107 protein-coding genes and 1 pseudogene (1 of these 108 cut by a window edge) are annotated in these 113,556 nt (G+C 59.2%); 19 read left to right on the forward strand and 89 right to left on the reverse strand.

Annotated elements, in window-relative coordinates; all coding sequences use genetic code 11:
• On the forward strand, positions 1-570 hold the 3' portion of the coding sequence (locus Q0U90_RS00230) for a homoserine O-acetyltransferase (RefSeq protein WP_297449936.1). 567 nt of this gene lie to the left of the window's left edge; only the last 570 of its 1,137 coding nucleotides appear in the window; its start codon lies beyond the left edge, outside the window; the stop codon is at positions 568-570.
• Here the strand turns inward: Q0U90_RS00230 and Q0U90_RS00235 are convergent.
• The 5 genes from Q0U90_RS00235 to Q0U90_RS00255 form a co-directional block, all read right to left on the reverse strand.
• Positions 567-935: a DUF3017 domain-containing protein gene (locus Q0U90_RS00235; RefSeq protein ID WP_297449938.1), complete on the reverse strand. Its 369-nt coding sequence runs from the start codon at positions 933-935 to the stop codon at positions 567-569. The genes Q0U90_RS00230 and Q0U90_RS00235 overlap by 4 nt on opposite strands.
• Before the next feature lie 20 nt (positions 936-955).
• Entirely contained in the window at positions 956-1,813 is an 858-nt protein-coding gene (locus tag Q0U90_RS00240) for a bifunctional methylenetetrahydrofolate dehydrogenase/methenyltetrahydrofolate cyclohydrolase (RefSeq protein ID WP_297449941.1), read from the reverse strand.
• A gap of 81 nt (positions 1,814-1,894) precedes the next feature.
• Complete coding sequence (locus Q0U90_RS00245) at positions 1,895-2,434, reverse strand: tRNA (cytidine(34)-2'-O)-methyltransferase (protein WP_297449943.1); 540 nt, start codon at positions 2,432-2,434, stop codon at positions 1,895-1,897.
• Positions 2,435-2,445: 11 nt separating this feature from the next.
• The gene (locus Q0U90_RS00250) at positions 2,446-4,410 is read right to left on the reverse strand and encodes an alpha/beta fold hydrolase (protein ID WP_297449945.1); all 1,965 of its coding nucleotides are present in this window, start codon (positions 4,408-4,410) and stop codon (positions 2,446-2,448) included.
• Positions 4,411-4,428: 18 nt separating this feature from the next.
• Complete coding sequence (locus tag Q0U90_RS00255; protein ID WP_297449947.1) at positions 4,429-7,668, reverse strand: error-prone DNA polymerase; 3,240 nt, start codon at positions 7,666-7,668, stop codon at positions 4,429-4,431.
• Positions 7,669-7,913: 245 nt separating this feature from the next.
• On the opposite strand from Q0U90_RS00255, the gene Q0U90_RS00260 reads away from it, so the two are divergent.
• From Q0U90_RS00260 to Q0U90_RS00270, 3 genes are all read left to right on the forward strand, one after another.
• Entirely contained in the window at positions 7,914-8,780 is an 867-nt protein-coding gene (locus Q0U90_RS00260) for a MetQ/NlpA family ABC transporter substrate-binding protein (RefSeq protein WP_297449949.1), read from the forward strand.
• Positions 8,781-8,841: 61 nt separating this feature from the next.
• A complete protein-coding gene (locus Q0U90_RS00265; protein WP_297449952.1) occupies positions 8,842-9,873 on the forward strand; it encodes a methionine ABC transporter ATP-binding protein in 1,032 nt (343 codons plus the stop codon).
• Between the two features lie 65 nt (positions 9,874-9,938).
• Complete coding sequence (locus tag Q0U90_RS00270) at positions 9,939-10,571, forward strand: methionine ABC transporter permease (protein ID WP_297450144.1); 633 nt, start codon at positions 9,939-9,941, stop codon at positions 10,569-10,571.
• On the opposite strand, the gene Q0U90_RS00275 is transcribed toward Q0U90_RS00270, so the two are convergent.
• The gene (locus tag Q0U90_RS00275) at positions 10,558-11,463 is read right to left on the reverse strand and encodes a sucrase ferredoxin (RefSeq protein WP_297449954.1); all 906 of its coding nucleotides are present in this window, start codon (positions 11,461-11,463) and stop codon (positions 10,558-10,560) included. The genes Q0U90_RS00270 and Q0U90_RS00275 overlap by 14 nt on opposite strands.
• A 163-nt stretch (positions 11,464-11,626) precedes the next feature.
• On the opposite strand from Q0U90_RS00275, the gene Q0U90_RS00280 reads away from it, so the two are divergent.
• Complete coding sequence (locus tag Q0U90_RS00280) at positions 11,627-12,313, forward strand: hypothetical protein (RefSeq protein WP_297449956.1); 687 nt, start codon at positions 11,627-11,629, stop codon at positions 12,311-12,313.
• A 21-nt stretch (positions 12,314-12,334) separates the two neighbouring features.
• Here Q0U90_RS00280 and Q0U90_RS00285 read toward each other — a convergent pair whose 3' ends face one another.
• The 3 genes from Q0U90_RS00285 to Q0U90_RS00295 form a co-directional block, all read right to left on the reverse strand.
• Positions 12,335-13,957, reverse strand: coding sequence for a DNA polymerase Y family protein (locus tag Q0U90_RS00285; RefSeq protein ID WP_297449959.1), 1,623 nt, complete (start codon positions 13,955-13,957; stop codon positions 12,335-12,337).
• Positions 13,957-14,652 (reverse strand): hypothetical protein, encoded by a 696-nt coding sequence (locus Q0U90_RS00290; protein WP_297449961.1) that lies wholly within the window; start codon positions 14,650-14,652, stop codon positions 13,957-13,959. Before Q0U90_RS00290 ends, Q0U90_RS00285 begins: the two co-directional genes overlap by 1 nt.
• A 185-nt stretch (positions 14,653-14,837) precedes the next feature.
• On the reverse strand, positions 14,838-15,143 hold the full coding sequence (locus Q0U90_RS00295; RefSeq protein WP_297449963.1) for an antibiotic biosynthesis monooxygenase: 306 nt from the start codon (positions 15,141-15,143) through the stop codon (positions 14,838-14,840).
• A 65-nt stretch (positions 15,144-15,208) separates the two neighbouring features.
• Here Q0U90_RS00295 and Q0U90_RS00300 point away from each other — a divergent pair, with 65 nt between their 5' ends.
• Entirely contained in the window at positions 15,209-15,931 is a 723-nt protein-coding gene (locus Q0U90_RS00300; protein ID WP_297449965.1) for a hypothetical protein, read from the forward strand.
• A gap of 4 nt (positions 15,932-15,935) precedes the next feature.
• On the opposite strand, the gene guaA is transcribed toward Q0U90_RS00300, so the two are convergent.
• The 4 genes from guaA to guaB all read right to left on the reverse strand — a co-directional run bounded on the left by guaA (position 15,936) and on the right by guaB (position 22,120).
• The gene (guaA, locus tag Q0U90_RS00305; RefSeq protein WP_297449968.1) at positions 15,936-17,510 is read right to left on the reverse strand and encodes a glutamine-hydrolyzing GMP synthase; all 1,575 of its coding nucleotides are present in this window, start codon (positions 17,508-17,510) and stop codon (positions 15,936-15,938) included.
• 13 nt (positions 17,511-17,523) lie between these two features.
• Positions 17,524-19,272 carry a GMC family oxidoreductase gene (locus tag Q0U90_RS00310; protein WP_297449970.1) on the reverse strand — a complete coding sequence of 583 codons (1,749 nt, stop codon included), beginning with the start codon at positions 19,270-19,272 and terminating at the stop codon, positions 17,524-17,526.
• Between the two features lie 119 nt (positions 19,273-19,391).
• Positions 19,392-20,540 (reverse strand): GuaB3 family IMP dehydrogenase-related protein, encoded by a 1,149-nt coding sequence (locus tag Q0U90_RS00315; protein WP_297449971.1) that lies wholly within the window; start codon positions 20,538-20,540, stop codon positions 19,392-19,394.
• Positions 20,541-20,590: 50 nt separating this feature from the next.
• Positions 20,591-22,120, reverse strand: coding sequence for an IMP dehydrogenase (gene guaB / locus Q0U90_RS00320; protein ID WP_297449974.1), 1,530 nt, complete (start codon positions 22,118-22,120; stop codon positions 20,591-20,593).
• Between the two features lie 208 nt (positions 22,121-22,328).
• On the opposite strand from guaB, the gene Q0U90_RS00325 reads away from it, so the two are divergent.
• Both Q0U90_RS00325 and Q0U90_RS00330 read left to right on the forward strand, forming a co-directional pair.
• Entirely contained in the window at positions 22,329-22,721 is a 393-nt protein-coding gene (locus Q0U90_RS00325) for a DUF5319 domain-containing protein (RefSeq protein ID WP_070851194.1), read from the forward strand.
• Between the two features lie 137 nt (positions 22,722-22,858).
• Positions 22,859-23,182 carry a WhiB family transcriptional regulator gene (locus tag Q0U90_RS00330; RefSeq protein WP_297450147.1) on the forward strand — a complete coding sequence of 108 codons (324 nt, stop codon included), beginning with the start codon at positions 22,859-22,861 and terminating at the stop codon, positions 23,180-23,182.
• An 89-nt stretch (positions 23,183-23,271) separates the two neighbouring features.
• Here the strand turns inward: Q0U90_RS00330 and groL are convergent, their stop codons facing one another.
• The 11 genes from groL to Q0U90_RS00385 form a co-directional block, all read right to left on the reverse strand.
• A complete protein-coding gene (gene groL, locus Q0U90_RS00335) occupies positions 23,272-24,876 on the reverse strand; it encodes a chaperonin GroEL (protein ID WP_297449981.1) in 1,605 nt (534 codons plus the stop codon).
• Positions 24,877-24,895: 19 nt separating this feature from the next.
• Complete coding sequence (groES, locus tag Q0U90_RS00340) at positions 24,896-25,195, reverse strand: co-chaperone GroES (protein ID WP_005510054.1); 300 nt, start codon at positions 25,193-25,195, stop codon at positions 24,896-24,898.
• Between the two features lie 156 nt (positions 25,196-25,351).
• Positions 25,352-26,263 carry a hypothetical protein gene (locus Q0U90_RS00345; RefSeq protein WP_297449993.1) on the reverse strand — a complete coding sequence of 304 codons (912 nt, stop codon included), beginning with the start codon at positions 26,261-26,263 and terminating at the stop codon, positions 25,352-25,354.
• A gap of 74 nt (positions 26,264-26,337) precedes the next feature.
• Positions 26,338-26,988, reverse strand: coding sequence for a hypothetical protein (locus tag Q0U90_RS00350; RefSeq protein WP_297449995.1), 651 nt, complete (start codon positions 26,986-26,988; stop codon positions 26,338-26,340).
• Positions 26,985-28,070, reverse strand: coding sequence for a tRNA (adenosine(37)-N6)-threonylcarbamoyltransferase complex transferase subunit TsaD (gene tsaD, locus Q0U90_RS00355; RefSeq protein ID WP_297450149.1), 1,086 nt, complete (start codon positions 28,068-28,070; stop codon positions 26,985-26,987). The genes Q0U90_RS00350 and tsaD overlap by 4 nt, the downstream gene beginning before the upstream one ends.
• A gap of 58 nt (positions 28,071-28,128) precedes the next feature.
• Positions 28,129-28,557, reverse strand: coding sequence for a hypothetical protein (locus Q0U90_RS00360; RefSeq protein ID WP_297449997.1), 429 nt, complete (start codon positions 28,555-28,557; stop codon positions 28,129-28,131).
• Between the two features lie 60 nt (positions 28,558-28,617).
• The gene (locus Q0U90_RS00365) at positions 28,618-30,354 is read right to left on the reverse strand and encodes a pyruvate dehydrogenase (protein WP_297450000.1); all 1,737 of its coding nucleotides are present in this window, start codon (positions 30,352-30,354) and stop codon (positions 28,618-28,620) included.
• A gap of 38 nt (positions 30,355-30,392) precedes the next feature.
• Complete coding sequence (rimI, locus tag Q0U90_RS00370; protein ID WP_297450002.1) at positions 30,393-30,881, reverse strand: ribosomal protein S18-alanine N-acetyltransferase; 489 nt, start codon at positions 30,879-30,881, stop codon at positions 30,393-30,395.
• Complete coding sequence (tsaB, locus tag Q0U90_RS00375) at positions 30,878-31,537, reverse strand: tRNA (adenosine(37)-N6)-threonylcarbamoyltransferase complex dimerization subunit type 1 TsaB (protein ID WP_297450004.1); 660 nt, start codon at positions 31,535-31,537, stop codon at positions 30,878-30,880. Before tsaB ends, rimI begins: the two co-directional genes overlap by 4 nt.
• 30 nt (positions 31,538-31,567) lie before the next feature.
• Positions 31,568-33,163, reverse strand: coding sequence for an alanine racemase (alr, locus tag Q0U90_RS00380; protein ID WP_297450006.1), 1,596 nt, complete (start codon positions 33,161-33,163; stop codon positions 31,568-31,570).
• Positions 33,160-34,827, reverse strand: a complete 1,668-nt coding sequence (locus Q0U90_RS00385; protein WP_297450008.1) for a bifunctional ADP-dependent NAD(P)H-hydrate dehydratase/NAD(P)H-hydrate epimerase — start codon at positions 34,825-34,827, stop codon at positions 33,160-33,162. Before Q0U90_RS00385 ends, alr begins: the two co-directional genes overlap by 4 nt.
• A 24-nt stretch (positions 34,828-34,851) precedes the next feature.
• Here Q0U90_RS00385 and Q0U90_RS00390 point away from each other — a divergent pair, with 24 nt between their 5' ends.
• Together Q0U90_RS00390 and Q0U90_RS00395 are read left to right on the forward strand one after the other, a co-directional pair.
• A complete protein-coding gene (locus tag Q0U90_RS00390) occupies positions 34,852-35,925 on the forward strand; it encodes an alpha/beta fold hydrolase (protein ID WP_297450010.1) in 1,074 nt (357 codons plus the stop codon).
• 215 nt (positions 35,926-36,140) lie between these two features.
• The gene (locus Q0U90_RS00395) at positions 36,141-37,493 is read left to right on the forward strand and encodes an HNH endonuclease (protein ID WP_297450011.1); all 1,353 of its coding nucleotides are present in this window, start codon (positions 36,141-36,143) and stop codon (positions 37,491-37,493) included.
• Here the strand turns inward: Q0U90_RS00395 and glmS are convergent.
• The gene (gene glmS, locus Q0U90_RS00400; RefSeq protein ID WP_297450013.1) at positions 37,476-39,350 is read right to left on the reverse strand and encodes a glutamine--fructose-6-phosphate transaminase (isomerizing); all 1,875 of its coding nucleotides are present in this window, start codon (positions 39,348-39,350) and stop codon (positions 37,476-37,478) included. The two genes, Q0U90_RS00395 and glmS, sit on opposite strands and share 18 nt — an antisense overlap.
• A gap of 111 nt (positions 39,351-39,461) precedes the next feature.
• Between glmS and Q0U90_RS00405 the strand changes: the two genes are divergently transcribed.
• Positions 39,462-40,319, forward strand: a complete 858-nt coding sequence (locus Q0U90_RS00405; protein WP_297450015.1) for a dienelactone hydrolase family protein — start codon at positions 39,462-39,464, stop codon at positions 40,317-40,319.
• Between the two features lie 289 nt (positions 40,320-40,608).
• Here the strand turns inward: Q0U90_RS00405 and Q0U90_RS00410 are convergent, their stop codons facing one another.
• The 17 genes from Q0U90_RS00410 to eccCa all read right to left on the reverse strand — a co-directional run bounded on the left by Q0U90_RS00410 (position 40,609) and on the right by eccCa (position 61,306).
• A complete protein-coding gene (locus Q0U90_RS00410; RefSeq protein ID WP_297450017.1) occupies positions 40,609-41,748 on the reverse strand; it encodes a hypothetical protein in 1,140 nt (379 codons plus the stop codon).
• Positions 41,748-42,095 carry a hypothetical protein gene (locus tag Q0U90_RS00415; protein WP_297450019.1) on the reverse strand — a complete coding sequence of 116 codons (348 nt, stop codon included), beginning with the start codon at positions 42,093-42,095 and terminating at the stop codon, positions 41,748-41,750. Before Q0U90_RS00415 ends, Q0U90_RS00410 begins: the two co-directional genes overlap by 1 nt.
• 95 nt (positions 42,096-42,190) lie before the next feature.
• Complete coding sequence (locus Q0U90_RS00420; protein WP_297450021.1) at positions 42,191-43,381, reverse strand: hydroxymethylglutaryl-CoA synthase; 1,191 nt, start codon at positions 43,379-43,381, stop codon at positions 42,191-42,193.
• Positions 43,382-43,603: 222 nt separating this feature from the next.
• A complete protein-coding gene (locus Q0U90_RS00425; protein ID WP_297450023.1) occupies positions 43,604-44,659 on the reverse strand; it encodes a hydroxymethylglutaryl-CoA reductase in 1,056 nt (351 codons plus the stop codon).
• Between the two features lie 93 nt (positions 44,660-44,752).
• Positions 44,753-45,847: a phosphomevalonate kinase gene (locus Q0U90_RS00430; protein ID WP_297450025.1), complete on the reverse strand. Its 1,095-nt coding sequence runs from the start codon at positions 45,845-45,847 to the stop codon at positions 44,753-44,755.
• 12 nt (positions 45,848-45,859) lie between these two features.
• Entirely contained in the window at positions 45,860-46,837 is a 978-nt protein-coding gene (gene mvaD / locus Q0U90_RS00435; protein WP_297450027.1) for a diphosphomevalonate decarboxylase, read from the reverse strand.
• Entirely contained in the window at positions 46,834-47,859 is a 1,026-nt protein-coding gene (gene mvk, locus Q0U90_RS00440) for a mevalonate kinase (RefSeq protein ID WP_297450030.1), read from the reverse strand. The genes mvaD and mvk overlap by 4 nt, the downstream gene beginning before the upstream one ends.
• Positions 47,860-47,863: 4 nt before the next feature.
• Positions 47,864-48,520, reverse strand: a complete 657-nt coding sequence (idi, locus tag Q0U90_RS00445) for an isopentenyl-diphosphate Delta-isomerase (RefSeq protein WP_297450032.1) — start codon at positions 48,518-48,520, stop codon at positions 47,864-47,866.
• A 16-nt stretch (positions 48,521-48,536) separates the two neighbouring features.
• Positions 48,537-49,880, reverse strand: coding sequence for a phosphoglucosamine mutase (glmM, locus tag Q0U90_RS00450; RefSeq protein WP_297450034.1), 1,344 nt, complete (start codon positions 49,878-49,880; stop codon positions 48,537-48,539).
• Positions 49,881-49,989: 109 nt separating this feature from the next.
• Positions 49,990-51,678 carry a VanW family protein gene (locus Q0U90_RS00455; protein WP_297450036.1) on the reverse strand — a complete coding sequence of 563 codons (1,689 nt, stop codon included), beginning with the start codon at positions 51,676-51,678 and terminating at the stop codon, positions 49,990-49,992.
• 44 nt (positions 51,679-51,722) lie between these two features.
• Entirely contained in the window at positions 51,723-53,645 is a 1,923-nt protein-coding gene (locus Q0U90_RS00460) for an acyltransferase family protein (protein ID WP_297450038.1), read from the reverse strand.
• A gap of 214 nt (positions 53,646-53,859) precedes the next feature.
• On the reverse strand, positions 53,860-54,420 hold the full coding sequence (gene rpsI / locus Q0U90_RS00465; protein WP_297450040.1) for a 30S ribosomal protein S9: 561 nt from the start codon (positions 54,418-54,420) through the stop codon (positions 53,860-53,862).
• Positions 54,417-54,860 (reverse strand): 50S ribosomal protein L13, encoded by a 444-nt coding sequence (gene rplM, locus Q0U90_RS00470; RefSeq protein WP_297450151.1) that lies wholly within the window; start codon positions 54,858-54,860, stop codon positions 54,417-54,419. Before rplM ends, rpsI begins: the two co-directional genes overlap by 4 nt.
• A gap of 306 nt (positions 54,861-55,166) precedes the next feature.
• On the reverse strand, positions 55,167-55,454 hold the full coding sequence (locus tag Q0U90_RS00475; RefSeq protein WP_297450042.1) for a WXG100 family type VII secretion target: 288 nt from the start codon (positions 55,452-55,454) through the stop codon (positions 55,167-55,169).
• Positions 55,455-55,524: 70 nt separating this feature from the next.
• Positions 55,525-55,851, reverse strand: coding sequence for a WXG100 family type VII secretion target (locus Q0U90_RS00480; protein ID WP_297450045.1), 327 nt, complete (start codon positions 55,849-55,851; stop codon positions 55,525-55,527).
• Positions 55,852-56,054: 203 nt separating this feature from the next.
• Positions 56,055-57,473, reverse strand: a complete 1,419-nt coding sequence (locus Q0U90_RS00485) for a type VII secretion-associated protein (protein WP_297450046.1) — start codon at positions 57,471-57,473, stop codon at positions 56,055-56,057.
• Positions 57,473-61,306 (reverse strand): type VII secretion protein EccCa, encoded by a 3,834-nt coding sequence (gene eccCa, locus Q0U90_RS00490; RefSeq protein ID WP_297450048.1) that lies wholly within the window; start codon positions 61,304-61,306, stop codon positions 57,473-57,475. Before eccCa ends, Q0U90_RS00485 begins: the two co-directional genes overlap by 1 nt.
• Before the next feature lie 219 nt (positions 61,307-61,525).
• Here eccCa and eccD point away from each other — a divergent pair, with 219 nt between their 5' ends.
• Both eccD and mycP read left to right on the forward strand, forming a co-directional pair.
• A complete protein-coding gene (gene eccD, locus Q0U90_RS00495; RefSeq protein ID WP_297450050.1) occupies positions 61,526-62,917 on the forward strand; it encodes a type VII secretion integral membrane protein EccD in 1,392 nt (463 codons plus the stop codon).
• Positions 62,914-64,161 carry a type VII secretion-associated serine protease mycosin gene (gene mycP, locus Q0U90_RS00500; RefSeq protein ID WP_297450052.1) on the forward strand — a complete coding sequence of 416 codons (1,248 nt, stop codon included), beginning with the start codon at positions 62,914-62,916 and terminating at the stop codon, positions 64,159-64,161. The genes eccD and mycP overlap by 4 nt, the downstream gene beginning before the upstream one ends.
• On the opposite strand, the gene eccB is transcribed toward mycP, so the two are convergent.
• The 13 genes from eccB to map all read right to left on the reverse strand — a co-directional run bounded on the left by eccB (position 64,120) and on the right by map (position 75,506).
• On the reverse strand, positions 64,120-65,538 hold the full coding sequence (gene eccB, locus Q0U90_RS00505) for a type VII secretion protein EccB (RefSeq protein ID WP_297450054.1): 1,419 nt from the start codon (positions 65,536-65,538) through the stop codon (positions 64,120-64,122). The genes mycP and eccB overlap by 42 nt on opposite strands.
• A 130-nt stretch (positions 65,539-65,668) precedes the next feature.
• Positions 65,669-65,878 carry a hypothetical protein gene (locus tag Q0U90_RS00510; protein WP_297450056.1) on the reverse strand — a complete coding sequence of 70 codons (210 nt, stop codon included), beginning with the start codon at positions 65,876-65,878 and terminating at the stop codon, positions 65,669-65,671.
• Between the two features lie 180 nt (positions 65,879-66,058).
• Positions 66,059-66,241 carry a hypothetical protein gene (locus tag Q0U90_RS00515; RefSeq protein ID WP_297450058.1) on the reverse strand — a complete coding sequence of 61 codons (183 nt, stop codon included), beginning with the start codon at positions 66,239-66,241 and terminating at the stop codon, positions 66,059-66,061.
• Positions 66,242-66,659: 418 nt separating this feature from the next.
• A complete protein-coding gene (locus tag Q0U90_RS00520; RefSeq protein ID WP_297450060.1) occupies positions 66,660-67,394 on the reverse strand; it encodes a hypothetical protein in 735 nt (244 codons plus the stop codon).
• A 24-nt stretch (positions 67,395-67,418) separates the two neighbouring features.
• Positions 67,419-69,590 (reverse strand): DUF6541 family protein, encoded by a 2,172-nt coding sequence (locus Q0U90_RS00525; protein ID WP_297450062.1) that lies wholly within the window; start codon positions 69,588-69,590, stop codon positions 67,419-67,421.
• A 95-nt stretch (positions 69,591-69,685) separates the two neighbouring features.
• Positions 69,686-70,726 carry a tRNA pseudouridine synthase A gene (locus Q0U90_RS00530; protein ID WP_297450153.1) on the reverse strand — a complete coding sequence of 347 codons (1,041 nt, stop codon included), beginning with the start codon at positions 70,724-70,726 and terminating at the stop codon, positions 69,686-69,688.
• Positions 70,727-70,886: 160 nt separating this feature from the next.
• Positions 70,887-71,342: a 50S ribosomal protein L17 gene (gene rplQ / locus Q0U90_RS00535; RefSeq protein ID WP_297450064.1), complete on the reverse strand. Its 456-nt coding sequence runs from the start codon at positions 71,340-71,342 to the stop codon at positions 70,887-70,889.
• A 37-nt stretch (positions 71,343-71,379) separates the two neighbouring features.
• Positions 71,380-72,405: a DNA-directed RNA polymerase subunit alpha gene (locus tag Q0U90_RS00540; protein ID WP_297450065.1), complete on the reverse strand. Its 1,026-nt coding sequence runs from the start codon at positions 72,403-72,405 to the stop codon at positions 71,380-71,382.
• Between the two features lie 73 nt (positions 72,406-72,478).
• Positions 72,479-73,084, reverse strand: coding sequence for a 30S ribosomal protein S4 (rpsD, locus tag Q0U90_RS00545; RefSeq protein ID WP_005509964.1), 606 nt, complete (start codon positions 73,082-73,084; stop codon positions 72,479-72,481).
• Between the two features lie 24 nt (positions 73,085-73,108).
• Entirely contained in the window at positions 73,109-73,513 is a 405-nt protein-coding gene (gene rpsK / locus Q0U90_RS00550; protein WP_016422078.1) for a 30S ribosomal protein S11, read from the reverse strand.
• 3 nt (positions 73,514-73,516) lie between these two features.
• On the reverse strand, positions 73,517-73,885 hold the full coding sequence (rpsM, locus tag Q0U90_RS00555; RefSeq protein ID WP_297450072.1) for a 30S ribosomal protein S13: 369 nt from the start codon (positions 73,883-73,885) through the stop codon (positions 73,517-73,519).
• Between the two features lie 296 nt (positions 73,886-74,181).
• The gene (gene infA, locus Q0U90_RS00560) at positions 74,182-74,403 is read right to left on the reverse strand and encodes a translation initiation factor IF-1 (RefSeq protein ID WP_016422077.1); all 222 of its coding nucleotides are present in this window, start codon (positions 74,401-74,403) and stop codon (positions 74,182-74,184) included.
• 299 nt (positions 74,404-74,702) lie between these two features.
• On the reverse strand, positions 74,703-75,506 hold the full coding sequence (map, locus tag Q0U90_RS00565) for a type I methionyl aminopeptidase (RefSeq protein ID WP_297450155.1): 804 nt from the start codon (positions 75,504-75,506) through the stop codon (positions 74,703-74,705).
• Positions 75,507-75,776: 270 nt separating this feature from the next.
• On the opposite strand from map, the gene Q0U90_RS00570 reads away from it, so the two are divergent.
• Positions 75,777-76,370 carry a hypothetical protein gene (locus Q0U90_RS00570; protein WP_297450075.1) on the forward strand — a complete coding sequence of 198 codons (594 nt, stop codon included), beginning with the start codon at positions 75,777-75,779 and terminating at the stop codon, positions 76,368-76,370.
• 159 nt (positions 76,371-76,529) lie between these two features.
• Here the strand turns inward: Q0U90_RS00570 and Q0U90_RS00575 are convergent, their stop codons facing one another.
• The 3 genes from Q0U90_RS00575 to secY form a co-directional block, all read right to left on the reverse strand.
• Positions 76,530-78,062: an HNH endonuclease signature motif containing protein gene (locus Q0U90_RS00575; protein ID WP_297450077.1), complete on the reverse strand. Its 1,533-nt coding sequence runs from the start codon at positions 78,060-78,062 to the stop codon at positions 76,530-76,532.
• A gap of 342 nt (positions 78,063-78,404) precedes the next feature.
• Complete coding sequence (locus Q0U90_RS00580; RefSeq protein WP_297450079.1) at positions 78,405-78,956, reverse strand: adenylate kinase; 552 nt, start codon at positions 78,954-78,956, stop codon at positions 78,405-78,407.
• Positions 78,956-80,287, reverse strand: a complete 1,332-nt coding sequence (secY, locus tag Q0U90_RS00585) for a preprotein translocase subunit SecY (RefSeq protein WP_297450081.1) — start codon at positions 80,285-80,287, stop codon at positions 78,956-78,958. Before secY ends, Q0U90_RS00580 begins: the two co-directional genes overlap by 1 nt.
• 352 nt (positions 80,288-80,639) lie before the next feature.
• Between secY and Q0U90_RS00590 the strand changes: the two genes are divergently transcribed.
• On the forward strand, positions 80,640-82,577 hold the full coding sequence (locus tag Q0U90_RS00590) for a 6-carboxyhexanoate--CoA ligase (protein WP_297450084.1): 1,938 nt from the start codon (positions 80,640-80,642) through the stop codon (positions 82,575-82,577).
• A gap of 125 nt (positions 82,578-82,702) precedes the next feature.
• Here the strand turns inward: Q0U90_RS00590 and rplO are convergent, their stop codons facing one another.
• From rplO to rplN, 9 genes are all read right to left on the reverse strand, one after another.
• On the reverse strand, positions 82,703-83,149 hold the full coding sequence (gene rplO / locus Q0U90_RS00595; RefSeq protein WP_297450087.1) for a 50S ribosomal protein L15: 447 nt from the start codon (positions 83,147-83,149) through the stop codon (positions 82,703-82,705).
• A gap of 7 nt (positions 83,150-83,156) precedes the next feature.
• Positions 83,157-83,342 carry a 50S ribosomal protein L30 gene (rpmD, locus tag Q0U90_RS00600; protein WP_297450089.1) on the reverse strand — a complete coding sequence of 62 codons (186 nt, stop codon included), beginning with the start codon at positions 83,340-83,342 and terminating at the stop codon, positions 83,157-83,159.
• Between the two features lie 5 nt (positions 83,343-83,347).
• Positions 83,348-83,965 carry a 30S ribosomal protein S5 gene (gene rpsE, locus Q0U90_RS00605; protein ID WP_297450091.1) on the reverse strand — a complete coding sequence of 206 codons (618 nt, stop codon included), beginning with the start codon at positions 83,963-83,965 and terminating at the stop codon, positions 83,348-83,350.
• Positions 83,966-83,999: 34 nt separating this feature from the next.
• Entirely contained in the window at positions 84,000-84,398 is a 399-nt protein-coding gene (gene rplR / locus Q0U90_RS00610) for a 50S ribosomal protein L18 (RefSeq protein WP_005510009.1), read from the reverse strand.
• Complete coding sequence (gene rplF, locus Q0U90_RS00615) at positions 84,398-84,934, reverse strand: 50S ribosomal protein L6 (protein WP_297450093.1); 537 nt, start codon at positions 84,932-84,934, stop codon at positions 84,398-84,400. Before rplF ends, rplR begins: the two co-directional genes overlap by 1 nt.
• A 15-nt stretch (positions 84,935-84,949) precedes the next feature.
• Positions 84,950-85,348, reverse strand: a complete 399-nt coding sequence (gene rpsH, locus Q0U90_RS00620; protein ID WP_005509822.1) for a 30S ribosomal protein S8 — start codon at positions 85,346-85,348, stop codon at positions 84,950-84,952.
• A gap of 479 nt (positions 85,349-85,827) precedes the next feature.
• Positions 85,828-86,382, reverse strand: a complete 555-nt coding sequence (gene rplE / locus Q0U90_RS00625; RefSeq protein WP_005509901.1) for a 50S ribosomal protein L5 — start codon at positions 86,380-86,382, stop codon at positions 85,828-85,830.
• 2 nt (positions 86,383-86,384) lie between these two features.
• Complete coding sequence (gene rplX, locus Q0U90_RS00630) at positions 86,385-86,699, reverse strand: 50S ribosomal protein L24 (RefSeq protein ID WP_005509963.1); 315 nt, start codon at positions 86,697-86,699, stop codon at positions 86,385-86,387.
• A complete protein-coding gene (gene rplN, locus Q0U90_RS00635) occupies positions 86,700-87,068 on the reverse strand; it encodes a 50S ribosomal protein L14 (protein ID WP_005510044.1) in 369 nt (122 codons plus the stop codon).
• A 279-nt stretch (positions 87,069-87,347) separates the two neighbouring features.
• On the opposite strand from rplN, the gene Q0U90_RS00640 reads away from it, so the two are divergent.
• On the forward strand, positions 87,348-88,604 hold the full coding sequence (locus tag Q0U90_RS00640; RefSeq protein ID WP_297450098.1) for a multidrug effflux MFS transporter: 1,257 nt from the start codon (positions 87,348-87,350) through the stop codon (positions 88,602-88,604).
• Between the two features lie 129 nt (positions 88,605-88,733).
• Positions 88,734-89,447, forward strand: a complete 714-nt coding sequence (locus tag Q0U90_RS00645; protein ID WP_297450100.1) for a VIT family protein — start codon at positions 88,734-88,736, stop codon at positions 89,445-89,447.
• A 44-nt stretch (positions 89,448-89,491) separates the two neighbouring features.
• On the opposite strand, the gene Q0U90_RS00650 is transcribed toward Q0U90_RS00645, so the two are convergent.
• Positions 89,492-90,274, reverse strand: a complete 783-nt coding sequence (locus Q0U90_RS00650; protein WP_297450101.1) for a formate/nitrite transporter family protein — start codon at positions 90,272-90,274, stop codon at positions 89,492-89,494.
• A 286-nt stretch (positions 90,275-90,560) separates the two neighbouring features.
• Between Q0U90_RS00650 and Q0U90_RS00655 the strand changes: the two genes are divergently transcribed.
• Positions 90,561-91,457, forward strand: coding sequence for a carbohydrate kinase (locus tag Q0U90_RS00655; protein ID WP_297450103.1), 897 nt, complete (start codon positions 90,561-90,563; stop codon positions 91,455-91,457).
• A gap of 6 nt (positions 91,458-91,463) precedes the next feature.
• Here Q0U90_RS00655 and Q0U90_RS00660 read toward each other — a convergent pair whose 3' ends face one another.
• The 19 genes from Q0U90_RS00660 to Q0U90_RS00750 all read right to left on the reverse strand — a co-directional run bounded on the left by Q0U90_RS00660 (position 91,464) and on the right by Q0U90_RS00750 (position 107,860).
• Positions 91,464-92,123, reverse strand: coding sequence for a class I SAM-dependent methyltransferase (locus tag Q0U90_RS00660; RefSeq protein ID WP_297450106.1), 660 nt, complete (start codon positions 92,121-92,123; stop codon positions 91,464-91,466).
• Positions 92,124-92,177: 54 nt separating this feature from the next.
• A complete protein-coding gene (gene mgtE / locus Q0U90_RS00665) occupies positions 92,178-93,527 on the reverse strand; it encodes a magnesium transporter (protein WP_297450108.1) in 1,350 nt (449 codons plus the stop codon).
• A gap of 189 nt (positions 93,528-93,716) precedes the next feature.
• Positions 93,717-93,995 carry a 30S ribosomal protein S17 gene (rpsQ, locus tag Q0U90_RS00670; protein WP_005509926.1) on the reverse strand — a complete coding sequence of 93 codons (279 nt, stop codon included), beginning with the start codon at positions 93,993-93,995 and terminating at the stop codon, positions 93,717-93,719.
• Positions 93,992-94,228 carry a 50S ribosomal protein L29 gene (gene rpmC / locus Q0U90_RS00675; protein WP_005509851.1) on the reverse strand — a complete coding sequence of 79 codons (237 nt, stop codon included), beginning with the start codon at positions 94,226-94,228 and terminating at the stop codon, positions 93,992-93,994. Before rpmC ends, rpsQ begins: the two co-directional genes overlap by 4 nt.
• On the reverse strand, positions 94,228-94,644 hold the full coding sequence (gene rplP, locus Q0U90_RS00680; protein ID WP_297450112.1) for a 50S ribosomal protein L16: 417 nt from the start codon (positions 94,642-94,644) through the stop codon (positions 94,228-94,230). The genes rpmC and rplP overlap by 1 nt, the downstream gene beginning before the upstream one ends.
• A gap of 3 nt (positions 94,645-94,647) precedes the next feature.
• A complete protein-coding gene (gene rpsC / locus Q0U90_RS00685; RefSeq protein ID WP_016422058.1) occupies positions 94,648-95,388 on the reverse strand; it encodes a 30S ribosomal protein S3 in 741 nt (246 codons plus the stop codon).
• Positions 95,388-95,750, reverse strand: coding sequence for a 50S ribosomal protein L22 (gene rplV, locus Q0U90_RS00690; RefSeq protein ID WP_297450115.1), 363 nt, complete (start codon positions 95,748-95,750; stop codon positions 95,388-95,390). Before rplV ends, rpsC begins: the two co-directional genes overlap by 1 nt.
• A 3-nt stretch (positions 95,751-95,753) precedes the next feature.
• Positions 95,754-96,032, reverse strand: coding sequence for a 30S ribosomal protein S19 (gene rpsS / locus Q0U90_RS00695; RefSeq protein WP_005509882.1), 279 nt, complete (start codon positions 96,030-96,032; stop codon positions 95,754-95,756).
• Positions 96,033-96,046: 14 nt separating this feature from the next.
• On the reverse strand, positions 96,047-96,889 hold the full coding sequence (gene rplB, locus Q0U90_RS00700) for a 50S ribosomal protein L2 (RefSeq protein ID WP_005509800.1): 843 nt from the start codon (positions 96,887-96,889) through the stop codon (positions 96,047-96,049).
• A gap of 37 nt (positions 96,890-96,926) precedes the next feature.
• Positions 96,927-97,232 (reverse strand): 50S ribosomal protein L23, encoded by a 306-nt coding sequence (gene rplW / locus Q0U90_RS00705; RefSeq protein ID WP_048760617.1) that lies wholly within the window; start codon positions 97,230-97,232, stop codon positions 96,927-96,929.
• Positions 97,232-97,879 carry a 50S ribosomal protein L4 gene (gene rplD / locus Q0U90_RS00710; protein ID WP_297450120.1) on the reverse strand — a complete coding sequence of 216 codons (648 nt, stop codon included), beginning with the start codon at positions 97,877-97,879 and terminating at the stop codon, positions 97,232-97,234. Before rplD ends, rplW begins: the two co-directional genes overlap by 1 nt.
• Positions 97,876-98,532: a 50S ribosomal protein L3 gene (rplC, locus tag Q0U90_RS00715; protein ID WP_297450122.1), complete on the reverse strand. Its 657-nt coding sequence runs from the start codon at positions 98,530-98,532 to the stop codon at positions 97,876-97,878. The genes rplD and rplC overlap by 4 nt, the downstream gene beginning before the upstream one ends.
• A 31-nt stretch (positions 98,533-98,563) precedes the next feature.
• Positions 98,564-98,869, reverse strand: coding sequence for a 30S ribosomal protein S10 (gene rpsJ / locus Q0U90_RS00720; protein WP_003938093.1), 306 nt, complete (start codon positions 98,867-98,869; stop codon positions 98,564-98,566).
• Between the two features lie 703 nt (positions 98,870-99,572).
• The gene (gene tuf, locus Q0U90_RS00725) at positions 99,573-100,763 is read right to left on the reverse strand and encodes an elongation factor Tu (RefSeq protein ID WP_297450124.1); all 1,191 of its coding nucleotides are present in this window, start codon (positions 100,761-100,763) and stop codon (positions 99,573-99,575) included.
• 496 nt (positions 100,764-101,259) lie between these two features.
• Positions 101,260-103,392 (reverse strand): elongation factor G, encoded by a 2,133-nt coding sequence (fusA, locus tag Q0U90_RS00730; RefSeq protein WP_297450127.1) that lies wholly within the window; start codon positions 103,390-103,392, stop codon positions 101,260-101,262.
• A 298-nt stretch (positions 103,393-103,690) separates the two neighbouring features.
• Positions 103,691-104,161 carry a 30S ribosomal protein S7 gene (gene rpsG / locus Q0U90_RS00735; RefSeq protein ID WP_016422052.1) on the reverse strand — a complete coding sequence of 157 codons (471 nt, stop codon included), beginning with the start codon at positions 104,159-104,161 and terminating at the stop codon, positions 103,691-103,693.
• A 3-nt stretch (positions 104,162-104,164) separates the two neighbouring features.
• Positions 104,165-104,536, reverse strand: coding sequence for a 30S ribosomal protein S12 (rpsL, locus tag Q0U90_RS00740; RefSeq protein WP_005509887.1), 372 nt, complete (start codon positions 104,534-104,536; stop codon positions 104,165-104,167).
• 388 nt (positions 104,537-104,924) lie between these two features.
• The gene (locus tag Q0U90_RS00745; protein ID WP_297450131.1) at positions 104,925-106,229 is read right to left on the reverse strand and encodes a cyclopropane-fatty-acyl-phospholipid synthase family protein; all 1,305 of its coding nucleotides are present in this window, start codon (positions 106,227-106,229) and stop codon (positions 104,925-104,927) included.
• Between the two features lie 92 nt (positions 106,230-106,321).
• The gene (locus Q0U90_RS00750; RefSeq protein WP_297450133.1) at positions 106,322-107,860 is read right to left on the reverse strand and encodes an FAD-binding oxidoreductase; all 1,539 of its coding nucleotides are present in this window, start codon (positions 107,858-107,860) and stop codon (positions 106,322-106,324) included.
• 295 nt (positions 107,861-108,155) lie between these two features.
• Here Q0U90_RS00750 and Q0U90_RS00755 point away from each other — a divergent pair, with 295 nt between their 5' ends.
• A complete protein-coding gene (locus tag Q0U90_RS00755) occupies positions 108,156-108,803 on the forward strand; it encodes an SDR family oxidoreductase (RefSeq protein WP_297450136.1) in 648 nt (215 codons plus the stop codon).
• Between the two features lie 240 nt (positions 108,804-109,043).
• Here the strand turns inward: Q0U90_RS00755 and Q0U90_RS00760 are convergent, their stop codons facing one another.
• Positions 109,044-113,015 carry a DNA-directed RNA polymerase subunit beta' gene (locus tag Q0U90_RS00760; protein ID WP_297450138.1) on the reverse strand — a complete coding sequence of 1,324 codons (3,972 nt, stop codon included), beginning with the start codon at positions 113,013-113,015 and terminating at the stop codon, positions 109,044-109,046.
• 148 nt (positions 113,016-113,163) lie between these two features.
• Positions 113,164-113,556 (reverse strand): annotated as a pseudogene (locus tag Q0U90_RS00765) (DNA-directed RNA polymerase subunit beta); the annotation flags it as partial.

The raw sequence follows: 113,556 nt of genomic DNA on the forward strand, positions 1-113,556 counted from the left end.
TGGCAGATTGGTATTCAGTCTGCGCAGATTCAGTTCATTGAGTCCGACCCCAATTGGCATGGCGGTGACTACTATGACCGCGGTGTGACCCCGGCCCGAGGTCTGGGTTTCGCCCGTAGGGTCGCCCATCTGACGTACCGTGGTGAGCTCGAGATGGATGACCGCTTCGGTGCAGCAGCGCAACCTGGCGAGGACCCGCTGGGGCCGATGCGCACAGAAGATCGCTTCCAGGTGGAGAGCTACTTGGATCACCAGGCGGAGAAGCTGGCTCAGCGTTTCGATGCCGGCTCGTATGTTGTGCTCACTGACACCTTGAATCGGCACAATATCGGCCGTGGCCGCGGCGGGATGAACGAGGCGCTGCACTCCTCTACCGTGCCGACCATGATTGCCGGGGTGGATACGGATATTCTCTACCCCTTCCATCAGCAGGAGCACCTCGCCCGCAATTTGGGCAATTGCATGGGGCTGGAAAAGATTGAATCCGCCGTGGGCCACGACGGATTCTTAACGGAGTTTGAGCGGGTCGACTCGATCGTGCGTGAATTCCTCGCCCGCGATGTCAGCTAGCTGCCCAGCGCGTCCACGCTGACTGCGAGGAAGACGATTCCCAACCCGACTATGGAGCAAAACCAGAGGTCAAAGGCTCGGGATCGGACAGAGAACACACCTAGAATACTGTCCGGCAGGTACTGCCTGGCCACGCCAAGCAGAATCATTGTGCTTCCCAACATGAAGGTGGCGCGCCGCCACCGCTCCAGTCCCAGAAATACAACGAAAGCGGACATGCCGAAAAAGAGCGCGCCATAGATTGTGTACTGCACCCACATTGGCCACGAAGCTCCCGAGGGCGGGGTCTTTGGGCTATGGGGATTCAGCATCGGATCCGGCAAATCCTCACGCCGGGCACGCTGCGCTATCTCCCTTTTCGACACGTCTGATTCCTCCTGGCTAACTAAGCCAGGCCAGCGAGCTTCTCAGCGCGCTCGACAACATTGCGCACGAGGAATGCGCGAGTCAGTGGGCCGACTCCGCCAGGGTTTGGGGATACGTAACCAGCAACGTCCCAGACATCCTCGGCAACGTCACCAGCCAACTTGCCGTCGACACGCGAAACTCCGACGTCGAGCACTGCAGCGCCCGGCTTGACCATGTCGGCGGTGAGCATGTGTGCGACACCGGCGGCTGCGATGATGACGTCAGCCTGACGAGTTTCGGCGGCCAGATCCTTAGTTCCGGTATGGCACAGCGTCACCGTGGAGTTCTCGCTGCGGCGAGTGAGCATCAAGCCAATCGGACGGCCAACGGTGACACCGCGGCCAATGACGACGACCTTTGCACCATTGAGCTCAACGCCGAAGCGACGCAGCAGGTGGATGCAGCCGTTCGGGGTGCACGGCAGCGGTGCTGGCTCGTTGAGGACAAGCTTGCCCAGGTTGACCGGGTGGAGGCCATCGGCATCCTTCTCCGAATCAATGAGCCCCAGAATGCGGTTTTCATCCAGGTGCTTCGGCAGTGGCAATTGAACAATGTAGCCTGTGCACTCCGGGCTTTCGTTCAGCTCGGTGATTACTGCCTCGAGCTCTTCCTGTGTGGTGTCAGCCGGGAGGTCACGGCGGATAGAGGCGATACCAATCTGCTCACAGTCACGATGCTTCATCTTCACGTAAGAGTGGCTGCCTGGGTCATCGCCGACCAGCACGGTAGCCAAGCCTGGAGTGTGGCCGGCTTCCTTCAAGCGCTCGACGCGCTTTTGAAGGTCTGCAAAGATTTCGTCTCGGTAAAGTTTGCCATCAAGCTTTGTCGCTGCCATGGCATTTATCTTAGGCACAGGAGCGGTCAATGCCCAGAATTGCCCCATTGACTGCCTGGAAGTTGTCCTTGACGCTTGGCCCTATTTGCCGCCAATAAAACCCTGTTGCCGCCAAACTTCATAGGCAGCAACCGCGGCAGCGTTGGAAAGATTCATGCTGCGCCGAGCAGGAAGCATGGGAATTCGGACAAGCTGTGTTATTCGCGGATCATCGAGCACCGCCTGTTCCAGTCCAGTTGGCTCCGGGCCAAAGAGCAGCACATCGGTGTTGGTGTATTCGATGTCCGTATGCCAGGTGTCCGTGTGCGCGGTGAAGGCGAAGATGCGACACCCTTGGCTGGTAAATGTCTCCAGCGCCTGATCGATGGACTCGTGAATACGCACATCAGCCAAGTCGTGGTAGTCCAGCCCGGCGCGACGCAGATTCTTGTCATCGAAGTTGAATCCCAGCGGCTTGGCCAAGTGCAGCATGGCACCGGAGCCCGCACACATGCGGATGGCATTGCCGGTGTTCGGTGGAATGACCGGCCGGTCAAACAGCACGTGGCAGGTGTGGTTTTTAATCCAGTCTGTGGAATTGGTGTGACCGGAGTTGGTGAGCTCGGAGGTGGTGCTCTTCATTTCTTCTATCACTATTGCTCGTTGTCTACTTCTGCTGCTACTGCCATCCCGGGGACAGCATCGCACACGCCATGCTCGGCGAAGAACGCGATGATGGTGTCAGCGATGAGCGCGCGACTCTTCGGCTTCGAGAACTTGTGTCCCTCTCCCGCAACCACCAGAAAGTCAGTGGGCACACCATAGGCATCCATGGCGTTGCGCATCTGACCGGATTCGCGCGGAGGCACGTTGGTATCCCACTCGCCGTGGATAAACAGGGTCGGGGTTTTCATTTCCTCTGCGCGGTGCAGTGGCGAGATGTCGCGCAACAGCTCGGCATCCTGATATGGGTAGCCGTAGCGCGGAAAGGCAGCCTGCGCCAGCCAGGGCTCGGTGGATTGATAGTAGGTTTCAAAACTTGTCATTCCGCAGGCATCGACGATGGCTGCGAACTGATCCGGATACCACGCCGAGGCCAACAGCGACATAAAGCCGCCGTAAGAGCGCCCGCCCAGTGCAATACGGTCTGGATCTGCCAACCCGGCATCGACGAGGAAGGCACGCGCGGCTGCAATATCCGCAATGGCGGCAAAGCGTCCATAGCGATCGCCCGCGTGCTCAAATGATCTGCCGGACCCCGAGGAGCCCCGCACGTTGGGAGTGAAGACCACAAAGCCCGCCTCCACAATGCTGGCTAGAACATCGTGATGAATGGGTTTTGCCTGCAGTTCTGGGCCACCGTGGATGTGGATGAAAGCTGGTGGAAGCGCATTCGTAGAGGTATCGCTCGAGTTATTGCGCACGGATTCCGGAAGGTAGAGCCAGCCAGAGAGCTCCAGCCCATCGCGGGAGACAAAGTAGACCAGCTCTGGGGCCGGCATGGTCTCCAAGTTCTTCTCTTCCAGAGCCAAAATCCGCTCAGTGCGTTCCATATCCAATGGCTCAATGACGCCACCGATATTGCGCAGAATCTCCACCGTCGGTGCGAGCCCTGGCCCTTCTACGGTCAGGGAAATCAGCTCACCGTCACCGGAAATTGACAGCTCACGCGCGACCATGCCCGGCAACTCGACGTTGCGGCGCACCATCACCCGTATGTCGTCAGTCTGCGGGTGTAGTCCAAGGGTCAGCACCTCCAGCGTGCTGACTCCACCACTGTTCCACAGCACGGCCGCGGTGGAGGAATCTTCACTGATGACGAACTCTTCGACATCCTGGTCCGGATTGCCAATGAATTCCTCGACATCGACTTCGATGCCGACCTTCATATCCAAGATTTCTCCCGCTGCCGTCCCCTCAACGCGAGGTCCAGTGGTGCTGATACCGCTGTCGGGAGTAATCCCCAGCCGTAGGATGCGACGCTGCTCCGCGCCGTGATCTGAGAGTACAAACGCGGTCAGCTTCTCCTGTCCAGGGTGTGCCAGCAGGACACCGGCATCCGTGGTGGAGCCAGGGTCGGACGGCAATAGCGGCTGCCACTGCTGCCCCGGACCGACCAGCAGTAACTCGCGGTGGCCACGCGGCCCAACTCGCACCAGACCAAACCCGCTTTCAGCCGCTACCAGCTGACTGTCTGTGCGTTTATCAATGACCTCGTACTTCGAGTTTGTCGGGTTAACCAAGCGCGCATAGTTAATGCCACGCGCATCGACCGCGTTCATCGCGAGCAGATCGTTATCCCATTCCACCAGCGTGGCGCGCATATCCGCATCCATGCGCAGGGGCCGCGCACCGTCGACTTCCGGGTCGGTGGATACCAGCCAGGTCTGCAATCGCTCCGTACCGTACGGCGAGACTTCGCAGGCAATCCACTTTCCATCCGGGGAGTGCAGCACCCTGGTGACCGGACCTTCCACCGGCAACTTCACAGGACGTTCCTCCCCCAGCCCCTCAGGTGTAATCTCCTGCTGTACCGCGTGCGGATAGCCGCTATCGCGGACGATAAAGGCAATCGCACTCCCATCCGGTGCTAACGAGGATTCATAGGTCTGGCGCATGACAGTCCATTCTAATAGTCAGCGGAAATCTCTACTTCGACCTGCTACCACAGGCCGCCCCAGCGCCTCGGACATATCCACCAGCCGATCGGCCACGATTGTCACCGCGCCAGAGGCCGTCTGCGCGATACCACGCACCACCATCGCCCGCGAATTCATCGCTACCGGTCGAAACCTGCTCCACAGCCCCGGCGTACACAACACATTTACTAGCCCGGTCTCGTCCTCCATTCCCAAAAATGTCACTCCTCCGGCAGTCCCCGGGCGCTGCCTATGCGTCACAACTCCCGCTACCTCCACCCGCGTCCCATCAGGCACTGCTTTCAGCTCCTCTGCCGGCACCACTCCACGTTCCTGTAAGTCTGCCCGCAACGCCGCCACTGGGTACTGCCCCGGGGTCACTCCCGTTGCCATCAAATCTGCGGCTGCCAGCTCAAACTCCGTCATGCCGGGCAACGCAGGTGCGTCGGCAAGCGTGAGCCCCGGCAGCATGCCCTCGCTTTCCGTCGCCGCCACGCCCGCCGCCCACAGTGCTTGCCGACGGTCAATTCCCAGCGACCCGAGCGCTCCTGCGCGCGCCAGTGCCTCCATGTGCCCAACACCCAGCCGAGCTCTGCGCGCGACATCAGCTGCGTTGACAAATGGCCGGGACGCGACGATACGCTCCGCCACATCATTGCCCACACCGGCGATGGCACCGAGCCCTAAGCGGATGCGCCCGTCGATGACACTGGCTTCCACTGCCGAAACTGCGATGTCCGGACCATCGCAGCCGATACCGTGCCTGCGGGCATCGGCAATCAGTGACTGTGGCGAATAAAACCCCATGGGTTGAGCGCGGAGGAGCGCTACGCAGAACTCCGCCGGGTAGTGATACTTAAACCAGGCCGAGAAATACACCAACGAAGCAAATGACTGCGCATGAGATTCAGGAAAACCATAGGCGGCAAAGGCCACAATCTTGTTCCACAGCTGTTGCCCAATCTCTGCGCCGATGCCACTGGTGTGCTGCAGCCCAGCCAGAAAACGGGCATGGAGCGCCTCCATCTTCGCCACCGAGCGTTTCGACCCCATGGCGCGGCGCAGCGAATCCGCCTCCACCCCGCTGAAGCCTGCCGCATCGACGGCCATTTGCATCAGCTGCTCTTGAAATAGCGGAATTCCCAGTGTCTTCCCCAGTGACTTCTCCAGCACTGGATGCTCATAGGTCACCGGCTCGAGCCCGTTGCGGCGGCGAATGTAGGGGTGCACGCTACCGCCCTGGATCGGACCTGGGCGAATGAGTGCCACCTCCACTACCAGGTCAAAGAACTCCCTCGGTTTCAGTCTGGGCAAGGTGGCCAGCTGCGCGCGCGATTCCACCTGGAACACACCCACCGCATCCGCGCGCGCCAGCATCTCGTAGACCTCTGATTCCGCGACATCAATTTCCCACAGGTTCACCCTCCGCCCATGCTGTTCATAGACCAAGTCGATGCAGTGATGGATAGCCTCCAGCATTCCGAGACCAAGCAGGTCGAACTTCACCAGCCCCGCCGCCGCACAGTCATCCTTGTCCCACTGCACTACCGAGCGGCCTTCCATGCGGGCCCACTCCACCGGCACAACATCCGCAATTGGCCGGTCACAGATCACCATCCCGCCAGAGTGAATGCCTAAATGACGGGGTTGTCCGCGAAGCTGCTCTGCCAACTGCCGCACTGGCCCCGGCGGGCACACTTCCCGGTCACTGACCCACGCATCGATTACGCCCGGTGAGTACCCCAGCGCCCGTGCCGCATCGCGCAATGCACCACGCCGCCGATAAGTAATGACATTGGCGACCTGTGCGGCGTTGTCACGACCGTATTTTTCATAGACGTACTGGATGACCTCTTCCCTACGGCCGGACTCAATATCTACATCGATATCCGGCGGTCCGTCCCGCTCTGGCGACAGAAACCTCTCGAATAACAACCCAGCGCCGATAGGATCAACATTGGTAATCCCCAGTGCAAAACACACCACTGAGTTAGCGGCCGAACCACGCCCCTGCGCCAGAATTCCTGCACGCCGGCAAAACTCGCAGATGTCGTGCACGATGAGGAAGTAACCGGGAAAGCCCAGTTCCCGAATCACAGTCAGCTCATGCTCCAACTGCGCCCACGCTCGCGCTTGCACGGACCCCTCCCCGGCACCATCGGCTGGCCCATAGCGCCGCCGAGCCCCCGCACAGGCAATATCTCGCAGCCACGAGTCCTCATCGTGCCCCTCCGGCACCTCCCAGCGAGGCAGCTCAGGGGCAATGAGATTAAGCGTAAAAGCGCACTCACCTGCAATGTCCTGTGTTGCCCGCAGCACCTGTGGCCCCAGGTGGCGCGCTGCCGCCGATAGCTCTTCCCACGAACGCAGCCAGGCCCCACCGGCCGGCTCCAGCTGCGACTCAAAACCATCTAAGTCCTCGCGTACAGCAAGCGCCTGTTTCGCCCCTGCCAAGCGACTTGCCGCAGGTGAGGACGCCGTCGCTGCCGAGGACATAACCTCCCGCAGGCCATACTTTGCGGCTGCAGCTGAAATAGCCTCCGAATCATCGACCGCCTGCGCGGTGGGGCTCACGCGATGCTCGAGCGCTACGTTCTCCGCACCGAAGGCCGCAATGAGTTCTTCCAGGTCGCCGACCCAGCTAACGTCGGCCAGCACCTGCCAAAAACCGCCTGCAGCCTCCCCCAACTCTGGCAGCGAGGGATAGCGGACGACGGACTTCTCCCCTGCTGACATATGCGCGTCACACAGCGCGTGGCTAAGGCTCCGGTACCCTTCCGGCCCTCGCCCCAGTACCGTGAGGGGCCGCTGTGGAAGCCCCAGTTCTGCGCCAATAATAGTGGCGATGCCAGCCTCCGCTGCAGCTTCAGCAAAACGGGCGATTCCATAGAAACCATCACGGTCTGCCAACCCCAGCACGTTTAACCCCAAACGCGCAGCTTCGGACACCAGTTCTTCCGGGTCTGACGCACCATGCAGAAAAGAATAACTCGAACGACAGTGCAATTCTACTGCGATTTCCGCAGGTAACGCCGGCGCGTCACCACTGCCGCCTTCACCACTTTCCGACGAATCAAATGCCCCAACAATAGAATCCGAAAGCTTCCCGCGCCAACCATTGAAACTACCATTAGGCTGCAGTTTTCCTGAGTAATTCCCAGATAGAATACGCTCAATCCGCGACCAGCTCAGTGGCCGACCAGACCGCCCCGACTGCCCGTCCGAGATGTTTTCCATGCCCCGAATATTAAACCACCCCACGGATAGTGTTCAAACGTACTTTCGATTAAAGCCTGCATTGATTATCACCCCCGCCCCACATCCGTAAGTCACATCCCAACCGCACCCCACTATTGGAGCTGGAACCAAATTTTCAGCACTACCTGGGCAGGTGCTAGCCTTATCCCCAGAATTAAAGACAGCTTGGTCTAGTTCTGCATTAAAAGTTCCAAGTAACAAATCTCATCACAAGGAGACTTCCAATGAATCTCAAGCGTTTTTCTGCTGGCGTTCTCACTGTTGCATTCGCCGCAACCGGCCTTGTCGCCTGTGGCAACTCCGATGAAGCCATTCGCATCGGCACCACGGACGCCAGCAAGAAGGCCTGGACCGTTTTCGAGCAGAAGGCTTCTGAACAGGGCATTGACCTGGACGTTCAAAACTTCTCTGATTACCAAACTCCGAACCGCGCCCTTGATGAGGGCCAGCTCGATGTCAACCTCTTCCAGCACATTAAGTTCCTGGCTGAGTACAACGTCGGCGCAAATTCGGATCTGACCCCGATTGGCTCGAGCGAAATTGTCCCGCTGGCTCTGTTCTGGAAGGACCACAAGTCGGTTGATGAGCTGAAGAAGGGCACCGAGGTCGCTATCCCGAACGACCCGTCCAACCAGGGCCGCGCCATCAACGTGCTGGTTCAGGCTGGCCTTCTGAAGCTGAAGCAGGACGACCTGCTGACTCCGTCTCCGGCCGACATCGACAAGGAGGCTTCGACGGTCAAGGTGCTGCCGGTGGATGCGGCTCAGACTCCGGCCGCTTACGGCGAGGGCAAGCCGGCCATTATCAACAACTCCTTCCTGGACCGCGCTGGCATCGACCCGAACACCGCCATCTTCCAGGATGACCCGAACTCCACGGAGGCAGAGCCGTACATCAACGTCTTTGTCACCAAGGCGGAAAACGCTGACAACCCGAAGTACGCGGAGCTCTCCAAGATCTGGCACTCCAAGGAGGTCCAGGACGCAGTCGCTGAGGACTCCAAGGGCACTTCGGTTCCGGTTGACCGTTCTGCAAAGGAGCTGCAGGAGATTCTGGATCGCGTCGAAAAGCAGCAGCGCGAGCAGAACTAACGCCGCCACCTAAGCACCGCCCAACACCCGGGCACACAGACCAAGGGGCACTGATTCACTCGTGACCAACAAGGGAACGAAGCTCGAATTCCGCGAGCTGAACAAGCAATTCGGCGACGTCACCGCGCTTGCCGACATCAACCTAACCGTTGAACCCGGCGAAATCCTCGGTGTCATCGGTTATTCCGGCGCCGGCAAATCAACGCTCATCCGTATGATTAACGGCCTGGAAAAGCCAACCTCGGGGCAGGTTTTGCTCGACGACACCGATATTGTCGGCATCTCCGAGCGCCAGCTACGGGGTTTGCGCCGCAATATCGGCATGATTTTCCAGCACTTCAACCTCTTCCATTCGCGCAATGCGATCCGCAATGTTGAGTACCCGCTGGAACTGGCCGGTATGCCGAAGGCCAAGCGCCGCGCTCGTGCCCAGGAGCTGCTGGAGTTCGTCGGCCTCGGCGACAAAGCGGAGTCCTTCCCTGAGCAGCTCTCAGGCGGACAGAAGCAGCGCGTCGGCATCGCCCGCGCACTCGCTACCGAACCGACGCTTTTGCTTGCCGACGAGGCCACCTCGGCACTCGACCCGGAAACTACTTCCGGCGTCCTGGATCTGTTGCGCCGCATCAATCGTGAAATGGGTGTCACCATCGTGCTGATTACCCACGACATGTCGGTGGTGCGCGGTATCGCTGACCGCATGGCCATCATGGAAAATGGTCGCATCGTCGAAACCGGTACGGTCCACGAGGTCTTTGCCAACCCAAAGACTGAGGTCGGCCGCCGCTTTGCCACCACCGCTCTACGCGATATTCCAGTTGGTCGTGAGCGCGATTCTGTGAATCAGTCCGCCGAGAGCGCATCGGCTCGCCTGGTCACCATCACCATCAATGATGGTGTTGACCTCGGCGCCCTTGCACAAGCCACCAGCGCCCACGGCGTGGCCGCCTCGGTGACTCACGGCGCGGTGGCCAATGTGCAGGCGAAGTCGTATGGTCGTCTCACTTTGCGGTTGACTCCGCTGGAATCCCCTGATTTCGATGCCGCCATTGCTGCCATTTCCGAACTGACACAGGTAGAGGAGCTCGCATCATGATTGGTTTCTTAAACTCCCTGCCATCTGTGAGTGGCAAGGACACCAACTGGGATAGCCTCGGCCCGATGCTGGGCGAAGCGTTCGGCCAGACGCTCTACATGGTCTGTGTCGCCATGCTGATTGGCGGTGTCGCAGGTCTAGCAATTGGCGTGCTGCTCTACACCACCCGTGATGGTGGCGTGCTGCGTAACAAGTTTGTCTATCAGGTCCTCAATATCCTGATTAACTTTGTCCGCCCCATCCCGTTCATCATCTTGGTCACGGCCATTGGCCCGCTGACAAAGAGCGTGGTCGGTACCACTATCGGTACCGAAGCTGCGGTGTTCGTCATGTCGATTGCCGCCACATTCGCCATCGCGCGTCTGGTGGAGCAGAATCTGATGTCCATCGACCCCGGTGTAATCGAGGCTGCCCGCGCGATGGGTGCAAGCCCGTGGCGCATCATCCGCACAGTCGTCGTGCCGGAAGCCCTGGGCCCGCTGGTTCTTGGCTACACCTTCGCTTTCATCGCCGTAGTCGACATGTCGGCAATGGCTGGCTACATCGGCGGTGGCGGACTGGGCAACTTCGCAATCACCTACGGCTACCAGGCCTTCGACTGGAACGTCACCCTGGTGACGACCCTGGTCATCATCTTCATCGTCCAGCTGGCGCAGATCTTCGGCAACTGGCTATCGAAGAAGATCATGCGCAGGTAGTCGCGCGCCAGCCCTTCTTTGGCCCTGGAGCATCACCGCAGGAAGACACAACGTCCTCCGTGATGATTTGCTCCAGGGCCACTTTATATTCCACGACCTGATCACGGTCGCTGAAGCCGTCGTAAAGCGCGACGACTGCAGTCGTGCCGTCGACATCAACACGTGCGACATCGTCTACACCCCACGCATCTGCTTGACGACGCACAGCCAACTCGGCAGCCTGCCCCTGCGGGCTGTAGATGCCTCGGCCGCGGCAGCCCTCCGCATGCACGATTCCCCGCTGAGCGTCTTCGATGACCCCCTTGGCATCCACCGCGCTTATCCGCCCATAGCTGTAATTCCATGGCAACAGCACACTCGCCGGCGCAAAGCGATGCCCCTTAGAATGCGAGGTCTCCCATACGACCTCTGGGAAGAGGTTGTGCATTGCCGCAGCGAGAGGGCGTCCTTTAACCGCGCAGCAGCGGTCGCGCTTGCCATGTGTACAGATAAGGAACAGTGGATGGTCTAGGCGAGTAGCTCCCTCAGTGGGCTGGCCGAGGCGAATATCCAGGGTCATCAGCTCATCGACATCGGCAACCATGCGGTGTTCGAGAAAAACTTCAGAACCATTCACTGACTCACAGTGCGCGATATAAACGTTGACACCGTCACACGGCTGCTGTCCGATACGACCGGGCTTGCGAATCAACTGCAACGCGCCACCGCGCTCAGCCAACCAGGCCTCAATCTGCCCGGTGAGGTCTGTGCCCCACACACCGCCGTCAAAAATATCGTGGGACCAACCGAGTTGGTGCTCCAACGCAATAAAAAGCTTCCCAATCTTCGCGGTACCGGGAAGCGGCTCAGTTACCTGAGCGGAACAGGTGGTATCAAAATTGGCCTGATTCATACGCCTAAGCGTAATTGAGGGCACCTGCGATTGTGGCTCAGACTGCAGCGGTCACCCCTGTTTTATTACTATTGTGCAACACTTTGACAACAAAGACTTTTGACCTCGGCTTTTACAGTTCAGCTTGTTGAAATTCCGTAATTGCGCACATACCGTCAGACGTATGAATACGAAATCGCTGGATGTCTCGCGCACTCGTACCCGTACCCGTCTCGTGGCATCCCTGTGTCTCGCGTTGGGTCTGGCTCTCGGTGCCTGCTCCTCTGACTCATCCTCAGATTCGGCTGCTGCAGTATCTATGAAAACTGACTCGACCGCTGGCACCTCCGATTTGTCGAGCAGCTCCGACAGCTCCACCAGCTCGTCTGCCGCAGCACAAACCGCCATGGATGACGATGCTGCTCCGGAAGGCGATTTCAACAAATCTTCCGCAGAAGCTGCTCCCTCCGATGGTGCTTACTTAGGCATTGAAGATGTCCGTGTGGGGTCCCATGATGGTTATGACCGCATTGTCTTTGAGCTCACGGGCGAGGGCACTCCGGGCTACTTCGTCCGCTACGAAGATGTTCCAACCCAACAGGGCTCCGGCAACCCGGTTTCTGTTAACGGTGCCGCCAAGCTGGTAATTAACCTGCGCGGCATGGGCTACCCGTTTGATTTCCAGTTGGAGGACTTCCCCTCCGCCCCGGTCAAACCAACATCAACTTCCGTTATCAAGGAAGTCGTCGGGGCAGGAACCTTTGAGGGACAAACTCAGTACGTTGTCGGCCTCAAGGGCGATAAGACTCCCTTCAAAGTTTTCTCGCTGAGCAACCCAAACCGCCTGGTTATCGACTTCCAGTCGAAGTAGTCGATTCACGCAGTAGTCGATTCATGCATAGGCGCCCTCGATTTTCCACGCTCCGGCATGTCCGATGAGCAACCAAGCGGCAACGGCGCCGTCATTCGCTACTGCACGCACCTGCATTCTCGCCGCCCGGCGGGCCTCGTCGGGCACCCACCAGCGCTCATCAATTGGCCATGGTCCAGCCCACGATGACACTCGGTACGTCTTTGTTCCGTATCGCACCAGCGCAGGTTCTGCGGTCATGGTTGCCCTCCCCGTAACCCCTACGGACTGTCCACTGGCGTCGAGTACTTCCACCTCGGTGTTTGCAGCTTCCAGAGTGATTGCCGGGTTAGGCGTAAGAACGGCTCCTGACCATGGCTGATTAACAGCACCAGTTTTTGTGTTTTTGGGCTTTTCCCCAAAAGCGACAAATCCCACTCTCTCGGCCGGGCCACGTCCACCTTGCATAATCGGCTGCTGCACTGCCTCTGACCCCAGCAAACCTTGAACACGCTCGGCAGCCCGGCGAGCTTTGGCCAGTGCTTCATCGCTTCCATGCCATAAATCCTGTTTTACGGTGCCTGCGGCAACCACATCCAGTGGCTCTAACTGCAGCTCTACGATGCCGCAGCCATCATCGTCATCGTCCGCCTGTGTCCGCTGCCGATTCCTGTTATTCAGCCAGCCATCGAGCTGCCACCGAACCCTGTCAGCCGTAGTTTGCTCTGCCAGCGGCTCAGTGCAGCGCCACACCCTGCGCACCTCTGAGCCATCACTAAATTGCGCCACCACGGCTAAGCGATAGCACGAATACCCATGGTCAAAAAGCTGTTCATGCAGCTGTCCAGCCAGAGAACGCGCCACAAATGAGGCCTCATCCACTCTTCGCAGCGGATTCTCCCACGACTGATAGCTCGCAGCCAGTCCCGTCGGCAGGGACCGCGGCGCCACCAACCGCGCTTCCCCATGACAGGCCAGATTATGCCACCTAGCCCCCTGCGTTCCGAATCTGTTGGCGATATCCCGCTTCGGCAGAGCAGCAACATCCCCCAATGTGCGCAATCCCAGTTCCTGCCACGACTTCGCAAGCTCCGCAGGCATCTCCAGCGCGCTTTCCGCCCTCAGCTCCACCAGAGAGATTCCCGCCCGGAACCGTTTCCCCTCGTCCGCACCTGGAGCTACCAGCACTCCCCGACGTGCTGCCAAAATAGCCGTCACAATATCGTCCGCGAGACCCAAGCTACAGTCCACTCCCGGAACTGCCGCGGCGTCTAGAAGTTTTTCTAAAGCCGCATCCTGCCCGCCGTAATAACGAATCACCCCTCGGGCCGCCACGACCGCCAAACCTGGCCGCAGTGCTTCGACACCTGCCGCCACCGCTTCCAGCCGTTGCAGCACGGGCTCGAATTCTGACGCATCACGCACCGCGCTTTCTTCCACAACTTCCAGCTCCGGACACAGCGCTTCCGCATGGCGACGGCTCTGCCCGCGCCGCACCCCGGCACAGCGCGCACTTGGAGAACAAGCAGCCACTCCGCTATCTCCCACAACTGCAACTGGACTGAGCGGATTAGCCCGCGATGTCGCAGACGCTAGATGCGCTGCCTGCACGGGCCAATCCGGAAGCCACAACGCCACCACACGGTTCAATTCCGCCTCTGCCATTAGCCTCTCCTCCGTACGGGAAAAGCCACCACATTGTTCTGTGCTGCCTGCTCACCTACCCGCCAGCGGCACTGCCGCCGCGGAAACCGCGTCCCCGACACACTGACTTGGTAATCCACTGCCCGAATCCGACCATGACCAGCACCAAGACCGGAAACATCAGTAACAGAGCTGGAAATCGTTGCCACAGCTCCCGGCCACTGCCGCCCCACAAAGACCAGAGCACAACCATTCGTGCGCAGTCGCGCCTGCAATGGACGCGCCTGCGACGGTGCCGGAGTACAAGACAGTGAGGCCACCACCAGGTCAACGCCGTCCGCCAGCAGCCCAATTACCTCAAGCGGCTGCATCCCAGGATCTGGCACGCAGATGATGTTCGACAACTTTCCACCCAGCTCCGTAACAGCGAGTAGTCCCTGCTCGGCAACTCCCACCAACGCAACATGCCCTGTCTTCGTAGCTTCCGCAATTAGGCCTGCCAACACTGCACCGGGCTGTTCAATGACACTGACCGCCCCTTTCCGGACCGTTCCCGCCAATGTATTTTCCAACGCCACCGGCACCGGCAGCGCCTCGCCGAGCCCAAAGGTTTCGCCAGTTGCAGCCCCGCCAGGCTGTGCAGCCATTGCTTGCCTGAGCGCCGCAATAGTCTGTTCCTTAGACTGCCCAGCAGCAATGTTGACCGCCGTTGTCATCTCTTATTCCACCTCATCTCACCGCCATGTCCACCACGAACACTGCTCGAATATTCTTTCTCAGCAAGCGGATTAAACATTACCCTAAGTAGCACACCTGTTCGAATACAATGTGTGGAGAAAAGCGCCGCGCACATCACCGCGCGACGCTTTACAACTCAGCCGAGCACTACATTGCGTACTATTTACGCCTTCACATCCAGCACCACATCGAACTCGAGCAGCTCAGCCGACGACGACACCGGCTTACGCTTCTCCCCCTCGTGCGAGGCCTTGAAAGCACGGCCCTCACGCCAGCCCTGGTAGGCCTCCTCGCTCTCCCACTCGGTAAAGACGAAGTAGCGGCTCTCCCCTGCGGTTGGACGCAGCAGCTGAAAACCGATGAAACCCGGAACATCGGTCATCTTCGAAGAGTTAGCAGAAAAACGGCGTTCAAGTTCTTCTCCCGCACCTTCAGGAACGGAAATAGCGTTAATTTTTACAATGCTCATGGGCACAACACTAGCTACCAGACACCCAACAATCTATAGTTCTCCCTCTACTACAGTGAAGAAGTATGACTGAATGCAGCCAACGCACGACAAAGTTCATCAATAGTCCTGTGCGACTGGGAATACCAATTGGCGCCGTCACCGCAGTCATCGCACTGCTCGCACTGCTTAACGCCCATATCATCGGCGCCATTGGCTGGTGGATCCTGATTGCGCTTCTACTCGCACTCATTGGCATCACCGTTTTCACGCACCACGCAAAAACACCCACCAAAGAAACTCGGCCTTCCTATTTCGCCGAGCCAATGCGAGAGTCCCCAAACGACATCTCTTGGAACTCCAGCGTAAGCGTGCTGCTGATCTTCCCCGGCTCATGGATCATTGCTGCTGTCGCCGAGCGCATCCCATCAAACCTCGCCGCGACTGTCGTAGTCATCGCACTTTCAGCCATCACCGCTACCTGCGCAATCCTGCCACGGCAATTCGGATTCCTCCCGCTGGCCGCACCGCTTCCCGATGACTTCGCACAGCGCTGCCCCTATCCCACCGATTCCCCCGAGGCACGTATCCTCGCGGTCCTCTTCATCGCGCGTCTACGCGATGGCTACGTCTTTTTCGTCGACCAGCTCCCCTATTTCGCAATGCTTGACGACGATGCCGTGAGCGCAGCCCTCCACACGCTCGTGGCTGATAAGCGCATCACCATCACCAAGAATACGTCGGCTCTGACGGAAAAGGGCCGCGCCCGCGAGTTTGCACAACTCACAGACACGGCCCTTGCCAACTAGTGGCTTACTCCCACTCAATGGTTCCCGGCGGCTTGGAAGTCACATCCAGGACCACTCGGTTGACCTCCGGCACCTCGTTGGTGATACGGGTGGAGATCTTCTCCAGGGTGTCGTACGGAACGCGAGTCCAGTCAGCGGTCATCGCATCCTCAGAGGAAACCGGACGCAGCACAATTGGGTGGCCATAAGTACGACCATCGCCCTGGACACCGACCGAGCGGACGTCGGCAAGCAGGACGACCGGGCACTGCCAGACAACCTCGTCCATACCTGCGGCCGTCATCTCCTCGCGCGCGATAGCATCGGCGCGACGGAGGGTATCCAGACGCTCCTCATCGACAGCACCGATGATGCGGATGCCGAGACCCGGACCCGGGAATGGCTGCCGAGCGACGATTTCCTCCGGCAGACCCAGCTCGCGGCCAACCGCACGGACCTCATCCTTGAACAGCAGACGCAGCGGCTCCACAAGAGTGAACTCGACATCATCCGGCAGACCACCGACGTTGTGGTGGCTCTTAATGTTGGCAGTGCCGGAACCGCCGCCGGACTCGACCACATCTGGGTACAGCGTGCCCTGGACCAGGAAGTCCACGGTCTCGCCCTCCGGAGCACCCTCCAGCGCCTGTGCGACAGCGCGCTCGAAGGAGCGGATGAACTCGCGGCCGATGGTCTTGCGCTTGGTCTCCGGATCAGTGATGCCAGCCAGGGCATCCAGGAAAATCTTGGAGTCATCGACGGTGATCAGCTTCGCGCCGGTTGCGGCAACGAAGTCCTTCTCGACCTGCTCGCGTTCACCCTGACGCAGCAGACCATGGTCAACGAAGACACAGGTCAGGCGGTCACCGATAGCGCGCTGCACGATTGCGGCAGCAACTGCGGAGTCAACACCACCGGACAGACCACAGATTGCGCGACCGGTCTCACCGACCTGGTTACGAACCTGCTCAATGAGCTCGTCCGCGATATTAGCGGCAGTCCAGTCCGGCTCGAGGCCAGCAACCTCGTAGAGGAACTTCTCCAGTACCTCCTGGCCGTACGGCGAGTGGTTGACCTCCGGGTGGTACTGCACACCGGCCATGCGCTTGTCCAAGCACTCAAAAGCTGCCACCGGGGCGCCCTTGGTGGAAGCCGTAACAGTGAAGCCCTCCGGCGCCTCAGACACCGCGTCGCCGTGGCTCATCCACACCTCATGAGACTCCGGCACACCAGCGTGGGCAACACCGCCGCCGTCGAGGACGTTCAACTGTGTGCGGCCGTACTCGCGGTCACCGGTGGCAGCAATCGTGCCGCCGAGAGCCTCAGTCATAGCCTGGAAACCGTAGCAAATACCAAACACCGGAATGCCCAGCTCAAGCCACTCTGGGTTGAGCTTCGGAGCGCCTTCGGCGTAGGCACTGGACGGACCGCCGGACAGCACCAGCGCGGCCGGGTTCTTGGCCTTAATTTCTTCAGTCGTCGCATCATGCGAGACCACTTCGGAATAAATTTTTGCCTCGCGCACACGTCGCGCGATGAGCTGCGCATACTGCGCACCGAAGTCCACGACGAGGACGGGCTTAGTCACCTGTTCAGACACGCCCTAAAGCTTATCAAGACTTCCGGACCACAGGCATACCCAGGTTCAGTGCAGCCGGAGCATCTTCCGGCACAGCTGGACGGTTCGGAGCAATCGGCTCCAGACGCACGTAGGCCTCCCCCTGCGCCGGCCGCTGATCTTCGTCACCCTTATTCGGCCACAGCGATGTCGCACGTTCCGCATTCGCGGAAATCGACAGCGATGGGTTCACACCCGGGTTGGCAGCCATTGCCGAACCGTCGTGAATCGACAGCGTCGGATAGCCCCACACGCGCAAGTACGGATCGACCACCCCATTTTCCGGCGAATCCGAAATCGTCGCACCACCGATAAAGTGAGCGGTCAGAGGAATATTCGCCAGCTCGCCAATGGTTCCACCAGCCAGCACACGGCCATTCTTACCGCGCGCATCGAGTTTCTCCGCCGCGCGCCGCGTAGCCTCATTGCCGGCCGGAATCCACGTCGGATTCGGCTCGCCCTCGCCCTGCTTACTCATCAGGAAACGCAGTGGCCCAATCTTCTGCAGGTAAGTCGTAATCGAGTTGTCGCGATTCTGCATCACCAAAGAAATCACCGTACGCTGCGACCACTTTCGCAAGTTCACCAGCTGCAGCAGATAGTTGGGGTGCTTTACGACGGCCCCCACCGCCTGTAGCCAACGCGGAGTCGCACGATCTCCTTCGGTCATAATCATCTGCAGCATTGCGATGGCATTAGAGCCCTTACCGTAGCGCACTGGCTCGATATGGGTGTCCTCATCTGGGAAGAACGACGAAGTAATGGCGACACCAGTGGAGAAATCATTGTCCGGGTCAACCTTCGTTCCCATCGCACCCAAAATGGCCTCGGAGTTGGTTCGGGTCAGCTTGCCCAAAGTCTTCGGCAGCAGTGGCAGGTGCCCATCGGCTTGCTGGCGGTGCAGTAGGTTCTGGGTTCCCCAGGCACCGGCGGCGAGAATGACTCGCTGAGCGCTAAACTGCTGCTTGCCCTTAGCTACCCACCGGCCAGTGCGCTCAGTATCGATAACCCAGGAGCCATCCGCCTGCGGGTGCAACCCGGTAACAGTAGTGCGGTCAAAGACCTGCGCACCGAACTTCTCTGCCAGGTAGAGGTAGTTCTTGACCAGGGTGTTTTTGGCATTATGGCGGCAACCGGTCATGCACTCACCGCATTCCGTACATGCAGTGCGGTCCGGGCCAACTCCGCCGAAGTAGGGGTCGGCGACCGTTTGTCCCGGCGTTCCCTGACCACCAGTCTTGGCACCGAAGAAGACCCCCACCGGAGTAGAGCGGAACGTATCGCCCACACCCATATCTTCGGCTACCTCACGCATGACGACGTCGGCAGGCGTGTTGGATGGGTTGGTAACCACCCCGAGCATGCGGGAAGCGTTGTCATAATGCGGGGTGAGTTCCGATTCCCAGTCAGTAATGTGGGCCCACTGACGGTGCTGGAAGTATTCGGAGCCCGGCTTATACAGCGTGTTTGCGTAGTTGAGAGAGCCACCGCCAACACCAGCGCCAGCGAGAATCATGACATCTTTCAACATGTGCACACGCTGGACGCCAAAGAGTCCCAGCTTCGGAGCCCAGAGGTACTTATGAAGTCGCCAGCTCGTCTTGGCAAAGTCTTTATCTTCGAACCTCCGACCAGCTTCCAGAACTGCCACTCGGTAGCCTTTTTCTGTCAGCCTCAGCGCAGAAACGGAACCGCCGAATCCGGAACCGACGATTACAACATCGAAATCGCGTCGTTTACTCATGGGAAAAGCCACCTTCGCTAAGGTCGTAACGCTATTGCGCGGAACATATGTTCCTAACCCTAAGCGGAGGTGGCTTTTCAGTAAGGTAGTTTCACGAAAAAACTATCCGATTACTTTAACTAAAAACCCTTCGGACGCACCGACAGCTCAACGCGATGGAAGGACTTCAGGTCGGTAAATCCGCACTTGGCCATTGCGCGGCGCAGGCCGCCGGCCAGATTGCGGTCACCAAACGGAGAAGCGGACGGCCCAAACAAAGCCTCTTCCAGGCTGACTAGTTCCCTCTCATCTTCGACGACCTGCCACACCGCACCGCGCGGGTACTTCGGGTGTGCCGCGACAGATGGCCAGGCGTAGCCCTGTCCTGGAGCTTCGTTGACGGTTGCCAGCACGCTGGACAGCGCCACGGCATCCGCACCGCAGGCGATTGCCTTAGCAATGTCCCCGGCGGTATCGATGCCACCATCAGCAATGATGTGGACGTAGCGGCCCTCGGTCTCATCGAGGTAGTCCTTACGAGCAGCTGCGGCATCGGCAATAGCGGTGGCCATTGGTACGTCGATGCCGAGCGCACCCGGGGACGTCGTAAAGCCCGTACCGACAATCACACCAGCAGCACCCGTGCGCATCAGGTGCAGTGCGGTCTGGTAATCGACGACACCGCCGACGATAACCGGAACATCCAGGCTGCCGATGAAGTCCTTGAGGTTCAGTGGCTCGCCCTGGGCGGTGACGTGTTCTGCAGAGATTAACGTGCCCTGGATAACCAACAAGTCGATGCCAGCCTTGATAGCCAGCGGAGCCAGCTCACGGGCGTGCTGCGGCGAGACACGAACTGCAGTGATGGCACCAGTTGCGCGAATCTCCTTGATGCGCTCGACCAACAAATCGGGGTCAACCGGAGCAGCGTGCAGTTCCTGCAGCTTGCGGTTCACAGCCTCAGAATCGAGCTTGGTGGTGGCCTTCTTTGCCAGCTCCACCAGCTCAGCAATCTTGTCCTGCGCATCGGCATGGCGAGCCCAAATACCCTCAGCATTGAGAACTGCCAAGCCACCCAGTCGAGCAAATTCAGCAACGGATTCCGGGCTGGCGATGGCATCCGTCGGATGCATCATCAGCGGGAGTTCGAAATCATAGGCATCAATTCGCCAGGAGGTATCGACGTCCTTGGAAGACCGGGTACGACGAGTCGGAACGAGTGCAATATCGTCCAACTCGTAGGTCCGGCGTGCCTCGCGGCCAATACCGATTTCAACGATGTCGCGCATGAGCTTTCCTCACATGCCCTTTCCGTGGAATGTAACTCGACTAAGTCAGTCTAGCGCTGGTAGTAGTTCGGTGCTTCGACAGTCATCTGGATGTCGTGCGGGTGCGACTCGCGCAGACCTGCAGCGGTAATCTGGACGAACTGTGCGTCGTGCAGCTGCTCGACGGTTGCAGAACCTGTGTAGCCCATAGCGGCGCGCAGCCCACCCACCAGCTGGTGCACGATGGAGTCGATGCTGCCGCGGAACGGAACACGGCCCTCGATACCTTCCGGAACCAGCTTCTCTTCGCTCTTAACGTCAGCCTGGAAGTAGCGGTCCTTGGAGTAGGAGCGCTTCTCGCCGGTCAGGCCACGACCCTGCATAGCTCCCAGCGATCCCATGCCGCGGTACATCTTGTACTGCTTGCCGTTGACGAAGGTAACTTCACCCGGAGCCTCAGCGGTACCTGCCAGCATCGAACCGAGCATGACGGAGGATGCGCCGGCGGCCAGAGCCTTGGCGATATCGCCGGAGAACTGCATACCGCCGTCGGCGATAATCGGAACGCCGGCCTTCTTAGCAGCGACGGAAGCTTCCATGATGGCAGTGATCTGTGGCGCGCCGACGCCTGCGACAACGCGGGTGGTACAAATCGAGCCCGGGCCGATACCGACCTTGATGGCGTCTGCGCCGGCGTCAATCATTGCCTGTGCAGCGCCGCGGGTAGCCAGGTTGCCGCCGATGATCTGGATGTTCTCGCCGAACTCCTTCTTGACGCGGGAGACCATCTCAAGCACACCCGTGTTGTGGGCGTGAGCGGTGTCCACCACAAGCACGTCAACTCCAGCATCAGCCAGTGCGTGTGCGCGCTTCCAGGAGTCCTCACCAGTACCAATACCAGCACCAACCAGCAGACGACCGGAGCCATCCTTGGAAGCGTTCGGGTACTGATCCTTCTTGACGAAGTCCTTAACGGTAATCAGACCGGTCAGACGACCTTCACCATCGACGATTGGCAGCTTCTCGACCTTGTGGGCACGCAGCAAGTTCAGAGCCGCATCGCCGGACACACCCTGCTCGGCCACGACGAGCGGCATCGGGGTCATGATCTCGGAGACCTTGCGGTTCAAATCTGCCTCGAAGCGCATGTCGCGGTTGGTGCAGATACCGACCAGCTTGCCGTCCTTGTCCACAACCGGCAGACCGGAGATGCGGTAGCGAGCGCATTTGGCATCCACGTCAGCGATGGTGTCTTCCGGGGAGCAGGTCACCGGGTCGGATACCATGCCGGCCTCAGAGCGCTTCACAATCTCAACCTGCTGAGCCTGGTCCTCAATGGACAGGTTGCGGTGCAGGATGCCCATACCACCCTGGCGGGCCATGGCGACGGCCATGCGAGCTTCGGTGACGGTGTCCATAGCGGCGGACACGATTGGAATATTCAGACGCAGTTCACGAGTCAGCTGCGTAGAGGTATCAACACCGGAGGGGATAACGTCCGAAGCGTCCGGCAGCAGCAGGACATCATCGAATGTAAGGCCGACTAGTGGAATCTTGTTGGGATTGTCTCCGCCGAGGCTAATTCCCGTGGGGTTGGTCATGGACTCCTCCTGCTCCACCCTTGCCGACATCCGGCCAGGGGCGCTATCGCTTCGTGGTTGCCAAACGTTATATACAGGGTAGTCCCTAAGTGATGAAACGCGACAATTAGGAGGAGGAACAGGTGTCCTACACGGGTTAGCCAAGAGTTAGCTGAGGAGCAGTCCGCAATGGGTTAAGGGGCCCTGTAAAGCTGTTACGGTAGGGATTGTGAACCACGACTTTTTCTCGTCCATGCCGCGGGATCCGTTCGAAGGAGATCCCAATGACCCGGCAAGCTTCCTCGAGCCGGATGAGCCTTTCGCGCCGTTGACAGACCAGGAACGTCGGGAAGTTCTTGAAGACCTTTCCGCCGTTCGCCTATTTCGTACTGCACTGAGTCCAGAGGGACTGCTTGGCGTGTGCATGCTGTGTGAGGACTGCGGTGACGAGCACTTTTATAACTGGGATGTACTGGAAAATCACTACTTGATGCTTCTGTCAGGCCAGGAGTCCCCGGTCCACGAGCCGCAGTTCGACCCGGACCGCACCCGCTACGCCCCATGGGAATACTGCGCAGGCTTTGTCGACGGTCTGCGTTCGCGCCGACCTGGCCGTTTCTAAAAATTTGATAAGAGTTTGACGGAATTGTTTGCACAGTATCCCGGTTAGCCTCCTGGGGTTTACCAACCGTTCATTGTTGGCTTCCACACTTGAGCTCACTGCTTCAAGAAAGCTCAGTGAAGGAGACATCAATTCCGATGACGTACATCGACCACTTGCCCGGGCCCAATGCGGATTTGTGGGATTGGCAGCTGCACGGCTCTTGCCGCGGGCAGGACTCCGCAACTTTCTTCCACCCGGAAGGCGAGCGCGGACGCGCACGCAGCCTCCGCGAAGCCCGCGCGAAGGCCATCTGTCGCTCTTGCCCAGTTCTCATGCAGTGCCGCACTCACGCTCTCAAGGTTGGTGAGCCATACGGTGTCTGGGGCGGCCTCAGCGAGTCTGAACGAAATGAAATCCTTCGAGCTAAGCCGGCCGCACGCGAACGCGAACTTGAGCGCGTTCTGGTCGCTGCGCAGTAGTTCCTCTACTCGCTCAGCTTCCAGCCGGTTCGCATAGAACCAAAAATGCTCCCCGCCTTCGAATGAAAGCGGGGAGCATATCGCGTGCTCTAGTGAGCGTGATCGTGCTCCGGCTCCTCTTCCGGCTTGTCCACAACGGAAGCCTCGGTAGTCAGCAGCATGCGTGCCACGGAGGTTGCGTTGACGACTGCGGAGTGAGTGACCTTGACCGGGTCAATGACACCGGACTCAATCAGATTCTCGTAGGTGTCGGTAGCAGCGTTGTAGCCGTTGCCATTCTCCTGCTCGCCGATGTGGTAGACGACGACTGCGCCATCCTTACCAGCGTTCTCTGCAATCCAGAAAGCCGGACGGGTCAGAGCCTTGGCAACTGCGCGAACACCGACTGCCTCGTCACCTTCGAACTCGTCGGCAAATGCCTCGAGCTCACGGGAAATCTGCACCAGCACGGAACCGCCACCGGCGATAACACCTTCCTGGGCTGCTGCACGAGCAGCGTTGATGGCATCCTCGACGCGCAGCTTGCGCTCGTTGACCTCGGTCTCGGTAGCAGCGCCAACCTTAATGACAGCCACGCCGCCAGAGAGCTTCGCCAGACGCTCTTCCAGCTTCTCGCGGTCCCAGTCAGAGTCAGTGCGCTCAATCTCGGCACGAATCTGGTTACGACGCTCTTCCACAGCCTCAGCAGTGCCAGCACCATCAACCAGGACGGTCTCGTCCTTAGTAATGGTGATGCGGCGTGCGTTACCCAGCACCTCAAGTCCAACGTCCTTGAGCTGCATGCCGGTGTCAGCCGTAACGACGGTCGCACCAGTGACAACTGCCAGGTCATCCATGAATGCCTTACGACGGTCACCGAAGTACGGTGCCTTCACTGCGGCAACCTTCAAGGTCTTGCGCATAGCATTAATGACCAGCGCGGACAGAGCCTCGCCCTCGATATCCTCAGCCATGATTAGAGTCGGCTTGCCGGACTCGGCAATCTTCTCCAGGATTGGCAGGAACTCTGGCAGGGAGGAAATCTTCTCGCGAACCAGCAGCACCTGTGCACCGTCGAGAATTGCCTGCTGAGCCTCAACGTCGGTGATGAAGTACGGCGAGAGGAAGCCCTTGTTGAAGGACACGCCCTCAGTCACGGACAGCTCGGTGGCAATCGACTGCGACTCCTCCACGGAGACGACGCCGTCCTTGCCGACCTTGTCCATGGCACCTGCGACCAGGTCACCGATTTCAGTGTCACGCGAGGAAACGGTTGCCACCTGCGCAATAGCAGCGGAGCTGCTCACCGGGGTGGCACGCTGCTTCAGCAGTTCAACAGCCTTGTCGGATGCAGCGTGGATACCGCGGTTCAGAGAAACCGGGTTTGCACCGGCTGCAACATTGCGCAGACCCTCGTGGACCAGCGCCTGAGCCAGCAGCGTTGCGGTAGTAGTGCCGTCACCGGCAACGTCATTGGTCTTGACCGCAACGGACTTGACCAGCTGAGCGCCGAGGTTCTCGAACGGATCCTCAACGTCGATGTCGCGGGCGATGGTCACACCATCGTTGGTGACCAGCGGACCACCGAAGGCCTTGTCCAGGACAACGTTGCGACCCTTCGGGCCAAGCGTGACCTTGACTGCGTCGGCAAGCGTGTCCACACCGCGCTTGAGGCCTTCGCGAGCCTCTTCGTTAAAAGCAATAAGCTTCGCCATGTGTGGGTACGTCCTCCCTTTAGTTCTCGATAACAGCCAGAATGTCGCGCTGCGACAGCAGCAGGTACTCCTCGCCCTGGTACTTCAGCTCAGTGCCGCCGTACTTGGAGAAGATGACGATGTCACCCTCCTTGACGTCCATAGGAATGCGGTCATCGTCATCTGCCCAGCGACCCGGACCAACTGCGATAACGGTAGCCTCCTGCGGCTTCTCCTTAGCGGAGTCCGGGATAACCAGGCCAGATGCCGTGGTGGTCTCTGCTTCGTTGATCTGGACGAGGACGCGGTCCTCCAGCGGCTTGATGTTGACGTTCGCCACGATGAATTCCTCCATACATGCGGTGATGTGATGTTCTTGTGCCGGTTGGTCTGCCGTGCACAGCCGTCGTCGCGGGTGAACAACTGTGTGTCAAACAACCTTCGTTAGCACTCTACCCCTGCAAGTGCTAACACTCAACAATAGTGAGCGCTAATGCTAGTCGGTCCGCTTATCCGGGTTACACGCCAGACGGCCGAACGCAGTAGACGTCATCCCGCGTTCTTCGATGAACTCATCGCTAAAGCACGGACCACCAGAACCGGTTGTGTAGTTGCTATCTGCTTCAACCTGTTGCCAGGACCCGTCTTTCCACTGGTACGCAAATACGGCCCCGGTGTTGGCAGGTCCGCCCACTGCCCACAGTCCGTCACACGCGGTAATTGAGAGATCTCCTCGGGGATCCGGAAACGCTGATGCCTCACAGTCCCCGCTGATTGGGTGTTCGGACGTAGCCGTACTCGTAGTTTTCCTAGTCTTTGTTGCTTCCTTCTTCGTGGACGTCGTGGTCTCTGACCCCTCGCATGCTGTCACCACATTCTGGAAACCAACCGGGGCGCCTTCTCGCTTCAGCCGGTCGATGTCGAAGCAAGCGTAGTCACTGGGCGATTGTGTCCCGTGGCGCTCGTATTCAGCCCAGCCCGAACCGTCCCAACGCCACGCGCCGAATCCACCGGTGCCTTCAACCCCAGTCACAGCCCACTGGCCATCGCAAAAGTATATGACCAGTCGACTTGGATCATTGGCGAGAGCCGATGCCGCACAGTGTTCCTTCTTGGTTTTCTCCGCCGACTTCACCTTCACGGTCTCTGTCGCAGTCGCAGTAACAGTACGCTTCGGTGCCGCTTCGTCCTTGGCACCCGCCCCAAACCACTGCCCACCTCGGCCACTCACAGCTAGGTACAGCACCGTCGCCACGGCGACAATCACAACGAGCAGCAGCACAATTAATGCCCATAGCACTCCCCGACCCTGACTGCGCTTCTCCTCGACCTGCGGCGCAAACAGCTCAGGCTGATCTTGCGGATCATCGGAAGGCCGAAGCTCCCATTCGCTGTAGTCTTTACTCATTTTGGGGCAAGCGCTTTCTGTTAGTTGTCCTGCAATCCACGACAGAGAAACAAATCAAAGTCGGTTAACGAAATTTAACACGGATCCGAGCGGTAATCAGCCTCGTTTTTCATTGCACGCACGTTTCCGCCCCATTGGCTCTTCAACGAACACGCTTCTGCCGCGCTACCAGCGTCGAAGTAGACAGCGTAAACGTCCTTGCCTTCATAAGAAGGCCTCAGCGACGGGCACTGCCCCGGCGTGGCGTACTGAAGGCCCGAGTCCCGCTCAAGAGCACGCGCTAGCTCCTGCCTTGTCGACGAATTGTCACCGCCCATCACAGACTGAACGATCAGCACATAGTGGCCGTCACACGCCAAGCTCGCCGGCACAACGGTCCCGCGAGAGGTCTGCACCGAAGAAATAAGACCAGTGCTTTCTCGCTGCGCCGGTTCCTGCTGACCCTGCGCTTCAGTCTGCGTCTGGGTAACCGTTTTCGTAGCCGTTTCCTCCGCAGGCGTTTCCGCCACGCTTGACGACGACACTTGCGTCTGATTCCCAAAGGGCAAGCTAATCCGCTCGGTTTTCACTCCCCACACGAGGGAGCCGAGCACGGCAACCAGTGCGATAGCTACGACTACAACAAGTGCCCAAATCAGGCCGTTACGAGTGCTGCTACCACTACCGCCAGATACTGGCGCGGGCTGCTCGGGTTTCAGCTCCCACTGATCATAATTACCGCTCATTGCACTACAGGCTCTTCCACTGGCATGGATGGGTCGGTCGGGCAGGCGTAACCAGAAGGCTTGGCTCCCGCCGCAATTAAGTAGGCGGCAGCTGCGCCAATCATGACGCCATTGTCAGTGCACAGCTTAATCGGTGGCACATGCAGAGTGATTCCCGCTGAAGTGGCCCGCGCCGCTGCGAGTTCACGCAGCCTCGAATTCGCCGCTACCCCACCACCGAGCAGCAAAGTGGTGGCGCCCGCATCCTGAGCTGCTCGAACGGCCTTCTTCGTCAACACATCGCAGACCGCTTCTTGGAAGGAAGCGCAAACATCCTCGACGGAGTACTCACGTCCTTCCTTCTCCGCTGCCTCCACGTAGCGGGCCACGGCGGTCTTGAGGCCGGAGAAGGAGAAGTCGTGGCGCGCATCCTGTTGACGCATCATGGCGCGTGGAAAAGCGATGGCCTTGCGGTTTCCCCGCTTGGCTAATTTATCGATAATCGGCCCGCCCGGGTATCCCAATCCAAGCAACCTCGAAACCTTGTCGTAGGCTTCTCCGGCTGCGTCGTCAAGCGTCGACCCGAGCTCCTGCATCGGGCGACCGACCCCCTGTACGCGCAGCAGCTGCGTGTGACCGCCGGAAACTAGCAGAGCCACAGCGTTGGACAAATCCGCACCATCGAGGGCTCCGACAGCAACGTGACCGCCCAGGTGGTTGATGCCGTAGAAAGGCACGCCCCAGGCGGCGGCATAGGCCTTCGCACCTGCCGAACCAACAAGCAGCGCACCGGCCAGCCCAGGCCCCACGGTAGCGGCGACGGCATCGGGGATAAAAGCGTCGACACCGAGCTTGGCAGCTGCTTGCGCACGAGCCTCGGAAACTACTGGCTGCAAGGCCTCCAAGTGAGCGCGGGAGGCAATCTCGGGAACCACGCCGCCGAAACGGGCGTGCTGTTCCATGGAGGATGCGACGACGTCGGCAAGCACTTCCACCTCGGGAATGGCAGGGGTGCCGGCGCCTGTGCCAGTGTCGTCGTAGCGCACGCGCATCACTGCGGCGCCAGTCTCATCGCAGGAACTCTCGATTGCCAGCAGGGTCAACTCGGTCATAGCAGTAATGGTACTAGCGCGGCATCGGGGCGCTTACCGGCAACCGAGCTTAAATCTCGAGGCGACCGAGGTTCCTCACAGCGGCACGCCAGAGGGCGTATTCCTCCGGGTAGTCATCGCGGTAGTGACGAACGGCACGCATGCCGTGCTTGATGCGTTCGATTTCCTCGTCCCCAATGTCCTCGCCCTCGGCATCGACGAAGACAACCGTTCCACAGATAGCGGTGGTCGGGTCGGTGAAGAAAGCGGAGTTACCCGTGGCTGCCTCATTGCGGCCGAGGGACGCGACCGGGTTCGGCTCCGCCCCCTCCGCCTTGGCCGTCGGATTGTAGAGAGCCGCGTAATCCGTACCATCTTCCTGGAACACCACGGAAACTCGGTCGGAGGACACTCCGCCAAGGAAGGCCGCGGCGGCATCCAGCTCGAATTCGACGATGCGGTGCGTCAGGTCAGGGTTCACCAGAAAACCTTTAATCATGAAATCAGAGGTACCGCACCGCGCCCGCTCCCGCATCTCGAGAGCACTACCCCCGCCCCGCTATGGCCGCGGGATGTTACGCAGGTTCGACCGAGCCATGTTGATCATCTGGCCGACGCCACCACCGAAGACCGTGCGAGTAGCTGCCTTGGAGAATCCCATCAGCATCTCCCAGGTGATGTTTGCCGGAATGGACAGAGCGTTCGGATCGGTGACCATGTCAACCAGCACCGGGCCGTCGTAGGCCAGCGCCTCTTGAATCAGACGGGGCGCATCGGCGGGATCCTCAATGCGGATCGCCTTGATACCCAGCGACTCCGCGACTCCGGCGTAGTCAACTGCGCCGTGGTCGGTCTGATGCTCAGGCAACCCCTGAACCAGCATCTCCAACTTGACCATGCCAAGCGAAGAGTTGTTAAACACAAACATCTTGATGGGCAGCTGCTCCTGCTGCACGGTAATGAGTTCACCGAGCAGCATCGACAGGCCACCGTCCCCGTTGAAGGTAATGACCTGGCGATCCCGATCGGCAGCTTGCACGCCGATGGCCTGCGGCAACGCATTGGCCATAGTGCCGTGACGGAACGATCCAATCTGCTCGCGCTTGCCGTTCGGGGTGACGTAGCGGGCAGCCCAGACATTGCCCATACCGGTATCGACGGTGAAGACGGTGTCATCATCGGCGTACTTGTCAATCAAGTCGGCCACATACTCCGGGTGAATCGGTCGCATGTTCTCAACGTCGTGGGTGTATGCCTCGATGACCTGGCTGAGCAGACGCTCGTGATTCCGCAGCTGCTTGTCCAAGAAGGAGCGGTCGGTCTTTTCTTCCACGTACGGCAGGATGGTTTCAATCGTGGCGGCCACATCGCCGACAACTGGGTACTTCACTGTGGTGCGACGACCGATGGCACGGCCATCGATATCGACCTGGGCGACATTCTTAGTCGGCAGGAAGTCGTTGTAGGGGAAGTCGGTGCCGAGCAGAATCAGCAGGTCGGCATCGTTGGAGGCGTCGTGGCAGGCGCCGTAGCCCAGCAGGCCGGACATGCCGACGTCGTACGGGTTGTCGTACTGGATGTACATCTTGCCGCCGAGCGCATGCCCCACCGGCGACTTGATCTTCTCCGCGAGCTTCAGCACCTGCTCGCGGGCATCCTTCACACCTGCGCCACAGAAGAGCGTGACAGTTTTAGCCTCGTTGATTGCGTCGGCAAGCGCGGCGGCCTGACCGGTATCGGGGAAGACAACTGGGCGACCGCCGCTGATGGTGGAAGTGACGAACTCGTCATTTTCCACCTCGTGCGTAGTGATGTCTCCCGGCAGCACCAGCACGGAAACGCCGTGGCCAGTCATGGTCGACTGAATGGCGTGATGCAAAACGACGCTTCCCTGCTCCGCAGAGTTCACCATCTCGCAGTAACCGGAGCATTCGTTGAAGATAAACTCCGGATGGGTCTCCTGGAAGAAGTTCGAGCCAATCTGGCGGGAGGGAATGTGCGATGCCAGCGCCAGCACCTTTGCGCCGTTGCGGTGGGAATCATAGAGGCCCTGAATGAGGTGGGTGTTACCCGGACCGCAAGAGGCCGCACACACTGCTAATTCGCCGGTGACCAGGGACTCGGCACCGGCAGCGAAGGCCGCAGCCTCCTCGTTGCGGACGTGCACCCACTCAATGGAGGACTCACGCACCGCGTCGACAATGGGGTTCAAGCTATCTCCGACGAGTCCGAAGATTCGCTTGACACCTTGATTCTCTAGAGTTTCTACGAGCTGCTTTGCAAAGGTTTTAGCCATGTGCCCGGTCTAACGCAGAATAGTCGCTACGTCAACATTTAGCCGGCGGACGCAGGCCGACACATCGTGTACGCATCCGCACCCGAACCCGGATAGTAGTTCTTCCGCAGCCCCATATTCTCGAAGCCATAACGCCCATACATGGCAATCGCCGGTTCGTTATCCGTGCGCACTTCCAAGAACACCGGTCCCGGGTCCTCCGCCACAGCCGCCATCAGCGCATCCATGAGCTGCGCGCCAAAACCCTGACGCTGCCACTGGCTCCCCACGCCAATCGTGTGAATCTCGTACTCGGCGGCTCCCGCAGGTCCCAACTTGGTGATCCCCGCATAACCGCAGAGCTCCTCGCTCCCGTCCGGCTGATCTGACTCCGTGACCAGCCCGACGTAGAAATTGTTCGGCGCAGCCAGCTCCGCTAGAAACGCCGATTCCGGCCAGGGGTCGTCCCCGGCAAACAGCTCCGCCTCAATCGCCGCACACGCCGTCGCCGCAGCAGGTCCGAGACGCACTAGCTTGACGACGCTCATCTCATAGCCTTCGGGACAACAGCATCCGGACGGCGCAGATACAGCGGTACTAGTGGGCCCGGCGCGGAGTCAAAGTCGACTACCTCAACCATGGCTTTCGGAGTGGGATAAACCTGTTCGGCGGTGGCCTCCAGCCCCATAATTTGCTCGATGTGGCTCACGCTGCCGCGGGCGTGCGTCGGCGCAAAGTCGGCGACTTCTGCCGCGAGTTCTTCCTTGAGCAGCTTCATTACATCGGCTGGTTTGGCCACTGCCGGTCCGAAAATCCGCTGACCATCGCGGTAGGCCGCGAAATACACCTCGCGTCGGCGGGCATCGGTGACGACCAGTTCATCACGGGCTCTACCCGCGCCACTAGCGAGCGCATCCAAGCTGCAGATGCCGTAGCAGGGAATTCCCAGGGCATCGGCGAAGGAGGAGGCGGTGGCCATGCCGACACGCAGACCGGTAAATGGCCCCGGCCCACAGCCAACGACCACTGCGTCCAGCTCGGTTGCGGCCATCCCGCTGTCGGCGAGGCACTGCTGAATCAGCGGCACCAGCACCTCGTTGTGTGCGCGGGCATCCAGGTGCAGCTGCTCGGCCACGGTTTCGCAGTCGCGGACAATGCCCGCAGTGACCTGTGGAGTCGATGTATCAATGGCCAAAATGTTCATATTCAGTAACCTACTTGAACCGACTGGAGCCTACTTGCTCCACTTCCAGGTGACGACGCGGGTATCGTCGTCACGCGAACGATCGATGCTGACCTGCAGATAGCGCTCGGAGAGCACCTCGGCGAGCCCCATGCCCCATTCGGCGACCACAACGCTGTCTTCAAGGTCGGTATCCAGATCGAGCGAGTCCAACGCGTCGAAGGCATCGCCGGCGGAGCCGGGGCCCTCTTCCCCAAAGAGTCGATAGGCATCGACGTGGATGAGGGTGACGCCGTCTTTTCCGAGCGGGCGGTGCTCGCGGGCGATGGTGAAAGTCGGCGAAGTCACACGACCGCGCACATCCATACCGCTGGCAATGCCCTGCGTGAGGGTGGTCTTGCCCGCACCGAGTGGGCCATCGAGAATCACCAAATCCCCGGCGACTAACTCGCGACCGATTTCCTCGCCGAGGTCACGCATATCCTCTGCGGTCGGCGCGAGACGGCTGCGCACCCACTTTCTCTCACTGCGCCCCTTCGGGCTAGTGAGGATTTCGTAGTTGATGGTGCCGGCTGCCTCCGCCAGATCGTCGAGTCCGGGCTCTCCCAGCGCGGGATCGCCGACGATGACCGCAGTGTCACCGGCCTCAACATCGGTGTCGAGCCCAAGGTCGACGACGAACTGATCCATGCACACGCGCCCCACCTGCGGATAACGCGTGCCGTTGATGCTGACCTTGAAATTCCCGGATGCCGATCGCATCATCCCGTCGGCGTAGCCGCAGGGCACGATGCCAATGGTGGTGTCACGGTCAGCTGTCCACGTCTGGCCATAGGACACCGACTGTCCCGCCGGCAGCTTCTTCACCAAGATGACCGAGGCTTCCCACCTCATCGCGGGGCGCAATCCATGGGTGGCCCCCTCAATTGGCTCGCCACCATAAATAGCCAGGCCTGGGCGCACCATGTCAAAGGCCAGGTCAGGACGCGACAACGATGCCGGCGAATTCGCCGCATGGTTAATCATCTCGTCCAGCCCCTCCTTGCGCAGTGCCGCAATCGCAGCACGGAAGTTCTGCGCCTGCTTATCGACGCTTCCGTTGCCCGGCTCATCCGCGCACGCAAAGTGCGTGAAGGCACCGGTGATGTTCAGCGCACCGGTCTTGTGTAGCTCCACCAGCTGGTCGACCGCATTGTCAAAGTCCCCATTGGCCATGGAGAATCCCGAGCGACCCAAGCCCGTATCGACCATCACCGTCACCCGTGGTGTCACCGACAGCGCCCGCCCGGCATTGGCCACAGCCAGCACATGAGCCATCGATGGCAGACCGAGGTCAATATCTGCGGCCAGAGCGCGCTGTACCAACGAGGTGGCTGCCGCGTCCCAGATCCATGCGAGGATGGGGGCCTCGTCGTCAAGCGTGGCGCGGAGGGAGAGCGCCTCGTCGATTGTTGCGACGCCGAGCTGCGTTGCCCCGCCGGCCAGCGCGGCCTGCGCGGTCTGAAGCGCGCCCTGCGAGTAGCCGTCCGCCTTGACGACGGCCATGAATTCCGACACCCCCGCGATGGCCTTGACGGTCTTCACATTGTGGGCGATTGCGTCGAGATTAACGGTGTGGGTGAGGATGGCTGGTGCCGAGGAAGTCATAGCCGTATTTTGCCACTGCTGCCTTCATTGGTGAACCATGCGGTGGCATCTCGGATGGATTCAGCGATGTCCTGGGCACTGCAGGGGGCTGGCCCGAAGTCTGTCTGCGCGGCTAAAAATGCGGCGCGAGCGTGAATAATTACTGGTAGATAGAGAGCTTCGCCACGCGCTACCCAGGCGCCGAGGAGTCCGGACAGCACATCGCCGGAACCCGGGGTCGCGGCCCAGGAGCTGCCCGCGTCCACCACGACTGTGCGCTGCGTTTTCGGATTGGCAATCACGGTGCGACGTCCCTTGAGCAACACTTCGCAGAAGAACTGCTCGGCAAGTTCACGGGCATCTGCGATGGCGTTAGTGACCTCGTGCCCGGTAAGACGCTCAAATTCGCCGGCGTGTGGCGTGAGAACAGTGCGCAGGTTGCGCTCCTGGCCGCGCTCACGGACGAGCTGTCGGATGTCCTCATGCTCAGAGAGCAGCGTCAGTGCGTCAGCATCAATGACCACTGGTTTGTCGGTGGCCAGTATGTCACGCAGTTCCTCGGCGGCATGCTCATCAGTGCCACGACCAGGGCCGACGACCCAGTCATCGACGCGCACGTCTTTGCGATCCACCGAGTCCGACTGCGCAATGACCGTCGGCAAGGCCGCGGTGATGCGATTACGTGCGGCCGCGTCGCCGACATAGATGACCGCGGGGCTCGTCGCGTGCACGGCAGCGGAGGCACACAGCTGACCAGCGCCCGGATACGCCTCACTACCGGCGGCGATACCTGTAACTCCGGTGGAGTACTTGTGGTCATTAGCACCGGGTTCGAGCTGAGTCTTCGCGCCAAAAGGTGCCGGAAAGCTCCCGCCTAGGGCTTCGTAAAACTCTACGGTCGGAGTCTGGTGGTGGACGGCATTGTAGTGACCGTTTTCATAGAGCGTCTGCCCCAGGCCCGGAAGTTCGAGGGAGAAGGCATCGAGCGCAATTTCGTATAATTCGACCTCACCACAGGCTTCTGACAGCGCATGCGCGTAGCGCAGTCCGCCGAAGGTCACCGTTGTCGTGGCCTCGACGTGGGATGGCAGGTACGGATCCTGGCCCTCTTCCAGGTCGAGGTCGGGATTGATGGTCTGGGAGGGCGGATCAAAAGTGCGTCCGGTATCGGCTTCCACACCACTCGGCACGTCGACCGAGAGAATAGGCACCTCACCTATGTTTGCCTCGCGCACCAGCCACGCAGCCTCTTCGCGCAGTGCACCATGACCACCGAGCCCCACAATTCCGTCGATAATCAGTGCGTAGTCTTCACTTATCGACCACAGAATCTTCGATAAATCCGTCTCCCGGTCACGCCCCAGCGGCAACACCCGCCCACCTGCGAGCTCAAACGCTTTCAGTGCCCGTTCATGGGGCTTCGAGCCCAGCAGCACCGCATCCACACCGTGCCCACCCGAGGACAAGCCCCGCCCCGCATAGAGCGCATCACCACCATTGCCTCCCGACCCCACCAACAGCAGCACACGACCGCGACCGGGCTCTGGGTTCGCCTCTGCGAGCATCCGTTCCGCGACCTCCGACACAGCGGCGGCGTGGCGCATGAGTTCGTCGTCACGCGTTTGCGCATCCAAATATGGCTGTTCCGCGGCGCGAATTTCGGCGACTGTGTAGCAGTTCGTCATATCTCCAGCCTACGATTGGCCCCTATGGATGACTACTCCCCGAGCACGCGAGTTTTCGGCCCCCGACTGCGCGCGTTTCCACAGGCGTATCTGCGTTCGCTGCGTCATCCCGAGTGGCTCCCCCACGGCGTACAGGACGTCCGCGAAGTCCTCGACGGCAAAATCACGCCTAACCTGGACAGATACGAGGACCGTACACCAATCGTGCTGGTTCACGGCACCTGGATGAACTCGTTCAACACCTTCGCCATGCTGGGGCCGTTCCTCGCTGAGAATCGTCCAGTATTTTCACTTGAGTACGGCACCGACCCCGCCGCACTGGTCAGCCGTCTGCGCAGCATCAATGCCACCACCGATTTGCACGACGCGCTCGCCGAAGTCACCGACCTTCTCGACCGCTTCCGAGCCCAACTCTCCCTTCCCCGCATCGACCTCATCGGTCATTCTCAGGGCGGGCTGCACTGTCGCAGTTACGCCAACGCGGTCATCGATTCGCTTTACGACGACGCCCTCAACCGCGGCCTCACCGAAGAAGAAGCCGAGCAGTTCGCCGCCGACAACAACCCCGTGCGAGCAGTTATCTCACTTGCGGGAAACCATCGCGGCACGACCGCGTGGGGTATGCGTCGGGCACTCAATACCCTGCAGCGATATGGCCTACCAGTAGACAAACTCGTTGACCGCCTAGTCGGCCGGGCCTGCGTGCAACAGCTTTTGGACTCTGACTACTTTGCGACTCTCAACCGCGCAGCGCGTGGCATTACCCGGCGTGGCCCGCACTACCTGAACATCGGTACTCCTTTCGACACCGTTGTCCGCCCATGGACCGGCGCGTTTTTACCCGAACAGGACGGCCACCGCATTACCAACGTCAACAACGCCTCTGGTGGTGGCGACTGGTCCGACCACCTCGCACTGCTGTACTCCCCCAATACGCTCGAACTCATCCACGAATTCTTGGACGAGCTGGATGACGCTGGGAAGGGTGACGCTGAGGAGAGGGACGCGGCGCACCATGCACGACAGCGAGTTCTACCCATGTACGGCGCTCTGCCGAGAAGGGATGGGCGGAGGGGACTGTGGAGGGGACGAACCTAATCCAGTCTGAAATTTTTAGAACATATTTCTCGAAATCTATTGACTAACATTCAAACAGGTGTACGATTATGGGTGTAGGGAAAATTTGTAGGCGAAAGTTCTTTGCTTGAGGTTCGGGTCCTACGGGGCCCGGGTGGAAAACCTTTCCCCTTCCCCTTTCAGAGGACTCACCCTTCAATTCTCCGGCGGACACGTAGTAACCAGGGGGATAACCAATGTCATCGCCGCCCACAGAACTTCCAGCTCCAGGCCAAAAACCATCATGGGCCAACCAACAACCAGACGACCCCATCAGCACCGCGGCTCGTACCATCAACGCTGCGGACCTTCAGCTCATCGATATCTGCGCGCCCGGTGATGAAGTCGATGTCAATCACCACCTCGCCCGCATAAGCATTCGAACTGGTCTTAGCCGCGGTAAGTGCTCTACGTTGTGTGAAATTGCGCTGATGTTTGAGCGCTTGCCAAAGGTCCGAGCCCTCATCGAATCCACCTACTGTTTCTCGCTCGCCCATCTCCGCGCCATTGCCAACGGAGTTGCGGGCCTATCTCCAGACCAGTTCGACACGGTAGAACCGCACCTGTTGGAAATACTCACTCCGACGCGGCCTCGACAGGCGATGATTGGTGTCTACACGCTGTCTCGCCTAATCGGTGACATGGTTTCCGAGTACAACGACTGCGCTCGCAACGACGGCACCCAGCGAGTTCCAGAAGGCGAAACGGTCGCACTCGCAGACACGGGCGATGGAAAGCACAAAAAGGTCACAGCGATTCTTGAAAACGACCGCGCGACCGAGCTCATGGCCAGAATCCAAGGAGTTCGCAATACCTCCATCAACCGCGGTAAGCAGTGCACTCAGGCAGAGGCACTACTACAACTGGCACAGCAGTCGACCAATGCCGAGATTGTCATCAACGTCTACCGCGAGGTCGGTGGCGGGCCAGCATGGATTGACGGTGTCGGTTGGTTGAGCGAGGTGGCAACCGAAGAATGGCTTGCCCGCGCAACTCACATCCGTATCTCCGCCGACAGCAAGGTCGACGGCTACCGCCCCACCGAGAGTCAGGTGGCTCGTGTCCGTGGGCGTGACGGAATCTGCCGCTTCCCCGGCTGCGATGTCCCGGCCGCCAAGTGCGACCTGGACCATATTCAGCCGTACAACCACGACAATCCCGAGCAGGGCGGCCCAACCGACACGGAGAATCTGCACTGTCTCTGCCGCCGACACCACAACCTCAAAACACACGAGGGCTGGCACATCGACAGGTACCCGGACGGCACGGAGGTATGGACCTCCCGCGATGGGGACACCGCTACTAGCGTTCCGGCTGGGCCGCTAAAGAACGTCGGCAAGCAAACTTTTCCTCAGCGCGTGACGCGGAAGATGAAGACGATCCAGAAGCGAAACCTCGATTGGATGTTGTCATTTTGCCACGTATCCGACGAGATCTGGGAGCTGACAGAGGAGGAAGCAAAACGCATCGAGTCCCTCACGGATGAAGAACTCGATGCGGAAATTGAACAGTACCGACGAAAGCAGGACGAACTACTCGACGGTGACTGATTTAGCCAGGTTTCGCGGCTTATCGATGTCCTCGTTACCGCACTGGCGAGCAATCTCAGCTGCCAGGAACTGCAGCGGAATCGTGGACAGCAGCGGCTGAAGCAGTGTGGATGTCTCTGGGATTTCAATCAGGTAGTTCGCAAACGGAACCACCGACTGATCCCCTTCTTCAGCGATCACGATGGTCTTGGCGCCACGTGCACGAATCTCCTGAATATTGGAGACAATCTTGGAGTGCAGCACAGCGCGCCCCTTCGGCGACGGCACTACGACGACGACCGGAAGATTGTCCTCAATGAGTGCAATCGGGCCATGCTTGAGCTCACCGGCCGGGAAACCCTCCGCGTGAATGTAGGCGAGCTCCTTCAGCTTCAGCGCGCCCTCAAGCGCAACAGGGAAACCAACGTGGCGGCCGAGGAAGAGCATCGTCGAAATGGCGCCGATTTCCTTAGCCATGGCGATGAACTCATCGCCCTTGCCGACGACCTTGTCAATCAGGGCCGGAATGGACTCCAACTCTTCATACTCGCGAGTGACCTCGTCCGGGTACTTGGTGCCGCGTGCCTGCGCAAGAGCCAGCCCGACCAGGTAGTTTGCGGCAACCTGCGCCAGGAAGGACTTGGTTGCGGCCACACCAATCTCCGGGCCGGCGTGTGTGTAGAGCACGGCGTCGGACTCACGCGGAATCTGCGCACCGTTGGTGTTACAAACAGCCAGAACGCGGGCACCCTGGCTCTTTGCGTGGCGCACGGCCTCAAGGGTGTCAGCGGTCTCGCCCGACTGCGAAATAGCGACCACCAGCGTCTGACGATCCAGCACCGGATCGCGGTAGCGGAACTCGGAAGCAACCTCAATCTCGACCGGAATACGAACCCAGTGCTCGATGGCGTACTTGGCCAACAGGCCGGAGTGGTATGCAGTACCACAGGCGACGACGAAAACCTTCTCAATATCTCGCAGGTCCTGGTCGCTCAGACGAGACTCGTCGAGGACAATGCGGCCATCAACGAGGTGACCGGCCAGCGTATCACGGACGGCGGCAGCCTGCTCGTGGATTTCCTTCATCATGAAGGAGTCGTAGCCGCCCTTTTCGGCTGCGGCAAGGTCCCAATCGATGGTGAACGGGCGGCCCTGCTGCTCGTTGCCGGCGAAGTCCAGAATACGGTAATCATCTGCGGTGATGATGACGACGTTATCCTGGCCCAGCTCCACAGCCTCGCGGGTGTGCGCAATGAAAGCCGCAACGTCCGAGCCGAGGAACATCTCGTTTTCGCCCACACCGACAATCAGCGGAGTGGAGCGGCGAGCGGCGATGATGCAATCTGGGTGGTCTGCGTGAGTAAATAGCAGAGTGAAGGCGCCCTCGAGACGATTGAGCACAGAAAGCGCGGAGGCCTCGAAGTCCCCAGCGGTAGCTCCACCGTCGGAACCGTCCATGGCGCGAGCGAGCATGTGCGCGGCGACCTCGGAGTCAGTTTCGGACTTGAGCTCGATGCCGGCGTCCTCCAGCTCCTGACGCAGTGGAGCAAAGTTTTCGATTATGCCGTTGTGGACGATAGCCACCTTGCCGTCAAAAGACTGGTGTGGGTGGGCGTTCTCATCAATCGGGCGACCGTGGGTAGCCCAACGGGTGTGCCCAATTCCGGTGGTTCCGGTGATTTTGTCGCGCCCCTCCGTGTCAAGAGCAGCCTCGAGGTTGGCGAGTTTACCGGCCTTCTTCTCTACAGCGATATGTCCCTGATCGTCGACAATGGCAACACCAGCGGAGTCATAGCCGCGGTACTCCATGCGTCGTAATGCATCGACAGCAATATCCAGGGCGGGCTGATGGCCCACATATCCAACGATTCCACACATGCCCTACAGAATAACCCGCGAAGGAGTTAATCGTCATAACGAAATAGACATTCTCGGGCATCCTGGTACTTTTTCAGCAAAGATGCGCACCTTATAGATAAGCTGTTGACTGTGGCTGACAACTTGAAGACTCTGACATCTAATCTTTCCAAGCGTGGACCGCACCGCGTCATGGTCGGTGACCTCGCCTTCACCGGCCTGCCGGGAAGGGTCTACACGCCTGCGGAGGGCAACGGCATCCCTGGTATCGCCTTCGCTCACGATTGGCGTACACCGATTGAGCAGTACCACGCCACCCTGCGTCACCTAGCTTCGTGGGGCATCGCGGTCGCAGCACCCGATACCGAAAATGGCATCGTGGCAGACCACCGTGGTCTCGCCAATGACCTGGAGACCGCTCTCCAGATTCTCGCCGGTGTCCGCCTTGGAGAAGGTAAGGTCGTCGTCCATCCGAAGAAGCTCGGCGTTGCCGGCCACGGCATGGGAGCCGGTGTAGCTGTCCTCGCCGCTGCTGGTCACGACATCATCTCCGGTGTTGGCTGTGTTTTCCCGGCAACCACTGCGCCTTCTTCGACCGCCGCCGCCACCAATGTCTCGGCTCCGGGGCTCATCCTGGCCCCTGGCGAGGATCAGTGGCTCGACCGCGGTAACCCGGCTCGCCTGGCCGTCAGGTGGAAGGGTGATGTCGTCTACCGCGAAGTCGATAAGGCTGACCAGGGCAGCTTCTCGGAGACGACACTTCTCCGCCGCCTAGCGGGCTTCTCTTCTTCCAAGGTGAAGTACCAGGAGGTCGCGCGCGCGGCACTCACTGGCTTCCTGCTAGCGACAGTTGGCGGCGAGAAGAAATACTCGGATTTCGCAGATCCAACCGCCGCTATCAAGGGCACGACCAATCGTGACATGGAGTGGCTGATCCAGGAGCTACCGGAAAACCCGGAGCACTCGCTGATTTCCGGCAAGAATCACTAAGCCACATCTCAGGGCACTCCCCTGATTGACTTCACAGTCGGCGTCCCCTTCCCCGCCCGCCCAAACAACCGCGCAACGGTTCCCTTCGGCCGGGCGGTTTTTTGTCGCTTCTCGACGCCCGTCGCCACCTCCCCCTTCTTAGATTCGCGCGCTTTACGACGTTCCTCCAAACCCTGCAGTTCCTTCCGCGCCCTATCTATAGCGGTATCAAACTCCTGCCTAGTCACTGCAGCAGTGTCGTAATACGCCTGCCCAATCCGGTCATACTTCGCGGCATGTCTACTCCCCATTACCACTCACCTGCCGTTGGCGAATTGACGGTACCCACGAGCTCCTGAGGCTTTTGCGGCTCAGAAACCTCCGGGGAAGCTGACGCAGATTCTTGTACCGGCGCTGCCTGTGGCTGTGCTTCTGGTTGTGGCTGTGGCTCCTGCGGCAGATTAATTCCCAAGTGCTTTAGTTTCTCAGCCGGAGGAGGCGGTTCAGGAGCATTCTGAGGCTCGGGCTCGGGTTCTGGCTTGCAGTCTTCCGGCTCAGGTTCTGGTTCAGGTTCTGGTTCGGGCTCGCACACCGGTTCTTCAATCTCGGTACACATCTCCAAGTTGAGCAGCGCAGATGCAACACCCCCTGCGATACTGGCCGCGCCAACAGCACCAATGGCAACTCCAGCAGACAGGCCAGCAGCCACACCTACCTCAAGCCCAATGTCAACGTTGGCACCAACCGCAACGCCTCCAGCGATAGCACCGCTGGCACTCACAGCCTCAGGCATCCCTGCGCAGGCCGCCGAGGTAGCACCCGAACTGGCAGCGATAGCTGGCGGTTGCGGCGGCACGTTTACCACCGCGGCCTCGGTGTCACAGGCAGCCTGTTCAAGGCACTGTTCGATGCAGGCATTGCGCGCATCATAGAGTTGGCTAGTGGAATCGACGAGACTGTTACACACCTGCTGAGCTACTTTTGCAGCTGCCGCGCCGCACTCCGGGTCGTCGACAAGCGCTTCGCACTGAGAGAGGATCCCGTCGGTTTGCTCGGCCATATCTTCGGCCTGCTTCTCGCAGTCTTCGAGGACTTCGTCGACTTTCTTACCGCACTCGCCGACGCTTTGGGCACCGTCAGCGGAATGCTCATCCTGTTTTTTGCAGTCCTGGGCAGCCTTCTCGCACCGCTCCTTGGCGGCAACGGCGGCGTTACCTTTCAAGCCGCGCCAATCGAAGGCCATAGCAATGGTCATCGCGGAAGCTATCAACCCCACCGAGTTTGAGAACTTCGACAGGGCGCTGCTCTTCCAGCCGTCGGCACGCCGCGCCTTATCCACGACTTTCGGCAGATTCTTACCGATATCCCCGACTCCGCGCTTGGCGCCAATGCGATTTCCGCGACCAATCACGCGCATTAGAATCGGAATAATTCGTGCTACCCATGGCATCAGTCCCCCACCTCGATTCCACCGAAGTTAATGCTTTCTTCACTGTCGCAGTCCGCAAAGACGCGCCACTGCTCGCGCACTGCCGGGGCATGGTCCCCGAGCCCCGCGTACATCGACTGCCCGTGCTCACGCAGCCGCGCTGCCGCCTGCTGTAGACGAAGCCCCTGTGCGGCAAAGCCCTGCCCACAGTCGGCCGCGGAAACGTCGGGAGCACTTGCCCACCGCTCATGCCCCTCATGGCCACGCTGCTCAATGGCTTGCGCAGCCGATGTCACTGCAGCTGCCGAGAAGTGCAGCAACCCGCTGGCACCACCATCGGCGCTGTCTCCAAAATTATCTACGGACACGAAAAATCCCCTTCCCCCGCGAAAACAGTTCTCACTACTGTTAGGCGCGGAAAAAGGGGATTTGGTTCCGTTGTTATGCCGAGCGGGTGCCCCCGCTATCGAGCGCGGTAAATGCGCTTGCAGCCCTCAACGCCGGTGAAGCTAAACGGACCGGTACCAATCAGGGCATCGTCTCCCAGGTTGGAGTACTCACCCGGATCTTCATGAGTCACTTGAGCGTGGCGGTAGTAGGTCGGATCATCGAGCTTGACGCGGGCATCCAGCTCACGGGCATTGTCCTCAGCGCGCAGCTGCGACTCGTAGCCCTCCACCACAGTGCCGGTGAGGAACTCAGCGACCGAACCGGAGCCGTAGGAGACAATGGCGACCTTCTTACCAGCCAGATCCTTCTCGGTATCCAGCAGCGACAGCAGGCCAAAGTAGGCCGATGCAGTGTAGGAGTTACCGATAATGCGATTGTACGCAGTGGTCGGGCCGAGCTGGCGGATCTCATCTTCCGCGGTAAGTTCCACACCATTGTTGGCCGACAGCTGGCGGTGTGCCTTGTAGGCCATCTTGGTAAACGGCTGGTGGTAGCTAAAGTAGTCAATTTCGCCGAAGTTCACGCCACCGCGGGCACGGTAGTCCTCGTAAGCGCCCTGAACAGCATCGATGTAAGCACTAATGGAGAGCTTGCCCTCCACCAACGCCTGGCTGCGGTGGTTGGGACGCCAGAAGTCCATGACCTCGCGGGTGAATACGCCAGATGCCGCATCAATAGCCAGGATGCGCGGGTTTGCGGTCACCAGCATGGCCACAGCACCTGCACCCTGGGTCGGCTCAGCAGCGGAGTCCAAGTCATAGCGAGCAATGTCGGAAGCGACGACAATGACCTTCTCCTCCTGATTGCGCGCCACCAGAGCGCACGCAAACTGCAGCGCCGCAGTACCGGAATAGCAGGCCTGCTTCAGCTCAACAGAGCGCGCATGCGGGTCAAGACCGACCAACTCATGCACATAGACGGCAGCGGCCTTTGACTGGTCGATACCGGTCTCCGTGGCGAACATGATGGTGCGCACACCGTCGATACCGTGACGGTCCACGATCTTCTTCACTGCGGCCGCGGCCATCGTCACCGGGTCTTCATCAGAGGCAACCACGCTGGAGCGCTCCTGCCCCAGGCCCTTGTGGTACTTTGCCGGTTCCGCTCCGAGTCGGGGCGCAATATCGGCGAGGTCAATGCAGTACGAACCCGTCGCAAAGGCGATGTCATCAATACCGATCGGGGTCACATTGCTTGTTGTCATCAAAACCGTGCCTTCACTACCTCTACAGTTTTTAAGAAATACCGGGCGAAGAAACATCCCACGCCATCAGGACAACCATCAAGACGACCATCAGAGCACAGGATATTTTGCCCACAAAATGTTAATTGCCTACTACAGAAATCTAGCGCGTTTACCTGAGATTTGTCTTAGGTTTTGCGAATTGTCGCAAACAACTATTCGCAAACCGCTACTTACAAACCGCTACTTCGCACGCTCAATAGATACGTGCGCCTCCATCAGCTCGCCCGGGTTCGTCTGCGCGGCAAGCAGGGAGAGCTCACCGCACCAGACAATCGCCGCGCAGCACGCTGCTAGACGACGGGCATTCTCACCCGGCTCACGGTCCTCCTTGCAGCCCAGCGCGGTGAGATTCTTCTCCACGAAGTCCAAGCCCTTGCCGTTGCCCACGGAACCGACGATCAAATGTGGCAGGGTGCAGCTAAAGCGCACGGAGCCGTCGTCAAGCGCCTCTACCTGCGTTAGCCCCTGCGAACCTTCCACGATATTCGCGGCGTCCTGCCCGGTGGCGAGGTAAAAGCCAAGCAGCATATTGGCGTAGTGAGCATTACCACTGCGCAGCGAACCGGCCATGATGGAACCGACGAGATTCTTGCGCTCGTTCAGCTCAGCCAGGCGCTTAGCGGTGGTACGCAGACGCTCGCGGACAACCGGCGCCGGAATGACGGCCTCGGCGATTACGTACTTACCGCGGCCGAGAATGCCGTTGACGGCGGAGGTCTTCTTGTCGGTGCAGTAGTTACCCGAAATGGAGCCGTAGCCCAGCTCCGGCATCTGCTCCATCAGGTACGACATCAGACGCTCCGAGGCCAGCGTGGCCATGTTGTGGCCGGAGGCATCGCCGGAGAAGAAGTCGAAACGGACAAAGAGCAGGCGCGATGCGATCTGGAAGTGGATATCCACCAGCTTGGCAAAACGCGAGGAGGACTCCACGACCTTCTTCAGCTCGTCATACCGAGACAGGATATTGTCGCGCGCGACGACGGCATCAGCGGCCGAGTCGAGAGTGAAAATCACCGAGCGAGTCATCTTCTCGCCGACGAAGGTGCAGGTAATGCCACCTTCGATCATGCGGGAGACCTTCGCACCGCGACCGCAGGACGGCCACAGCGGAGTCTCGTAGGTCGCCAGCGGGATCTTCACCTCGTCATTCATGACGTTGCCACTAATGCGCACCGGACCAATCCAGCTCAGTGGTACGTGTGCATATTCCAGGTCGTGCGAGCTCTTTTCAGCCATTGTCCTAACCGACCCTTTCTAGCTGCATGCAGCTTCGGTTCCCAGCTTGTGTAATTTCCAGCTGTCTTAAATTCTACGGTCAAAAAATTGTGGTCAAAGTTGGGCTGCCAACTTCAGCGGTAACGACTGGATCCCAGCGGAACGCCACCGTGCGGCTATATCCGCGGCAATCTCCTCCGCATCTCCCGCAGCACCGCCCCCGTTTGAGGCTCCCACCAGTGCAATTCCGCAGTCCCCGCCACCGGAGCCACTGCTCTTCCCCGCAGCCCCCGCAGCATCGGCGATGTCCGCGAGCGCTTTCAGCTTCTCCGTCTCAATGCACACCGCACGCTCACGCTCATAGTCCTGCAACAGCGTTCGATTCTCCCGCAGGCAGGCAAACGCCGCGGCGTGGTCTGCGTCGGCAAGCGCCTGCCAGAGTTTTTCGCTTATCGACGAAACCCCGCGCACAAAATCACGGTCTGCGCCCCCGGCCTTCTTCAGCTGCGAATCCGTCTTCACTGGGCTTCCCGTCCAGCCAACCAGTAATTGCAGCCCGCCGAGGTCGGCGCGGCAGTCGATGCGAAGATTCGGCCATGGGGCCGTGACGGCAGCAACTGCGTCAACCTTGACGAGTTCGGCAAGCGCCGTCGGATCCGGGCGGCGGTAGAGCACCACCCCGCCGTGTGCAGAGCATGCGATGTCACCGCCGGAGCCTGCCGCGCCGGCCAAGAGGGTGGCCACCATGGCAATCTTGTAGACCTGCAGCGAATCGAGCTCCATCCCCAGGTGCAGCCCCAGCGCACGGGTCACCGCCACCGCGACGGCGCCAGAGGAGCCCAGGCCATACTTCGCGCCGCTGTCGGCATCGTCGAGGTCCGATTCGATGAGGATGTTGAGGGGGCGTGGGAGGTTGTCCAGTGCGTCCGCTGCAATGCGATAGATCAACGAAATGGCATGCGTGACGATGTCATCTGGCGCATCCACGTCAATAACGCGCCCCTGCGGGCCGTAGTAGCTGGAGTACACACGAGAAACTGACTGCGATGGTTCGGCATCGCGGCACCGAGCCGTCACATAGCGGTCAACACCTGCGATGACGGCCAGCCCGTCGACATCCATCACCGCATACTCGCCGGTGAGATACAGCTTGCCGCAGCCGCGGCCGATGGACTCGCTTTCGATAGGTTCGCCTTTAGCGTTGCTCAACTACTCCCCCAGCTACACCAGGTATGCGCCCGGGCCGGAGCCGGAAACCAGCACGTCAATGTCCGAAAACTCTGCACGGAAACGCTCCGCGATAGCCTCGGCGTCGCCACTGCGGCACAGCACCTTCACGTTCGGGCCGGCATCCATGGTGGCGTAGCACTCGGTGCCCTCGTCACGCAGCGTGGCGACGAGGTCGAGAGCCGCCACCGAATCCGGATTCCAGTAGCGCACCGGGGGGAACGCCCCCAACATGGTGGCGTGCATGCGCATCGCATTGGCCTCGGCGAGCTCGCCGACCGCAGTGAAGTCCGCAGCGGAAATAGCGGCCTTCATGTCCTCGATATCGCGGGGCACCTGCTCCACCCAAGCCGGGAAGAACGGTGACGTCTGGACAGTCCGACGCATCGCCGCACGGCTGTCAATCTTCTTGCGCCCCGGTGCCAGCACCGCCACGACCAGGGAAAGGTCCAGGCCGGAATCCGGCAGAGCCACCGCGTGGCTGGAGGCATCGTCATCGCCGGGCAGCCACTCAACGAGGCCACCGAAAATGGAGCGGCAGGCCGAGCCGGAGCCGCGACGAGCCAGAGCTGAGAGCTGTTCCGGGGTGTAGTCCAGGCCGTAGGCCTTCGCCGCAGCCAGTGCGAGAGCACCAAAACCGGACGCGGACGAGGCCAGACCAGCACCCGTCGGAATTTCGTTGGTGCTGGTCACCTCGGCGAAAGTCGAGCTTCCCGCACGCTTGCGGACCAAATCCAAAAACTTCTGGACACGGGCGAGGTCCTTGCCCACCATCTCCTGTCCGTTCAGGGTGCCCGAGTCGGCGGTGACGCTGGGATCGTCGATAAGCGACACCGTGGTCGTCGTCGGAGCGATGCCGAGCGTGAGAGACAGCGAACCTGTGGCCGGCAGCTGCACGGCCTCATCGCGCTTGCCCCAATATTTGATCAGGGCGATGTTGGGGTGAGCGACGGCGGTAGCGGTCGTGGTCACGAGGGATTTACCTCCACAGTCCAAGTAGCAACGGCATTGGCACCCATCATGGCATGGCTAATCAGTTCCGCGTGGTCCGCGGACTCTGCCAACGCCATCACACAGCCACCGCAACCGGCACCAGTGAGCTTCGCACCATGGGCGCCAGCCAGACGTGCAGCAGCGACGAGATCAGAGATGGACTCGTGCCCGACACCTAATTCCTCAAGCGCCCCCTGCGCCGAGTCCATACGGTGGCCAAGACGGACAAAATCGCCCTTGGCCAGGTTGTGCACCGCAGCATCGGTCAGCTGCCCCAAGTGGTCCAGCAACTCTTGGCCGTGGACTCGGTGCGAATCGACAAAACCGCGCACGCGAGCAACCGCCAGCGAGGTCGAGCCACGCACACCGGTGTCACCGAGCACCAGCCACATCTTCTTGGCCACCTGCAACGGCCGGAACTCACCCTGTTTGAAGTAGACCGGACGAGAGGCACGAGCCACCGTGGCATCCAGGCCAGAGGGGTTGCCGTGCGCCAGGCGCTCAGCCTCCTGTACCAAATCAAAGCGCTGGCGCTCGGTCAAAGTGCCGCCAGCGAGGTCACGCACGGCGTCGATAAGCGCATGTGCCACAGCGGCGGAACCACCCAGCCCCGCGGCGGGCGGAATGCCGGAGCGGAGACGAACCAACAGGTCACGCTCGGGAATACCGAAGGTGCGCAGGCCCGCGCGAAGTGCGGCGGCAATAGAGGAAAAGCGCTCCGGCAGCTCATCGATGCTAATGACCTCGCCGTCCATGGAAAATAGGACCGGAGAATCCTCCACGCGGTCAATCCACGCCATCGTACGCAGCGACGTCACCGGCAGTGCAATAGCCGGCTTGCCGTAGACCACGGAGTGCTCGCCCAGCAGAATCGACTTAGCATGTGCCTCGCCGAACGCAGCACCCTGTTCGTTAGCCAGGGCATAGAACTCCCCGGTCTCCAACTCCTCGGACTTGTCGAGACCGAAATCGTCGACGCCGGCGTTTTCTACGCTGGTCACGAAGCTACACATCCTTTTCCGAAACCGACTGTGCCGCAGCCTGCGCCTCCGCCGGTCCATGGATGCCCGGCACGCCCGCAATGTCGAAACCGTACTTGGAGAACTTCTCCGCACCGACCCCCCAGACGTGATTGAACCACTCGGTCATCGGCTCGCTGGCACGACGCTCAGCCAGCTCCTGCGGGGTCACGTACACCACTTCATCGACCTCATCAGGATTGATGTCCACCGATGTCGGATCGACGATGCCGGCGTACACGTGGTTGTACTCGTATTCAGCCAGACCCGAACGGTCGTCGATGACTTGGTAGATGACGATGCCAATCTCCTCCAAGTCGGAGACCTCCGCACCGAGCTCTTCCTTCGCGCGACGCTCGACAGCATCGGCCACCGGCTCCCCCGGCAGTGGGTGCGAGCAGGTCGCATTCGTCAACAGCAGCGGCGAGTGGTACTTCGACTCCGCACGACGCTGCAGCAGCATACGTCCCTGCTCATCGAAGAGGAAGAGAGAAAAGGCACGGTGCAAAATTCCCGGGGGAACGTGCGCTTCCAGCTTGCCGACGGTACCGAGAACCCGGCCGTCACGATCGACAACCTCTACCTGGATGTCGGCTTCCCCCGGGGCAAAACGGGCCTTAATGTCCTCTGGTGCATCATTCATATCCACACTCCTGACTCTAGACCGCGGCCACGACAGCAGCTAACTCCCCCGCAATCTTGCGAGCCGATTCCGCATCAGCGGCCTCCACCATTACGCGGAAGAGCTCCTCTGTACCAGACGGGCGCAGCAGCACACGACCGGTCGATCCCAACTTCTCCTCCGCAGCTGCAATGGCGGCCTTGACCTCATCCGAACCCAGGATTGCGGCCTTGTTCGACACCGGCACGTTAATAAGAGTTTGTGGCAGAACCTTCATGACGGAAGCCAGCTCAGCCAGAGACTTACCGGTCTGGGCCATCCGAGCCATGAGGTACAGGCCGGTAAGCGTGCCATCGCCAGTGGTGGCATGATCCGGAATGACCACGTGCCCCGACTGCTCACCGCCGAGCGAGTAACCGCCGGCGTTCAGATCAGCCAGCACATAGCGGTCACCGACCTTGGTGGTGCGCAGGGTGATGTCATTGTCCTCCATCGCCAACTTCAGCCCGAGGTTACTCATCACCGTGGCCACCAGCGTGTTGTGGTGAAGCAGACCCTTTTCCTTCATGGCGACTGCCAGGATGGCCATAATCTGGTCGCCATCGATGACGTTGCCCTGCGAGTCCACAGCCAAACAGCGGTCAGCATCACCATCGTGGGCCAGACCCAGGTCCGCACCGTGCTCCAGCACAGCCGTGCGCAGCACCTCAATGTGGGTGGAACCGCAATTGTCGTTGATGTTGTAGGAATTCGGCTTGTCGTGGATAGCAACGACATCCGCACCGGCAGCCGCGTATGCCATGGGGGCTGCCTGCGAAGCTGCACCATTTGCGCAATCCACTACGACACGGATGCCGTCGAGCTTGGTGCTGACCGCGCGGGAAAGGTGGAACAGGTAACGGTCGAGGCCATCCGGAGCCTCCTCGATAACACGACCAACTCCGGTGCCCGTGGGCCCGGTCTCCGGCAGGTTGTGGAGGGCGTGTTCGATTTCCTTCTCCACCGCGTCGTCAAGCTTGGTGCCGCCACCGGCAAAAAACTTGATGCCGTTATCCGGCATCGGGTTGTGGGATGCCGAAATCATCACACCCATGTCGGCCCCGTAGTCGTCGGTGAGGAACGCGACAGCCGGAGTGGGCAGCACGCCAACCCGTAAAACATCGACGCCCTGGGATGCCATGCCCGCGGACAGCGCTGCGGCGAGCATCTCACCGGAGACACGCGGATCACGGCCGACAATCGCCAGGGGACGACGGCCCGACGGATTCGTTCCGCTGGTCAGCACAGTGGCCGCAGCAGCACCCAGCTGCAGTGCCAGCGGTGCGGTCAGAGTCTTATTCGCCAAACCGCGGACGCCATCAGTTCCGAAAAGACGTGCCATTGTTGCTAGACCACTCCTTGGGGTTTTGGGGTTTTTTAAGTTTTGGTATCGCGAATGATTGCAATATCGATGCTGTATTACTTTAGCCGGTCGCGCAGGCGAATCCAGACTAACCACAGGACACAATTGGCTGCGGATCATAAACCGTGGTCTGAGTCTCACGCGAAATTTCCGCCCCAGAGAGATCTCGGATAACGCGGGTGTCGGAAGTCGTGAAACCCTGCGCTCCCGAAGACGGCTGACAAGAGCTGCCGCTGACCTTCATGCGCTGCGGTTGCGTATACGCCCAGCGACCACCGTTGATGGACTCGACGTTGACCTTCTTAACACCCTTGATACGCACCGTTACTTCCGTACTCGTGGCGAAAGCCTCAATGATAACCGGGGTGTCGGAGTTGTTCTTGAACGCCAAATCGATTGCACCCTCGTACACTGTCGCCTCACGGCCAGCCGGGTAGCGCGAAATGTAGTAGCTGTGTGGCGTGTGCGTGACATCTTCCATACCGGCGAAGTACGAAGCGTTGTACAACGTGGTGGCGAACTGACTAATACCGCCACCGACAGCCTTATCCGCGTGGCCGTTGAGGATGATGCCGGACTCGACAAACCCCTGTGCAGTGCCACGCGGTCCCGTGTAGCCGTTCAGACTGAAGGTATCCCCCGGCGCGACGAATGCGCCGTTGACCATCTGTGATACCAGCGCAATGTTCGTGCCCGATGCCGAACTGAATCCACCAGTGGTGAACTCGCCAATGACATCATTGAAGGTGGCACTCTCCGCCTGCTCAGTGGTGTAGGTTGCGGGCTGATCCTCGTAGACCGCATCGAACTCGCGCTTATCCGTGGAGGTCACACGCTCGGCGAAGTCCTTCATAGTTTCGTCCCACTTCACCGCCACACCGTCGACCGAGGGGACTACCTCACGCGAACCACCGCTGAAGCGTATCGACGCATTGCGCTTGTCCGTCTCGGAAGCAGCCAGACCCTCCTCGAGAATTTCGCGGGCACGGTCGACATTGATGTCGGCAGCCAGCTTGCCGTCACGTGGCACGAAGCTGATGACCTCGGCCATGCGCTCCGGCGGAATCACACCATCGTTGCCGTCCCGGCCCTTGGCCACAATCGGACCCGACACCGCGTCGGCGGCTTCCCCCTCTGCCGCCTCCTGAACCTGATCCTCACCGATAGCTGGATTATGCGCAGTCGTCTCCACATCAATGCCATCGAGAGACAGCCATTTAGTGGCCAGATCTTCGCTGACCGCGTTGCGGTCGACATCCTGGCCGATAACCGGTGGGGTCGTCTCCACACGGCCGTCGACAAGCTTGACCTGACCATCGACGGGGGCAATGGAGAGCTCGCCGACCAAACGGTCAACCTGCGGTTCGAACTTCGAGCTATCGATATCGCTGACCAGATCCATCTCGCGCGTCGTAAAGAAGCTGCGGACCCAGGTAATTGGGTTAGCCGTCTGCTTGCCCGCCTGGGCAACCGTCTGCTCCCAATTGATAGTCAGGCCCGCATCATTGGGCAGAACCTCCGCGGTGCGTTCGCCAGCGCGCAATGACACAGGGCGCACAGAGAGGTCACCGAGCTCTTTCTCAAGTTTGGCCTCGGCGTGATTTGCACTCAATGTACTGATATCGACACCCGCAACGGTAGATCCGCGCGGAACATGCCCCTTGTTCAGTACGTAATCGACGGCGTAAAACACGCCGAAGAGCACGAAGAGACCGAGGACGATGCCAAGGAAAAACTTCGAGCCACGGCGCTTAGAGGGAGACTTGTGTTTAGCCACAGCCACTTACTTTACCGCGAAAAACACTATTTATTAGTTTCTTATCAGATTCCGCAGGTATCCGGAATGCGCTTCTTGTTCTTCGCATACTGCTGGAACGCATCCACCACAGCATCGGCGTAGACGTTGGCGCCGTCAGGAGTCGGGTGAATCAGGTCAGCACGCAGCTTAGATTGGTCGTCACGGACACCATGACACCAGTCGGCCACATACACATTGTCACGCTTCTTTGCCGCGTTGAGCACTTCCTTCTCCGACTGCGGCATCCACACACGGTCGCCGTACGGATTAATAAGGACAATGATGCGATTGTCACTGAGCGAATCGAGGATCTCATCCAATAGGTGCTCATCCGATGCCGCCGCAGACTGGTTGATACCGAGCCCCAACACGACGAACTGGTCGAGCGTGCCAGCCGCTTCCATGCTGGCAATAATTCCCGGTGCTGCCGGGTAACCGCGAGACACCGCCGCGTCGATGTAGATACCGGGCAGCTTGTCTTCCAGCGCAGACGCTGAGGCGAGCATCACGGAATCTCCGATTGCTGTGATTTGATCACCACGTGGCATGACGCGCTTGGCCAGCTCGGCCTCCTCCGCCTTTTGAGCCTTCGCCCGACGCTCTGTCGCCTCCTGCAGCTGCGCTTCCAACCGAGTCATCTTCGGCCCCGTAGCCATACCCACAACTGCACCAACTACTACGACCAGCGCAACGCCAGCTGCAACACCAGGCTTCCAGGAGCCTGCGAATTGCGTGCCCGAAAACTGTGCCAGCCAACCGCGGTACCCCAACCTACGAATCGGAGTTTCCACATTCTTGAACGACCAGTTCGCCAACACCAGCGACAGCGCAACCCCCGCGACGGCGGCAAACTTTTCATACTGCATCGCCTCATTGCGCTCAAGCAGTTCACGGATGAGCACGATGACCGGCCAATGCCACAGGTATAGCGAGAAAGAAATCTTCCCCAGCCAGCACAGCGGCTTGAACTCGAAAATCTGCCGCACCGGCGACACGCCACGGACGACGAGGTAGAGAATTGCCACCGATAGCAACGAAGCGAAGACCAACCCACCGCGGTACGTCACGGACGCGGTGTCCGACATCGTCAACAGAACCACCGAGAGGAAAATCAACGGTAGTGAGGCAACCACAAAAGCCTGTGCGGAGCTACCGAAGAAATCTCGCATCAGGGGTTCAGTGCGTGTCCAGGAATCCGCCTCCGCGCGTGACGACGTCGACGTCAACCACAACGCGAGAGCCGCACCGAACAGGAGACCAAAAGCATGGGTATCGGTGCCGTAGTAAACACGCGTGGGGTCAACCTTCGGGTCATAGAGCGCCACCATCCATACGAATGAGACCACCGAACCGACCGCAGCCACTGCCGCAAGCTTGCGGAATGCGAGCTTTAAGGTGAGTAAAGCCACGAAAATCAATGGCCAGAACAGGTAGAACTGCTCCTCCACTGACAACGACCAGTAGTGGGCCAACAGCTGCACTCCGGAGTCCGCGAAGTACGACTGAGAGCCAGCGATCTGCGTCCAGTTATTGACGAAAAAGACTGTGCCGAGAAACTGCGTCGATAAGCCGACCGCCGGATCCCCACCAATCAGACCTGCGACGGCGATTGAGATAAACATCACGAACATCGCAGCCGGTGCGATGCGGCGGAGCCGACGGAGCCAGAAGTCCTTCAAATCGATACGGCCGGTGACTGCGCGCTCGCGGATTAGCAGCGAGGTAATAAGGAACCCGGAGAGCACGAAGAAGATATCGACACCGATGTAGCCGCCGGGAAGGACATTGTCGAAGAAATGATAAATCACCACTGTGGCCACAGCTAGGCCACGCAGTCCGTCAATTCCCGGCACGCGTCGAATGCGGAAGGGGTGTTTAGCCAACGGCACTGAGCCAGAGGAGCTGTTCGTATCAGAGGTCTTGGTAGCTGCGGTACTCACCGCCATACGGTTTCCTTCTTCAAGCGCGCTTCATTTGCGCCGCACTTCATTCGCACCGCGAAAAATCGATTCTCGTGGCAGGGCTTTTAACGGATAGAAGTCTAACGTACGGGGCTTCTCCCAAGAATTCAGCTATATCTGGCAAAAGTCGGAACTTAACCAAAAAGCACCTCGTTTGCGCTTAATACGCAAACTGAGGTGCTTTATGAAGCAGTAAAGCTTAACGCTTGGAGTACTGCGGTGCGCGACGGGCCTTGTGCAGACCGGCCTTCTTGCGCTCGACAGCACGAGCATCGCGGGTGAGGAAGCCAGCCTTCTTGAGAACGCTGCGCTCCTCCGGGTTGAACTCGTTCAGTGCACGAGCAATAGCCAGGCGCAGAGCACCTGCCTGACCGGACGGGCCACCACCGTTGATGTTGGCCTTAATGTCGAACTGGTTCTCGCGCTCGACCAGAACCAGCGGGTCCTTGATCTCCTGCTGGTGCAGCTTGTTCGGGAAGTAGTCGTCAAGCTCGCGACCGTTGCAGACAATTTTGCCGGAGCCAGCGGTCAGAACGACGCGGGCAACAGCGCGCTTACGACGACCGACAGTCTGAATCGGGCGATCCAGAGTCAGCGGTGCAGCCGGAGCGGCCTCAGCTTCGGTCTCGGTAGCAACTGCGTCGCCGATGGAAGAGGTGAACTCTTCGGTGGCAGCAGCAGCGGCAGCCTGAACATCATCGTAGGAAGCCTCGGTGGCCTCTACGTTCTGGTTCTCGTTGACGTCCTGTGGGTTGGTCACTGTGCCACCGCCTTGATCTCGTAGTTTTCAGGCTTCTGACCGGCGAACGGGTGCTCGGAACCGGCGAAGACATGCAGCTTCTTGATGGACGCACGCGAAAGCTTGTTGTGCGGCATCATGCCCTCAATAGCCTCAGCGATAACGCGCTCCGGGTGAACCTCGAGGGAACGACCCAGGGTCATCGTCTTCAGGCCGCCCGGGAAGCCCGAGTGGCGGTAGCGCATCTCACGTTCCCGCTTGTTAGAGGAGACGTGCACCTTATCGGCATTGATGATGATGACGTGGTCACCGCAGTCAACGTTAGGGGCGAAGTAAGCCTTGCCCTTACCGCGCAGCAGATCTGCGGCGTGAGTAGCCAGACGGCCGAGAACAACATCGGTAGCGTCGATGACGTACCACTTGCGCTCGATGTCACCGTCCTTCGGATGGAAAGTAGACAACATGACTCCTTTTAGGGTCCGTGTAGATTTGCCAGCCACCGTGCACACTGTTGTTATTCCCCGGCGGCCGGTGGAGACCCGAGGCAACATCGAAGTGTGCGCACACAATTTGGCTACTTTACCCCGAGGATGTGCCAGAACAAAAACACCAAAAGCCAGCCTCAGCCAAAAACTGCTGAGACTGGCTTTTCGCCGGTGCTGTGAGCACATCTAACTGAGTGCCTCAATTGAGCAATGCCCTCCCCTCCCCCGGTTACAGAGCTCAATTACGAAAGCGGCTCAATCAGAACTCAATCAGAAACTGAGCTACCCCCAACTAGCTGCCGCGCGACGGTTGATATCCGCCATCCGCTGGCTGCCCGCGCTGACGGTATCCGCAATAGTCGTAAGAATCATGTTGAGCTCCTCCGCGGCGGTATCCCATTCTCGCTGAGCCTCCTGGTAAGACTCTGAGGACTCACCCTCCCACGTAGAGACCATCGGCGCGATGCGCTTCTTCAAATCTCCGAGCAGACCGTTGATAGTGCCGGAAGTGGAACGGATGTCATCCGCGGCTCCATCAATGCCGGCGAAGCTGTACCTAATTGGTTGCATAAAGTACCCTTTCCCCAAAGTTATTGTGAGTTGTGTGTTTTTACGTGTTGCGCGAGGTGACGCACAACGCCTAAAGGTTCAGCAACGACGAGCCCGCTGCTGCCACCTGCTTGAACGACGACGCCCCCTCGTCCTCGCCCGCATCGAAACTGCTCGAATTCGCACGGATATTGTCCGCGATATCCGTCAGCGCATTGGACAGACGCATTGCTGCATCATCCCAACGAAGCATCAGATCATCGAAGCTGGCCTTTGCCTGGCCCTTCCATTCCCCCGCCAGACCGTCGACAACACCGCGAATTCGCCCCAGTTCACCCTGGACCTCCGAGTTGACACCATCGACATCTCCTGCGGTAGTGGTCATTTGATCTGATTCGGCTGCAAATAAGTGTGCCACTGTATTTCCCCCTTTTTAGTGTTGAGTGACTGCTTTACGACGGCGCTTTTACCTCCCCGCGCGAACCAGCCAGCTTCCCGCGTTAAAAACCCGTCATATTGTTTGGCGCGAAAAACCTCGATTCGGTTCCATTTTGTTTTTCGCCCCCTTACCCCCGGCTACCCCCTCCCGTTGGCCTGTCCTGTTCCCGCCTCACCTGGGCACTACGACATAGGCTTGGCACTAGCTACCGCCTGATCGCACACCGGCCGCGCCGCAGCAATAGTCCTGCCGCGGAACTGACAGCCCACGCTGACCTGGACCCCATCTATCACCTTGTGATGCCAGAGCACGACCGAGTTACCGGACGGCAGGCGCTCCTCCACTACCACGAGGTCGGTGCCCATAACTTGCCTGCGTTCTGGTGCGGACTTCGTCTCATCCCCGGCAGACACGCTGCTTAACGCGGCAGCCAGATGCTCAAGTGTCATCTCCTGCGAAAGTGGGGTGGCAAGTGCCAAGACCCGCATATCTCCACCATCCACCGCAGTCATCCGGTCTAGCGGACTAGTCGGATCCAGCTCCCACCCGTCGGGAAAACGAGCTTCCACACCCGCATTGGCAAGAGTGACTGTTGGCACAGCATCGGGAGCCGGTTTCGACTTTTGCGGCGACGAAAGCACCGAGGGAGGCTGCGAGGGGGAAGTCTCTGGCTCTGCTTCTGGCACTATCTCTGGCACTGCTTCTGTCTCCGCCAGCACCTTCGTCTCACGCTGGCTCCTTTTCCCCTCGTTTTCCCTTGCTATGCCGTCACTGATCAGCCATGCAGAGATTCCGACAATGAGAACCACCACCGTCAGCACCCCAAGGGCGGTCAAAGACACAACCCCGCTTCGATCCGACTCAGATTTACTTCCGGGTCTGCTACCCAAACTACTGCCAAACCCCTCCTCAGCTGTTGCTTCGCCGCCGAGGTCCTCGACCCCAATGGGATGGGCGCGTTCCCCGAGCCACGTGGTTGGACAGTCAAAGACTAAAAACCCGCGATCTCTCAGTCGATCGGCCAGCAGAGCTCTCCGTGGCTGAGCTAGTCCCGGCGGAACCTCCGCGACTATGAACTCAATTTCTTCCTGCCAGCGCGGTGGATACTCGGTGATACCGCGCCCGCCAGTAACCTCCACATCATCGGGCATGCCGAGGGACGAATCCGGATACATGGTCAGCTGATAGGCCATAGCAATCACGGTTTCCACCAACGGTGCACTGTCATTCGCACCGACCAAATGCGACATCCGACTATCGATATGGCCGCCGCTCAGGCGAGTGACACAGACGCGTGTTTCCTCGACCTCAACGAGAACGCTATGGGGCACCGTAGCCTCATCGAGTTCTAAAACAGCGTCGGCAAGCGTGAGAATGTACGGATTGAGGTCGGCAGCCAGCAGCGCGGAAGCCAGACGGTATTGTCGCGCCGCGCCCCAATAACTGGGCACGATAACCGTGTGCATGCTCTCAAGGAGTCTTCTAGGGCCGTGAGCTGCCAGTTCTGCTGTGTCATCAGGTGCGGTAAGCCCCCACAGATGCCACGTGCCATGACGCAATGTAGGAACCTGCATGGCGCTGGGAGCGTCGACTCGAATCATCAGCTGGCCTCCTGATCACCAGCAGGGTCCAACCAACCCAGCTGAACAATTTGCGGGTTCTGACCGTGCGCTATCCAATAGCCACGCCCTGGCGGCTGCTCGCAGGGCTTCACGCCCACAATCGGGCCGTCATCGCGCGTGCCATCCATGACAAAGACGCTGGCACCCTGGTCTTTCACCACACCCATGACGGGGTCGTGAAGGGAACGCAATGCGCCACTGATTCGGCGGGCGAAAAAGATATTGAGTCCGATGTCGGCCGCATGGGCGATGACTTCTGCCAGCGGCAGCAAAGGGTTGCCCCGAGAACTGGCCACCAGGTCGTAGTCGTCCACGATGACATTAATGGTTGGGCCGCTCCACCAATTTCGGGCCTTTAACTGTGCCGGTGTGATGTCCGACTGTGGGAGGCGTGCTTTCAGAACCTCCGCAAGCTCAGCCAACATGGGCGTCGCCACAGCTGCCGAGCCCGCATAGCCGGCTAACCGCGCTTCCGGCACGGCCTCCATCAGCCCCCGGCGGTAGTCGATCACGACAAATTTCGAGTCCGACTGAGAGTAGCGGAGCTGGTGAATAATGCCCCGCAACGCAGCGGTTCTGCCGCTGCCCGCCGACCCATAAATTAACAGGTGACGGTCCTTTTCCGGATGGAATACCACCGCTCCCAATCCAGCTTCTTCCAGACCTACGGAAATTGCGCCCCTCGTCGCAGCCGCCGGACGGGGCAACCGCGCAATGTCAATCCGCCGCGGCAGCAACTGAAGCTTGGGCGCCTGCTCACCGGGCGGCGCTTCCTCCGCAATTCGCTTGGTGTCCGCTGCACCACTGAGAGCTACCAACATCGCGAACCCGCCCGGCGCGACTCCACGTCCCGGACTCTCCGGCACTAGCTCCGCCGCCTTGCGATCAATCATCGAATCCATCGACTCCGCCTGCCGCAGCTCGATGCGAGTACCAATCAAGTCGCGAACGGTGGGTCGCATGTCGGTCCACCTATAGGCAGTAAGAATGACGTGAATGCCCACGGCGAGGCCATCTGCAATTAGCGCCTGCGCATCATCGCTCAGCGTCGGAAACTCCGTCTTGAATGCGCCCCAGCCGTCAATGACCAAGACCGAATCAGCCTGTCCCGCTGCCCGCGCCGCTTCCGGCGACAGCCAACCGTTGGTACGAAAGAGCTGTTCCCGACGGCTTACTTCACGACGCAGAAAACCAATCGTGCGGCGAATCAGTTCCTCGTCTCCGCGGTGTGCGACCGATGCCACATGCGGCAGCTCAGCCAGGTCACTCAGGCCACCCGCACCGCAGTCTATGATGTAAAAATGCAGGTCACGGGCGCTGATGCCGTCGGCAAGCGCGAGTACCGCCGTGCGCGTGGCAGTGGTCTTGCCAGACCGCGGCGACCCGACAATCGCCACGTGCCCACCGGTTGTGCGCAAATCAATGCGCAATGGATCCTGCCGTTGGAACAGCGGTTTGTCCACTAACCCAATTACGCCCGTCAAACGTTGCCGAGGCTTCTGCTCGTCGCGCTGAAGCTCGATGGACTCCGGCAGCGGCGGCAACCATACCCGATGCGCACGTGCTGTTACATGCTTCAACGCCTCCACAACAGCTCCGAGGACCGTTTGCTCCGATGTCTGCGCAGGCAGGTCCGGCGTTCCATCACCGCTTGACGACGCTCCGAAAACCTCCCGCGCCCAATTTTCGGCGGTAAATTCAACGACAGTCGCGACATGTCCCTGCAGTCCCAGCCCCTGCTCTGCCGGTATCGCCGCAGCGTCCGTGGCCCGCGCGTTAACTACCGGACCGGAAACATACGCCGACCGAAACCGCACCGGCTCTGCGGCAGCGGACTTGATATACCCAATGCCGGGAATTGCCGGAAGATGATAGGCGTCAGGCACACCCAGCACACTGCGCGATTCCGCGACAGAGAAGGTTTTCAGACCAATGCGGTAGGAAAGATGGCTTTCCAGACCGCGCAAACGGCCTTCCTCCAAACGCTGACTGGCCAGCAGCAAGTGCATATGCAAACTGCGCCCCAACCGCCCAATTGCGACAAAGAGCTCAGCGAATTCCGGGCGAGCAGACAACAACTCCGAAAACTCATCCACAACAATCAACAGCGCAGGCATGGGCGGCGCATCAATCTGCCCGGAGCGCCGGGCTTCCTCGTAATCGCTGACTCCGGCGAAATTACCCGCAGTGCGCAGTTGCTCTTGGCGCCGCGTCATCTCACCACGCAGCGCAGCCTCCATGCGGTTGACCAGGATAAGCTCCTGCTCCAGGTTGGTAATGACCGCGGAGACATGCGGCAATTGATCGAGCCCCAGGAACGTCGCACCACCTTTGAAGTCCACCAACACAAAGTTGAGCTGGTCCGGACTGTGCGTGGCGGCAAGCCCCACCACTGTCGTCCGGAGAAATTCCGATTTGCCCGATCCTGTAGCACCTACGCACAGCCCATGTGGCCCCATGCCGCCCTCGGCGTTTTCCTTAAAATCCAGATACACCGGCGCGCCGTCATCACCGGCACCAACAGGAATGCGCAGACGTGCGCTGCCATAACGCGGTCGGTAACGCAATGTCGACGGTGGCGGGTACAGACCGAGCTCTTCCATCACCGGATCTTCCGAGGTCGTATCGGTACCATCCGCGTTTGCTCGCTTTTCGAAGCGCGCCAAGCTCCGCCCGAGCACCTCCGCCTCCGCCAGACTCAATTGGTCTGGCACACCAATCTCTTCCCTCCCGGACGCGGTTTCTGCATGCACTGTGGTATCTGAGACAACCAAAGCGATGCCATGGTGCACAGCCGCCTCCCACAGCATTGACTGTGCCTCCACAGCGGACAGCAAAACTATCGAGGTCTCAGACCCCGCCGCATCAAAGATTGGCGCCAGTTCAGTGACATCAAGCTGCTCGCTCGAATCCGCCAGTACAATCAACACCGCAGCTGGCAGAGTATCCATTGCTGTGAGCAGCTCGACGAGTTGCTCACAGGTCTCCGCCCGCAACCGCGCCGGACCGCAGGCATCGGTGACTGTGGGGTGCGCGTGATGCGGCACCCATTTCAGCCACTCCCACTCATCCCCCACCACTGCGATCAGACAATCCTCTGGATGATGCAACGCGGCCGCTTGCCCCACGATCGCTCGCGCCAACCCCTGCGCTGCGGAACCTCCCGTGAGCGCAACGATGTCAAAAGCCGTCACATCTATGGCAAAGGGCACCGCCTCAACCTGACGAGCCGAACGAATCACTTCCCGCAACGCCACCGCGGAGACCGGATCCAATTTCTCCGGCGCCGGAATCGCCGGCGGTGTCACAGGCGTTGCGGGCTGCTGCGTTGCCACCCCAATGCGCAGCTGCAAGAAATCCGAGTCCCCCTTGCGACGTTCACACGCCCGTCCCGTCTCTCCCAATTGCCACAGTGTTCCGGGCCGCGGATGGGTAAACTGCGCCGATTCACGCTGCATCCTCGCGGCTTTCCCCACGGCCCGACGAATGCTGGACAAGTGCCGTTGATAGTCCTTGCGCGCCGGTGCTATGTCCTTGCTCCCCGCCCCTGTCGATACCATCATGCCTACGGTGGAAAAGACCATCATCAGCGGAAACATAAACGACATTGGGTTGCGTCCCATTCCTGAGACAAACATCAACACCACCATGCCGACCACCGCCACGACCATCACCAATGGCATGAGTGCACGCATCAGCGGCACCGACTGTGGCTCCGGTGCCTCCGGTGGCACATCCGGCGCAATCGTGCCCGTCATAGGCTGCGGCCCAGTTTTTCGGGTACCCGGAATCTCCGTCTGTGCACTTGTCACAAAAATCCCCCCGGTTTTGTGTCGCCCCTTTTTTCACTCGACGGCCAATCCCCTGACCAATCGGTGTGCACACAGCTTAGACCACACCCCGGATTCGCGCAGCGGAAGAACGAAAATCTGAAGCCGGGGGCACGCGCGGTTGCTGCTCCGAGTAGCGCACCAAGGAGTTGTGCGACACTCTAGAAGCACTAAAGCATGCACTATTCATGGGGGAAATACATGCTGGGGGAACTCATTCGCGTGCGCATTGACGCCGCACACACGTCCGACGAAATCAGTCGCACACATGCAGATCTGGCACTTCCGACCAACGTTGCCATCGCCGCGCTCATACCTGATATCCTGCGCATTTTCGATATTGAAGTTGCAGATTATCCATTAGCTCAGTGGCAACTCCGGACCGCCACCGGCACAATCTTGCTTGCCGACGACACCCTGGACAAAGCCGGTATTTCTCCGGGTGAGCGTCTTGTTGTCATCAACGATCCGGGACCCGTGCCCACACCGCGAGTCTTCGATGCCGCCGATGCCATCACCGACACCGTCTATACCGATGGCATTGGCACCGCTGACCTCATCGTCGGCTGCACCGCCGCCGTCGTGGCCACAGTTTCAATCGCGGTGGCATCGCTGAGCTTGAGCAGCACCGATTCCACGTTGGCGGCAGCAATCAGCTTCATCGCGCTCTTGGCCGTCGCCGGCGGACTGCGCCTGGCCCTACTTCGTCATGCGAGAGCGGCGATTGCCACAGTTTTAGAGCTACAAGTGCTTATTCTGAGTGCCGCATCAGCGCTCAGCTTTGTCGGTTTCGAGCTGAACTACCTTCTCACAGGCTGGCCGCCGACAGCCGCCCTCGCCACAGCGTTTGCTGTCACCGGATCAATATTTCTCCTGCTCAAGAACCTCGATAGCAATAGCCGTATGACTGCCACTTTGGGCGCAGCCAGCCTCAGCACGGCCGTGGTTTGCGGGAGCTACGCCACCACTGTCGCGTTTTCTCACAATCCGATCCAGTCAGGGGCACTCACTGCGGCGTGTGCACTTACCCTGGCCCTGTTGGCACCTTCCATCGCGATTAAAGCGGCTGGCATTCGCGTACCAAAGGTCCCCGCTGCCGGCGAGAGCTTCGAGGACACTGAAACTCCTCAGATCTCCCACAACGCACCCAAGCGAGCCGGTTGGATTCTCGACGGCATCGTCTGCAGCAGCACCGGGAACCTCAGCATTTTCACCCTAATCGTGTTGTTTTCGGGCGACAGCACAAGTACGTGGTGGTCCTTGGGCATGGCTGTTGCCGCCATCGTTTTCTGCGCTATCCACTCCCGCGGGCATGCCAGAAAAGTTGCTGCCGCCAGCGCAGCTTTAGCCAGCCTGGTAATCGCCGTGGCAGTCGCCCTACAGCAGTGGTTCGAAGGAAATTGGCCAGTTGCTGCCGCCCTCGTCGTGCCAATGCTGGCAGCGACTGCCCTGGCGGCATTTCCAGCTTCCCGTATCTCTCCTACTACGCGCCGCATCGCCGAACTCACCGAGGCCTGCACCATCGCCGTAATTTTTCCCATCGCGGCCATCATTGCCGGGTTCCCCGAGTTCGTAAGTGGGTTCTTCCAGTGAAAAAACCAACCGCAACAAGGGCCCGTATTGCCACCGCAACCGCCATTTCCACGCTGCTTATTTCCACGCTGGCTACAACCACTTCAATCGCACCGTCAGGGCCCGCACCGATAGCGGCCGCCCAAAACAGCGATAACTGTGTAGCCACCATGTTGTCGTCGGAAAGCGCGCTCCACGAACCGACAGTGGCCGAAAAGACGCTTCATTATCGCCAGGCGTGGCAACTGACGACGGGCGCGGGAATCACAGTAGCCGTGATTGATACCGGAGTTTCGCCAAACGAGCGACTCGGCGAAGTTAGCGACGGCGGCGATTTTGTCGAGAACAACAGCGGACTGGTGGATTGCGACGGACATGGCACGCTGGTGGCCGGAATCATTGCAGGCAAACCGGGAAATGACAGCTTTGCGGGCCTGGCGCCCGGCGCGCAGGTGCTGTCGATAAGGCAAACGGCCGATGGTACGGGCAATTTGGAATCCCTGGCAGAAGCCATCGACAAGGCGATAGCCGAGGGGGCGAAAGTCATCAATATTTCGCTAACCTCGTGTGCCCTGGGCGACACGATGCCCCACGGTGCAGCAGCAGTTGCCGACAGCGTGGCACGAGCAGAAGTCTCCGGCGCTGTCGTAGTCGCAGCAGCGGGCAATAAAGGCAACAACTGCCAGGAGGGGTCGGTGGCATGGCCTGCGGTGTTGCCGGAAGTCATTGCCGTATCAGCGGTGCAATTCGATGAGGCAGGGCAGCCTCAACCCGCAGAATATGCGATTACTGGACCATGGGTGGACATCTCAGCTCCCGGCGGACCTGTGCTCGGCCCCGACCCGCGCACTCCTACTGGGCTCATCGACCGCTACCTAGTCGGATCCGGCGACAACACCCGTGCGCAGCAGATCGCTGGCACCAGCTTTGCCACGCCCACGGTGTCTGGCACAGCTGCTCTGCTGCTGGCACGAAACCCAGAGCTCTCACCGCAGCAAGTACGCGACATCATTGTCAACTCTGCGAGTCCGATTAGCTCCGGACTTGGCCTTGGCCGCGGCATTATCGCGCCATACGACGCGTTGATGTGGACAACCGCCGATACCGTCGCTCAGCGTGACACCAATCCCGCAATGGCCCCGGCCCCGGCGGATCCGCTCTCCCCACAGCAGCGCAACGCACCACTACGTGCGACCGGGCTGCTGCTGGTGTGCGTCCTCGGGCTAGGGGCCTGGCTGCTCTTGCGCCCGGAACAGCGGACCTAGGGCTGCCTTTCTGCTCAGCTCAGGCCCGCCCCGCAACGCTGCCAGAACTTCCCACTCAACAAGCCGCGTACCGCCGTCATCGGTACTGCTCGATTCGTTAAAACCGAGGGCGGCCAGCGTTGTTCGGTCATGTACTGCAAAGCGCATTCCCTCCGGCGAAATAATATGCACCGCACCGTTAACGCTCACCGCAACGGAATTGCGCTCCCTGCTTCGAGCATCCACGAAACCATCGACCGCCACCCCTGGACCATCCGCATGCGGATAATCCGCACGGCGGCCCTCCGGGGCATGCTGTGACCACTGCACGAGCGCCTGGGATAGTCCAGCTACCCTTCCGGCACACAACCATCCATCACTATCGGCAAAATCCAGCGATTCTTCAGGCAGCCCCTGCACTACCGGCGCAGTCGCAACGGGGATATCGGCAAGCTGACTCTCGCTGGCCTGCATAATCGGGCTATGCGCAGCGAACAGTTCCCCTAGCACCGGTGAGAGAGTCGCGGCACCGTCGTCAAGCATGACGACGCGACGCTGTCCCACCTCAATCACGTTGCCCACAGTGTCGAATGGTGCGGGAAAGTGCGTAGGCGCACCGTGATTCGGGATAGCAGGCGTGGCCAAAGCGGAGACTTCCGGAATTGCCCTGAGCAGTGCCGGGCTGACAGGCCGGACAGTCGCCTGTTCCAACCCCAGCGCTCGGGACACAGCGGCGTGCTCAGGATGATTGGGATTCAATCGCGACCGAAAACCCTGCGTAATCAACCAAAGACTTTTCCCATCGGTGACGACCGCATTGTCAGAGCGAGCTTTGGCGAGCTGCTGAGCCTCCACCTCCACTTCTTCGAGGCGCACAACCGACTCCGCCACAACCCGCGGCTGCCCGAGGTCCTGAACTGTGCGTTCACACAAAGACAGAGCCAGCTCGGTCGCCTGCGCAACCCCGGAACCCCGCTGCATCATCGGAACTGTCGGCGCGCCCTCGATGCCAATGCCGAAACCGATCTCCTCGTCGTCGAGCTCACTGCTGCGCACCCGCTTCGGCTCAGCGGGGTTGCCCAAAACCAACCGCGCCGAAGCGAGATTGGCAACCGGATGCAGTCGGCCATTGACACGCACATGCAGGCTCTCTGAACCTGCCACAACAACTAGCGGCTCATTGTGGCTGGAGCCGCCCTGTGGTCTTACCAAAGACAGCACAGCTGTGCCTGCAGCCAGCAAAACCACCAGCGTGCAGCCAATAAATAGTGCTCGCGTACGAGTGCGTAATGGATCGTGCAACATTCGTGAATCAGCACGCACAAGAGCGTGCTCAATCCTCCGAACCAAAAATCGATGACCGCTGACCTGGCTAGGCGTAGTCGGCGTACGTGGCATGAGTCTCCCCCAAAACTATTCCCCCAAAAATCCCTCCCCTGCAGAGTAAGCCAGGTCACGCTACTGTGCGACCAGGGGGAATTTTGTTGGGGAACATGTTGGGGGGATTATTCTCATGACCCTGTCGTTATTACTGCTCACCACGGCAGTCATCATCGCAATAGGAGCGCATATACCGGTTCACGGCCGCAGCATACGCGACCGCCTGCGTCACACCGAGCACGGCACACTCATCGGGCTGCGTCTCACGCCAGGTCTGCGCAGCCACATAAGCTCTGCGGATATCGTCGCGCTTGCCGACGACAGCCCGGTGCCCCTCGACGCGCTGTGCTTCTATCACGTAATGCCAGACATCCGCGGAGAGTATGCACACCGCTACTTTCGAGCAGCCGAACGCTACGGTGCTACTCCCGGGGCTTGGACACATCTGGTGGTAACTCTTCCGGATGAGGCCTCGGAAACCCAAGCTCTGGACTTTCTGCTCCACCGGCTGGGGCTGCTCGGTATTCGTGCACGACCATTAACCGAGCATGAGTGCGCTCTGACCATCAGCACGCAAGAGTTGGTCCAGCTGCGCCGCACCGGGCACTCTGATCATGTGGCGGCGCTGGGGCGCAAACCGCACCTGTGGTTGAGCCGACACCGAGATATCGCTATTACCAGCGGCCCGGCACAGGTCATCGGGGTTGGCAGTAGCGGCCAAACGGTGACCATGTGCCCCGCGAACCTACCTCGGCTCGAGGTTCAATGTGATGCCCAGAACGCTTGTGAGTTACTCATCGGGATGCTGTGCCTCGGCTACCGAGTAGGAATCCGAACGTCTCAACCACGGTTGTTCTCAGTAGCCCTGGAGCTAGGCGCCGTACTTCTCACTCGGGCTGGTGACACTACCGTCGACGTGATTGTTTTCGAGGACTACGAACCCGACCTATACACAGGTATTGCACGCATCATTCACGTCAACCGCGCGGATACAGGGCGCAAGGCGGACTCTCCCACGGCGTTGTCGACATCGTGTCCCTGTCTGATTATGGGGGAATTCACCTGGACACTATCAACCGCCCGCAACAGCGTTGAGCTACAGCCCTTGGCCCTGCGCCCGGCTACTGGTTCAATGCCGGCTACTGGTTCAATCCCGGAATCAATTGGCCGAGCTCGGGCAGGCCACCCGGCGCCGGGAAGGCACCAGGCGCGCCCGGAGCAGCAGGCCCATCTGGCGCGCCAATTTCCTGGTTACCAGGCTGGCCATCCGCCCCGGGAAGAACGTCCTCCTTCGGCATCTTTGCACCGATGACATTGCCATTATCAATGGTGGCGCGACCAGGCGGGCCAGCACATTCCAGGGTTGCCGGGCCATAGGCCGCGCAGGTGTATCCGAATGCGGCCAACTGAGAATGCGTTGGGAGTGTCTTCATTTCACCCGCTGGCGGGAATGTAAGTACCTCGTATGTCACACCACCCGGGTTCCAGGACACGGCATTGGCGGGAACCTTATTTCCCTTACCGTCGTCAACCATCGGCGGGTTGGCAAGATTGACCTGACAGGCCAAGTAGGCGTCACCGCTCAAATCATTGAGGAAGCAACGCGTCGTACCGTCCTCTAGCTGAAAGAGCCGGGTGTTAGGGCCGTCGGCAGGCGTGTAATCAGCATCGTTGACCCATGTGATCTCTGGGGTTTCCGTCGGGGCCTCTGTCTCTGAGGACTCCGTGGACGACTCTGTCGGCTTCGAGGACGATGTTTTACTCTTAGCGGATGAACTGCTGGTGCGGTCCGAGGCATCCGGCTTAGCTGGTTCGTCGTCTCCACAACCAGCCAGCGCGAGGGTCATCATCCCGCCGGCTGCGAAAGTTGCCACAAATCTATTCATCCGCATGGTGTCTTAACCTACCCGACCATCGCTCCATCCCCTAGAAGCCGAGGGAGGAATAACTTCCGGCGAACTAGCGCGCATCTCGTCAATGCGCCGGGATGAAATCACGTCATTGAGAGCGTAGATAGTAACCTCGCGGTCTCGGTAGACAGGAGTTACCCCAGGAGCGTGCCACAACTCTTCAGCCAGAGCCGGCGGGGTTTCCTGGAAAGGCCAGATGTTCGGCGGCGATATGTAGATAAACCCAACATTGAGCTTTCGGGCGGCCTTATCAACATCATTGAGTTTTTTCGATTTGCCTCGTTTATCACCTCGGTTATCGCCGCGGTTATCGGTACCGAGCAAATCAGCATGCCAGTAGAGCATCGCAGTCGCTGTCGCCCCATCCGCCACCGGCCAGTTGTAGTGGGGAAAAACCACCGGCAAGTTATTGCGGGGGTACATCCAGCCAGAGCCCTCAGCAGGGTTGGTAAAGGTGCGGTATTTATGGGCCTCCGGTTGCTGAGCCAACCAATCAAATGCTTTCAAGTCTGCCTGTGAAATTATCGGCATTTCCCGCGGTGTCTTATAGGAGAAATCCGCAGGGCCGGCATTGGTAGACACTCCGTAAACTACGATTGCAGCCGAGCTCACCGTCGCCAAGCTCAAACCCAGCACCCGCCCCGTCGACGGCACCAACGATTCACTAATACGGCCCAACCATGCACAAGCCCACGCCAGCGCAATACCGGCCAATGCAGCGAATAGGTACGCGGTGACCATCACCAAACGGTGAGGTGTCGAATAGTGCAGATCCGTATACGTCGAGAGAATATCGCCCGCCATACCGCTGAAATTCTTGATTGCGTGCGTTGTGAACAGCACTGAGACTAGCCAGGCCGGCAACACCCATATCCGTCGAGTCGAACGTCCCGAAAACAGTACGAAGACCATGCCGATAGAGCCGAGAACAATAATCACCCAAAAGGGCCTGTACATATCAGCATGTCGGGTCAGCATGGTCGCAGCGTGGTACCAGGCTTGAGCACGGTCGAGCCCCTCCACCTCGGCGCTGACTGCACGCACCTCTTCGGCCTGCGACGAACCCGAAAACCACTGTGGCAGAAGGATTGCCGCCGCAGGCGCAAAACCGGCTACAATCATCGAAACGTCGTAAAGCCTGGCGCGAACAGCCCCCAGCTCGGGGCGAGCAGGACGCGGCAGACGGTAGCACAACCACCAGATTGCGCTGAGCAGGACAACTGTCGGCACCGACGACGGATGCAGTTCACCGATACCAATGAGCGCGAAAACAACGCTTAAAATCCGCTGCGGCGCATGCGGGAGAGAAGTAGCGAAGGCAAAAACGGTCATCGCCAATGCAATAGACACCTGGTAAGGCCAGGCACCAACGAAAACGCCGATGGGCATCAATACCGGAAGTGCTGCCGAAACTAACGCGGCGATACCAGCGGCCACGGCGGCGGAGAACTTTCGACGATCTGCAATCCGCCACGCCAGCGCTGCGGCTGCCGTTGGAATGGTCACGGCCGGCAGGATAATGCCCAGGTAATTGACCACCGCGGTAATTGGCAAGCGAACTATCAAGGCCCACAGTGCACCAAACGCATGCCATGCCGCCGGATAGTAGGACACCGCCTGCGTTTCCACATTTTGAATCTCGCCCATCCTGGTGGCGGAGGCCATACCGTCTTCGGTAATCGCACGGAGCACACTCGCATGCCACAGAGTGTCCCAACCCTGCTGAATGGTCTCCATGCCCTGCGCCATAGGCGCAATCCGACTGATAGCGGTCCACGCAAGTACCGCCGCAGCGATAGCGACACCAATTCCGGCGACTAACCCGTAGCCCAGTTCAGTCCACCGACTCTCTGTGAGTGCATCGTCCTGCACTTTCTGGCGATCTTGTCGGTCTTCGGAACCATGGCGGCGCCTAATCAGCGCACCAACACCGCTCCATCCCAACGCGACGAGGAGCACCAAAGCCCAACAGACAGTCGCGCTAACCAGGTTAAAACGCACGTCAATAGCGCCGAGCACCCAGCCCGCCGCCCCTGCGACACCAAACGTGACCGCCGGCCCAAGCGCCAACGCCCACGGCAGGCGGACACCGCTAGCCCTCACGATGACAGCGCCAGGAATCACTAGCAACGCAACCAGGCTAACAATCGCCCATACCACTACCGAACACTCCTCACACGGTGACTACCGTATGAAATCTTACTGAGTGCCTGTGCACTGCCGCCCCAAACACCGCCGTTAGGCACAACAGAAATCTACGTCTCCTTCGCCGCAGGCTGTGCGTCACGACGTTCACGAGTCTGCTCGGCCCTCACAGCCAGGTCGGTGTCCTCGGGGTAATCAACGCCCACCAAGCTAAGCCCACGTGCTTCTGCCACTGGCACCAAAGGAGATCGCTTCTCTTCAGTCAACAGCTGTTCAGTAAAGTCAACTGCACGTCGCCCCTCCCCCACGCTGAGACACGCCCCCACCAGCGAGCGAACCATTGACCAACAGAACGCATCGGCTGCCACATGCGCCTCGTACAGTTCGGGTTCTTCCCGCGTGGATACGTCAACCCATTGGAAACGCTGTAAATCTCGAGTCGTTGTCGCATGCGGCTTGTGCCGACAAAAAGCGGCAAAGTCATTAAGTCCGAGCAAGGCATCTGCCGCCACCTGCATGCGTTCAATATCGACCGACCGACGCCAGTGGGCGGTGTCGCGCGCACGAGTAGGCAGAGGGCCGCTCACGCTACTAGTCACCCGATAGACATAATGCCGGCGCAGCGCGGAAAAGCGAGCATCAAACCCCGAGGGCGCAAACGACGCGTCGCGCAGCGCCACATCCGCAGGCAAAAGTCTCGCTACACGACGGACCAAGTTCCCCGGCTCCCCGGCGATAGACCGGGTATCCAAACAGGAAACTGGCACATCCGCGTGAGCAACCTGCCCGGAGGCATGCACGCCAGCATCAGTACGGCCAGCAACGGTCAACTGCACTGGGGTGCGCAATACCTTCTCCAATATCGACTCCAATGTGGCCTGCACGGTACGTACCGGTTCCCCCGTGGGCTTATCACGCTGGGCAGCCCACCCGTGGAAATCGGTACCGTCATAGGCAATATCAAAGCGCAGTCGAACGAGTTCCGCAGCGGTGCTGGCAGAAGTATTGCCGCAAGTACTGGCGCAAGTACTGGAGGAAGAAGAGTTCGACTTATCCGAAGACGTGGGCATAAGAGGTGTCACGGTCAACAGATTGTACCGGGCAGCCCGGATAAAACGCCGGTTTCCACCACTGGCAAGAAGTCCAGGCATCGAGGTTGTTGCCACAACAGGTCATTGCCACCGCCGACACAACTGAGTGAATGCGCTGTGAACGTCGTAAAGCACAAAGAACCCCCGGTGAACGTCCAGTTACGAACGGTTCATCGGGGGTTTAAAAGCTGTGACGGCCAGCGGCCATCGGGGAGGAAAACTAGTTCTCCTCAGCAGCCTCAGCTTCTTCAGACTTTGCCTCTTCAGCCTGCTTGGAAGCAGCGGCGCGAGTTGCGCGGGTGGCCTCAGCAGTTGCGGTCTCTTCCTCGACCAGGGCAATCAGAGAAATCGGGGCGTTGTCGCCCTTTCGGTTACCCAGCTTAATGATGCGGGTGTAGCCGCCGTCGCGATCCGCAAACTGCGGAGCGACCTCGTCGAACAGCTTCTTGACTGCGTAGTTGTCGTTAAGCAGCTTTGCAACATTGCGGCGATCTGCAAGAGTGCCGCGCTTTGCCTTAGTGATCAGCTTCTCAACGTACGGACGCAGCAGCTTGGCCTTGGTGTCGGTGGTCTTAATCTTGCCGTGCTCGATGAGCTGCTTCGCAAGGTTGGCCAGAATCTTCTTCTGGTGCGAAGCGGAGCCGCCGAGACGGGAACCCTGCTTAGGGGTAGGCATAGGTATCTCCTCGTTTTAATGAAGTCGCGTCGGTGAACTACTCGTCGTAGCCAGCGCTTGCGCCATCAGTCCAGTCAGCGTCGTCACCCGAGGCAGCGTCCAAATCGGCGATAGCAGTCGGGTCGAAATTATTCGGGGAATCCTTCAGGGCAAGGCCGAGCTCAGCGAGCTTTTCCTTGACCTCATTGATGGACTTATCGCCAAAGTTGCGGATATCCAGCAAATCCGACTCAGTACGAGCAGCGAGCTCGCCGACGGTGTGGATTTCCTCACGCTTGAGGCAGTTGTAGGAGCGCATGGAGAAGTCCAGATCCTCAATCGGAGTCTGGTACGCAGCGACATCCTCAGCCTCACGCGGGCTCGGCCCAATCTCAATGCCCTCAGCGGACTCGTTCAGCTCACGTGCCAGACCGAACAGCTCGACCAGGGTCTTGCCTGCCGACGCCATTGCATCGCGGGCAGTGATCGAGTTCTTGGTCTCGACATCGATGATCAGCTTGTCGAAGTCGGTGCGCTGCTCAACACGAGTAGCCTCCACCTTGTAGCTGACCTTCAGAACTGGCGAGTAAATCTGGTCCATCGGAATGCGACCAATTTCGCCACCGGAGTTCGGGGTCGCCGGCACGTAGCCACGACCGCGCTCAACGATCATCTCAATATCCAAGCGACCGGACTCATTGAGAGTAGCGATGTGGTGATCCGGGTTGTGGACCTCCACACCAGCCGGGCACTCAATGTCAGCTGCGGTAACCGCACCTGCACCTTCGCGACGCAGGTAGACCGTAGCCGGCTCGTCGAACTCGCTGGAGAGCACCAGACCCTTGATGTTCAGGATGATGTCAGAGACATCTTCCTTCACGCCCGGGATAGTGGTGAACTCGTGCAGCACACCGTCAATGCGAATGCTGGTAACTGCAGCGCCTGGAATGGACGACAGCAGCGTACGACGAAGAGAGTTTCCGAGGGTGTAACCGAAACCCGGCTCCAGCGGCTCAATGACGAACCGGGAGCGAGAGGAATCAATGTAGTCCTCGGTCAGCGTGGGGCGCTGGGAAATGAGCATTTTCGAAAATCCTCCAGGTGGCGACCGCTATATGACGCCATAGGGAATGAATGGATGCAAGCGAAGTTAGTTATTACTTCGAGTAGAACTCGACGATCAGCTGTTCCTGAAGCGGAATGTCGATCTGTGCGCGTTCCGGGGTCTGGTGCACGAGGATGCGCAGGGACTCAGGAACAACCTGAAGCCATGCCGGGACGACAGCGTCGACCAGGTTCTCCTGGGCCTCTTCGAACCAAATCATCTTCTGCGACTTCGGTCGCACGTCGATGATGTCGTACTGGCTTACCTGGAAGGACGGCACGTTGATCTTCTTACCGTTGACGGTGAAGTGGCCGTGGGAAACCAGCTGACGAGCCTGGCGACGAGTGCGTGCCAGACCAGCACGGTAGACAACGTTGTCAAGACGCGACTCCAGCAGGACGACGAGGTTATCGCCAGTCTTGCCCGGACGACGGTGAGCCTCGGCGTAGTAGCGACGGAACTGCTTCTCCATCACGCCGTAGGTGAAACGTGCCTTCTGCTTCTCCTGGAGCTGGAGCAGGTACTCCGACTCCTTGATGCGAGCGCGGCCGGCCTGCCCCGGAGGGTAGGGACGACGCTCGAAGTTCATGTCGCCACCGACGAGGTCGACGCGGAGACGACGGGACTTACGGGTTGCGGGACCGGTATAACGGGCCATTTATGTTCTCTCCTTACCCTATTCCTAGACGCGACGACGCTTCGGCGGACGGCAGCCGTTGTGCGGCTGAGGGGTCACATCCGAGATCGAGGACACCTCAAGGCCAGCAGCCTGGAGGGAACGGATGGCGGTTTCGCGGCCCGAACCCGGACCCTTAACGAAAACGTCGACCTTCTTCATACCGTGCTCCATGGCCTTACGAGCAGCGTTCTCGGCAGCCATCTGGGCAGCGAACGGAGTGGACTTACGGGAGCCCTTGAAACCGACGTGACCAGAGGAGGCCCACGAGATAACAGCGCCCTTCGGGTCCGTGATGGACACGATGGTGTTGTTGAAGGTGGACTTGATGTATGCGTGGCCCTGAGCCACGTTCTTCTTTACAACGCGACGGCCGGTACGACGGCCGCGTGCGGACTTCGGAGCTGCCATGTTTTACTTCTTCTTTCCGGCGATCGTCTTCTTCGGACCCTTACGCGTACGAGCGTTGGTCTTGGTGCGCTGACCACGGACCGGCAGGCCACGACGGTGGCGCAGACCCTGGTAGGAACCAATCTCAATCTTGCGGCGAATATCAGCCTGAACCTGGCGGCGGAGGTCGCCCTCGACCTTCCAGGTAGCTTCAATCACGTCACGCAGCGCAGCAACCTGCTCATCGGTGAGAGCGTCGGTGCGCAGATCCGGAGAGATGCCGGTCTTCTCCAGCAGCTCAGAGGCACGGGCAGGGCCGATGCCATAAATGTAGGTAAGAGCGACCTCCATACGCTTGTTGCGTGGCAGGTCAACTCCAGCAAGGCGTGCCATACGGCAAATTTCCTTCCGGTTGATGCGGTGGTTTACTCCACTGCCACCCTTTCCAGACCCAGCTTGCTCGGTCGGACGCCGAGTCGCACAGGTGTTATAGAAAGGCTCCAGCCACCGTTGCTGGAGGTAGTCTCGCTTACTTCTGTAGAAAAGCTTTCATAAGAAACCGCCGCGCTGAACTGTCAAAACACAGGATTTCGACATCACGCGGCCGTCACCAGAAGCAGCTAGGACGGTGGAGTTTCGGTCTAGTCAGTAAATGAGCGCAGGACCACTGATACAGTGGTCAGCTCGATTTACTTGTAGCGGTAGACGATTCGCCCACGCTCGAGATCGTACGGAGAAAGCTCCACTACGACTCGGTCTTCCGGGAGAATACGGATGTAGTGCTGGCGCATCTTGCCACTGATATGGGCGAGCACCTTGTGCCCGTTGTCCAGCTCCACTCGGAACATCGCGTTCGGCAAGGGTTCGACGACGCGACCCTCGACCTCAATTGCGCCTTCCTTCTTAGCCATGTCCTCCACGTCTCTCTGGCGGATACCCGGGGCATTCCCGGCACCAGTTGGGAAATCTCTACTCTGCCTGGTGTTTTAGCAGTTTCATGCAGGGTTAATCATCGCTGCAGCGACACTGTGTCTACACCATCGCCTAACTTTACACGCGACCTGCGTTTTTACCAAATACCCCAGCAGGTTCTCCAACGAACTCAGCACTAGGGTCTCAAGCGGTTTTCTCCCTGAATACTGACAGTAGAAAGACGGCATTAGAATGGCGCTGCATTAGTACTTCAGCCTTCTACAAGGCGCTACCTACATCAATCCTCATATCGAGGAGTCAGAATTCGAGGGCCGCCCGCCGTGGCGGCAACTGTGTGCTCCCAATGGGACGCCGGCATCCGATCGGCACTGACAACTGTCCAGCCGTCGTCAAGCTCATCGCTTCCCCACTCGCCACCAAGAATGAGCATCGGTTCGATGGCCAACACAGAACCCTCGACGACGCGGGGGCCCTTGCCGGGCTTACCTTCGTTGGCGAGGAAGGGATCCATGTGCATCTCGCGCCCGATACCATGTCCGCCGTATCCATCGACGATGCCGAGCTCGATATCGTGACGCAGTTCAGCCTCGCGGGTGGCCATTTCCAGCGCATAAGAAATATCAGTGAGGCGAGCGCCAGGCACCATTGCCCTGATACCCTCGGCTAGCACCTCCGATGTAGCGATGTTCAGTTTCTCGACATCCTCGCTCAGCTTTCCGACACCGAACGTCAGCGCGGAATCCCCGTGCCAACCATCCAGAATTGCGCCGCAGTCAATCGAAACCAAATCACCGTCGGCGAGAACTGTGGACGCTGATGGAATGCCGTGGACGATAACCTCGTTCACCGATGCGCACACAGACGCCGGAAACCCCTCGTAGCCCAGGAAAGACGGAGTTGCGCCAGCATCGGTAATAACCTGATGCGCAATCTCGTTGAGGTCTGCTGTGGTCACCCCGGGCTTAGCGGCATCGCGGCAGGCCAGTAATGCACGGCCGACGATCTCGCCGGCCGCTTGCATCGCGTCCAGCTCTCCTTCGGTGCGGGCGGGTACTACTTTGCGGCGGCGTCGAAAACTCATCACGCTCGTCGAGTTTACCCCGCATAGCAGCAACTACCCTTGCCGGCCTCGAATCATAGACATCCCCCTTCACTTCCGTATTACGAACGGCTTCAAGCAACCCGTCTGGGAGATGAACACCGGGAGTGTCAACACAAAAGACGTTCTAACACCGTGCAGCGCTGGTGCTTCGACATCAATATTTGTTGCGTTTCGCTGCACTACCCGTTGCCCCGTATTCAATCTTGGCGGAGTTTACCCCCCTGCCAATGCTGACCTACGATAACTGACATGTATTCATTGATTAAGTCGCGGCCCGCACGCAACGCGGGTGTCGTCATTGGCGCCTGCTCGCTCCTCCTGATTGGCGCATGCTCGAGCACTCCAGAACCGTCATCAGCACCGACCGTTCCGCCCGCGGCCCCGTCCGCGGAATCAGCGGACGGCCCTGATACCACCTCGGGCTTCATGGGCACCGCTGCCCTGCCTGAGTCAATTCAAAACTTCACCCCTGATGCAATCAAGGAAGCGATTGGCAGCTGCGTAGAGTCCGACGATGCCAAGCCGATTATTTTCGGTAGCGAGAGCGTCCACGGTTTCACCTGCGTAATGGCCGTCGGCGATAGTGGCTCCGCCATGGTTACCACTGCCGAGGACCCAGCTACCGTTACTCGCATCAATGAAAAGGCTGGATCCGTCGACAGGCACACCCCATATGAGCTCCCGGGTAAGCACGCGTTTAGCGGTGTCAACAAGGGGTCGCCTTTCGTGATGATTATCGACGATGAAAACCGAATCTACCAGGAGTTCGTTTTCGCGACTGTCGACGCGGAGACTGCCCAGCCGCTTATCGACGGAATCATCGAGGACTTCCAAAACCCCTAACCCCTAACCCCACCTCATCAAGGTTGAGCTCCACCATGCATGCTCCGCTACCGTAGCGAACTCCACTCGCTACGGTCGAAGCCAGTTACTCACCCCAGGTTTATCCCTCCAACCCCTCTCGGAGCTTTTCTTGCTTTAGATGCTGGCACCTCCGGCACCTCACCCATCCGCACCGTCCGAATCTTCCGTTTCCCCGTTGTCACGGGCTTCCCCCTTTTGCCGCAGTATCCGCCGCAACCAGCGCCCTGGGTTATCAAAGCTATTCGGATCCTGGTTCGAGGTTCCACTGTTCGGGCAGCATGCCCCGTTTTCCTCTCGGTTTTTGTCGGGCCTGACCCATATCACCCGTTCTACCTCGCGGATTTCCCCCTCACACTCGTCCGGACGCAATGTCCACCAGGCGTTATCGTCCGCGCGATTGTCATCAATTTTTCGGTGAGTACCGGGATCAACAAATGTCAGATTTTGCATGTCCGTTGGCCCGCCCCGCGCCCAGGACTCGATATGGTGCATATCGCACATAGCCGGCGGTGTAGCCTTGCCCGGCGCGGAAGACCCACCTTCCTCACCGCACAGTGCAAGGTACTGCGCCATCGTCCCCAGCCGCTGCGAACGACCAAGAAAAAGACTCTGGCCCTTATCCCCCAGGACCTGCAAGAACGAATTCCCCGCCACAGCCTTCTCTATTGCCTCTGCGATTGACATTCGCACGCCACTATCGCTGACTGCTTTCCCTGTGCCAGGCAACTTCCAGCTGTCCACATCTCGCAGCTCCACGCCCGCTATCTTCGCAACGTCCGAAATATGGGCCACGGTAACAACCGACGTAGTCCCCCGCACCGGTTTTAAGGGCGCTCCTTTTCCGAAACCGCCGTCTACCGCAGCTTCGAGCGCATCATGAAACCTTTGCTCTGGCGTGCGTTCATCTTTAGCCCCCTCTTCCAACAGCGCACCCGGCCTGCCGTAGTCAGCTTGCAACCTTTTCAGCATCGCAGCAAGGTGCGGCGTCAGCAGCCCCGTCAGTCGGCTCATGCCATCGGGACACTGCGGCCCTATCTTCACTCCCCGCAGTCGCTGCCGGTCATCATCTGTATACGGATCATCCAATCCGAGCATTGCCCGCAGTCGGTGCGACATCGCACCCAAGTCATCAACGCGCACTTGTGTCACAACATCACTCGCATGCTCCTCCAAGGCGCGCGTTACCCGAGCATGTTCCGACTCCGGCAAATCTTTGACAGCCCTGTCAATCTTTTGGACCGCATCCGCCCCCACAAGCCCTTCAGACACTTTGTCTCTCAGAGACGGCATTCTTTCATCATCGCTTGCCGACGTAAAGGGTTCCGCATCCTTCCGGAGGCGCCCTAAACAACTTATTCGCTGTCGAGCCTCCGCTCGGGAGATATGAGCATTCTCTGCCAGCCAAGCAGCTTTCCGATGACTGGATGAAGGAATCTCCGGCGCGAGCGCTGCTAAGTACTCTGCGTCGACAATAGCCAGCCGCTTGCGAGCCTTCTCAATCAACGCATAAGCATCTCGCATATGAACCGTCGACAAATCACCAAAGTTATCTACAACTAGCCGCGACTGGACTTCAAATTGAGTTATCAAGTCCAAAATCTGTGACACCGTTAGCACTTCGCCCGGCTTCCCTGGCATATCGGGCCCATTCTGCTGCTCAGATTGCATCATTCCCCTCCCCTCGGAGTCTCTGAAAAACTCTCCGCGTTTGTTGCCCCTAACTATCCCCTACCACTTACAAATATCGCACACTCATTCGAGTCCGTCAATACCCGCCTTCGTATTTCTTTTCCCTTTCTGCCCGCAGCTCCTCCTCGCCACCCCTCCTCGCCCCCTCGTCACCACGCCTACCCAAAACTCACCCCCCCCTCCCCACCCACCACAACAAAAGCCGCCCCTCCAAACCTCATTGGTTTGAAAGAGCGGCTTCAACAACCATTCACAACCGGCCAAACCCAAGGGCCCGACCGGCAGAAAGATGTCAGTGCACTGAATTATCGGCGCGCCAGGAACTTAGTTCAGCTTCTCCAGCTCAGTCATCGTGCGCTCGTTGATCTCCTCGACAGATCCTTCAGCGGCAATCTTGATGATCTTGTCCGAGTAGTAGTCCAGCAGCGGAGCGGTCTCATTGGTGTACACCTGCATGCGGTTACGAATAACCTCTTCGGTGTCATCTGCGCGACCACGGGCCAACATGCGCTCGACGACGACATCCTCAGAAACATCGAACTGTACGACTGCGTCCAGCTCAGTGCCGAGGTTGGACAGAAGACGCTTCAGTTCCTCTGCCTGCCCGACAGTGCGCGGGAAGCCATCCAGCAGGAAGCCCTTTGCAGCGTCATCCTCGTTCAGACGGGACTCGACCATGCGCACAGTCACATCGTCCGGAACGAGGTTGCCGGCGTCGATGTAAGACTTTGCCTCGATACCGAGCGGAGTGCCTTCACCGATGTTTGCACGGAACAGGTCACCGGTCGAGATGTGCGGGACACCGAGCTTCTCCGAGAGGAGAGCTGCCTGGGTGCCTTTGCCTGCACCGGGAGGACCTACAAGTACGAGTCGCATTACTTCAAGAACCCTTCGTAGTTACGTTGCATCATTTGGCTTTCCACCTGCTTGACCGTCGTCAGCGCAACACTGACCAGAATCAGCAGGGCTGTACCTCCAAACATACCGCCTGTACCAGCGTTCGCGTCGCCAAGTCCCAAATCAAGAGCAAGATTTGGCAGGACGGCAATCAGCGCCAGGTACAGCGAGCCGACAGTCAACAGGCGAGTCAGGACGTAGGACAGGTATTCGGCGGTCGGACGCCCCGGACGGAAGCCCGGAATGAATCCGCCGTACTTCTTCATGTTCTCCGCCTGCTCGTACGGATCGTACTGCACGGAGGTGTAGAAGAAGGAGAAGAAGATGATCATCAGGAAGAACAGCACAATGTACTGCCAGCTCGACGGTGCCAGCAGGTACTGAATCACGTTGCGCTGCCACCAGTTGTCCATGTTGGGGTTCGCCTGGCCGGACTGCACGATCTGGGTAATCAGGACCGGGACATAAATCAGCGAGGAAGCGAAGATGACCGGAATAACGCCGGCCTGGTTAACCTTCAGCGGTAGGTAGGTGGACGAGCCGCCGTACTGGCGACGCCCGACCATGCGCTTTGCGTACTGCACCGGGATTCGGCGCTGTCCCTGCTCGATGAAGATAACGCCGATGATGAGAATCAGTACCGCGACAATCACGGTAGCGAATACGACACCGGTGGTGGAGCGCAGAATATTCGCACCCTGCGCCGGCATTCCAGCGGCAATACCTGCGAAGATCAACAGCGACATACCGTTGCCGACGCCTCGGTCCGTGATGAGCTCACCCATCCACATGACCAGCACTGCACCGGAGGTAAGCACGACGACCATCACTACAAGGTCAAAGACACCTGCGTCTCCAACTAGCAGCGACCGCGAGCCACCCAGCAGGGCTCCGCGGTCTGCCATAGCCACAATGCCGGCAGACTGCAGCAGCGCCAACGCCACCGTGAGGTAGCGCGTGTACTGGGTCATTCTTGTCTGACCCGACTGCCCTTCCTTTTTCAACTGCTCGAAGTGTGGAATCACTACTGTAAGCAGCTGGACGATAATCGAGGCCGTAATGTACGGCATAATGCCGATGCCGAAAATCGCCATCTGCAGCAGAGCGCCACCTGAGAACAGGTTAATCAGCGAGTAAACGCTGGACTGATCTTTCGAAATCTGCTCGAGCTGCGCATTGACCAACTGGTAGTCGATACCAGGGGTCGGAATCTGCGAGCCGATTCGGTACAGAATGATCATCGTCAGAGTGAAGAAGATCTTCTTACGCAAATCGGGATCGCGCAACGCCGCGATGAGACCGGAAGCCACGTGCATCCTCCCGAGGTCAAGAAATTCGCTTCTCCCACGCTTTTCCAGAAAGACTCACTCGCTCACCAGCCAGCAGTCTCCCGTTTTAGTTCAGCAGCGGGGAGGGCGTATCCCTCAGACCTTAAATTGACAGTATTTGACGTAGTGAGTCTACCAGCGTTTCCCCACCGGGTCGCAATATACCTCTATATCGGCGTTAGTTTAGTTCTCTATCAATCATTTCTATCAATCATTCATTTTCGCTTGCCGACGGTCCCAGCGCCCCCGCCTCTCCCCTGCCTGGCCACAACTCCCCAGCTGCTTGCCCCTTACCTTCCCAGTCAAAACTTGAACAGTGTTAAAGTTTTGCTTTGTGAGTACCTACAGCATCCGCATGCGCTCCAGTGCCGATGGTTGCCATATCTCTGGCGCTGAGCGTCTTGCGTCGGCCGAAGATCTGCCCCAGCTATCCTCGGCAATGACTAGCAGAGCGCTGCACCACGACAAGGGCCGAGCCGACACCATCCACATCACTGTGGACAGCATCGATGAGTCGTCCATCAGCACTGTGCCTGCGTTAACTCCCCGGTTAGAGACGAATTCTTCCCCAGAGGTTGCACGCGCTCTCATCGCCCGACTTCTGCGCACCGCAGGCATCGAGGCAGCCGACACCGCGGTCGAATTGGCCTACTCACTCACGGGTCTCCGCGGCGCTGCGATAATCGATGGTGCCTCGGGCGAACGCCTTGATCCAAACCCCGCCCGCGGCGTACGGGTTTCGACCTTCGATGCCGTCTCTCACCCCAGCGAGGACTGTGCCAAGGACCATTTTCACGAGGCCATCATTCTCGCCTCCAAGGTCCACAGTGCCCCGGGAATCATTGCGGAAATCTGCCTTTCCGATGACCCCTTTTACACACGCGGGTACCTCGCCCTCAACGGAGTCTTCCACCGCATTCCCAACATTAAGAGCTACGGCAGTACTCTGGGCACCCGAATTTTCATCGTTGCACCTGGTACCGATATCCCAACGCTGATCGATTATCTCGAAGACGCGCCTGTCTACGTTGAGCTGCCGCCCGACTCCGCCGCCAGTTCCGTCACAGCCACCTCCACCAACGCAGCCACCCCAACCACCAAATCCACCCGCACCGCCCCCAACGACAACAGCACCGCGGACCTCTCCACAATCGCCGCTCAGCGAAACACCGCCTGGGCCAATGAAGGGCTTTCCCGCACGCTGCGCACCTTCGAGACTGCACAGTTACCCCATAGCCGTATCGACGACACCGACTACCTGCTCTATTCTTCCTCCGACTATCTCGGACTCTCTACACACCCCGAGCTCATCTCAGCAGCCACGCAAGCCATCGAGCACTTCGGCACCGGCTCCGGCGGCTCTCGCCTTACCACCGGCACGAGCATCCACAGCGCGCTGGAGGCTGAGCTCGCGCATTTTTTCGGCTTCGATGATGCCGTCCTCTTCGCAACCGGCTACCAAGCAAATCACTCGACCATTGCCGCCATCGCTACCGCAGACATCGAAATCTTCTCCGACGCCGCTAATCATGCCTCCATCATCGATGGCTGCCGAACCGCCAAGGGCAAGGTCACGGTCTTCCCGCACGCTGACTACCGCGCGCTCGACAAATTCCTCTCCGAATCAACTGCACGCCATAAGCTCGTCATCTCCGACGCCGTATTCTCCATGTCTGGCGAGGTCGTCGACGCGCCCGCGCTCGAGCGCACCTGCCGCCGTCACAACGCTTGGCTCATGCTTGACGACGCTCACGGCGTCGGCGTTATCGGAGAGCAAGGCCGCGGTACTGCGGCCCACCTCGGCATTCGCCCGGATATCGTTGTCGGCACCGCGAGCAAGGCCCTCGGCGTCGAAGGCGGGTTTGTGCTCTGTTCTGCTCCAGTTGGCGAGTTGTTGCGCAATCAGGCCCGGAGTTTTGTGTATTCAACGTCTATGAATCCCGGCTCTGTCGCCGCTATCCGGGCGGCGTTGGTGCAGTTGGAGGATGGGGACGTCGTTAAGCGATTGCACCGTAATATCGCACGCGTTCGTACTCTGGTGGGGGCGCATGCAGAGCCAGCGTCGGCGATCATTCCGTTGCCTGTCGGTGATGAGGGCGACGCAATGGTGGCTTCGACGCGGTTGGCGGAGCTGGGTGTGTTTATTCCTGCGATTCGCTATCCGACGGTTCCCCGTGGTGAGGCCATGCTGCGGTTGACAATTACTGCGCGTCATACGGACGCGGACATCGATCAACTGGAACAGGCTTTGCGGAGCGCAGGCCTTATTTAAACCAGCTGCGTGCCCAACGCCTACCTCCAACGCTCCCCTGCCCCACCGCCACCTGCCCTGTTCTGGAATACAAAAAGCTCCTAACCACATCGGGTTAGGAGCTCTTCAGTTAAAGCGTAGAAGCTTTAGGCCTCAGTGACGGAGCCGCCTGCAGCCTCGATCTTGGACTTTGCGGAGCCCGAGAACTTGGTTGCGGTGACGTTGACGGAGACGTTGATGTCGCCGTCGCCGAGGACCTTCACCGGCTGGTTAGCGCGGACAGCGCCCTTTGCAACCAGGTCGGCGATGGTGACGTCGCCGCCGTTCGGGAACAGACGCTCCAAATCCGAAACGTTGACCACCTGGAAGGTGACCTTCGCCGGGTTCTTGAAGCCCTTCAACTTCGGCAGACGCATGTGAAGTGGCATCTGGCCACCCTCGAATGCTGCCGAAACCTGCTTGCGGGCCTTGGTGCCCTTGGTGCCGCGACCAGCGGTCTTACCCTTGGAAGCCTCACCACGGCCGACGCGAGTCTTGTTCTTCTTGGCGCCCGGAGCCGGGGCCAAGTCGTGGAGCTTAATTGGTTCGCTCATGGTTTACCTACTCCCCCGCTACTTCTTCAACCTCGACCAGGTGACGCACAACGTTCACGAGACCGCGCACAGCCGGAGTATCCGGGCGAGTGACGGAATCGTTGATGCGCTTCAGACCGAGGGTGCGCAGCGAATCCTTCTGGTTCTGCTTGGTACCAGCGGTACCACGGACCTGGGTAATCTTCAGTGCCATGGAAATCACGCTCCCTGACCTGCGCGTGCGCGCAGCATACGTGCCGGGGTGACCTCTTCGACGGACTTGCCACGACGTGCGGCAACCTCTTCAGGGCGAACCAGCTGCTTGAGAGCATCAACGGTTGCGTGAACAACGTTGATGGAGTTGTTGGTACCCAGCGACTTGGACAGAACATCCTGAACACCGGCGCACTCGAGAACCGGACGGACAGCGCCGCCGGCAATCAGACCGGTACCCGGAGCAGCCGGGCGCAGCAGGACGATGCCAGCAGCGGTCTCACCCTGAACCGGGTGGGTGATGGTACCAGCGATCATCGGGACGCGGAAGAAGTTCTTACGAGCCTCTTCAGCACCCTTCTGGATAGCTGCCGGTACTTCCTTGGCCTTGCCGTAGCCGACGCCGACCATGCCCTCGCCGTCACCGACGATGACCAGAGCGGTGAAGCTGAAGCGACGACCACCCTTGACGACCTTGGAAACTCGGTTAATGGTAACTACGCGCTCGAGGTACTGCGAACGCTCGTCCTGCTGGCGACGGTCATTACCGCGGCCACCACGACGGTTGTTGTTCTTGTTGTCAGCGGAGTTACGTCCGCCTTCGCGCTTATCGCGTTCCGACATCACGCATTCCTTCCGTTGGACTTGTAAGTGCGCATTAGAACTTCAGACCACCTTCACGGGCAGCCTCGGCCAGAGCAGCAACGCGGCCGTGGTACTGGTAGCCACCGCGGTCGAAAACGACCTTCTCGATGCCAGCATCCTTAGCGCGAGCAGCAATCAACTCGCCGACCTTGGCGCTCTTGGCCTTCTTGTCGCCCTCGAAGCCACGGAGGTCTGCATCCAGGGTGGATGCAGCAGCCAGGGTGCGACCGATGGAGTCGTCGATAACCTGAGCGGTGATGTGGCGGGAAGAGCGGTGCACGACGAGGCGCGGTGCCTCGGAGGTGCCGCGGACGTTCTTGCGCAAGCGTGCGTGACGGCGGGCGCGGGCGACACGACGACGAGTCGAGATGTCCTTGCCTACCGGGAGGCGCTTTTCGTTGGTGTTGCTCATTACTTACCCGTCTTTCCGATCTTGCGACGGATCTGCTCGCCATCGTAACGAATACCCTTGCCCTTGTAAGGATCATCCTTACGCAGACGACGGATGTTGGCTGCGAGCTGTCCGACCTGCTGCTTATCAATACCTGTGATCGACAGCTTGGTGGTGCCGTCGACATCGAAGGTGATACCTTCCGGTGCTTCGATCAGGACTGGGTGCGAGTAGCCCAGGGAGAACTCGAGGTCCTTGCCCTTCTTGGCGACACGGTAACCGACACCGAAGATTTCCATCTTGATGGTGTAGCCCTCAGTAACACCGACAACCATGTTGTTAATCAGCGAACGGGACAGGCCGTGCAGGGAGCGGCTCTTGCGGTTGTCATCCGGACGGTTGACAACGATCTCATTATCCTTCAGCTCGACGGTGATCGGAGCCGGGATGGAGACGGACAGCTCGCCCTTCGGGCCCTTGACGGAAACGTCCTGGCCATTGACCTGGGCAGTTACGTTTGCCGGGACAACGACAGGGTTCTTACCAATACGAGACATTGTGTAGTTCCCCCTTTACCAGACGTAAGCGAGGACTTCCCCGCCAACCTTCTTCTCGTAAGCCTGACGGTCAGTCAGCAGGCCCTGAGACGTGGAGATGATAGCCACGCCCAGGCCACCGAGGACCTTCGGCAGATTAGTGGACTTTGCGTAGACACGCAGACCCGGCTTAGAGACGCGGCGCACGCCAGCGATCGAACGCTCGCGGGACGGGCCGTACTTCAGATTCAGGGTCAGGGTCTTGCCAACCTTGGCATCCTCGACAGCGTAGTCCGCGATGTAACCCTCAGACTTGAGAATCTCGGCGATATTAGCCTTCAGCTTGGACGACGGCATCGAGACAGAGTCGTGGTACGCGTTGTTAGCGTTGCGCACGCGCGACAGCATGTCGGCGATTGGGTCAGTCATGGTCATGGTTAGTGACCGTATCCTTTCTCGCTGCGGTTCCTTCCCACCTCGTGACAACCCCAAAACCCACGCAACAGCAAGCGCTACGTAGCAAAAGCTTTGATTGGGGCCAATGTCAATATCGTGATTCCGGCGATTTAAGGGCTACTGTTCGCCAACTCGGTTCAGTAGCCGAATCAGCTCGCCACCCAGGTGACACCAGAGACGATGCGAGGCGAGGGGCCTACAGCAAAGTTCTTACATTGACACCTGCACTCCCTTGGAGCGCAGACCAAGCGATACTACCAAACACCCATGTAAAACACCAAGTCGCCTAACGGAAGCATCCACACCAGACGGGAAGCCTCACCATTGAGACCCCACCATAAAGCTCTCACCCCGGCTTACAAAACACAAAAACTCCGTCCCACAGCATTTTCTCGCTGTGAAACGGAGCTTTGCAAAAACCGTAGCCGCTCTTTCTCAAGTGGCCGAGCGGTTTACCTCTACTTCTTGAACGGGAAGCCCAGCTCGCGCAGCAGTGCGCGGCCTTCCTCGTTGTTGGTAGCGGTGGTCACGACGGTGATGTCCATACCGCGCGGGCGGTCAATCTTGTCAACGTCGATCTCGTAGAACATGGTCTGCTCGGACAGGCCGAAGGTGTAGTTACCGTGACCATCGAACTGCTGATCAGACAGGCCGCGGAAGTCGCGGATTCGTGGCAGAGCCACGGTCAGCAGGCGGTCCAGGAACTCCCACATGCGGTCGCCACGCAGGGTGACGCGGGCGCCGATGGCGTCGCCTTCACGAAGCTTGAAGTTAGCGATCGACTTGCGGGCACGGCGGGTCTCCGGCTTCTGACCGGTGATCAGAGTCAGGTCGTTGATGGCACCGTTAATCTGCTTCTTGTCCTGAGCAGCAGCGCCGACGCCCATGTTGACGACGACCTTGGTGACGCCCGGAATCTGCATGACGTTCTCGTAGGAGAACTCTTCCTGCATCTTGCCACGAATTTCATCGCGGTAACGGGCCTTCAGACGAGGGGTGTAATTTTCGCTCATGCTTAGATGTCCTTCCCGGTACGGCGGGAGATGCGAACCTTCTTGCCGTCCTCATCGAAGCGGTAGCCGACGCGAGTCGGGGTACCATCTTCGTCGACCAGCATGACGTTCGACACGTGAATCGGAGCTTCCTGAGTGACAATGCCACCCGAGGATGCGCCGCGCTCCGCAGCGGAGTTTGCAACGTGCTTCTTGATACGGTTAACGCCCTCGACCAGGACCTTGTCGCGCTTCGGGTAGGCCTCGATGACCTTGCCCTGAGCACCCTTGTCCGGACCGGAGATAACCAGCACGGTATCGCCCTTACGGATCTTCACTTAAATCACCTCCGGTGCGAGCGAGACAATCTTCATGAACTTCTTGTCACGCAGCTCACGCGCGACCGGGCCGAAAATACGGGTGCCCTTTGGCTCACCGTCGGCCTTGATGATGACAGCTGCATTCTCGTCGAACGAGATGTAGGAACCGTCCGGACGACGGGTCTCCTTCTTCGTGCGAACGATAACTGCCTTAACGATTTCGCCTGCCTTGACGTTGCCGCCCGGAGCAGCTTCCTTGACAGTTGCGACGATGGTGTCGCCAATGCCAGCGAAGCGTCGGGTCGAGCCGCCGAGAACGCGGATGCACTGGATTTCACGTGCACCAGTGTTGTCGGCAACGCGCAGACGGGATTCCTGCTGAATCACTGCGTTTCTCCTGACCTGGTTGCATTGTGCGTCAGATTTCCGTCCTAAACGCACGCGGTCTTTATGTCTTGTGTTTACGCTTTACGACGAAAGCACCCGCTAGAGGCAACTTCCTTGCCGCTTTGACCTCACACTATCTATTCACATACGTCATCGAGATAGCGCGCAGTCACTTCGCGCAACCTGTGTATTATGGCACGTTCATGCGGGACAACAAAATCCCCTGTTTCAAGTCTTTAGCATGCTTTATGTCTTCCGCAGCGAACCTATACTAAAACAGTGACAAATCAACATTCCGAGAGCTCTCAGACACCGTCGGCTCAGACACCGCCAGTTCAGACGCTGCCTCTATCGCTTCTAGCCGGCTTAGCCCTTTTGTCTGCCGCCGGCCCGTTCGGCGCCGATACATACCTGGCATCCTTCGTTGACATTGCCAGCGAGTTCTCCACAACCGAGTCAATGGTTCAGCTCACGCTGACAACTTTCATGGTTGGCATGGCTACTGGGCAGCTCCTCATTGGTGCGCTCTCCGATAGCTTGGGCCGCAAGAAGCTGCTTCTCATTGCGACGTTGGTGTTCTTGGGCTCGTCAATCCTCTGCGCAGTAGCACCGAATATTGGCACTCTCATCGCGATGCGCCTATTCCAGGGATTAGCTGGCGGCTCCACTATTGTCCTGGCTCGTTCTGTAGTCCCAGACCTCCTGACCGGCAAGGCATCTGCGAAGGCTTTCTCTACCCTCATGGGCATTTCCTCCATCGCCCCGGCAGTCGCTCCCCTTGTAGGCGGCGTTCTCGGTCCCGCCTTCGGGTGGCGGAGCGTCTTCTGGTTTCTCGCGGCCATCAACGTCGCAATGGTCGCGATTGTGGTTCTTATGGTTCCGGAAACCCTGCCTCCGGAGAAACGCTCGACTGGTGCACTCCGCAATCTCCTGCCCAATATCGGGCGCCTGCTGCGACGACCCGTATTTGTCGGCTACATGTTGGCTTTCGCTGGCGGCTTCGCGGTGATGTTCTCCTATATCGCTGCGTCACCCTTTATTTTCCAAGAACTACTGGGACTAACCCCCACTCAGTTCTCTCTAGTGTTTGCATCCAATGCGGCCATGTTGACATTTGTGTCAATCCTTAACGGCAAGATGATTAACCGGTTTCATCCCCACAAGAGCATCTTAATTGGTCTTACGGTCATGCTCGTGACGTCGATAGGCCTAATCATTAATGCCATCGTCGGGATTACCTTCTTTACTACCTGGCTGTTGCTGTTTATTACCGTGCCGATGATGCCGCTGATTTTCGCCAATGCAACGGCACTCGGAATTGAGGAGGTCCGCGATATCGGGATCGGCTCAGGTTCCGGCCTCATGGGGTTTGCACAATTCCTCGCCGCCGCCACGGTTGCTCCCTTGGTGGGGCTTGGCTCCAACCTGCCCCTATCGATGGCTATTTCGATGTTAATCTGCGCATTGATTGCGCTGATTGCGGTGTTGACATTGACGCGCGACAGCCTCCGCAGTCGACCGCACCGACTGGCGTAAAAGCTGCGCACGCGAGAGCACTTCCCGTTCCACTTCAGTGGTTGAAAATGTGCTCTAAACGGCATTAAATCGATAGTGATGCCTTGTACCACCCGCGGACGTGGCGCTGGCATGGAGAAAGGTCCTGTCATGACACACGCACATCCCCATGAACCGCATAAATCCTCTGAGACCTCGAAGCTCAACTGGCTTCGTGCCGGTGTCCTCGGGGCCAATGACGGTATCGTCTCCACCGCCCTAATCTTACTCAGCGTGATTGCAGCTGGATCCTCCCGCGAGGCCATTCTGACTGCCGGTGCTGCGGCTGTTATCGCTGGTGCAATCTCGATGGCGTTGGGTGAGTACGTCTCAGTTTCAACCCAGCGCGATACTGAACGCGCGCTCATTGCCAAAGAACAGGCAGAGCTCAAGGACTTCCCGGATGAGGAACACAAGGAGCTAGTGGGGATTCTCTCCGGCTACGGCATCCCGGAACATATTGCCGAAGACGCTGCCCACGGCATCGCGCAGAGTGATCCTCTGGCAGCTCACCTCAAACTGGAGTTGGGCATTGATGGCGAGGAACTGACCAACCCATGGGCAGCAGCCGGATCTTCGGCACTGTCGTTCCTGCTCGGCGCCATCCTGCCGATGATTGCGGCACTAGTGTTCACCGGCCCCACTTCTGGCGCAATTGCAGTCACCGTTGTCACCATCGTGACTCTGGCCCTGACCGGCTATATCAGCGCCACGCTCAGCTCCACGCACTCGGGTAAGGCTGCGCTGCGCCTGGTCCTCGGTGGCGCGCTCGGCTTGATTGTGTCCTACTTCGTCGGTCTGCTCTTCGGCCAGGCTGTCGGATAGACCGCCGGAAAGGCCTGGGGAAAAGCTCCGACGAAACTCAAAAGCTAATCAACATAGCTGGTCTTCGTCTGGTTCAACCAGGCGTAGACCGCGCCGATTCCCAGGCCACCGCCTACAAAGTTGCCCAGCCATACGGCTGCCCAGTTGCCAGTGATGTGCAGGCCATCGAAGCCGGCAGGATGCGGATCGGCGAAAAACGCCAGGGAAAACAGCGAGAAGTTCGCAATCACGTGCTCAAGTCCGAGCCCGACAAACACTGCGATGATGGGCAAAATCACAACGAACTTCGAGATAATCTCCTTGGCCTTCATCGCCCCCACAACCGCCATGTTGACCACGAAGTTCGCTCCCATCGCCTCTACGAAGGCGCCAAAGAACGGCTTGGCCAGCTTCCCCTCGGTCAAGGTGGAAATAAGGTGTGTGTCATCAATCCCGCCGAGTTTGGCACTCTGGCTGAGAACCAACGCCACAATCGCGGCACCGATGAAGTTGTAGAACGTGGCGACGGCCACCATCCGAAGAGCCACTCCCCACGGCATGCGCCCGCGCGCGGCGGACCAGGACACAAACATCATGCTGCCGGTTGCCAGCTCCGCCCCGAGCACCACGATGGCGAACAGCCCAAGCCCGAACAGGCACGCAAAGACCAGTCCTCCGGTCCCCGGCGCAACCCCCTCGGCCACTTGTCCGGCGACCGCCGCAAATGCCGTCCCCAGCGTCAGGTACATACCCGCCAGGATTGCTCGCACGGCAAATCGTCCGTAGTCCTGCGTCAGCAGTTCCTGTTTTTTGTCGCCAGCCGTATCCAGCGTTTCGCATAGTGTCACTGCTGAAGCCTTTCCCCGCGTGCCGTCAATTGCAGTTATTTGCATAAAAGAATAACGACTGCCCGGCGCGGAAGCGCAACTGCTTTACGACGGTCACAGCGCCCTACCCCCACTTAGGCGCTGCAACCCAGAACGGCGATTCACCGTCGAAGAGAGTCGGCTTTACTCAGGAAGACAACTGAACCCAGCGTTTCCAGCAGGGCCATTCGGGTCGTTCAGTCGGCCCTGCTGCAGTGACAGGTGGTAATTCGGCCGATAGTTCATACTCCTCGATATTATTGAAGCCATGCCTATTTGTGTTTGCGGCGAAGGTTTGGTTGACCTCGTTCCGGTATCTCCTGGCAGCCTCAATAACCACGTGCCGGCGCTCGGCGGTGGCCCCTACAACGTGGCGGTTACGGCCTCTCGCCTTGGTGCGGATGTTATCTTCCAGTCCCGCCTGTCCACGGATGGATTCGGAGATGAGCTGGTCAAGCACTTGGAAAACGAAGGGGTCGACACCGCGTACGTCCAGCGCGGCCCAGAGCCAACCATTTTGGCGGTGACCACGATCCACGAAGATCGCTCCGCCACGTACACCTTTTACACTTCAGGGACGGCCACCCCGCTTGTGGAGCCGAAGCTCATCGATGCGAATATCGCATGTTTTGGCACGCTGTCGCTGGCGCTGGAACCGGGTGCTAGCCGATACGCGGAATTGCTCAAGCAGTTCGCGGCCAACGGCACCTTGGTCGCTTTGGACCCGAACATTCGCCCCATGTACGCAACGGATGCGCACCGTAGCTTCCTTACGGGGCTGCTCCCCTACGTCAGCTTGTTGAAACTCTCGGATGAGGAAGTCGAGTTCCTTGGCGAAGAGGCGCTGGCTAAAGTTCCAGTCGCCGTCGTCACGCGACGCGGCGAGGGGCTTACTTTGCTTGCCGACGGCAACCGCGTCGATGTCCCAGCCGTCAATGCGGATGTCATTGACACCATCGGTGCCGGGGACACAATCATGGGCGCACTGTTGGCACAGATTGACGAGCGCGACCTAACAGTTGCTGACCTGACTAATGTGTCAGCAGATCAGTGGCGCGAGATTTTGCACTACGCGGCCGCCGCGGCCGCCATCACGGTGTCCCGAAAGGGAGCGCAGCCGCCGACGAAAACCGAGGTCGAAGAACTGCTGGCCAAGGATTCCTAGTCCGGGCTACTTAGTCCGCTCCAGCACTGCGACCAGGAACTGAGACTCATCGTCGAAGTCGCGAAGATCCCACGTGGAGTAACGCTGAACCACGGTAAGGCCGGCCTGCTGTGCGGTGGTTTCAAAATCCGCGAAGTCCCAACCGCGGCCGGCACCGAAGCCGACAATGGCACGACCGCCCTCCGGGCTCAGCACCTCCGCGAAGCCCTGCAACACTGTCATGCGATCCTCTGGCGCGATGAAAGTCAACACATTGCCAGGGCAGATGATGACATCGAAGGCAGCTACTGTGTCACCGTGGGGAGAGTTCTCCAGGCCGTCGTCAAGCACGTGCGACAATTGCGCCAAGTCCCCTACCAACCACGTCGCATCCGGGAACTGTCGCTTCGCCTCGTCAATGAGGTAGGGGTCGACGTCGACACCAACGACCTGGTGCCCAGCCTTCGCCAGATAGCCGCCGACGCGCCCCTGCCCGCAACCGGCATCCAGAATCCGAGCGTGCCGCGGTGCCATCGCATCCACCAGCCGCGCCTCGCCGTCAATATCACGGCCCTCGCGCACGAATCCCCGCCAACGGTTGGCGTAGCGACGGGAATGCTGCGGATCGGCGACGATAATTTCTCTCCAGGTGCGGTGATTGTGGGTGCCATTGCTCATGGCCACCATTATGGCGTAGTTGGAGGCTGTGTATACAACGGCTCCGTCGAGCCAGACAGCGGGCTAAATCCCCAGCACCGACTTAGCGATCATGAAGTAGATAATCAGGCCGGAGGCGTCGACAAGCGTGGTAATGAATGGGTTGGCGAAGACCGCCGGGTCAATGCCGAACTTCTTACCGATTAGCGGCATAATGCCACCGACAGTGGCAGCGAGAGTACAGATACCCAGCAGTGTTAGGCCAATAACCAGGCCGATGTCCCAGCCGTAAACCAACCCCGCGAGCAGTAGGCCGAGAGTACCCAGCAGCAGGCCGAGGAACGCGCCGACTCTGACCTCTCGGAGAATGACCTTGAATATGTCGCGAGGTTGGACATCCCCTAACGCCAATGCGCGGGTAATCGTCGTTGCAGCTTGGTTACCTGTATTGCCACCTGTACCAATCAGCAGTGGCACGAACACCGAGAGAACGACCATCTGAGACAGCGTCTCTTCGAAAGTCTCCAGGACTTGCACGGTCAATGTCGCACCGATAGCAAGCACAAGCAGCCACACCACGCGGGAGCGAACAATCTCGAAGATTGGGGTAGCGAGGTAGGGCAAGCGCAGTGGCTCAGAACCAGAAATACGTGCTTGGTCCTCAGAGTCTGCCTCTTCCAAGATTCGCAGGGCGTCGTCCACAGTGAGCAGACCAATAACACGCTGTTCGCTATCGACAATCGGCAGAGCAAGGCGCTTACGATCAGCGCACATGCGGGCTACCTTCTCTTCATTTTCGGTAGCCTCTGCGTAGTCCGCTTTGCGCACAATTGCCGAAACATGGATTTCACGGCTTACTCGCATCAAATCACGAAGACTTACCACGCCCACCAATCGGCGATTCCGGTTCGACACCGGCAGCGTGTAGATAGATTCTGCATCATCTAGGTGTTTGTAGACGGTCTCCAGGGCCTCACCCACCGTCATATCGTCGTGAATCGACACCAGCTCCGGGCTCATGCGACGCCCGATGGAACCGTCCGGGTAACCAAGGACAATATTGGTCAGCTCGCGCTCATCATCTGGCAGGTCGGCCAAGAGCTTAGACGCAACCGAAGCCGGCAGTTCGTCGAGCAGCTCCGCCCGGTCGTCCGGTTCCATCTCTGCGAAAACAGCGGTGACTTCAGGATCTCGGAGACTCTCAATCAGGTGAGCCTGCAGCGCCGAGTCCAGCTCATCGAAGGTTTCCACCGCCGTATCTTTCGGCAGTGTGCGGTAGAACAGCGCGCGATCTTCGTGGCTGAGGCGACGCATTTTTCGGGCGGCGGCCTTGGGCTCAATATCAGCCAAAAGCCGCGATAGCGTCGCCACGTCATGTGAGCGAAGTGCGGACTCGAGATCTTTATCATCAATCCTGGTCACGTTAGCAGTCACCGATTTTCTCCCCTCACACAGCACAAATCCTCAGCAATGCTATCAGAGATGCAGACCCTTCAACCCGGAGGACCAAGTGTCGCTCAGGCCGCAGGGAAATACGAAACCCCGCCACAGAAAACACTTTCGTGTTTCCCGTGAGCGGGGTTCTCGTCGTAAAGCCCTAGCTGAATATTCAGCCGACGGGTCTTACTTAGCCTTCTCGACAATCTCGATCAGGCGGTAGTGCTTGTCCTTGGAGAGCGGACGGCACTCTTCGATGCGGACGCGGTCGCCCACGCCAGCCTCTTCGTTCTCGTCGTGCGCCTTGACCTTGGAGTTCGTGCGCATGATCTTGCCGTACAGGGCGTGCTGCTTGCGGTCCTCGAGCTCGACAACGATGGTCTTCTGCATCTTGTCGGACACGACGTAACCGGTGCGCACCTTGCGTGCGCCAGCCTCGGTGGTGTTCATGTTTTCCTCACTCATGCTGCATCACCATCGGTTGGTGCAGCAGACAGGCCGAGCTCGCGCTCACGCATAACGGTGTAAATGCGAGCAATATCCTTGCGGACAGTGCGGAGACGGCGGTTGTTGGTCAGCTGACCGGTAGCGCTCTGGAAACGGAGGTTGAACAGCTCCTCCTTAGACTCCTTGAGCTTGGCAACCAGGTCATCGTTATCCAGCGAGCGAAGCTCGTGGGCGGGAATGCCGTTCGACATCAGTACTGATCCTCCTTCCGAACGATTCGGGTCTTAATCGGCAGCTTAGCGCCTGCGCGCTTCAGAGCCTCGATAGCAACTGCCTCATCCGGGTAGGACATCTCGAACATGATGCGACCCGGCTTGACGTTTGCAATCCACTTCTCGACCGGGCCCTTACCGGAACCCATACGAACACCCAGTGGCTTCTGGGTCAGCGGACGGTCCGGGAAAATCTGGATCCAGACCTTACCACCACGCTTGACGTGGCGGTTGATGGCAATACGCGCTGCCTCAATCTGACGGTTGGTGATGTAGGCCGGCTCGAGAGCCTGGAGACCGTAGTCACCGAAAGTCACCTTGTTGCCACCCTTGGACATACCAGAACGGGTCGGGCGGTGCTGGCGACGGAACTTAACGCGCTTCGGGATGAGCATGAATTAGCCCTCCTTCTTCTCAGATGCACGCTGACGACGCTTGCCACCGCGACGCGGGCGGTCGTTGCCGCGACGCTGGCGGTCGTTGCCGGCGTTGATCTCGGACTCGCGACGGCCACCGATCACGTCACCCTTGTAGATCCACACCTTGACGCCAATACGACCGAAGGTGGTGTGAGCCTCGTGGGTGCCGTAGTCGATCTCCGCACGCAGGGTGTGCAGCGGAACGCGACCCTCGTGGTAGCGCTCGGTGCGGCCCATCTCGGCACCGCCGAGACGACCGGAGCAGACAACCTTGATGCCCTTGACGTGCGGCTGGCGCATTGCAGACTGAATGGCCTTGCGCATTGCACGACGGAAAGCGACACGGTTGGCGAGCTGCTCAGCGATGGACTGAGCGACCAGCTTGGCATCCGCGTCAATGTTCTTGACCTCGAGGATGTTCAGCTGAACCTGCTTGCCGGTGAGCTTCTCCAGTTGGCCGCGGATGCGGTCAGCCTCGGAGCCACGACGACCGATGACGATGCCCGGGCGAGCGGTGTGGATGTCCACACGCACGCGGTCACGGGTGCGCTCGATGACGACATCGGAAATGCCGGCGCGCTCAAGACCGGTGGACAGCAGATCGCGGATCTTGATGTCCTCGGCCAGGTAGTCAGCGTACTGCTTGTCGGCGTACCAGCGGGACTTCCAGTCGCTGGAAATACCGAGGCGAAGACCGTGTGGATGGATCTTCTGTCCCACTATCGGTCACCTTCCTTCTGGCTCTCGACGACCACGGTGATGTGGCTGGTGCGCTTGCGGACGTGGAAAGCACGGCCCTGCGCACGCGGGCGGAAGCGCTTCATGGTCGGTCCCTCGTTGGCGTAAGCCTCGGAGATGACCAGGGTACGACGGTCCAGGCCGAAGTTGTTCTCAGCGTTTGCGGCTGCAGACGCAACAACCTTGGCAATCGGGTCGGCAGCACCCTGCGGAGCGAACTCCAGGATGTTCAGTGCCTCGTCAACGGACTTACCGCGGACGGTGTCCAGGACGCGGCGTGCCTTCATCGGAGTAACGCGGACGAAGCGCGCGGTTGCGCGTGCAGAAGTAATGTCGTTGCTCATGGCTTATCGACGTCCCTTCTTGTCATCCTTGACGTGACCCTTGAAGGTCTTGGTCGGGGCGAATTCGCCCAACTTGTGGCCGACCATAGAGTCATCCACGAACACCGGCACGTGCTTGCGACCGTCGTGAACGGCGAAGGTGTGGCCGATGAAATCGGGGAGAATCGTGGAGCGGCGGGACCAGGTCTTGATGACCTGCTTGGTGCCCTTCTCGTTCTGTGCATCGACCTTCGCGAGGAGGTGCTCATCGACGAACGGGCCCTTCTTAAGGCTGCGTGGCATTCTCAGTTCCCTCCTTAGCGCTTCTTATTCTTGTTGGTACGACGGCGGCGAACGATCAGCTGGTCGCTCGGGCGGTTCGGCTTACGGGTGCGGCCTTCCTTCTGGCCCCACGGGGAAACCGGGTGGCGACCACCGGAGGTCTTACCCTCACCACCACCGTGCGGGTGGTCGACCGGGTTCATGACAACACCGCGGACAGTCGGGCGCCAGCCCTTCCAGCGCATACGGCCGGCCTTGCCCCAACGGATGTTGATCTGATCCTGGTTACCGACCTCACCGACGGTTGCGCGGCAACGTGCGTCGACGCGACGGATTTCAGAAGACGGCATACGCAGGACTGCGTACTTACCTTCCTTACCCAGAAGCTGAATAGAAGCACCAGCGGAACGTGCCAGCTGTGCACCTGCACCCGGCTTCAGCTCCACGCAGTGAATGGTGGAACCGGTCGGGATGTTGCGCAGCGGCAGGTTGTTACCAACCTTGATGTCGGCGTTTGCGCCGGACTCAACGATGGCACCCTGCTTCAGGTTCTTCGGGGCGATGATGTAGCGCTTCTCACCGTCTGCGTAGTGCAGCAGTGCGATGTTGGCGGTACGGTTCGGGTCGTACTCGATGTGAGCGACCTTTGCCGGAATGCCGTCCTTGTCATTGCGACGGAAGTCGATGACGCGGTACTGGCGCTTGTGTCCGCCACCCTTGTGGCGAGTGGTGATGTGACCGTGAACGTTACGGCCACCAGTCTTCGACAGCGGGCGCAGCAGAGACTTCTCAGGAGTCGAGCGAGTAACCTCGCTGAACTCGGAGACGGAGCTCTGGCGGCGACCCGGCGTAGTCGGCTTGTACTTACGAATAGCCATACTTTTGCTCTTCCTTAACTTCCTCGTCGGCTAGCGGCTAAGCTGCCGAACCGCCGAAGATGTCGATGGGATCGCTGCCGGCCGCGAGAGTCACGTAGGCGCGCTTGGTGTCCTTGCGCTTGCCGTAGCCGGTGCGGGAACGCTTGCGCTTGCCCTCGCGATTGAGGGTGTTCACGGAAGCGACCTTGACACCGAAAATCTCCTGGACCGCGATCTTGATCTGGGTCTTGTTAGCGTCGGTGTGGACCAGGAACGTGTACACGCCCTGCTCCATGAGTCCGTAGGACTTCTCAGACACTACCGGTGCAACGATGATGTCGCGGGGATCTGCGATGGTAGCCATTACTTCTCCTCCTTACCGGCGGTGCGAGCGATGAAGTCATTCAGTGCCTGGACGGCGAAGATGACGTCATCGGCCTTCAGAACGTCGTAGGTGTTCAGCTGGTCCTGGGACAGGATGTGGACACCTGGCAGGTTACGAACCGACTTCCACGAGTTGATGTCCTCGCGCGGCAGAACAACGAGAACGTTGCGGCGCTCGGTCAGGCGCTCGACGAAAGTGCGAGCTGCCTTGGTGGACGGGGTCTGGCCTGGGACCAGTTCCTCGACAACGTGGATACGGTCGTGGCGAGCACGATCAGACAGTGCGCCGCGCAGAGCAGCTGCAATCATCTTCTTCGGAGTGCGCTGGCTGTAGTCGCGCGGCACCGGACCGTGGACGATGCCACCGCCGGTCCAATGCGGAGCACGGATCGAACCCTGGCGAGCGCGACCGGTGCCCTTCTGACGCCACGGCTTACGGCCACCGCCGCGGACCTCGCCGCGGGTCTTGACCTTGTGGGTGCCCTGGCGAGCTGCTGCACGTTGTGCGACAACAACCTGGTGCATCAGGGCGATGGACACCTCCGCGTCGAAGACGGAAGCGGGAAGCTCAACCGAACCGTTCACGCCGCCTTCAGCGGTGTGTACGTCTAGCTTGAGGTTGGTCATGCGTGAGCACCACCCTTCGTGGCAGTCTTAACTACCAGCAGGCCGCCGCGTGCACCCGGAACTGCGCCCTTGATGAGCAGCAGGTTCGCGTCAGCGTCAACCTTCTGGACCTTCAGGTTCTGGGTTGTGACCCGGTCATTGCCCATGCGGCCTGCCATGCGCTTGCCCTTGAAGACGCGGCCTGGCGTGGCGCAGGCACCAATGCCACCAACGCGACGGTGAGCAGCCTGGTTACCGTGAGCAGCACCCTGGCCAGCGAAGCCGTGGCGCTTCATACCACCGGCGAAGCCGTGGCCCTTGGTGGTGCCAGTGACGTCGACGTACTCGATCTCGCCGAAGATGTCGACACCAACGGTCTGGCCAACCTCGTAAGAGGAAGCGTCCGGGGTGCGAATCTCAACGCTGTGACGACGCGGGGTCACGCCGGCCTTCTTGAAGTGGCCGGCCTCCGGCTTGTTGACCTTGCGCGGGTCAATTTCGCCGTATGCAATCTGGACGGCGTCGTAGCCGTCGGTTTCCTTAGTGCGCACCTGAGTCACTACGCACGGCCCAGCCTCAACGACGGTAACCGGAACAACGCGGTTCTCCTCGTCGAAGATCTGAGTCATACCGAGCTTCGTGCCCAGGATGCCCTTGATCTCGTTTTCACTCATTTATCTTGTCTCCGCTACCAAAAGTCCAGGATCACTGAATGTTCACATCGACACTTGCCGGAAGGTCAATGCGCATAAGTGCATCGACAGTCTTCGGCGTTGGATCGAGAATGTCGATCAGACGCTTGTGAGTGCGCATCTCGAAGTGCTCGCGCGAGTCCTTGTACTTGTGCGGCGAACGGATAACGCAGTAAACGTTCTTTTCGGTTGGCAACGGCACCGGGCCAACGACGCGTGCACCCGTGCGGGTAACGGTCTCCACGATCTTTCGCGCAGAAGCGTCGATAGCCTCGTGGTCGTAGGCCTTGAGCCTGATGCGGATCTTCTGTCCGGCCACGCTTGTCCTCTCCTCGGTCGGCGCGCCCCAATCAAAGGGGCGTCGACCCTGTCAATGTTTCTCGACGCCGTCAGCAACTATGGCCAGCGCCAGAAACCAAAACTCTGGGTTGTGCATTACTTCAAAGCGATTTCGTCTTCGATCGTCATGGCAAATCAACATTGGCCATAACTCGAGCGGACAACAAACGCCTGCGCACTCAAATCCCAGTGGAAAACAAGTCCCCCGCGTGGGGCTCTTCATTTTTCCTACTGCCGCTGTTAATTTGCCATGCCACCTCCGACCCCCGCGGTCGGGCGTGTCGCCCAGTTTTTCCGTGAGGCACGTGTGGGAAATTCACTTCCCTTCGTGGTCATGCTCGCCTTACCATCGACGCGACATCCAATTTCGTACTGGTTCCCAGCTGGGCCTGGTACAACAACTGGCGTAAACGTCTTTGTTAAAGCAACCCCCGTATTAAAGCACGTCCCACCCATGATTGTAAAATCACGTCCCAAAGTGAAACACACATCACACTCATTACTTCACCGCCCGCTTAACGACGGCCGTCGCGCCGAGCCCTACCCCGACTAAGAGGCGACCACACCTATTGTTCAATGTCGACCGCGAGAGCCCCACAAAGACGAAAAATCCCGACTACCGCTTACGCGGAGTCGGGATTTTTCTAGGACCTAGTTAAGGCACTTCCCGTAGGGAAAAGACCTTACTTAACGATCTTGGTGACGCGGCCAGCGCCGACGGTGCGGCCACCCTCGCGGATAGCGAAACGCAGGCCCTCGTCCATTGCGACCGGCTGGATCAGCTTGACAGCCATGTCAACGTTGTCGCCCGGCATAACCATCTCGGTGCCCTCCGGCAGGGAAACGACGCCGGTGACGTCGGTGGTGCGGAAGTAGAACTGCGGACGGTAGTTGTCGAAGAACGGGGTGTGACGGCCGCCCTCATCCTTGGACAGGATGTAGACGGAGCCCTCGAACTCGGTGTGCGGGGTGTAAGCGCCCGGCTTAGCAACAATCTGACCGCGCTCGATGTCCTCGCGCTTGATACCGCGGAGCAGCAGACCACAGTTGTCGCCAGCCTCAGCGGAATCCAGCAGCTTGCGGAACATCTCGATACCGGTAACGGTGGTCTTCTGGGACTTCTCCTTGATACCCAGAATCTCGACCTCGTCGTTAACGTTCAGAACGCCGCGCTCAACACGACCGGTAGCAACAGTGCCGCGACCGGTAATGGTGAAGATGTCCTCAATCGGCATCAGGAACGGCTTGTCGGTCTCGCGAACCGGATCCGGGATGTTCTCGTCGCAGGCATCCATCAGCTCGAGGATGGAGTTGACCCACTTCTCTTCGCCCTCAAGAGCCTTCAGAGCGGAGATGTGGACAATCGGAGCTTCCTCGTCGTAGTCCTGCTCAGCCAGAAGCTCGCGGACCTCCATCTCGACGAGCTCAATGATCTCTTCGTCGTCGACCATGTCGCACTTGTTCAGTGCAACGAGGATGTACGGAACGCCAACCTGGCGAGCCAGCAGAACGTGCTCGCGGGTCTGCGGCATCGGGCCGTCAGTAGCAGCGACAACCAGGATTGCGCCGTCCATCTGAGCAGCACCGGTAATCATGTTCTTGATGTAGTCGGCGTGGCCCGGGGCATCGACGTGAGCGTAGTGGCGCTTCTCCGTCTGGTACTCAACGTGGGAAACGTTGATGGTAATGCCACGTTCCTTCTCTTCCGGTGCCTTATCGATGGCATCGTAAGCGAACGACTCGTTCAGTTCCGGGTACTTGTCAGCCAGAACCTTGGTGATAGCGGCGGTAGTGGTGGTCTTACCGTGGTCAACGTGACCAATGGTACCGATGTTGACGTGCGGCTTCGTACGCTCGAACTTCGCCTTTGCCACTTTTAGTCCTCCTGGAGGTCTAGGTGGCCACGACTCTCGCAGCCACAATTTTGTGGTCGCTCAATCCGCCTTCGCAGGCTGCGACACCTTCAAGCTGTCAGCTAAAGGAAACGCAATGCGCGCGCAAATGAGCACTATTCTTTCACTGTGCCAGTTACTCGATACTAGGGCAGGATACTGGACTTTTCCAAACCAGACCAGCCCCCTAGTTAAGGGTGGGTAACGGCCAGCAACTCACATCGTCATCTACCTGCGTAAATACTGCGGGCGCGAACGAGAAACTAAATCAACTTAACGATATGAATTGCGAGCAGTTACCCCCAAGAGCTCGGCTGTGCTAACACAACCAATCCATCAGGCGTTGCGAAAGCACAGTCCAGGTTCAGGGGAATCTGCTGTTACACAGCTCTGCGCGTCGCCGTTGTCTATAACAGGCGACGTTAGCAGCACCAGGTAGAGTCACGGCTCAGCGCGCGACCCCACCCTAAAGGCGCTATTAAGCGCCGGTACGGGCTGCGATGATCTCCTCAGCCACGGAGGACGGGACCTCAGCGTAGGAGTCAAAGATCATGGTGTAGTTGGCGCGACCCTGAGTCTTGGAACGCAGGTCACCGACGTAACCGAACATCTCCGACAGCGGAACCAGGGCCTTAACAGCCTTGACGCCGGTGCGGTCTTCCATGGAGTTGACCTGGCCACGGCGGGAGTTGATGTCACCGATGACCTCGCCCATGTACTCTTCCGGAGTAATAACCTCAACGGCCATCATCGGCTCGAGCAACACCGGCTTTGCCTTCTGGACAGCTTCCTTCAGTGCCTGCTGACCAGCGATCTTGAAGGCCATCTCAGAGGAGTCAACCTCGTGGTAAGCGCCGTCGAGCAGGGTTGCCTGGATGTTCACCAGCGGGTAGCCAGCGAGGGTACCGTACTGCATTGCGTCCTGGATACCAGCGTCGACAGACGGGATGTATTCCTTCGGAACGCGGCCACCGGTGACCTCGTTGACGAACTTGTAAGCGGTGGACTCGCCCTCTTCAACCTCGTCAGCAGACGGAGCGTACGGCTCCAGAGCAATGATGACGCGGGCGAACTGACCCGAACCACCGGTCTGCTTCTTGTGGGTGTACTCGAACTTCTCGACCGGCTTGCGGATGGTCTCGCGGTAAGCAACCTGCGGGTTACCGATGTTTGCCTCAACCTTGAACTCGCGCTTCATGCGGTCAACCAGGACATCCAGGTGGAGCTCGCCCATACCGCCGATGACGGTCTGGCCGGTCTCTTCGTCCAAGTGGACGGTGAAGGTCGGGTCCTCTTCAGCCAGGCGCTGAATAGCGGTGCCCAGCTTCTCCTGGTCAGCCTTGGACTTCGGCTCAATAGCGACCGAGATAACCGGATCCGGGAAGGACATGGACTCCAGGACAATCGGAGCATCCTGTGCACACAGGGTGTCACCGGTGGTGGTGTCCTTCAGACCGATGAAGGCGTAGATGTTACCTGCCACTGCCTCGTCAACAGGGTTCTCCTTGTTGGCGTGCATCTGGAACAGCTTACCGACGCGCTCCTTCTTGTCCTTGGTGGAGTTCAGGACCTGCTGGCCCGGTTCCACGCGACCGGAGTAAACGCGAACGAAGGTCAGCTTACCGAAGAACGGGTGAGCAGCGATCTTGAATGCGAGAGCGGAGAACGGCTCATCCTTAGACGGTTTACGGACCATATCGACGTCCTCGTCACCCATCTGGTGGCCGTGAACCTCACCGATGTCCAGCGGGTTCGGCAGGAAGTCGATGACAGCGTCGAGCAGCGGCTCAACACCCTTGTTCTTGTAAGCGGTACCACAGTAGACCGGGTAGACCTCGGAGTTCAGAACCATCTTGCGGATGGCGCCCTTGATCTCGTCCATGGTCAGCTCTTCGCCACCGAAGTACTTCTCCATGAGCTCTTCGTCGGACTCAGCGACGGTCTCAATGAGCTTCTCGCGGTACTCGTTAGCCTTGTCGACCAGGTCTGCCGGAATCTCCTCGACCTGAGCAGGGGTGCCAATCTCGACCTTGCCCGGCCACATGAGGGCCTTCATCTCCAGCAGGTCGACAACGCCGTCGAAGTCATCCTCAGCGCCAATCGGCAGCTGCATAACCAGCGGCTTAGCACCCAGGCGGTCGACGATGGTGCCAACGGTGTAGTAGAAGTCAGCGCCCAGCTTGTCCATCTTGTTGACGAAGCAAATACGCGGGACGTCGTACTTCTGAGCCTGACGCCAAACCTGCTCGGACTGCGGCTCGACACCTTCCTTACCGTCGAAGACTGCGACGGCACCGTCGAGAACACGCAGGGAACGCTCAACCTCAACGGTGAAGTCGACGTGACCCGGGGTATCGATGATGTTGATCTGGTTGTCGTTCCAGAAACAGGTCACAGCAGCGGAGGTAATGGTAATACCGCGCTCCTTCTCCTGCTCCATCCAGTCGGTGGTAGCGCCACCATCGTGAGTCTCGCCAACCTTGCGGTTGATACCCGTGTAGTACAGGATGCGCTCAGTCGTAGTCGTCTTACCAGCATCGATGTGCGCCATGATGCCGATGTTGCGGACCTTGTGGAGGTCCTTCTTAACGGGAAGTGCACCTTCAGCCACTTGATTCCCCACTCGTTTCAAATCGGTTTGGCGGTGAGGCTCAATCACGGGATTGCGATTGGCCGTCAAATCCGCCGTCGGTCGGGTTTGCTTTATCTATAATGCCACCGTCTTGGCGCGAAGTCGCGCCGTGACGTACACCTATTGCGCAAATTCTACGCAAGACATCGGGTGTAAGCGTCGGGCTGGCCCTATTGATTGACCCGTAACAGATCTGTGGACCGCGACCGACGCGCGCCGTTGACATACCGGCTGTGCTTTACGACGGTGACCACTCGCGGCCCCCGTCGATCAGCGATTACCAGCGGTAGTGAGCGAATGCGCGGTTTGCTTCCGCCATCTTGTGAGTGTCCTCACGGCGCTTGACGGATGCACCCAGGCCGTTGGATGCATCGAGAATCTCGTTAGCGAGACGCTCGGTCATGGTGTTCTCACGGCGCTGACGGGAGAACATCAGCAGCCAGCGCAGTGCGAGGGTGGTGCCGCGGCCCGGACGAACCTCGACCGGAACCTGGTAGGTGGCGCCACCGACGCGGCGGGAGCGAACCTCAAGTGCCGGCTTGACGTTCTCGATTGCGCGCTTCAGAGTCAGCACCGGGTCAGTGCCGGTCTTCTCTTCACACAGCTCGAGAGCACCGTAGACGATGCGCTCTGCAGTCGACTTCTTACCGTCAATCAGAACCTTGTTGACCAGCTGCGACACCAGAGGGGAGCCGTAGACCGGGTCGTTGACGACAGGACGCTTCTGTACTGGGCCCTTACGTGGCATGGCTTACTTCTCCTTCTTTGCGCCGTAGCGGGAACGAGCCTGCTTGCGGTCCTTAACACCCTGGGTGTCGAGGGAACCACGGACGATCTTGTAGCGGACACCCGGGAGGTCCTTAACACGACCACCGCGAACGAGCACCATGGAGTGCTCCTGCAGGTTGTGGCCCTCACCCGGAATGTAAGCCGAAACCTCGATACCGGAGGTCAGGCGAACACGAGCGACCTTACGAAGAGCCGAGTTCGGCTTCTTCGGGGTGGTGGTGTAAACACGGGTGCAAACGCCGCGACGCTGAGGGGAACCCTTCAGAGCTGCGGTTGCAACCTTAGCCTTCTTGTCATGGCGGCCCTTGCGGACCAGCTGCTGAATAGTGGGCATGAAGCCTCTTTCTGTCTTCAATCCTCGCTGGACATTCTCACGCCCGATGCCAACCGCAGCGGAGTAACCACCTTCCGTGTGAATGCATCACAAGAAAAGTTATTACTCATCCAGTGGTGAGCCCATCGGTTGTACGCAAGAAACGGAGGGATTTTGAACGTGCGAAACCCAGTCAGCCGCTCTCGCTGGCCTACTGGGTAATGTCTCAAGTTCCCAATTCTTTTCTGGGATCGTTGTATAACAGTACGCGAGCTGCGGGTTTACTCCAAACACCCTGGTGACAGCGTAAAAATTTCAGCCACTTTGAACACAAAGCTGGTTTGCGACCAAATTTTCGTCGTCAAGCACGGCGCGTCTTGTCCCACAGCCTCTTGCGTCACTGTAGTCGCTAATCCTCCCACCACTGACGCTCTGGGACATCGCTGCGGGAGCCGTCGGGAAGCAACTTCACTCCTAGCACCTGATGCAGCTGGATGGCATTGTGACGGAAATTGTATTCCGAGCCCGCCATGTACATACCCCACAATTTCGCCGTTTGCTCTCCGACGAGTTCAACTGCCTTGGCCCAATCGTTCTCCAGATTTTCGCACCAGTCATTGAGAGTACGTGCGTAATCAAAGCGCAAGTTTTGCTGATCGAGCATTTCGAAGCCCTGGTCCTGCATGGCATGCATGATTGTGCCGACGCCAGTGAGCTCTCCGTCCGGGAAGATGTAACGGTCAATGAAGGTGCCCTTGCGCGTGCGGTGATTATCCCAGTAAGTAATGCAATGGTTGAGCATCAATCCGCCCTCCTTCAGCTTTCCGTAAAGGAAACCAAAGAAGCTCGGGTAGTTCTTGACGCCAATATGCTCCAGGATTCCAATCGCAGAGATGGCATCGAAGTCCTGCTCGGCGACATCTCGGTAATCCTGGAAGCGCACCTCAGCAAAGTCCTCGAGGCCTTCTTCCTTAATCTTCGCCTGCGCCCACTCTGCCTGCTGTTCGGAAAGTGTTACGCCAATTGCCTTTACTCCGCGTCGAGCCGCGTAGAGGACCATGCCACCCCAACCGCAGCCAACATCGAGAAGCCGATCGCCTTCCTTCAAGCGCAGCTTATCGAAGACCAGACGGTATTTATTCTCCTGAGCTTCCTCAAGAGTGGAGTCCTCATTGGGATAGTACGCACAGGTATACGTCATCGAGGGGCCGAGGAGGAACTCATAGAATTCATTACTCACGTCGTAATGCGAAGAGATTGACTCTGCATCGCGTTCCTTAGAATGACGAGCCAAACCATTGTGCAGGCGCTTCTTCCACCATGCAGTGCGTTCAATCTCCGGAATCTCGGGAACGTACGGCAGCCCCATTGCCCGTAGCGAACGCACGACCTTTGCCAAGGTTGCTGCAGACGGCACCTCGAATTGATCATGCAAGTCCATCAGCGCGCCGAAGGCCTCGATGGGGTGTCCAAGGCTCACGCGGGTTAGCTCCAGCTCACCGGTAACGAACGCGCGTCCAAAGCCGACATCGTCACGCAGATGAGTCACGATGTAATTCAAAGCGTCGCGCGAGCGTACATTGATGCCGACTTTCGCATCCTCGGGGCCTGCAGCCGAACCGTCGAAAGCAGTCAATCGTAGCGGCAGCGGCTTTTCCGAAGTATCGATGAACGCCTCGAAGATTTCAGCAACAGTCATTGGAGTAAACGCCATGATGAGTCCTAATCGTTGAAAGATGTGGCTTAGTGGTTGGTTATTGACTTAGACATCCGCGCAGGATTAAACGCTCGACGTCGCCGATTGAGTTAAGCATCGGCAACTGTTTTGTCGTAGAGGCGCGGGAACCGTGAGTTGGGATCGTAGACTGCCTTGAGCTCGTCGGGCAGGTCATCGCCGTAGAGCTCTGCAAACTGCTCCGGCGAGTAGAAAGCCTCGGAATACAGTGATTTATGGCCACCCAATTCACTGACCTTTTCCTCGATTGCACGGTTAAAGGCTCCGGGCCGCGTATCACCGGGCACCAGATTTATCGGCACTGCTGACCAGAACCCAACATTGATCCAAGTGGTCTCAGAATCAAGCGGATACAGAGGCCACGGGCTGTCACTATCGGCTAGTTTGTCACCAGTCCCAACTAGCTCCTCCGAACCTTCCCGCAGATGGATTGGACACATCCACACCGGCTGAATATCGCAAGCGTCGAAGAACCACTCCAAAAACTCAGCCAGTCGGTCAACAGTGACTTCAATATCCTGAACGACGCGCTCGTTAGCTGGTAGCCCCTTCCGAGCCTTCATCTTGTTTTCAAGGTCATACTTCTTATCGAGCCCAACGAGCTTCCAATAGAAAGACGAACGCTTGAGCTCTCTCGGCCACATAGCCCGCACTGTCGGGTTCTGAGTTCCAAAAGCCCTGGAGCACCAGAACCAGTCAACATCCCAGCGCCAGATGTAATCGCGAATGGTGAGACGATCTCGGATAATTCCCGATGGATGCTGGAGCGAGCGGTAGTAAACCTTGTCCCGGGTGTAGTCCGAGACAGGACCTTCTTCCTCCGTCTTACGACCCAGCACAAGATAAATCTCATCCGGCGAGAACGCCACGCCGTCGAGAAAGTCAACGCGTTCCCCTTGGTATTCCTTCTGGGCGACAACGGCTGCGAACTTCTCAGCCGCCTCTGCCGTGGAATGGCACCGCACGTGCCTGAGCTCAACGTACGGCAGTACTTCTTCCAGCTCAATCTTCAGCCGCACGACATACCCGAGCGACCCATAGGAATTGGGAAAACCGCGGAACAGGTCAACATTTTCAGTGCGAGAGCAGGTAACTACCTCGCCAGTGCCGGTCAAAATATCCATTTCCAGGACCGATTCATGTGGCAGACCATTGCGAAACGCTGTGGACTCTACGCCCATGCCGGTGACTGCTCCGCCGAGGGTAATCGTCTTCAACTCAGGTACGACAAAGGGCATGAGCTCATAGGGCAAGGTGGCATCTACCAAGTCTTCATACGTGCACATTCCCTGCACATCGGCCGTCTTTGCAACAGGGTCCACGGCCACTACCCCACCGAGGCCACTGACATCGAGCCCAGGGACATCGGTTTCGCTGCGAGTCCGAAAGAGGTTCGATGTCCGCTTCGCCAACCGCACTCGCTTATCGACGGGAATAGATTGGAAACTCTCGAGGAGTTTCTGTACCCCTTGCTCATGTGCATACCAGCCCACCGGTTCAACACGGACCGGGTCAATCCCCCGCCCCGGTGCCAGCTTCGCTGCCACGGCAGTGAGCTTTCCGGCTAGACGAGGGACAGTGCCAACACCAGGAATCTGTTGATGAGCCATGAAAGCTACCGTAACCGCAGGTTTTGGGTGACTTCTATGCAAGTTGACGAATAGTTTTTCGCATCTTCGTGGGAAACCACCAAACTTTGCGTTCTCCGTGGAGAGCAATTCATCGCCCGAAAAGGGGATTTACCTCTATATCTATAACTTGCTATGGGTCGCCTTAGTGTCCAGTCGTCTTACCCTTTAAAAGGGGTGACAACCGAATGCGGTATGAAACAGAATTTCGTCATGTTCACTGCGGGCGAATGCTGATTCATTGCCTATACCCCATTGTCGGCGTATAGGTGGGGACATGTCTAAGAAGGTTATTGTCATTGGCGGCCACGGCAAGGTAGCACAAATCGCTACTCCCCTACTTATCAACGAAGGCTACGAAGTCACTTCGGTTATTCGTAACCCCGACCAGGTTCCGGATATCGAAGCTCTCGGTGCCACACCAGCCGTTTACGACATCACCAATCTCTCGACAGAGCAGTTTGCAGACCTACTTAGCGGTCACGATGCCGTAATTTGGTCTGCCGGCGCTGGCGGTGGTTCGTCAGAACGGACTTACGCAATCGACCGCGATGCCGCTATTACTTCAATCGGTGCGGCCAAGAAGGCTGGCGTTAAGCGCTACGTCATGGTGTCCTACTTTGGCGCTGGTCCGGATCACGGGGTTCCAGAGGATCACAGCTTCTTCGCCTATGCCGAGTCCAAGGCCGCAGCCGACGAAGCTCTGCGCGCGTCAGACCTCGAATGGACCATTCTCGGCCCAAGCACGCTTACCCTTGATGAGGGACAGGATTCCATCGACACTGCCGCAACTAAGGCAGGCAAGGTCGCTCGCGCGACCGTCGCCAACGTCATCGCTCAGACTGTATTCAACGACGCCACCGTTGGTCGGATGATCAACTTCAACGAGGGCAACACTCCGATTTCGGAGGCACTAAAAGCGTAAACGACTGCGGCGGTCAGTGTAGCCACGGGCTGCCAGCGACTTCGTACAAAGCAAAATCCTCCGGCACGACCGTGACGAACTAGCAAGCTGCTAGTAAGCCACAACTGTGCCGGAGGATTTTTCCGGTTGCCGCCCAACAGTTAGCGCACGAAGCCCCCAACTGCCAGGCGAGGTGCTTTGCCCGACAGCAGCCGGGGAATTCTCCCGCTCCCCAGCTGCCGCCACAAAGCTATTGATTTTTTACTCGAAGGTTCCGATGTCATCCAGCGGAACTGCGGAACCGACCTGATCGATGCCGTAGGTGTCCTCGGCACCGTAGAAGCCCTCGCCGAAGGAGGCGAATGGAGCGGCTGCCTGGCGGGCAGCTTCCTCAGTCGGCTCAACCGTGATGTTGCGGTAGCGCGAGATACCCGTACCAGCCGGGATCAGCTTACCGATGATCACGTTCTCCTTCAGGCCGATGAGCTTATCCGAGCGCTTGTTGATAGCGGCGTCGGTAAGCACACGCGTCGTCTCCTGGAAGGAGGCGGCAGACAGCCAGGACTCGGTGGCCAGCGATGCCTTGGTAATACCCATCAGCACGCGACGCCCCTCGATGACGTTGCCACCGGAGGCAACGATCTCGCGGTTCTTAGCCATGACCGTGGAGCGCTCGACCAGTGCACCTGGCAGCAGGTCGGAGTCGCCAGGCTTGGACACAATCACGCGGCGCAGCATCTGGCTGACGATAACCTCGATGTGCTTGTCGTGAATGGCCACACCCTGGTCACGGTAGACCGACTGGACTTCCTCAATCAGGTGACGCTGGACGCCACGGCGACCCAGGACCTCGAGGACCTCGTGCGGATCGGCAGCGCCCTTGAGCAGCTGCTGACCCTTGACCAGGTGATCGCCATCGCGGATGGCGCGACGACGGCCATCGACGGTGATCTCTGCCAGGCCCTGACGCTTGGACAGCTTGTCGTAGACGACCTCGTCCTCGCTGTTGGCATCCGGGATGAGGGTGAGCGTGTAGAAGTGCTCGTCCTCTTCCAGGCGCACGCGGCCGTTTTCGCGGACCAGCGGAGCCTTGTTCTTCGGCACGCGGGCCTCGAACAGCTCCTGGACACGCGGCAGACCACCGGTAATGTCGCCACCGACACCACCCTGGTGGAAGGTACGCATGGTCAGCTGGGTACCCGGCTCACCAATGGACTGTGCGGCGACAATACCGACAGCCTCTCCGATGTCGACCAGCTTGCCGGTTGCCATCGAGCGACCGTAGCACTTGGCACAGACACCAGTTGCAGTGGAACAGGTCAGGACCGAGCGGACCTTGACTTCCTTGACACCGTGGCTCAGAGCCAGGGTGATGTGGTCGTCGTTCAGGTCGGTGTCAGCCTCGATGAGGACATTGCCCTCAGCGTCGGTGACATCGGCTGCCAGCACACGAGCGATCGCGGCGGTTTCGACGTACTTCGCCCGACGAATCTCACCGGTCGGGTTGCCAGCTGCATCCAGCACGTCCTCGCCGATTTCGACAACGACACCGTCGTGGGTGCCACAGTCCTCTTCGCGAACGATGACGTCCTGCGCCACGTCGACCAGACGACGGGTCAGGTAACCCGAGTCAGCGGTACGCAGCGCGGTATCGGCCAGACCCTTACGGGAACCGTGCGAGTTGTTGAAGTACTCGAGAACGGACAGGCCTTCGCGGAAGGAGGTCTTAATCGGGCGGGTGATGTACTCACCACGTGGGTTCGTAACCATGCCCTTCATGCCGGCCAGCGAGTGAATCTGGCCCATATTACCGGCAGCACCCGACTTCACAATCATCGGAATCGGGTTGTCATCCGGGTACAGCGCCTCGACCTTTTCACCGACCTCAGCCGTCGCGGCCTTCCAGAGGTTCACCAGCGATTCGTGACGCTCAGCAGCCGAGAGCTTACCGCGGCGGAACTTCTTCTCCACCGTGGCGGCCTTCTCTTCGTAGCCGTTCAGGATCTCGCGCTTGTTCGGGAGAACCAGCACGTCAGACATCGCAATGGTGACACCAGAACGGGTCGCCCAGTAGAAGCCAGCATCCTTGAGCTTGTCGACGGTCTGAGCGACCGTAATCATCGGGTACTTGGCAGCCAAGTCGTTGATGATCGCAGCCTGCGGCTTCTTAGCCATAACGCCTTCGACGTATGGGTAGTTCCACGGCAGCAGCTCGTTGAACATAACGCGGCCCAGGGTGGTCGAAGCCAGCCAGGTGTCGCCCTTGTTCCAACCATCCGGGAACTGCTCGGCCTCAATCTCGGCCGGCGGACGCAGGTGGCTGATGCGAACCTTAATCGGGCTCTGCAGACCGATGGTACCGAGGTCGTAAGCCATGATGGCCTCGGCCGGGCTGGTGTAAATACCCTGCTCCGGTGCGTCCTCGGTGGCATCCTGGTGGCCGCCCGGCAGCTCCGGCTTCTCCAGCGTCAGGAAGTACAGGCCCGTGACCATATCCAGACGCGGCATAGCCAGCGGCTTACCGGATGCCGGCGACAGAATGTTGTTCGAGGACAGCATCAGGACGCGAGCCTCTGCCTGTGCTTCTGCGGACAGGGGCAGGTGGACTGCCATCTGGTCACCGTCGAAGTCGGCGTTGAAAGCTTCACATGCCAGCGGGTGCAGCTGAATAGCCTTACCCTCAACCAGCACCGGCTCGAAGGCCTGAATACCCAGGCGGTGCAGCGTAGGTGCACGGTTCAGCAGCACCGGGTGTCCGGTAATGACGTCTTCGAGGACGTCCCACACCTCTGCGCGCTGACGCTCAACCATGCGCTTTGCGCTCTTGATGTTCTGAGCGTAGCTCTTGGCCACGAGCTCCTTCATCACGAACGGCTTGAACAGTTCGAGAGCCATCAGCTTCGGCAGACCACACTGGTGCAGCTTCAGCTGCGGGCCGACGATAATAACCGAACGACCGGAGTAGTCCACACGCTTACCCAGCAGGTTCTGACGGAAACGACCCTGCTTACCCTTGAGCAGGTCGCTCAGGGACTTCAGCGGGCGGTTACCCGGACCAGTGACCGGACGGCCGCGACGACCGTTGTCGAACAGTGCGTCAACGGACTCCTGAAGCATGCGCTTCTCGTTGTTGACGATGATCTCCGGAGCGCCGAGGTCAATCATGCGCTTCAGGCGGTTGTTGCGGTTGATGACACGACGGTAGAGGTCGTTCAGGTCGGAGGTCGCAAAGCGGCCACCGTCGAGCTGGACCATCGGGCGCAGCTCCGGTGGGATCACCGGGATGCAGTCGAGCACCATAGCGGCCGGATCGTTGCCGGACTGCAGGAATGCAGTGACAACCTTCAGGCGCTTCAGGGCGCGCATCTTCTTTTGACCCTTGCCGTCGCGAATAATCTCGCGCAGCTCTTCGGCCTCCTTGGCCAGGTCGAAGTTGCGGATCAAGGTCTGAATAGCTTCAGCACCCATGCCGCCGGTGAAGTAGTCCTCGTAGCGGTCGACGAGCTCGGTGTAAATACCCTCGTCGATAATCATCTGCTTCGGTTCGAGCTTGATGAAGGTGTTCCAAATCTCGTCGAGACGATCCAGTTCACGCTGGGCACGCTCACGGATGTGGCGCATCTCGCGCTCGGCTGCAGACTGAACCTTCTTGCGGGCGTCGGCCTTGGCACCGGCGGCCTCCAGCTCAGCCAGATCCTCTTCCAGAGTCTGGGCACGCTCGGCCAGCTCCTGGTCGCGGTCGTCCTCAACCAGCTTCTTGTCCACGAGCATGTCTGCTTCGAGGGTTTCCTGGTCGTTGTGGCGAGCCTCTTCATCCACGGAAGTGATGATGTTGGCTGCGAAGTAGATGATCTTTTCCAGATCCTTCGGAGCCAAGTCGAGCAGGTAGCCGAGGCGGGACGGCACACCCTTGAAGTACCAGATGTGAGTAACCGGAGCGGCCAGCTCAATGTGGCCCATGCGCTCACGGCGAACCTTCGACTTGGTCACCTCAACGCCACAGCGTTCACAGATGATGCCCTTGAAGCGAACGCGCTTGTACTTACCACAAGCACACTCCCAGTCACGGGTCGGGCCGAAGATACGCTCACAGAAAAGGCCATCCTTTTCCGGCTTCAGCGTACGGTAGTTAATCGTCTCGGGCTTCTTGACCTCACCGCGAGACCAGCGGCGGATGTCGTCGGCGGTAGCGAGCCCAATCCGGAGCTCGTCAAAGTTGTTGACGTCGAGCACCTGTTTTCCCTTTCCCTCCGCATCGAAGTAATGCGGAAACCAAATTCTCTGCGGAGGTTTTTGTACGTTGTCGTCTGTGTTGGGTTATTCGCGAGTTAGGGCTTCCCGACCCTGATACTCACGCAATGTTTCGTCGTTAAGCGAGAAACTATGCGGAGTCAGCGTCGGAACGCTCATCGCGGGACAGGTTAATGCCGAGGGACGCGGTCGCGTGGTCGAGTTCCTCATCGTCAGAGGAGCCCAACTCAACCGGAACGCCGTCGGCCGAAAGGACCTCAACGTTCAGGCAGAGCGACTGCAATTCCTTCAGAAGCACCTTGAACGACTCCGGAATACCCGGATCCGGAATGTTGTCGCCCTTCACAATTGCCTCGTAGACCTTGACGCGGCCAACCACGTCATCGGACTTGATGGTGAGCAGCTCCTGCAGGGTGTAGGCAGCGCCGTATGCCTGCATTGCCCACACCTCCATCTCGCCGAAGCGCTGGCCACCGAACTGGGCCTTACCACCCAGCGGCTGCTGGGTAATCATGGAGTACGG

The organism is uncultured Corynebacterium sp. (assembly GCF_946998835.1).
Taxonomy (GTDB): domain Bacteria; phylum Actinomycetota; class Actinomycetes; order Mycobacteriales; family Mycobacteriaceae; genus Corynebacterium.

Excerpts from the sequence above, each read along its gene's own strand:
- Q0U90_RS00240 (WP_297449941.1), bottom strand. The coding sequence starts at position 1,813 with ATGGCAGCGACAAAGCTTGATGGCAAACTTTACCGAGACGAAATCTTT.
- Q0U90_RS00245 (WP_297449943.1), bottom strand. The coding sequence starts at position 2,434 with ATGAAGAGCACCACCTCCGAGCTCACCAACTCCGGTCACACCAATTCC.
- Q0U90_RS00250 (WP_297449945.1), bottom strand. The coding sequence starts at position 4,410 with ATGCGCCAGACCTATGAATCCTCGTTAGCACCGGATGGGAGTGCGATT.
- Q0U90_RS00255 (WP_297449947.1), bottom strand. The coding sequence starts at position 7,668 with ATGGAAAACATCTCGGACGGGCAGTCGGGGCGGTCTGGTCGGCCACTG.
- Q0U90_RS00260 (WP_297449949.1), top strand. The coding sequence starts at position 7,914 with ATGAATCTCAAGCGTTTTTCTGCTGGCGTTCTCACTGTTGCATTCGCC.
- Q0U90_RS00270 (WP_297450144.1), top strand. The coding sequence starts at position 9,939 with ATGCTGGGCGAAGCGTTCGGCCAGACGCTCTACATGGTCTGTGTCGCC.
- Q0U90_RS00275 (WP_297449954.1), bottom strand. The coding sequence starts at position 11,463 with ATGAATCAGGCCAATTTTGATACCACCTGTTCCGCTCAGGTAACTGAG.
- Q0U90_RS00280 (WP_297449956.1), top strand. The coding sequence starts at position 11,627 with ATGAATACGAAATCGCTGGATGTCTCGCGCACTCGTACCCGTACCCGT.
- Q0U90_RS00285 (WP_297449959.1), bottom strand. The coding sequence starts at position 13,957 with ATGGCAGAGGCGGAATTGAACCGTGTGGTGGCGTTGTGGCTTCCGGAT.
- Q0U90_RS00290 (WP_297449961.1), bottom strand. The coding sequence starts at position 14,652 with ATGACAACGGCGGTCAACATTGCTGCTGGGCAGTCTAAGGAACAGACT.
- Q0U90_RS00295 (WP_297449963.1), bottom strand. The coding sequence starts at position 15,143 with ATGAGCATTGTAAAAATTAACGCTATTTCCGTTCCTGAAGGTGCGGGA.
- Q0U90_RS00300 (WP_297449965.1), top strand. The coding sequence starts at position 15,209 with ATGACTGAATGCAGCCAACGCACGACAAAGTTCATCAATAGTCCTGTG.
- Q0U90_RS00310 (WP_297449970.1), bottom strand. The coding sequence starts at position 19,272 with ATGAGTAAACGACGCGATTTCGATGTTGTAATCGTCGGTTCCGGATTC.
- Q0U90_RS00315 (WP_297449971.1), bottom strand. The coding sequence starts at position 20,540 with ATGCGCGACATCGTTGAAATCGGTATTGGCCGCGAGGCACGCCGGACC.
- guaB (WP_297449974.1), bottom strand. The coding sequence starts at position 22,120 with ATGACCAACCCCACGGGAATTAGCCTCGGCGGAGACAATCCCAACAAG.
- Q0U90_RS00330 (WP_297450147.1), top strand. The coding sequence starts at position 22,859 with ATGACGTACATCGACCACTTGCCCGGGCCCAATGCGGATTTGTGGGAT.
- groL (WP_297449981.1), bottom strand. The coding sequence starts at position 24,876 with ATGGCGAAGCTTATTGCTTTTAACGAAGAGGCTCGCGAAGGCCTCAAG.
- Q0U90_RS00345 (WP_297449993.1), bottom strand. The coding sequence starts at position 26,263 with ATGAGTAAAGACTACAGCGAATGGGAGCTTCGGCCTTCCGATGATCCG.
- Q0U90_RS00350 (WP_297449995.1), bottom strand. The coding sequence starts at position 26,988 with ATGAGCGGTAATTATGATCAGTGGGAGCTGAAACCCGAGCAGCCCGCG.
- Q0U90_RS00360 (WP_297449997.1), bottom strand. The coding sequence starts at position 28,557 with ATGATTAAAGGTTTTCTGGTGAACCCTGACCTGACGCACCGCATCGTC.
- Q0U90_RS00365 (WP_297450000.1), bottom strand. The coding sequence starts at position 30,354 with ATGGCTAAAACCTTTGCAAAGCAGCTCGTAGAAACTCTAGAGAATCAA.
- rimI (WP_297450002.1), bottom strand. The coding sequence starts at position 30,881 with ATGAGCGTCGTCAAGCTAGTGCGTCTCGGACCTGCTGCGGCGACGGCG.
- tsaB (WP_297450004.1), bottom strand. The coding sequence starts at position 31,537 with ATGAACATTTTGGCCATTGATACATCGACTCCACAGGTCACTGCGGGC.
- alr (WP_297450006.1), bottom strand. The coding sequence starts at position 33,163 with ATGACTTCCTCGGCACCAGCCATCCTCACCCACACCGTTAATCTCGAC.
- Q0U90_RS00385 (WP_297450008.1), bottom strand. The coding sequence starts at position 34,827 with ATGACGAACTGCTACACAGTCGCCGAAATTCGCGCCGCGGAACAGCCA.
- Q0U90_RS00390 (WP_297450010.1), top strand. The coding sequence starts at position 34,852 with ATGGATGACTACTCCCCGAGCACGCGAGTTTTCGGCCCCCGACTGCGC.
- Q0U90_RS00395 (WP_297450011.1), top strand. The coding sequence starts at position 36,141 with ATGTCATCGCCGCCCACAGAACTTCCAGCTCCAGGCCAAAAACCATCA.
- glmS (WP_297450013.1), bottom strand. The coding sequence starts at position 39,350 with ATGTGTGGAATCGTTGGATATGTGGGCCATCAGCCCGCCCTGGATATT.
- Q0U90_RS00410 (WP_297450017.1), bottom strand. The coding sequence starts at position 41,748 with ATGCCATGGGTAGCACGAATTATTCCGATTCTAATGCGCGTGATTGGT.
- Q0U90_RS00420 (WP_297450021.1), bottom strand. The coding sequence starts at position 43,381 with ATGACAACAAGCAATGTGACCCCGATCGGTATTGATGACATCGCCTTT.
- Q0U90_RS00425 (WP_297450023.1), bottom strand. The coding sequence starts at position 44,659 with ATGGCTGAAAAGAGCTCGCACGACCTGGAATATGCACACGTACCACTG.
- idi (WP_297450032.1), bottom strand. The coding sequence starts at position 48,520 with ATGAATGATGCACCAGAGGACATTAAGGCCCGTTTTGCCCCGGGGGAA.
- glmM (WP_297450034.1), bottom strand. The coding sequence starts at position 49,880 with ATGGCACGTCTTTTCGGAACTGATGGCGTCCGCGGTTTGGCGAATAAG.
- Q0U90_RS00460 (WP_297450038.1), bottom strand. The coding sequence starts at position 53,645 with ATGGCGGTGAGTACCGCAGCTACCAAGACCTCTGATACGAACAGCTCC.
- Q0U90_RS00475 (WP_297450042.1), bottom strand. The coding sequence starts at position 55,454 with ATGCAACCAATTAGGTACAGCTTCGCCGGCATTGATGGAGCCGCGGAT.
- Q0U90_RS00485 (WP_297450046.1), bottom strand. The coding sequence starts at position 57,473 with ATGATTCGAGTCGACGCTCCCAGCGCCATGCAGGTTCCTACATTGCGT.
- eccD (WP_297450050.1), top strand. The coding sequence starts at position 61,526 with ATGCTGGGGGAACTCATTCGCGTGCGCATTGACGCCGCACACACGTCC.
- eccB (WP_297450054.1), bottom strand. The coding sequence starts at position 65,538 with ATGCCACGTACGCCGACTACGCCTAGCCAGGTCAGCGGTCATCGATTT.
- Q0U90_RS00530 (WP_297450153.1), bottom strand. The coding sequence starts at position 70,726 with ATGCCTGGACTTCTTGCCAGTGGTGGAAACCGGCGTTTTATCCGGGCT.
- rplQ (WP_297450064.1), bottom strand. The coding sequence starts at position 71,342 with ATGCCTACCCCTAAGCAGGGTTCCCGTCTCGGCGGCTCCGCTTCGCAC.
- Q0U90_RS00540 (WP_297450065.1), bottom strand. The coding sequence starts at position 72,405 with ATGCTCATTTCCCAGCGCCCCACGCTGACCGAGGACTACATTGATTCC.
- rpsD (WP_005509964.1), bottom strand. The coding sequence starts at position 73,084 with ATGGCCCGTTATACCGGTCCCGCAACCCGTAAGTCCCGTCGTCTCCGC.
- rpsK (WP_016422078.1), bottom strand. The coding sequence starts at position 73,513 with ATGGCAGCTCCGAAGTCCGCACGCGGCCGTCGTACCGGCCGTCGCGTT.
- rpsM (WP_297450072.1), bottom strand. The coding sequence starts at position 73,885 with ATGGCACGCCTTGCTGGAGTTGACCTGCCACGCAACAAGCGTATGGAG.
- infA (WP_016422077.1), bottom strand. The coding sequence starts at position 74,403 with ATGGCTAAGAAGGAAGGCGCAATTGAGGTCGAGGGTCGCGTCGTCGAA.
- map (WP_297450155.1), bottom strand. The coding sequence starts at position 75,506 with ATGAGTTTTCGACGCCGCCGCAAAGTAGTACCCGCCCGCACCGAAGGA.
- Q0U90_RS00570 (WP_297450075.1), top strand. The coding sequence starts at position 75,777 with ATGTATTCATTGATTAAGTCGCGGCCCGCACGCAACGCGGGTGTCGTC.
- Q0U90_RS00575 (WP_297450077.1), bottom strand. The coding sequence starts at position 78,062 with ATGATGCAATCTGAGCAGCAGAATGGGCCCGATATGCCAGGGAAGCCG.
- Q0U90_RS00580 (WP_297450079.1), bottom strand. The coding sequence starts at position 78,956 with ATGCGACTCGTACTTGTAGGTCCTCCCGGTGCAGGCAAAGGCACCCAG.
- rplO (WP_297450087.1), bottom strand. The coding sequence starts at position 83,149 with ATGAGCGAACCAATTAAGCTCCACGACTTGGCCCCGGCTCCGGGCGCC.
- rpmD (WP_297450089.1), bottom strand. The coding sequence starts at position 83,342 with ATGGCACTGAAGATTACCCAGGTCCGTGGTACCGCTGGTACCAAGCAG.
- rpsE (WP_297450091.1), bottom strand. The coding sequence starts at position 83,965 with ATGTCGGAACGCGATAAGCGCGAAGGCGGACGTAACTCCGCTGACAAC.
- rplR (WP_005510009.1), bottom strand. The coding sequence starts at position 84,398 with ATGAGCAACACCAACGAAAAGCGCCTCCCGGTAGGCAAGGACATCTCG.
- rplF (WP_297450093.1), bottom strand. The coding sequence starts at position 84,934 with ATGTCTCGTATTGGTAAGAACCCTGTCGTTGTCCCGGCAAACGTAACT.
- rpsH (WP_005509822.1), bottom strand. The coding sequence starts at position 85,348 with ATGACCATGACTGACCCAATCGCCGACATGCTGTCGCGCGTGCGCAAC.
- rplE (WP_005509901.1), bottom strand. The coding sequence starts at position 86,382 with ATGAGCGAAAATTACACCCCTCGTCTGAAGGCCCGTTACCGCGATGAA.
- Q0U90_RS00645 (WP_297450100.1), top strand. The coding sequence starts at position 88,734 with ATGACACACGCACATCCCCATGAACCGCATAAATCCTCTGAGACCTCG.
- Q0U90_RS00655 (WP_297450103.1), top strand. The coding sequence starts at position 90,561 with ATGCCTATTTGTGTTTGCGGCGAAGGTTTGGTTGACCTCGTTCCGGTA.
- Q0U90_RS00660 (WP_297450106.1), bottom strand. The coding sequence starts at position 92,123 with ATGGTGGCCATGAGCAATGGCACCCACAATCACCGCACCTGGAGAGAA.
- rpsQ (WP_005509926.1), bottom strand. The coding sequence starts at position 93,995 with ATGAGTGAGGAAAACATGAACACCACCGAGGCTGGCGCACGCAAGGTG.
- rpmC (WP_005509851.1), bottom strand. The coding sequence starts at position 94,228 with ATGTCGAACGGCATTCCCGCCCACGAGCTTCGCTCGCTGGATAACGAT.
- rplP (WP_297450112.1), bottom strand. The coding sequence starts at position 94,644 with ATGCTCATCCCGAAGCGCGTTAAGTTCCGTCGCCAGCACCGCCCGACC.
- rplV (WP_297450115.1), bottom strand. The coding sequence starts at position 95,750 with ATGAGCAACGACATTACTTCTGCACGCGCAACCGCGCGCTTCGTCCGC.
- rpsS (WP_005509882.1), bottom strand. The coding sequence starts at position 96,032 with ATGCCACGCAGCCTTAAGAAGGGCCCGTTCGTCGATGAGCACCTCCTC.
- rplB (WP_005509800.1), bottom strand. The coding sequence starts at position 96,889 with ATGGCTATTCGTAAGTACAAGCCGACTACGCCGGGTCGCCGCCAGAGC.
- rplW (WP_048760617.1), bottom strand. The coding sequence starts at position 97,232 with ATGGCTACCATCGCAGATCCCCGCGACATCATCGTTGCACCGGTAGTG.
- rplD (WP_297450120.1), bottom strand. The coding sequence starts at position 97,879 with ATGACCAACCTCAAGCTAGACGTACACACCGCTGAAGGCGGCGTGAAC.
- rplC (WP_297450122.1), bottom strand. The coding sequence starts at position 98,532 with ATGAGTGAAAACGAGATCAAGGGCATCCTGGGCACGAAGCTCGGTATG.
- rpsG (WP_016422052.1), bottom strand. The coding sequence starts at position 104,161 with ATGCCACGTAAGGGCCCAGTACAGAAGCGTCCTGTCGTCAACGACCCG.
- rpsL (WP_005509887.1), bottom strand. The coding sequence starts at position 104,536 with ATGCCCACTATTCAGCAGCTGGTCCGCAAGGGCCGCCATGACAAGAAG.
- Q0U90_RS00745 (WP_297450131.1), bottom strand. The coding sequence starts at position 106,229 with ATGGCGTTTACTCCAATGACTGTTGCTGAAATCTTCGAGGCGTTCATC.
- Q0U90_RS00750 (WP_297450133.1), bottom strand. The coding sequence starts at position 107,860 with ATGGCTCATCAACAGATTCCTGGTGTTGGCACTGTCCCTCGTCTAGCC.
- Q0U90_RS00755 (WP_297450136.1), top strand. The coding sequence starts at position 108,156 with ATGTCTAAGAAGGTTATTGTCATTGGCGGCCACGGCAAGGTAGCACAA.